At 70.5% G+C, this 97,497-nt stretch carries 83 protein-coding genes, 1 tRNA gene, 2 pseudogenes and 1 riboswitch; of the genes and pseudogenes, 47 read left to right on the top strand and 39 right to left on the bottom strand.

Going from position 1 to position 97,497, the window contains the following annotated elements; translation table 11 throughout:
- Window positions 1–2,217 (bottom strand): carboxypeptidase regulatory-like domain-containing protein (locus H521_RS0116760; protein ID WP_026482409.1); only part of this gene is annotated, 2,217 nt, incomplete at its 3' end.
- 230 nt (window positions 2,218–2,447) lie between these two features.
- On the bottom strand, window positions 2,448–3,257 hold the full coding sequence (locus H521_RS0116755) for a Bax inhibitor-1/YccA family protein (RefSeq protein ID WP_022894175.1): 810 nt from the start codon (window positions 3,255–3,257) through the stop codon (window positions 2,448–2,450).
- A gap of 156 nt (window positions 3,258–3,413) precedes the next feature.
- Between H521_RS0116755 and H521_RS0116750 the strand changes: the two genes are divergently transcribed.
- The 4 genes from H521_RS0116750 to H521_RS0116735 all read left to right on the top strand — a co-directional run bounded on the left by H521_RS0116750 (window position 3,414) and on the right by H521_RS0116735 (window position 8,649).
- Complete coding sequence (locus H521_RS0116750; RefSeq protein ID WP_040424837.1) at window positions 3,414–4,463, top strand: glycerophosphodiester phosphodiesterase family protein; 1,050 nt, start codon at window positions 3,414–3,416, stop codon at window positions 4,461–4,463.
- A 71-nt stretch (window positions 4,464–4,534) separates the two neighbouring features.
- The gene (locus tag H521_RS0116745; protein WP_022894174.1) at window positions 4,535–6,997 is read left to right on the top strand and encodes an ATP-dependent helicase; all 2,463 of its coding nucleotides are present in this window, start codon (window positions 4,535–4,537) and stop codon (window positions 6,995–6,997) included.
- On the top strand, window positions 6,998–8,110 hold the full coding sequence (locus H521_RS23945; protein ID WP_022894173.1) for an FUSC family protein: 1,113 nt from the start codon (window positions 6,998–7,000) through the stop codon (window positions 8,108–8,110). It abuts the gene before it with no gap.
- Entirely contained in the window at window positions 8,107–8,649 is a 543-nt protein-coding gene (locus tag H521_RS0116735) for an NUDIX domain-containing protein (protein ID WP_022894172.1), read from the top strand. The genes H521_RS23945 and H521_RS0116735 overlap by 4 nt, the downstream gene beginning before the upstream one ends.
- Window positions 8,650–8,685: 36 nt before the next feature.
- Here H521_RS0116735 and H521_RS0116730 read toward each other — a convergent pair whose 3' ends face one another.
- Entirely contained in the window at window positions 8,686–9,516 is an 831-nt protein-coding gene (locus tag H521_RS0116730; protein ID WP_022894171.1) for a DUF72 domain-containing protein, read from the bottom strand.
- 195 nt (window positions 9,517–9,711) lie between these two features.
- Here H521_RS0116730 and sucC point away from each other — a divergent pair, with 195 nt between their 5' ends.
- The 9 genes from sucC to ddaH all read left to right on the top strand — a co-directional run bounded on the left by sucC (window position 9,712) and on the right by ddaH (window position 20,114).
- Window positions 9,712–10,878, top strand: a complete 1,167-nt coding sequence (sucC, locus tag H521_RS0116725) for an ADP-forming succinate--CoA ligase subunit beta (RefSeq protein ID WP_022894170.1) — start codon at window positions 9,712–9,714, stop codon at window positions 10,876–10,878.
- A gap of 14 nt (window positions 10,879–10,892) precedes the next feature.
- The gene (gene sucD, locus H521_RS0116720; protein ID WP_022894169.1) at window positions 10,893–11,795 is read left to right on the top strand and encodes a succinate--CoA ligase subunit alpha; all 903 of its coding nucleotides are present in this window, start codon (window positions 10,893–10,895) and stop codon (window positions 11,793–11,795) included.
- 112 nt (window positions 11,796–11,907) lie between these two features.
- On the top strand, window positions 11,908–12,444 hold the full coding sequence (locus H521_RS0116715) for a hypothetical protein (protein ID WP_022894168.1): 537 nt from the start codon (window positions 11,908–11,910) through the stop codon (window positions 12,442–12,444).
- Window positions 12,445–12,527: 83 nt separating this feature from the next.
- Window positions 12,528–13,982 carry a hypothetical protein gene (locus H521_RS0116710; RefSeq protein ID WP_022894167.1) on the top strand — a complete coding sequence of 485 codons (1,455 nt, stop codon included), beginning with the start codon at window positions 12,528–12,530 and terminating at the stop codon, window positions 13,980–13,982.
- A 32-nt stretch (window positions 13,983–14,014) separates the two neighbouring features.
- Complete coding sequence (locus H521_RS23940) at window positions 14,015–15,340, top strand: cell division protein PerM (RefSeq protein ID WP_022894166.1); 1,326 nt, start codon at window positions 14,015–14,017, stop codon at window positions 15,338–15,340.
- A gap of 9 nt (window positions 15,341–15,349) precedes the next feature.
- Window positions 15,350–15,943 carry a phosphoribosylglycinamide formyltransferase gene (gene purN / locus H521_RS0116700; RefSeq protein ID WP_022894165.1) on the top strand — a complete coding sequence of 198 codons (594 nt, stop codon included), beginning with the start codon at window positions 15,350–15,352 and terminating at the stop codon, window positions 15,941–15,943.
- Window positions 15,940–17,550, top strand: coding sequence for a bifunctional phosphoribosylaminoimidazolecarboxamide formyltransferase/IMP cyclohydrolase (purH, locus tag H521_RS0116695; protein ID WP_022894164.1), 1,611 nt, complete (start codon window positions 15,940–15,942; stop codon window positions 17,548–17,550). The genes purN and purH overlap by 4 nt, the downstream gene beginning before the upstream one ends.
- 130 nt (window positions 17,551–17,680) lie before the next feature.
- On the top strand, window positions 17,681–18,775 hold the full coding sequence (locus tag H521_RS0116690; protein WP_022894163.1) for a Glu/Leu/Phe/Val dehydrogenase family protein: 1,095 nt from the start codon (window positions 17,681–17,683) through the stop codon (window positions 18,773–18,775).
- Window positions 18,776–18,860: 85 nt separating this feature from the next.
- Window positions 18,861–20,114: a dimethylargininase gene (ddaH, locus tag H521_RS26615; protein ID WP_281167458.1), complete on the top strand. Its 1,254-nt coding sequence runs from the start codon at window positions 18,861–18,863 to the stop codon at window positions 20,112–20,114.
- Here the strand turns inward: ddaH and H521_RS0116680 are convergent.
- The 4 genes from H521_RS0116680 to H521_RS0116665 all read right to left on the bottom strand — a co-directional run bounded on the left by H521_RS0116680 (window position 20,086) and on the right by H521_RS0116665 (window position 27,752).
- Window positions 20,086–20,784, bottom strand: a complete 699-nt coding sequence (locus tag H521_RS0116680) for an ABC transporter ATP-binding protein (RefSeq protein WP_022894161.1) — start codon at window positions 20,782–20,784, stop codon at window positions 20,086–20,088. The two genes, ddaH and H521_RS0116680, sit on opposite strands and share 29 nt — an antisense overlap.
- Window positions 20,781–21,890 carry an ABC transporter ATP-binding protein gene (locus H521_RS23935; RefSeq protein WP_040424860.1) on the bottom strand — a complete coding sequence of 370 codons (1,110 nt, stop codon included), beginning with the start codon at window positions 21,888–21,890 and terminating at the stop codon, window positions 20,781–20,783. Before H521_RS23935 ends, H521_RS0116680 begins: the two co-directional genes overlap by 4 nt.
- 64 nt (window positions 21,891–21,954) lie before the next feature.
- On the bottom strand, window positions 21,955–24,714 hold the full coding sequence (locus H521_RS0116670; protein ID WP_022894159.1) for an FtsX-like permease family protein: 2,760 nt from the start codon (window positions 24,712–24,714) through the stop codon (window positions 21,955–21,957).
- Window positions 24,711–27,752: an FtsX-like permease family protein gene (locus H521_RS0116665; RefSeq protein ID WP_022894158.1), complete on the bottom strand. Its 3,042-nt coding sequence runs from the start codon at window positions 27,750–27,752 to the stop codon at window positions 24,711–24,713. The genes H521_RS0116670 and H521_RS0116665 overlap by 4 nt, the downstream gene beginning before the upstream one ends.
- A 442-nt stretch (window positions 27,753–28,194) precedes the next feature.
- On the opposite strand from H521_RS0116665, the gene H521_RS0116655 reads away from it, so the two are divergent.
- The 4 genes from H521_RS0116655 (at window position 28,195) to H521_RS23930 (ending at window position 34,562) form a co-directional block, all read left to right on the top strand.
- Complete coding sequence (locus H521_RS0116655; RefSeq protein WP_022894157.1) at window positions 28,195–30,084, top strand: ABC transporter ATP-binding protein; 1,890 nt, start codon at window positions 28,195–28,197, stop codon at window positions 30,082–30,084.
- Window positions 30,081–31,886, top strand: coding sequence for an ABC transporter ATP-binding protein (locus H521_RS0116650; protein ID WP_022894156.1), 1,806 nt, complete (start codon window positions 30,081–30,083; stop codon window positions 31,884–31,886). The genes H521_RS0116655 and H521_RS0116650 overlap by 4 nt, the downstream gene beginning before the upstream one ends.
- A gap of 214 nt (window positions 31,887–32,100) precedes the next feature.
- Window positions 32,101–32,766, top strand: a complete 666-nt coding sequence (locus H521_RS0116645; protein WP_022894155.1) for a response regulator transcription factor — start codon at window positions 32,101–32,103, stop codon at window positions 32,764–32,766.
- Complete coding sequence (locus tag H521_RS23930) at window positions 32,766–34,562, top strand: sensor histidine kinase (RefSeq protein ID WP_022894154.1); 1,797 nt, start codon at window positions 32,766–32,768, stop codon at window positions 34,560–34,562. The genes H521_RS0116645 and H521_RS23930 overlap by 1 nt, the downstream gene beginning before the upstream one ends.
- Before the next feature lie 12 nt (window positions 34,563–34,574).
- Here the strand turns inward: H521_RS23930 and H521_RS0116635 are convergent, their stop codons facing one another.
- Both H521_RS0116635 and H521_RS0116630 read right to left on the bottom strand, forming a co-directional pair.
- Window positions 34,575–34,892, bottom strand: a complete 318-nt coding sequence (locus H521_RS0116635) for an MGMT family protein (RefSeq protein ID WP_022894153.1) — start codon at window positions 34,890–34,892, stop codon at window positions 34,575–34,577.
- A 35-nt stretch (window positions 34,893–34,927) separates the two neighbouring features.
- Window positions 34,928–35,380: a GNAT family N-acetyltransferase gene (locus H521_RS0116630; RefSeq protein ID WP_022894152.1), complete on the bottom strand. Its 453-nt coding sequence runs from the start codon at window positions 35,378–35,380 to the stop codon at window positions 34,928–34,930.
- 191 nt (window positions 35,381–35,571) lie between these two features.
- Between H521_RS0116630 and H521_RS0116625 the strand changes: the two genes are divergently transcribed.
- The 8 genes from H521_RS0116625 to H521_RS0116590 all read left to right on the top strand — a co-directional run bounded on the left by H521_RS0116625 (window position 35,572) and on the right by H521_RS0116590 (window position 44,851).
- Window positions 35,572–36,789 (top strand): NADP-dependent isocitrate dehydrogenase, encoded by a 1,218-nt coding sequence (locus H521_RS0116625; protein ID WP_022894151.1) that lies wholly within the window; start codon window positions 35,572–35,574, stop codon window positions 36,787–36,789.
- 284 nt (window positions 36,790–37,073) lie between these two features.
- On the top strand, window positions 37,074–38,225 hold the full coding sequence (locus H521_RS0116620; protein ID WP_026482401.1) for an ROK family transcriptional regulator: 1,152 nt from the start codon (window positions 37,074–37,076) through the stop codon (window positions 38,223–38,225).
- A 70-nt stretch (window positions 38,226–38,295) separates the two neighbouring features.
- On the top strand, window positions 38,296–39,540 hold the full coding sequence (locus tag H521_RS0116615; RefSeq protein ID WP_022894149.1) for an extracellular solute-binding protein: 1,245 nt from the start codon (window positions 38,296–38,298) through the stop codon (window positions 39,538–39,540).
- 140 nt (window positions 39,541–39,680) lie between these two features.
- Window positions 39,681–40,670 carry a carbohydrate ABC transporter permease gene (locus tag H521_RS0116610; RefSeq protein ID WP_022894148.1) on the top strand — a complete coding sequence of 330 codons (990 nt, stop codon included), beginning with the start codon at window positions 39,681–39,683 and terminating at the stop codon, window positions 40,668–40,670.
- Complete coding sequence (locus tag H521_RS0116605) at window positions 40,667–41,626, top strand: carbohydrate ABC transporter permease (protein WP_022894147.1); 960 nt, start codon at window positions 40,667–40,669, stop codon at window positions 41,624–41,626. Before H521_RS0116610 ends, H521_RS0116605 begins: the two co-directional genes overlap by 4 nt.
- Window positions 41,623–43,158 (top strand): beta-N-acetylhexosaminidase, encoded by a 1,536-nt coding sequence (gene nagZ, locus H521_RS0116600; protein ID WP_022894146.1) that lies wholly within the window; start codon window positions 41,623–41,625, stop codon window positions 43,156–43,158. The genes H521_RS0116605 and nagZ overlap by 4 nt, the downstream gene beginning before the upstream one ends.
- Window positions 43,155–44,087: an ROK family protein gene (locus tag H521_RS0116595; protein ID WP_022894145.1), complete on the top strand. Its 933-nt coding sequence runs from the start codon at window positions 43,155–43,157 to the stop codon at window positions 44,085–44,087. The genes nagZ and H521_RS0116595 overlap by 4 nt, the downstream gene beginning before the upstream one ends.
- Window positions 44,066–44,851 carry a glucosamine-6-phosphate deaminase gene (locus H521_RS0116590; protein ID WP_022894144.1) on the top strand — a complete coding sequence of 262 codons (786 nt, stop codon included), beginning with the start codon at window positions 44,066–44,068 and terminating at the stop codon, window positions 44,849–44,851. Before H521_RS0116595 ends, H521_RS0116590 begins: the two co-directional genes overlap by 22 nt.
- Before the next feature lie 166 nt (window positions 44,852–45,017).
- Here the strand turns inward: H521_RS0116590 and H521_RS0116585 are convergent, their stop codons facing one another.
- The 10 genes and pseudogenes from H521_RS0116585 to H521_RS0116535 form a co-directional block, all read right to left on the bottom strand.
- Window positions 45,018–45,416, bottom strand: a complete 399-nt coding sequence (locus H521_RS0116585) for a YrdB family protein (protein ID WP_022894142.1) — start codon at window positions 45,414–45,416, stop codon at window positions 45,018–45,020.
- A 22-nt stretch (window positions 45,417–45,438) separates the two neighbouring features.
- Window positions 45,439–46,320 (bottom strand): formyltetrahydrofolate deformylase, encoded by an 882-nt coding sequence (gene purU / locus H521_RS0116580; protein ID WP_022894141.1) that lies wholly within the window; start codon window positions 46,318–46,320, stop codon window positions 45,439–45,441.
- The gene (locus H521_RS26135) at window positions 46,317–47,105 is read right to left on the bottom strand and encodes an Ig-like domain-containing protein (RefSeq protein ID WP_026482398.1); all 789 of its coding nucleotides are present in this window, start codon (window positions 47,103–47,105) and stop codon (window positions 46,317–46,319) included. The genes purU and H521_RS26135 overlap by 4 nt, the downstream gene beginning before the upstream one ends.
- 514 nt (window positions 47,106–47,619) lie before the next feature.
- Window positions 47,620–48,432 (bottom strand): annotated as a pseudogene (locus H521_RS26690) (RNA polymerase sigma factor); the annotation flags it as partial.
- A 249-nt stretch (window positions 48,433–48,681) separates the two neighbouring features.
- On the bottom strand, window positions 48,682–49,842 hold the full coding sequence (gene nagA, locus H521_RS0116560) for an N-acetylglucosamine-6-phosphate deacetylase (protein WP_022894136.1): 1,161 nt from the start codon (window positions 49,840–49,842) through the stop codon (window positions 48,682–48,684).
- Window positions 49,843–50,628 carry a DeoR/GlpR family DNA-binding transcription regulator gene (locus tag H521_RS0116555; protein ID WP_022894135.1) on the bottom strand — a complete coding sequence of 262 codons (786 nt, stop codon included), beginning with the start codon at window positions 50,626–50,628 and terminating at the stop codon, window positions 49,843–49,845.
- Window positions 50,625–51,479: a class II fructose-bisphosphate aldolase gene (locus H521_RS0116550; RefSeq protein ID WP_022894134.1), complete on the bottom strand. Its 855-nt coding sequence runs from the start codon at window positions 51,477–51,479 to the stop codon at window positions 50,625–50,627. The genes H521_RS0116555 and H521_RS0116550 overlap by 4 nt, the downstream gene beginning before the upstream one ends.
- Complete coding sequence (locus H521_RS0116545) at window positions 51,476–52,444, bottom strand: 1-phosphofructokinase family hexose kinase (protein ID WP_022894133.1); 969 nt, start codon at window positions 52,442–52,444, stop codon at window positions 51,476–51,478. The genes H521_RS0116550 and H521_RS0116545 overlap by 4 nt, the downstream gene beginning before the upstream one ends.
- Window positions 52,441–53,415: an ROK family protein gene (locus H521_RS0116540; protein ID WP_022894132.1), complete on the bottom strand. Its 975-nt coding sequence runs from the start codon at window positions 53,413–53,415 to the stop codon at window positions 52,441–52,443. Before H521_RS0116540 ends, H521_RS0116545 begins: the two co-directional genes overlap by 4 nt.
- Window positions 53,415–54,284, bottom strand: a complete 870-nt coding sequence (locus tag H521_RS0116535; RefSeq protein ID WP_026482397.1) for an SIS domain-containing protein — start codon at window positions 54,282–54,284, stop codon at window positions 53,415–53,417. The genes H521_RS0116540 and H521_RS0116535 overlap by 1 nt, the downstream gene beginning before the upstream one ends.
- A gap of 427 nt (window positions 54,285–54,711) precedes the next feature.
- On the opposite strand from H521_RS0116535, the gene H521_RS0116530 reads away from it, so the two are divergent.
- Genes H521_RS0116530 through H521_RS0116520 form a run of 3 tightly spaced genes read left to right on the top strand, consistent with a single transcriptional unit; the run spans window position 54,712 to window position 57,946 of the window.
- A complete protein-coding gene (locus tag H521_RS0116530; RefSeq protein ID WP_022894130.1) occupies window positions 54,712–55,959 on the top strand; it encodes an extracellular solute-binding protein in 1,248 nt (415 codons plus the stop codon).
- A gap of 58 nt (window positions 55,960–56,017) precedes the next feature.
- Window positions 56,018–57,034 carry a carbohydrate ABC transporter permease gene (locus H521_RS0116525; RefSeq protein ID WP_022894129.1) on the top strand — a complete coding sequence of 339 codons (1,017 nt, stop codon included), beginning with the start codon at window positions 56,018–56,020 and terminating at the stop codon, window positions 57,032–57,034.
- Window positions 57,035–57,037: 3 nt separating this feature from the next.
- The gene (locus H521_RS0116520) at window positions 57,038–57,946 is read left to right on the top strand and encodes a carbohydrate ABC transporter permease (RefSeq protein WP_022894128.1); all 909 of its coding nucleotides are present in this window, start codon (window positions 57,038–57,040) and stop codon (window positions 57,944–57,946) included.
- 82 nt (window positions 57,947–58,028) lie between these two features.
- Here the strand turns inward: H521_RS0116520 and H521_RS0116515 are convergent, their stop codons facing one another.
- Entirely contained in the window at window positions 58,029–58,418 is a 390-nt protein-coding gene (locus tag H521_RS0116515) for a VOC family protein (RefSeq protein WP_022894127.1), read from the bottom strand.
- Window positions 58,419–58,516: 98 nt separating this feature from the next.
- Window positions 58,517–60,175, bottom strand: coding sequence for a beta-N-acetylhexosaminidase (locus H521_RS0116510; protein WP_022894126.1), 1,659 nt, complete (start codon window positions 60,173–60,175; stop codon window positions 58,517–58,519).
- Window positions 60,176–60,293: 118 nt separating this feature from the next.
- Window positions 60,294–60,374, top strand: a riboswitch (ZMP/ZTP riboswitch).
- Between the two features lie 72 nt (window positions 60,375–60,446).
- Between H521_RS0116510 and glyA the strand changes: the two genes are divergently transcribed.
- From glyA to H521_RS23920, 5 genes are all read left to right on the top strand, one after another.
- Window positions 60,447–61,721 (top strand): serine hydroxymethyltransferase, encoded by a 1,275-nt coding sequence (glyA, locus tag H521_RS0116505; RefSeq protein ID WP_022894125.1) that lies wholly within the window; start codon window positions 60,447–60,449, stop codon window positions 61,719–61,721.
- An 8-nt stretch (window positions 61,722–61,729) separates the two neighbouring features.
- Window positions 61,730–62,614 (top strand): bifunctional methylenetetrahydrofolate dehydrogenase/methenyltetrahydrofolate cyclohydrolase, encoded by an 885-nt coding sequence (locus tag H521_RS0116500; protein WP_022894124.1) that lies wholly within the window; start codon window positions 61,730–61,732, stop codon window positions 62,612–62,614.
- 71 nt (window positions 62,615–62,685) lie between these two features.
- Window positions 62,686–64,074 carry an acylneuraminate cytidylyltransferase gene (locus H521_RS0116495; RefSeq protein ID WP_022894123.1) on the top strand — a complete coding sequence of 463 codons (1,389 nt, stop codon included), beginning with the start codon at window positions 62,686–62,688 and terminating at the stop codon, window positions 64,072–64,074.
- Window positions 64,075–64,085: 11 nt separating this feature from the next.
- Entirely contained in the window at window positions 64,086–64,961 is an 876-nt protein-coding gene (locus H521_RS0116490) for an N-acetylneuraminate synthase family protein (protein WP_022894122.1), read from the top strand.
- Entirely contained in the window at window positions 64,958–66,415 is a 1,458-nt protein-coding gene (locus tag H521_RS23920; protein ID WP_022894121.1) for a DUF6716 putative glycosyltransferase, read from the top strand. Before H521_RS0116490 ends, H521_RS23920 begins: the two co-directional genes overlap by 4 nt.
- Window positions 66,416–66,447: 32 nt before the next feature.
- Here the strand turns inward: H521_RS23920 and H521_RS0116480 are convergent, their stop codons facing one another.
- Both H521_RS0116480 and H521_RS0116475 read right to left on the bottom strand, forming a co-directional pair.
- Entirely contained in the window at window positions 66,448–66,984 is a 537-nt protein-coding gene (locus tag H521_RS0116480; RefSeq protein ID WP_022894120.1) for a gamma carbonic anhydrase family protein, read from the bottom strand.
- 9 nt (window positions 66,985–66,993) lie between these two features.
- Window positions 66,994–68,301, bottom strand: coding sequence for an APC family permease (locus H521_RS0116475; protein WP_026482392.1), 1,308 nt, complete (start codon window positions 68,299–68,301; stop codon window positions 66,994–66,996).
- Between the two features lie 59 nt (window positions 68,302–68,360).
- Between H521_RS0116475 and H521_RS0116470 the strand changes: the two genes are divergently transcribed.
- Window positions 68,361–68,855 carry a YbaK/EbsC family protein gene (locus H521_RS0116470; RefSeq protein WP_022894118.1) on the top strand — a complete coding sequence of 165 codons (495 nt, stop codon included), beginning with the start codon at window positions 68,361–68,363 and terminating at the stop codon, window positions 68,853–68,855.
- 49 nt (window positions 68,856–68,904) lie between these two features.
- Here the strand turns inward: H521_RS0116470 and galK are convergent, their stop codons facing one another.
- On the bottom strand, window positions 68,905–70,056 hold the full coding sequence (gene galK, locus H521_RS0116465) for a galactokinase (RefSeq protein WP_022894117.1): 1,152 nt from the start codon (window positions 70,054–70,056) through the stop codon (window positions 68,905–68,907).
- A complete protein-coding gene (gene galT / locus H521_RS0116460) occupies window positions 70,053–71,159 on the bottom strand; it encodes a galactose-1-phosphate uridylyltransferase (RefSeq protein ID WP_040424846.1) in 1,107 nt (368 codons plus the stop codon). The genes galK and galT overlap by 4 nt, the downstream gene beginning before the upstream one ends.
- A gap of 140 nt (window positions 71,160–71,299) precedes the next feature.
- Here galT and H521_RS0116455 point away from each other — a divergent pair, with 140 nt between their 5' ends.
- Both H521_RS0116455 and H521_RS0116450 read left to right on the top strand, forming a co-directional pair.
- On the top strand, window positions 71,300–72,148 hold the full coding sequence (locus tag H521_RS0116455) for a DeoR/GlpR family DNA-binding transcription regulator (protein ID WP_022894115.1): 849 nt from the start codon (window positions 71,300–71,302) through the stop codon (window positions 72,146–72,148).
- The gene (locus tag H521_RS0116450) at window positions 72,145–73,077 is read left to right on the top strand and encodes an aldose 1-epimerase family protein (protein WP_022894114.1); all 933 of its coding nucleotides are present in this window, start codon (window positions 72,145–72,147) and stop codon (window positions 73,075–73,077) included. Before H521_RS0116455 ends, H521_RS0116450 begins: the two co-directional genes overlap by 4 nt.
- A 132-nt stretch (window positions 73,078–73,209) precedes the next feature.
- Here the strand turns inward: H521_RS0116450 and H521_RS0116445 are convergent, their stop codons facing one another.
- Window positions 73,210–74,388, bottom strand: coding sequence for a MarP family serine protease (locus H521_RS0116445; RefSeq protein WP_022894113.1), 1,179 nt, complete (start codon window positions 74,386–74,388; stop codon window positions 73,210–73,212).
- 216 nt (window positions 74,389–74,604) lie between these two features.
- Window positions 74,605–75,270, bottom strand: coding sequence for a fasciclin domain-containing protein (locus H521_RS0116440; RefSeq protein WP_022894112.1), 666 nt, complete (start codon window positions 75,268–75,270; stop codon window positions 74,605–74,607).
- Window positions 75,271–75,620: 350 nt separating this feature from the next.
- Here H521_RS0116440 and sigK point away from each other — a divergent pair, with 350 nt between their 5' ends.
- The 3 genes from sigK (at window position 75,621) to H521_RS0116425 (ending at window position 78,205) form a co-directional block, all read left to right on the top strand.
- Entirely contained in the window at window positions 75,621–76,217 is a 597-nt protein-coding gene (gene sigK, locus H521_RS0116435; protein WP_022894111.1) for an ECF RNA polymerase sigma factor SigK, read from the top strand.
- Window positions 76,214–77,053, top strand: a complete 840-nt coding sequence (locus tag H521_RS23915) for an anti-sigma factor (protein ID WP_022894110.1) — start codon at window positions 76,214–76,216, stop codon at window positions 77,051–77,053. The genes sigK and H521_RS23915 overlap by 4 nt, the downstream gene beginning before the upstream one ends.
- Window positions 77,054–77,158: 105 nt before the next feature.
- Window positions 77,159–78,205: an LLM class F420-dependent oxidoreductase gene (locus H521_RS0116425; RefSeq protein ID WP_022894109.1), complete on the top strand. Its 1,047-nt coding sequence runs from the start codon at window positions 77,159–77,161 to the stop codon at window positions 78,203–78,205.
- Window positions 78,206–78,435: 230 nt separating this feature from the next.
- On the opposite strand, the gene H521_RS0116415 is transcribed toward H521_RS0116425, so the two are convergent.
- Both H521_RS0116415 and H521_RS25145 read right to left on the bottom strand, forming a co-directional pair.
- A tRNA-Lys gene (locus H521_RS0116415) sits at window positions 78,436–78,508 on the bottom strand.
- A gap of 604 nt (window positions 78,509–79,112) precedes the next feature.
- Window positions 79,113–80,348 (bottom strand): hypothetical protein, encoded by a 1,236-nt coding sequence (locus H521_RS25145; protein ID WP_022894107.1) that lies wholly within the window; start codon window positions 80,346–80,348, stop codon window positions 79,113–79,115.
- Between the two features lie 134 nt (window positions 80,349–80,482).
- On the opposite strand from H521_RS25145, the gene H521_RS0116395 reads away from it, so the two are divergent.
- The 4 genes from H521_RS0116395 to H521_RS0116380 all read left to right on the top strand — a co-directional run bounded on the left by H521_RS0116395 (window position 80,483) and on the right by H521_RS0116380 (window position 84,408).
- Window positions 80,483–81,868 carry a sensor histidine kinase gene (locus H521_RS0116395; protein WP_022894106.1) on the top strand — a complete coding sequence of 462 codons (1,386 nt, stop codon included), beginning with the start codon at window positions 80,483–80,485 and terminating at the stop codon, window positions 81,866–81,868.
- Window positions 81,865–82,548 carry a response regulator gene (locus tag H521_RS0116390; RefSeq protein ID WP_022894105.1) on the top strand — a complete coding sequence of 228 codons (684 nt, stop codon included), beginning with the start codon at window positions 81,865–81,867 and terminating at the stop codon, window positions 82,546–82,548. The genes H521_RS0116395 and H521_RS0116390 overlap by 4 nt, the downstream gene beginning before the upstream one ends.
- A gap of 110 nt (window positions 82,549–82,658) precedes the next feature.
- Window positions 82,659–83,297, top strand: coding sequence for a hypothetical protein (locus H521_RS0116385; RefSeq protein ID WP_022894104.1), 639 nt, complete (start codon window positions 82,659–82,661; stop codon window positions 83,295–83,297).
- A gap of 223 nt (window positions 83,298–83,520) precedes the next feature.
- A complete protein-coding gene (locus tag H521_RS0116380) occupies window positions 83,521–84,408 on the top strand; it encodes an aminodeoxychorismate lyase (protein ID WP_022894103.1) in 888 nt (295 codons plus the stop codon).
- Between the two features lie 27 nt (window positions 84,409–84,435).
- On the opposite strand, the gene pstB is transcribed toward H521_RS0116380, so the two are convergent.
- From pstB to H521_RS23900, 8 genes are all read right to left on the bottom strand, one after another.
- A complete protein-coding gene (pstB, locus tag H521_RS0116375; RefSeq protein WP_022894102.1) occupies window positions 84,436–85,215 on the bottom strand; it encodes a phosphate ABC transporter ATP-binding protein PstB in 780 nt (259 codons plus the stop codon).
- A 22-nt stretch (window positions 85,216–85,237) separates the two neighbouring features.
- Window positions 85,238–86,332, bottom strand: coding sequence for a phosphate ABC transporter permease PstA (pstA, locus tag H521_RS0116370; protein ID WP_022894101.1), 1,095 nt, complete (start codon window positions 86,330–86,332; stop codon window positions 85,238–85,240).
- Window positions 86,332–87,267 carry a phosphate ABC transporter permease subunit PstC gene (gene pstC, locus H521_RS0116365; protein ID WP_022894100.1) on the bottom strand — a complete coding sequence of 312 codons (936 nt, stop codon included), beginning with the start codon at window positions 87,265–87,267 and terminating at the stop codon, window positions 86,332–86,334. The genes pstA and pstC overlap by 1 nt, the downstream gene beginning before the upstream one ends.
- A gap of 91 nt (window positions 87,268–87,358) precedes the next feature.
- Entirely contained in the window at window positions 87,359–88,450 is a 1,092-nt protein-coding gene (locus tag H521_RS0116360) for a phosphate ABC transporter substrate-binding protein PstS (protein WP_022894099.1), read from the bottom strand.
- Window positions 88,451–88,614: 164 nt separating this feature from the next.
- Window positions 88,615–89,739, bottom strand: a complete 1,125-nt coding sequence (locus H521_RS0116355; RefSeq protein WP_022894098.1) for an epoxide hydrolase family protein — start codon at window positions 89,737–89,739, stop codon at window positions 88,615–88,617.
- Window positions 89,740–89,802: 63 nt separating this feature from the next.
- Complete coding sequence (locus H521_RS0116350) at window positions 89,803–90,738, bottom strand: NUDIX hydrolase (protein WP_022894097.1); 936 nt, start codon at window positions 90,736–90,738, stop codon at window positions 89,803–89,805.
- Complete coding sequence (locus tag H521_RS0116345) at window positions 90,735–92,927, bottom strand: RNA degradosome polyphosphate kinase (RefSeq protein WP_022894096.1); 2,193 nt, start codon at window positions 92,925–92,927, stop codon at window positions 90,735–90,737. Before H521_RS0116345 ends, H521_RS0116350 begins: the two co-directional genes overlap by 4 nt.
- A 71-nt stretch (window positions 92,928–92,998) precedes the next feature.
- Window positions 92,999–93,448 carry a MarR family winged helix-turn-helix transcriptional regulator gene (locus tag H521_RS23900; protein WP_022894095.1) on the bottom strand — a complete coding sequence of 150 codons (450 nt, stop codon included), beginning with the start codon at window positions 93,446–93,448 and terminating at the stop codon, window positions 92,999–93,001.
- A 104-nt stretch (window positions 93,449–93,552) separates the two neighbouring features.
- Between H521_RS23900 and H521_RS0116335 the strand changes: the two genes are divergently transcribed.
- Window positions 93,553–94,065: a thioredoxin domain-containing protein gene (locus H521_RS0116335; RefSeq protein ID WP_022894094.1), complete on the top strand. Its 513-nt coding sequence runs from the start codon at window positions 93,553–93,555 to the stop codon at window positions 94,063–94,065.
- Here the strand turns inward: H521_RS0116335 and H521_RS0116330 are convergent, their stop codons facing one another.
- Window positions 94,066–94,755: a response regulator transcription factor gene (locus H521_RS0116330; protein ID WP_022894093.1), complete on the bottom strand. Its 690-nt coding sequence runs from the start codon at window positions 94,753–94,755 to the stop codon at window positions 94,066–94,068.
- 77 nt (window positions 94,756–94,832) lie between these two features.
- On the opposite strand from H521_RS0116330, the gene H521_RS0116325 reads away from it, so the two are divergent.
- The 3 genes from H521_RS0116325 (at window position 94,833) to ygfZ (ending at window position 97,075) form a co-directional block, all read left to right on the top strand.
- Window positions 94,833–95,147 (top strand): hypothetical protein, encoded by a 315-nt coding sequence (locus H521_RS0116325; RefSeq protein WP_022894092.1) that lies wholly within the window; start codon window positions 94,833–94,835, stop codon window positions 95,145–95,147.
- A 155-nt stretch (window positions 95,148–95,302) separates the two neighbouring features.
- A complete protein-coding gene (locus tag H521_RS0116315; RefSeq protein ID WP_022894091.1) occupies window positions 95,303–95,911 on the top strand; it encodes a nitrobindin family protein in 609 nt (202 codons plus the stop codon).
- Window positions 95,912–95,914: 3 nt separating this feature from the next.
- Window positions 95,915–97,075 (top strand): CAF17-like 4Fe-4S cluster assembly/insertion protein YgfZ, encoded by a 1,161-nt coding sequence (gene ygfZ, locus H521_RS0116310; protein WP_022894090.1) that lies wholly within the window; start codon window positions 95,915–95,917, stop codon window positions 97,073–97,075.
- Between the two features lie 122 nt (window positions 97,076–97,197).
- Here ygfZ and H521_RS26125 read toward each other — a convergent pair.
- Window positions 97,198–97,497: pseudogene (locus H521_RS26125) on the bottom strand (hypothetical protein); the annotation flags it as partial.

Genomic DNA, 97,497 nt, shown 5'->3' with positions numbered 1-97,497 from the left:
CTTCGAGATGGCGACGGAGGTCGCATAGCGGTCCGATCCGGCCAGCCGGGTGACCGCGCCGGGTCGGAGGGCATCGAGCAGGGCTTCGACGTCGGCGCTGATGGTGCCGGTGCCGCCGAGGATGACGATGCGTTCCGGTTGGAGGCGTTCGAGTTCTGCTGTGATGGTGTCGGGCAGGGCGTTGGGGTCGGTCAGGAGCATGGGGCCGCCGCTGATGCCGGCGGCGGGTGCACCGGCGAGGGCGTCGGGGAAGTTCGCGCTGCTGGCGATGAACGCGACGGGTACGCCGGGGCCGAACTGCGACTTCGAGATGGCCACCGAGGTGGCGTAACGGTCGGGGCCCGCAAGTCGCGTGACGGCTTGGCCGACCGAGCCGACGGGTGCGGTCGTACCCGAGATCTTCTGCACCATGATGTAGTTGGGAGCGGTAACGTGCACGAGCACCGATATCGCCGCTCCGTGGTGTTCTTCTCGAAGCTCGATCGTCGGTTCATCCTCGAAGAGAACCTGGGAGCCGTTCGCGTACCAGGTGTAGGAGAACTGCGCTCCAGGGGTCGTCGACGAGGCGGAGGCCGTCAGCGTCGAACCCACCTGCAGCGTTCCGCTGATGACGGGAGTGGTCAGCGTGGCGGGACCATACGTGACGTTGACCCACTGCGAAATGTGCGACACCGATACGTATCCGGGTTTCGATCCGGTCACCGCGACCGAGATCTGCTTGCCGGCTTCAGCGGGTGTGAGCACGAACTGCGCATCATCCACCCCCGAGATGGCGGTGCCGTTGGCGCGCCATTCGTAGGCGAACTCAGTACCGTCGGACCAATCGCCCACGTCGGCGGTCAACGTGGAGCCTACGACCCGCTCGCCGCTGATGCGCGGGATCGTGGAGGTCAGTACAGCCGGCTGCACGTCGGAAGTCATCCGCGATCGGCGCGTGAGGGTCATGCGCCCCGGTGCGGACGCCACGACCTCGACCTCGATGCCGGCGTCGAGTTCCGCTGCCGTAAGTGCGTACGCCGACGCATTTGCCCCGTCGATCGGGACGTCGTCCGCGAACCACTGGTAGGCGATGGTCGCGGTTGGCGTGGGAGAGGAGGCTGCGGCAGTGAGCGTCTCGCCGACACGTGGAGTTCCCGACACCGTCGGGCCTTTGAGGCTCACTGGACCGCCCTCGAGGACGACCGTCGCATCGAATCGGTCGCCCGCTGCCACTACGATCCGCTCCGCCGACGCCAGATCTGCAGTGTCGTGCCACCACTCACCGACACGCCAGCCCAGAGATCGCGTCCAGAGCACATACGTCCCTGGGGTGAGACCGTCGAATCGGAACTCTCCGGGTTCAAGGGGGTACGAGCCGAGACCTGCGGTGTCGACCCAGAACCTTCCCGCATCCGTGATCCGGTAGAGAAAGACGTTGACATCCGCGTTCCAATCAGCCGGAACCCCGTCTTCGTTGACGACTCGACCCGAGATCCACGCGGTCGGAGCGAGAGCCGGATCGATTCCGCTGACCACCTCGCCTGCCGTGACCTGGACGACATCGGCCGTGCCGGCCGTGGCCTGGTCCTTCCAGTGTTCGGCGAAGTACTCGTGCGCGAATGCCGTGTCCGGCGCGAACCTGAGTAGGTATCCGGCCGCGGGGAGATTCCGGAACCGGTATCGTCCCTCGGCGTCGGTGATGGCGGAGTCGTGAGGTGGCGTTACCCCCGCGGTGTCAGACGCGATGTGCACGCGGATCCCCTCGAGGATTGCACCATCATCTCCCCGAACGACACCGGAGATCTCGCCGGCGAGTTGCAGTTCCGTCTCGACGTCGACGCGTTCCCCTTCAGCAACATCGAACCACGGCATGTCGTGCCAGCTCTTCCCGACGTAGTTGCCGACGCAGGAGTTCCAACACGTGAAGGAGACCCCGTACCGGCTGGCTGGCAGATTCTCGAAGCGATATGCACCGGACTCGTCGGTGCGGACGCCGGACGACCAGAGGTTGCCATCGTCGTTCCGGAGGCCCACCTCCAGCCCGACCGCGGGCTCCCCATCCGATCCGGTGACGATGCCGGCCACGACTGAGGTTCCTGGAGCTGCGGAGGCCGAGTCGGATGGCTGGGTACCGATCGCCGCCGCCAAGACGATCGCGAGCAGGGTCGCGGCCCCGCGACGGCGGCGAGAGGAGAGGAAGAGCGACGCGGGGCGGCGCGCGACGGTGCGAGCGGGCAAGAGAGTCTCCGGGCGAGTTCGGGTGGGTCGCCCGGCTTCGTTGCGTGCAACTCGGGGAGGGGCTCGAGGATGATTTGACCACATCCTGGCCGCCGAGGAAAGTGTGATCCTGGGTGACATCGAACGACCGTCAATCGAACGACAGGCGGCGGAACCGGCTGCCACCGTCGGTGCATCCCGTTAACGACGAAGGGCCGCCCCGGAGGACGGCCCTTCAGCGAGTCGGTGCGTCAGTCGCTGGACTGGGCGATCGCGAGCATGCGCAGGATCTCGAGGTACAGCCAGATGACCGTGACCATGATGCCGAAGACGCCGCTCCACTCGTACTTCTTCGGGGCGCGGTTGCGCACGCCCTGCTGGATGAAGTCGAAGTCGAGCACGAGCGAGTACGCCGCCATGATGACGACGAGCACGCCGAGGATCAGGCCGAGCGGGATGCCGAAGATCTCCATCGACCGCAGCCCGAACGCGTTGTCGGTCGCACCGAAGATCATGAGGCCGAAGTTCACGAGCGAGAAGACCGCGTAGCCGATCATGGCGATGAGGAAGATCTTCGTCGCCCGCTTCGATGCGCGGATCTTGCCCGAGGCGAAGAGCGCGAGCGTGACACCGACCACCACGAGGGTCGCGATGACGGCTTGCGTGACGATTCCGGGGTTGATCGCCTCGTACCATGCCGAGATGCCGCCGACGAAGACGCCCTGCACGCCCGAGTAGGCGAGGATGAGCGCCGGCGACGGCGACTTCTTGAAGATGTTGACGAGCGCGAGCACGAAGCCGACGATGCCGGCGCCGATCCAGAGGAAGGGCATCGACTCGGTCGTGACCCAGCCGAGCGCAGCGCCGACCACGAGCAGGCCGAACGAGACGGCAGCCTTCTGGATCGTGGTGTCGATCGCCATCGTCTCGCCCGCGGGCGGCGTGGTGGGCTGGTTGTACATCTCTTGCAGCTGCTGTGCCGAGATGTCTTGCGCGGCGGCCACGCCTCCTTGGGCGGAGAACGCGGAGTTCCGCGAGAAGGCGGGGTTGTCGAGAGCCATGGGTTTCCTCTGCTTTCGGCTGTGGTCGATGCTCGGGCCGCGGGCTGCTGCGGCATCCGTTGCCTCAACCAACCTACCCGAGTTACCCGTGACAACGCCCTGAATTCCCGCGGAATTCCCGTCGACCTGCGGCCTGTGCTGACTACGCTGGGGCGCATGCTGCAGCGCGACGACCCGCACCCCCTCGTGATCGGGCACCGCGGTGCGCCGGGGTATCGCCCCGAGCACACGCGGGCGTCGTACGAACTCGCGTTCGCCCTGGGTGCCGACGCGGTCGAGCCCGACATCGTCGCCACGCGCGACGGCGTGCTCGTGCTTCGTCACGAGAACGAGATCTCGGGCACCACGGATGTCGCGAGCCGTCCCGAGTTCGCGGGTCGCCGCACCACGCGCGAGATCGACGGCGCCGCACTCACCGGCTGGTTCACCGAGGACTTCACGTGGGCCGAGCTCGCGACCCTGCGGGCGACCGAGCGGCTCGGCCCGCTGCGGCAGGCGAGCGCGAGCTTCGACGGCCGCTACCCGGTCATTCGTCTGCGCGAGCTCTTCGAGCTGATCGACACGATGGGTGCCGATCAGCACCGGCTGCTGCGCATGATCGCCGAGTTCAAGCATGCCGCGCACTTCGACGCGCTCGGCCTGCCGCTCGACGAGCTGTTCCAGGCCGAGCTCGAGGCCGCAGGGTGGGGCCGCGGCGACGAGCGGCTCATCATGGAGGCGTTCGAGCCCACACTCCTCGATCGGCTCGGTGATCGCGGCATCCGCGGCAGACGGGTGTTCCTGATCGAGGGCAATGGTGCGCCCTGGGATCTCGTGCTCGAGCACGGCCGCACCGCGCCGAGCTACGACTCGTTCGCGACCGAAGCCGGGCTGCTCGGTCTCGCCGGCCGGTTCGACGGCGTGAGCGTCGGCAAGGCGCGACTCGTCGGGGGCGTGAAGGCGAGACCGGCAGCGGATGCCGCGGGCGCGCCGCTCTTCGGAGCCGAGCTCGTCGACGCGGCGCACGCCGCCGGGCTCGAGATCTACACCTGGACGCTGCGCCCCGAGAACCGGTTCCTCTCGGCACCGTTCCGGCGCGGCACTGCACGCGCCGGATACGGCGACTGGATGGGCGAGTTCGGCGAGGTGATCGGCATGGGCGTCGACGGGGTGTTCCTCGATCATCCCGATTTGGGCGTCGAGGCGCGGGCCGTACTCGCGAGGTGAGCTGAGCGGGGTTCGCCGGGCGCGACGAGCAGCCCGTGGTGTCAGCGGTCGCGCCTAGACTTGAAGGCGATATGACGCTGATCCTCGACCCCGACGAACCGGCCGGCTGGCGCGAGGCCCAGCCCGCGGCATCCGGTGGCCATTCCGGCCCCCGCCTCACCGACGGACTGAACCCCGAGCAGCGCGAGGCGGTCGAGTACCGCGGCCCGGCACTGCTCATCGTTGCGGGCGCCGGCTCGGGCAAGACCCGGGTGCTCACCCACCGCATCGCGAGCCTCATCGAGAGCCGTGAGGCGTGGCCGAGCCAGATCCTCGCGATCACCTTCACCAACAAGGCGGCCGCAGAGATGCGCGAGCGCGTCGAGGCGCTGCTCGGCGAGGGCGCGTCGGGCATGTGGATCTCGACCTTCCACTCGGCGTGCGTGCGCATCCTGCGCCGCGAGGCCGAGACCATCGGCATGTCGTCCACGTTCACGATCTACGACTCGGCCGACCAGCGCACGATTCTCAAGCGCATCATCAAAGAACTCGACGCCGACACCATGGGCTTCACGCCCGCGAGCGCGCAGTCGAAGATCTCGAAGCTCAAGAACGAGCTCGCCGACGTCGAGACCTACGCGCGCAACGCGAACACGAACGACCCGCAAGAGGTCATGTTCCTCGAGATCTTCCGCCAGTACACCCGGCGGCTGCGGGCGGCGAGCGCGTTCGACTTCGACGACCTCATCGCCGAGACGGTCTACCTCTTCCGCGCGTTCCCCAAGGTCGCCGCGCTCTATCAGCGCCGGTTCCGGCACATCCTCGTCGACGAGTACCAAGACACCAACCACGCGCAGTACTCGCTCATCCACGAGCTGACGAGGGCAGTGCCGCGCGAGATCGTCGCCGAGCTCGACCAGCACGGCATCCTGGTGCGCGGGCTGACGGATGCCTCGGGGTCGATCCCCGGGGCCAGCCTCACGGTCGTCGGCGACTCCGACCAGTCGATCTACGCGTTCCGCGGCGCCGACATCCGCAACATCTCCGAGTTCGAGCGTGACTTCCCCGGTGCCAGGGTCGTGCTGCTCGAGCAGAACTACCGCTCGACCCAGAACATCCTCTCGGCCGCGAACGCCGTGATCTCCAACAACTTCGACCGCAAAGAGAAAAAACTCTGGACGGCCGACGGCGATGGCGACAAGATCACCGGATACACCGGTTACACGGCGCACGACGAGGCCCAGTTCATCGCCGATGAGATCGAGTCGCTGCACCGCGACGGCACCGCCTACCGCGACATCGCGGTCTTCTACCGCACCAACGCGCAGACCCGTGCGCTCGAAGAGATCTTCGTGCGGTCGGCGCTGCCGTACCGCGTCGTGGGCGGCACGAAGTTCTACGAGCGCGCCGAGATCAAAGACGCGATGGCCTATCTCATCGCGGTCGCGAACCCGGTCGACGAACTCGCCCTGCGCCGCATCCTCAACACGCCGAAGCGCGGCATCGGACCCGCGACCGAGACCGCCCTCGCGTCGTTCGCCGAGCAGAACGACCTCACCTTCCGTCAGGCGATGCGGGCAGCCGACGGCCTCGGCCTCGGACCGAAGGTGACGGCGGCGATCTCCGCGCTCGCCAACGTGCTCGACGAGGCGGCGGCGATGCTCGTGCCATCGGCCGAGGGCATCGAGGCGCGCACCAACGTCGGCGCAGCGAAGGTCTCCGACGTGCTCGTCTTCCTGATGGAGCGCTCGGGGCTGCTCGACGCGCTCCGCAACAGCCGCGACCCGCAAGACGAGACACGCGCAGAGAACGTCGAAGAGCTCGTCGCGCAGACTCGCGACTTCGATCGTGAGAACCCCGGCGCCACGCTCGTCGACTTCCTCACGCAGGTCTCGCTCGTGGCTGCGGCCGACGAGCTCGACGACGCATCCGGCACCGTCTCGCTCATGACCCTGCACACGGCGAAGGGCCTCGAATACCACGCGGTGTTCCTCACCGGCATCGAAGAGGGGCTGCTGCCGCACCAGATGTCGGCCTCCGAGCCCGGCGGGCCCGCCGAAGAGCGACGCCTCTTCTACGTGGGCATCACGCGTGCCCGCAAGCGGCTCTACCTCTCGCTCGCGATGAGCCGGGCGCAGTTCGGCGAGGTCGCCGTGGCGATGCCGTCCCGCTACCTGCAGGAGATCCCAGAGGGCCTCATCGACTGGCGCCAGTCGCCGGGCATGGCGACCTCGCGCGGCGGCACGCAGCCGCGTGCGCTCAACGCCCGCCGAGACGGCGGTGCGTGGGGCACGCGCGACCGCGACCTCGAGCGGTTCAGCGTCACGAAAGCCGCCAAGCCGAAGACTGAGTGGGCCAACCGAGTCACCGGCACGGTGCGCGACAACGGCGACCTCACGCTCGCCGCGGGCGACCGCATCCGGCACACCGACTTCGGCGACGGCAAGGTCACCCAGGTCACCGGCGAGGGCACGAAGCGCATCGCGCACGTCAGCTTCGACACCGCAGGTCAGAAGAAGCTGCTGATCAAGATCGCGCCGATCGAGAAGCTCTAGATGACCGATCCGCTGGGCGCGCAGCGGCCCGAGGGGCTCGTCGCGCGACTGCGTTCGTTGCGGGCGCTCGATGTCGAGGTCGCGCTGCGGGCGGCGCTGGCCGCCGCCATCCCGCTCAGCGTGCTCGTGATGTTCGGCCGCGTCGACCTCGCGGCCTACGCGGCGTTCGGCGGCATGACGGCGATCTTCGGCAGGAGCGAGCCGTACCGCATCCGGTTGCGCACCGTCAGTGCAGCGGGGGCCATGCAGCTCGTCGCGGTCGGGGCCGGAATCCTGCTCTCCGTCGCGGACGCCCCACTCGCGATCGAGGCCGCCGTGCTCGCCGCCGTCATCGCACTCGTCATCGTCGTCTTCAACACCCTCGGCGTCACTCCGTCGGGGCCCCTCTTCGCGGTCTTCGCGGTTCTCGTGTGCGCGGCCCAGCCGATCGATGGCGACGGATGGCTGCAGTTCGCCGTCGCGGCCTCGGCTGCCTCGTTCGCGTGGCTGCTCTCGATGTCGGGCTGGCTGCTCCGGCGCTTGGCCGGCCGGCGAGAGGCGTCGCTCTTCAAGGCGCTCCCGCGCCGGGCTCCCGTGCGCGCGCGTGCCTACGCCGACCCGCGCGTCTGGCTGAACGTCGTGCAGAACATCCTCGCCGCGCTCGCCGCCGGTGCCATCGTGCTCTGGCTCGGCATCGGCCATCCGTACTGGGCGGTGGTCAGCGCCGTCGCGGTGATTCCGCCCGCCCGAGCCGCCCACACCGCGCAACGGGCGGTGCATCGGGTCGTCGGCACTGCGGTCGGGGTCGGTGTCACCGCGCTCGTGCTCTGGCCCGATCCGCCGATCTGGGTGCTCGTCGTCGTGATCGCGGCCTGCCAGTTCGGGGCCGAACTGCTGATCGGTCGTCACTACGGCGCGGCGCTCGTGTTCGTCACGCCGCTGGCCCTCACCGTCGCTTCGCTCGCGGCGCCCGCGCCGCTGCCTGTGCTGCTGGGCGACCGGCTCGTCGAGACCATCGCAGGAGCCGCGGTCGGCGTCATCTCGGTGCTCCTCGCCCGGCGTTTCGTCGAACGTGTGCCCATGCCCCCGCCCACGGCCGCGACTCCGGCCATCCGTCCAGAGGAGCGCCCATGAGCTGGCCCACGCGCGAACGGCGCACCGTCTACGAGAACCAGTGGATCACCGTCACCGAAGACGACGTCGTGCGGCCCGACGCCACCGACGGCATCTACGGTGTCGTCGAGGTACGCAACGACGCGGTCTTCGTCGTCGCGATGACCGATGACGACGAGGTGCTCCTCGTGACGATCGACCGGCACACCGTCGGCGCATCGGTCGAGGTGCCGGCGGGCGGCACCGACGGCGAGCACCCACTCGTCGCCGCCCGGCGGGAGCTGCTCGAAGAGACCGGGCACGAGGCGGCCGAGTGGCGCGAGATCGGGCGCATGAACGCGCTCAACGGTATCTGCCGGGCAGCAGAGGTCGTGTACCTCGCTACGGGCCTGCGCCACGTGGCATCCGTCGACGGCTCGCAAGCCGAAGAGGGCATCAGCGCGGTGCGGGCAGTGCCCTTCGCCGAGACCATCCTCATGGTGGCCGAGGGCGAGATCACCGACGGCGAGACGATTGCCGCGCTCTTCTACGCGGCGGCGGCGCTCGGCCGCGTGAGCTGACCCGGGCGCCGGCCGGGCGTCGGCGCGGCGCGCGGCTCACCGCTCGATGCGCTCGATGAGGCCCATCGCGTCGAACGGTGCACGCACTTTCACGTCGTTGTCGAAGTAGACGTAGGCGTCGCGTCCGTCGGCGAGATGGCTTCGCACCCAGTCGGCCCAGCGGTCGAGCGCGTCGTCGTCGTAGCCCGAGGTGTAGAGCTCGGTGTCGCCGTGCAGCCTCGCGTAGACGAAGTCGGCGGTCGCCCAGTCGATGCGCGGCCACTTGCCCGCGGTGTCTGCGGTGACGGATGCCACGTGGTGCCGTTCGAGGAGCGCCCGCCATCGTGCGGCCTCGAAGCTCGGGTGGCGCACCTCGACGGCGTGCCTGATCGGCCGTTCGCGGGGCGCCGCGAGCGCGTAGGCGGTCCGCCCCGACATCCGTCGGTCGCGATGGCGGGCGAGTGCTGCTGCATCGCGGTGCGTGCGCGGCAGTGCCGAGAGGAACGCGTCGAGCTTCGCGGCGTCGAACGCGAGCGTCGGTGGCAGTTGCCAGAGCACGGGCCCGAGCTTCTCGCCGAGCGAGAGCACGCCCGAGGCGAAGAAGTTCGCGAGCGGTGCCTCGATGCCGGTGAGCCGCTTGATGTGCGTGATGAATCGCGGGCCCTTGACGGCGAAGACGAAGCCGTCGGGCGAGGCGTCGCGCCAGCGCAGCCAGCTCGTCGGCCGCTGCAGCGAGTAGAACGAGCCGTTGACCTCGAGCGAGCCGACCCGCTCGGCGGCGTACGCCAGTTCGTCGGCCTGGCGCAGGCCCTTCGGGTAGAACACCCCGCGCCACGGCGGGTAGAGCCATCCCGACATGCCGACGCGAGCCCGTGCCCCTTCCGTCATGCCGCCAGTCTTCTCCGGATGCCGCGGCCGCGCGACCCTCGCCGCCGGGCAAGCGGCCCGGTTCGGCGGCCCCGAACGGGGGAGTAGCATGGAAGGTGGCCCACTTATCTTGACGTCGAGATTCTTCGGCGCGTCGGGCCGACACCCACCAGCCCCTGTGCGCTTTCGCGCGTGCGGACCGATTGGAAGTAGAGCGTGGATCTTTACGAGTACCAGGCCAGAGACCTGTTCGAGCGATACGGGGTCCCGGTGCTTCCGGGCATCGTCGCCGACACCCCCGATGAGGTGCGCGCCGCGGCTGAGAAGCTCGGCGGTGTCGTGGTCGTCAAGGCCCAGGTGAAGACCGGTGGCCGAGGCAAGGCCGGCGGCGTCAAGGTCGCGAAGACGCCCGATGAGGCCTATGAAGCCGCGAAGTCGATCCTCGGCCTCGACATCAAGGGCCACGTCGTCAAGCGCGTGATGGTCGCCGGCGGCGCCCGCATCGCGCAGGAGTTCTACTTCTCGGTGCTGCTCGACCGTGCGAACCGCTCCTACCTCTCGCTCACGAGCGTCGAGGGCGGCATGGAGATCGAGGTGCTCGCCGTCGAGAAGCCCGAGGCGCTCGCCCGCGTCGAGGTCGACCCGATCGCCGGCATCGACGCGGCGAAGGCACGTGAGATCGCGGTCGCCGCGAACTTCCCGGCCGAGCTCGTCGACAAGGTCGCCGACGTCTTCGTGAAGCTCTACGAGGTCTACAAGGGCGAAGATGCGACGCTCGTCGAGGTCAACCCGCTCATCCTCGACGAAGACGGCAACGTCGTCGCGCTCGACGGCAAGGTCACGCTCGACGAGAACGCCGAGTTCCGCCACGCCGGGCACGCGCTGCTCGAAGACAAGGCTGCGGCAGACCCGCTCGAGGCCGCCGCGAAAGAGCTCGACCTCAACTACGTGAAGCTCGACGGCGAGGTCGGCATCATCGGCAACGGCGCAGGCCTCGTCATGTCGACGCTCGACGTCGTCGCCTACGCCGGCGAGAACCACGGCGGCGTCAAGCCGGCGAACTTCCTCGACATCGGCGGCGGCGCCTCGGCAGAGGTCATGGCCAACGGCCTCGGCATCATCCTCGGCGACCCGCAGGTCAAGAGCGTGTTCGTGAACGTCTTCGGCGGCATCACGGCGTGCGATCAGGTCGCCAAGGGCATCGTGGGCGCGCTCGCCGAGCTCGGCTCGGCTGCGAACAAGCCGCTCGTCGTGCGGCTCGACGGCAACAACGTCGTCGAGGGCCGCCGCATCCTCGAGGAGGCGGCACACCCGCTCGTCACCCTCGCCGAGAACATGGACCAGGGCGCCGACAAGGCCGCCGAGCTGGCGAACGCCGCGTAGTAAGGGATTCAGACATGACGATCTTCCTCAACAAGGACTCCAAGGTCATCGTCCAGGGCATCACCGGCGGCGAGGGCTCCAAGCACACGGCACGCATGCTCGCGGCCGGCACCCAGGTGGTCGGCGGTGTCAACGCCCGCAAGGCCGGCACGACCGTGCTGCACACGGATGCCGCCGGCAATGCGGTCGAGCTGCCCGTCTTCGCCTCCGTCGCCGAGGCCATCGAGCAGACCGGGGCGGATGTCTCCATCGCCTTCGTTCCGCCGGCGTTCACGAAAGACGCCGTGGTCGAGGCCATCGACGCCGCGATCCCGCTGCTCGTGATCATCACCGAGGGCGTGCCCGTGCAAGACTCCGCGGAGTTCTGGGCCTACGCCAAGGAGAAGGGCGACACGACCCGGATCATCGGGCCGAACTGCCCCGGCATCATCAGCCCCGGTGAGTCGCTCGTCGGCATCACGCCGGCGAACATCACCGGTAAGGGCCCGATCGGCCTCGTCTCGAAGTCGGGCACGCTGACCTACCAGATGATGTACGAGCTGCGCGACCTCGGCTTCTCGACCGCCATCGGCATCGGCGGCGACCCGATCATCGGCACGACCCACATCGACGCGCTCGCGGCGTTCGAGGCCGACCCCGAGACCAAGGCGATCGTGATGATCGGCGAGATCGGCGGCGACGCCGAAGAGCGCGCGGCCGACTTCATCAAGGCCAACGTCACGAAGCCGGTCGTCGGCTACGTCGCGGGCTTCACGGCTCCCGAGGGCAAGACCATGGGTCACGCCGGCGCGATCGTGTCCGGCTCGGCCGGCACCGCGCAGGCGAAGAAAGAGGCGCTCGAGGCCGCCGGCGTCAAGGTCGGCAAGACGCCGTCCGAGACCGCGCAGCTGCTTCGCGAGGTGTACGCGGCGCTCTAGCCGCATCCGCTTCACCGCACGAGGAACGACCCCGCAGGCACGCCTGCGGGGTCGTTCCTGTTCGGGGCGGCGACCTCGTGCCAGAGTGGGAGGCATGAGCAGCGTGGGAGGCATGAGCGACGAATCCGCCCGGGCGACACCGGCGACACCGCCGACACCGGCCGGCCGCATCGTGCGCGCGACGTTCGTCACCGAGGAGTCGGTGTACGGCGTGCTGCTCGTCTCGGGCATGATCATCGCCTCGGGCGGGCACGGCGAGAGCTCGTGGCGGGTGTTCTGGAGCGTCGCCGCGACCGTGGTCGTCTTCTGGGCCGCACACGTCTACGCCGGCACCGTCGCGCATCACGGTCTCGACGACGACCGCGTCGTGGGGCTCGGCGAATCGTTCCGCATCGCGCTGCGGCGGTCGCGAGGCCTGCTCCTCTCCGCCCTGCTGCCGTTGATCATCCTGCTGCTCGGTGCGACCCGCGCGATCCCCGACGCCTTCGCGCTGTGGACGGCGCTCTGGGCCGGTGTCGTCGTGCTCGGCGTGCTCGGCTTCGTCGCCTACCGGCGCCGCGGGGCGCCCTGGCCGATGCAGATCGTCGGGTCGCTCGCCACCGCAGCCTTCGGCGTCGCGATGATCGTGCTGAAGGCCGTCATTCACTGAAACAGCACGTTCCAACTGAAACGGCACGCTCCAACGCTGCGGTCGCGGCGACTCGCGCGCTATCGTCGGGGCAGGGGTGTCTCATGGCGCAGACGAACGGGGTGGGGCTCGAAGCGAGGATCGCCGAGCTCGAGGCGGAGAACGCGGCGTTGCGCGCCGGCATCGGCTCGAGCGAGGGTGACCGCGTCGCCGGCGAGACGGATGCCGCGGCATCCGTCGGCCGAAGGCCTCGGCGCGCATGGGGGCGCACGGCCACGGCCGTCGTGCTCGTCGTCGTCGGCCTGCTGCTCGCGCCCGTCGCGGTGATCACGGCGTGGGCACGGCTCGAACTCGTCGACACCGAACGATTCGTGGCGACCTTCGCGCCGCTCGCCGAAGATCCCGCCGTGCAGGCCTACCTCAGCGACGAGGTGACGGCCGCGATCGAGGAGCAGGTGGACATCCCGGCGCTCACGGCCGACGTCTTCGACGGCATCCGCTCGCTCGAACTGCCGCCGAGAGCCGAGGCGGCGCTCGGCCTGCTCGAGGGGCCGGCGGCGCAAGGGCTCCAGACGCTCGTGGGCAACGTCGTCGATCGCGTGGTCGAGTCGCCGGCGTTCGCCGACGTGTGGGCATCGACCCTGCGCATCACGCACCGTCAGTTCGTCGCTGCCATGCAGGGCGACCCCGATGCCGCATTGGCGATCGGCGGCGACGGCTCGATCGCAGTGCAGCTCGGGCCGATCGTCGAGGCCGTGAAGCAACGCCTCATCGATCAGGGTGTGGGCTTCGCCGAGGCGATCCCCGAGGTCGACCGCAGCGTCGTGATCGCGCGCGACGACGCCTTCGTGCTGGTCCGCACGATCTACGCGCTCGCCGTGGGCGCCGGCACGTGGCTGCCGTGGATCGCGCTCGCCTTCCTCGTCGCGGGCGTCCTCGTCGCTCGGAATCGCCCGAAGGCACTCGTCTGGACGGCCGGCGGCTTCGCCCTCGTCATGGGAATCCTGGCGAGCGGAATCGGCGTCGGCCGGTTGTTCTTCATCGGCGCGGTCAGCCCGTCGGTCATGCCCTCCGACGCCGCGGACTCCCTCTACTCGGGGCTCATCGAGCTCATGCTGTCGACGATCGTCGCGCTGCTCGTGCTCGGCGTGCTCGTGGCGATCGTCACGTGGTTCTCGGGGCCGTGGCGACCCGCCCGCGCGGTGCGCGGTTTCGCGGAGTCGGGGTTCGGCTCGCTGCGCCGAACGGCCGCGGCGCACGGCATCACGACGGGCCGCTTCGGCGTCGCGCTCGACCGCTGGCGCGGCGTCGTCTACGTCGCGATCGCGGTCATCGCGGCGGTCCTCGTGCTGTTCTCGCGCCCGGTCACGACGGGGCAGGTCGTCACGACCCTGCTCGTGGCGCTGCTCGCCCTGCTCCTCGTCGAGGTGCTGCGCCGGCCGCAGCCCGACGTCGAGGCGATCGACGAGGGAGCCGGTGCGGTCGTCGCCGACGTCGACGTCGAAGCCGACGGCATCGTTGAGTCGAGTCCGCCGGAGCCCGCACGTCCTGTCGGCTGACTCGGGCCGGGCGGGATAAGCTCGGCGTCGGAATGAGACGCACGACGATCGCCCTGCTCGCCGGCCTCGAGGCATCCGTCGCCGCCCTCATCGGCCTCGGCATCGCGCTCGTGCCGCTCATGCTGCTCTGGGCGGTGCATTTCGGCCTCGCCGTCGACGCAACGCTGTTCTTCCGCGCGGCCGCCGACGTGTGGCTGCTCGGCCACGGCGTCGACCTCACGGTGCAGCTCGACGCCGTCACGGCCGCCCGCACCGGCCTGCCGGGCGCCGGCGACCCGTTCCCGATCACGATCGCGCTCCTCGGGTTCGCGCTCATCTCGGTCGCCTTCGGGCGCCGTATCGGCCGCCGCTCGGCGGCCGAGGGGCACTCGTTCACCGGCAGTGTCGCCGCGATCGTCGTCTACGCCCTCGCCGGCTTCGTGCTCGCGCTGACGGCCGGCGTCGACGGGGCCCGTTCGTCCCTCTGGCAGGCGGCCCTGCTGCCGGCCTTCACGATGGCCGTCGGCGTGATCATCGGTGCGGTCATCGAGTCGCTGCGCGACGAGTCGGTGACGGATGCCGCTGGTGGCGTCGTGCGCCGGGCGGTCGCGGCCCTGCCCGCGGGACTCGTCGACACGCTCCGCTCGGTCGTGCGCATCGGGGCGGGCGCTGCGTTCGGGGTGCTCGCCGTGGCAGGCGTGCTCGTCGCCGGACTCATCGCCGCCGACTACGCCACGATCGCCGGCCTCTACCAGTCGCTCGGCACCGGCATCGACGGTGGCATCGCGCTCACGATCGCCGAGCTCGCACTCATTCCGAACGTCGTGGTGTGGGCGGCCTCGTGGCTGCTCGGGCCGGGGTTCGCCGTCGGCACCGGCACCTCGGTCTCGACGGGCGGCGCGCTGCTCGGGCCGGTGCCCGGCGTGCCGCTGCTCGGCGCGCTGCCCTCGGAGCCACAGCCGTTCGGCGGGCTCTGGCTCGTCGTGCCCGTGCTGCTCGGGTTCGTCGGGGCGTGGCTAGTCGGTTCCTCGGCGCGGGCGCGCGGTCGGTTCGATGACTTCGGCGTTCGCCGACCGGATGCCGCGTGGTGGCAGCCGCTCGCGACGGCCGCCGGTGCTGCCGTGGCCGGCGGGTTCGTGCTCGGGCTGCTCGCGTGGTGGTCGGGCGGCGCAGCCGGCCCCGGGCGACTCGCGCAGATCGGGCCGGATCCCTGGGCCGTCGCGGGCGTCGCCGCCGTGACGATCGGCATCGGCGCGCTCGCCGGCGCGTATTCGATCTGGGCGCGAGATCGCGCAGACGACGGCCACGCGGCATCCGACCGCTCGTTCGACCGGTTCGACGACCGCGCACCGACGGATTCGAACATTGCCGGACGGTAGGCTCGAAGGGTGCTGAAGCTCGTCGTCCTGATATCGGGCACCGGTTCGAATCTCCGTGCACTGCTCGACGCCTCGGCCGATGCGGAGTTTCCCGCGCGCGTCGTCGCCATCGGTGCCGATCGTGACGCCGACGGGCTCGTGCTCGGCGAGGAGTACGGCGTGTCGACCTTCTCCGTGCCGTTCACGGCGTATCCCGACCGCGACAGCTGGGGCGACGCCCTCATCGAGGAGGTTCGCCGCTGGGAGCCCGACCTGGTCGTGCTCTCGGGCCTCATGCGCCTCGTGCCGCCCGCCGTGGTCGACGCCTTCTCGCCGAACCTCATCAACACCCACCCGGCCTACCTGCCCGAGTTCCCCGGTGCGCACGGCGTGCGCGACGCCCTCGCGGCGGGCGTGACCCAGACGGGTGCGAGCCTCATCGTCGTCGACAACTCGGTCGACGGCGGGCCGATCATCGCGCAGGAGCGCATTCCGGTGCTGCCGGGCGACACCGAGTCGAGCCTCCACGACCGCATCAAGCCCGTCGAACGGCGCCTGCTCATCCAGGCCGTGCTCGACATCGCCAATTCGCACCTCGACCTGAAGGAATTCGCACGATCATGAGCGGCCCCACGCACGACCAGAGCCTCTACCGCGAACGCGATCTCGTGCCGGTGCGCCGTGCGCTCATCGCTGTGAGCGACAAGCGCGGGCTCGTCGAGCTGGCGACCACGCTCGTCGGTGCCGGCGTCGAGATCGTCTCGACCGGCGGCACCGGCAAGGCGATCGCCGACGCGGGCCTGCCGGTCACGCAGGTCGCCGAGGTCACGGGTTACCCCGAGCACCTCGACGGGCGCGTGCGCACGCTGCACCCCGCCGTGCACTCGGGCCTGCTCGCCGACCTGCGCCTCGAGCACCACGAGGCCGAACTCGCCGGGCTCGGCATCGAGCCCTACGAACTCGTGGTCGTGAACCTCTACCCCTTCGCCGAGACCGTCGCGGCCGGCGCCGCGCCCGACGCCGTCATCGAGCAGATCGACATCGGCGGCCCGGCGATGGTGCGCGCCTCGGCGAAGAACCACGCGAACGTCGCCGTGGTCGTCTCGCCCGATCGCTACGACGAGATCGCCGCTGCGGTCGCCGGCGGCGGCACCACGCTCGCCCAGCGCACCGAGCTCGCGCGCGAGGCCTTCCGCCACACCGCGTCGTACGACGTCGCCGTCGCCTCATGGCTCGGCAGCGTCGTCGCGCCCGACCAGCCGGCCGACGCCTCGCCGTTCCCGGCGTGGGTGGGCGGCACGTGGACGAAGGACGCCGACCTCCGCTACGGCGAGAACTCGCACCAGAAGGGCGCGCTCTACGCCTCGCAGGGCGGCCGGCCGGGCATCGCGCAGTCGGTGCAGCTGCACGGCAAAGAGATGTCGTACAACAACTACGTCGACGCCGACTCCGCCGTGCGCGCGGCATTCGACTTCGACGAGCCCGCAGTCGCGATCATCAAGCACGCGAACCCGTGCGGCATCGCGGTCGCCTCGGCCGGAGCATCCGACCCCATCGCCGACGCGCACCGCCGTGCGCACGAGTGCGACCCGGTCTCGGCCTACGGCGGCGTGATCGCGGCGAACCGCATCGTCACGCTCGAGATGGCCGAGACGGTCTCGGGCATCTTCACCGAGGTGCTCATCGCGCCGGCCTTCGAGGCCGAGGCGCTCGAACTGCTCACGAAGAAGAAGAACATCCGGCTGCTGACCCTGCCAGAGGGCTTCACCCCGACGGCCGTCGAGCTGCGCCAGGTCTCGGGCGGATTGCTCATGCAGCAGGCCGATCGCCACTTCGCGCCCGCGTCGGAGTGGACCCTCGCCGCGGGCGAGCCCGCCGACGCCGCGACCCTCGCCGACCTCGAGTTCGCCTGGACGGCGTGCCGCGCGGTGAAGTCGAACGCGATCCTCCTCGCCTCGGGCGGAGCCTCGGTCGGCGTCGGCATGGGCCAGGTCAACCGGGTCGACTCGTGCAAGCTCGCGGTCGAGCGTGCGGGGGAGCGGGCGGCGGGTTCGGTCGCGGCATCCGACGCCTTCTTCCCGTTCGCCGACGGCCTGCAGATCCTCCTCGACGGCGGCGTGCGCGCGGTCGTGCAGCCGGGCGGCTCGATCCGCGACGACGAGGTCATCGCAGCTGCCGCCGCGGCCGGCGTCACGATGTACTTCACGGGAGAGCGCCACTTCTTCCACTGATGCTTCTGGCGCGAGCGGATGCCGCGGCATCCGCTCGGCCGCTGCGGCGGTACCCTTGAATCGAACCCGCGCTCATGAGGCGCAGGGCAAGGTTCCGCCCACGAAGCGGATGAGTCAAGGAGAACGATCGATGACGATCACCCACGCCCCGGCGACCCCCGCAGCCGAGGTCAGCGCAGCACTTCCGACCGAGGCACCCGATCACGAACGAGTGCTCATCACCCACGGCGCCCGCTCGGGCCTCACGATCATCGTCGCCGTGCACTCGACCCGGCTCGGCCAGGCCCTCGGCGGCGCCCGCCTCTGGCGCTACGGCCACTGGACCGACGCCCTCGCCGACGCCCTCCGCCTCTCGCAGGCGATGACCATGAAGAACGCCGCCGCGGGCCTTGCGCGCGGTGGTGGCAAGTCGGTCATCGCGATCCCGGCCGGCACCACGCTCGACGCGGCCAGCACGCACGATGCCATGCTCGACCTCGGCGACGCGATCGAGTCGCTCGGCGGCGCCTACATGACCGCCGAAGACGTCGGCACGAGCGCCGAGCTCATGGCCGTGGTGCACGAGCGCACCGAGCACGTCTGCGGCCTGCCGCCCGAGCAGGGTGGCGTCGGCGAGCCTGCAGACGCCACGGCAGCCGGAGTGCACGCCTCGATCCTCGCGACGCTCGGGCACGTCTTCGGCTCGACCGAGGCAACAGATCGGCACTTCGTCATCGCCGGCCTCGGGCAGGTCGGCGGACGCCTCGCGCGCAGCCTCGCGGCAGCCGGCGCGCGCCTCACCGTGACGGATGTCGCGGAGTCCAAGCGCGCCCTCGCCGACGAGCTCGGCGCCGCGTGGGTCGATCCGGCCGACGCGCACCTCGTCGAAGCCGACGTCTTCGTGCCGTGCGGGCTCGGTGGCGTGCTCACGCCCGAGGTCGTGCGAGAGCTGCGCGTGCGAGCCGTCGTCGGCGCTGCGAACAACCAGCTCGTCTCGCGCGACGTCGCCGGTCTGCTGCACGAGCGCGGCATCGTCTGGGCGCCCGATTTCGTGGTGAACGCTGGCGGCGTGATCTACCTCGACGTCGCAAGCGTTCCCGGCGCCGACCAGGCCGCGCTCGACGCCCGCATCGCGGGCATCGGCGACACCGTGGCATCCGTGCTCACGGGCGCGCGTGACGCCGACACGACCACGCTGGAGGCCGCCGAACGCCTCGCGCGCACGCGACTCGACGCGGCTCGCTGAGCACACGTGGAATGCCACCCGGCCGACGGGCGCGGTCGCTGCCTCGCGCTGCGGCCGGGTGGCGCCCGCCAGTAGGCTCGGGGGCATGACGTCCCCCGCCATGCCCCCGACCGCCCCGGCCAGGTTCACCCCGGCGATCACCCCGGGGCGGAGGGTGGCGGCAGTGCTCGCCTCCGCAGCCGCCGTCTCGTTCTCGGCGATGCTCGTGGCACTGCTCGCGTTCTTCATCGGCAGCGGACAGTCGCCGCAGGTGCTCAGCCAGGTGTTCGGCCACTTCGCGCTCGCCGCGTTCGTGGCCTGGGTGCTGCTGTCGGTGGCGAACGCGATCGGGGCGACGCGAGTGTGGTTCCTCGCCCTCATCACGGGCTTCACCGCCGGCTGTCTCGCGGCGCTGATCGCGACGACCGCAACGGCCAGCGCCGCCGGCAACGCGTTCTCGGGGCCCATGTTCCTCTTCGTGGTGGGCTCGCTCGTCAGTCTCAACCTCATCTTCATCATCGCGGTCATCGTCGGTGAGGTGCTGCTCGCGCCGCGGGTGTTCCGCGGCATCCTCGATTTCGCTCCGGCGGTCGCCGACCGACGCATGGCCCTCGTCCGCATTCCCGCCTCGAACCTCGACGAGGCCGTGCTCACGCACCGCGAGCGGCAGCCCGTCGACCAGGCGCTCGCCGACCGCCAATGGGACAACTACTGCGCCGCGCTCGTCGCCGAGGGCTGGGAGACGGTCGAGGTCGATGCCGCTCCCGAGCTCGCCGACTCGGTCTTCGTCGAAGACATGGTCGTGATGTTCGGCGACCTCGCGGTGCTCACGAGCCCGGGCGCCGAGTCCCGTCGCGCCGAGGTCGAGGCGGTCGAGCGCGCCGTGCGCTCCGTGCCCGGCCTGACGGTCGCCCGCATCGAGCTGCCGGGCACGCTCGACGGCGGCGACGTGCTGAAGGTCGGCTCGACGGTCTACGTCGGCGCCTCTGCCCGCACGAACGCCGAGGGCATCCGGCAGCTGCGCACCCTGCTCACGCCGCACCGGTACACGGTCGTCGCCGTGCCGGTGACGAAGGCGCTGCACCTCAAGAGCGCCGCGACGGCGCTGCCCGACGGCACGGTCATCGGCGACCCGGCGCTGCTCGACGTCACGAGCCTGTTCCCGCGCTTCCTGCCCGTGCCCGAGCCCGAGGGCGTCGCGGTCGTCGAACTGTCGCGCGAATCCCTGCTGATGTCGTCCGCGGCGCCGAAGACCGCCGCGATGATCGCGAGTCTCGGCTACCGGGTCGTGACCGTCGACATCGGCGAGTTCGAGAAGCTCGAGGGCTGCGTCACGTGCCTGTCGGTGCGGGTGCGCTGAGCGCCACGGCACGGCCGTCGTGCAGCTCGAGCACGCGGTCGGCGCGCCCGACGAGGGCGGGGTCGTGGGTCGTGACGACGGCGGCGACGCCGCGTGCGTGCACGAGCTCGCCGATCAGGTTCATCACGGTCGCCGCGGTGCCGCTGTCGAGCTGGCCCGTCGGCTCGTCGGCGAGCAGCAGCTGCGGTCGCGCGGCCAGCGCCCTCGCGATGCCGACGCGCTGCTGCTGGCCGCCAGAGAGCTCGTAGGGCCGCTGCGCCGCGTGGCCGGCGAGACCGACGAGTTCGAGCGACTCGGCGACCCGGGCGTCGCGTTCGGCGGGCGCCAGGCGCTGCAGGCGCAGCGGCACCTCGACGTTCTCGGCGGCCGAGAGCACGGGGATCAGCCCGAACGACTGGAAGATGTAGCCGAGGCGGTCTCGTCTCACCGCCGCGAGCTCGTCGTCGCCGAGGGCGGAGAGCTCGTCGTCGCCGAGGAAGACGCGTCCGGAACTCGGCCGGTCGAGCCCGCCGAGCAGGTTCAGCAGGGTCGTCTTGCCCGCGCCCGACGGCCCCGTGACGACGAGCAGTTCGCCCGGCCGCACCTCGAGCGAGACCTCCGCGACGGCGTGCACCGCACCCGCCTTCGATTCGAAGACGCGGCTGATCGATTCGGCGCGGAGTGTGGTCATCGCTCGTCCTTCGTCTCGGTGCCGGCTGAGGTGTCGGTGCCGGCTGATGCGTCGGCGGCAGCGGATGCCTCGGCGGCTCGTTCGGCGGCGCGACGGGCACGCCGGCTCGTCGCGGCGGCGTCCGGCGCATCGGAGCCCCCCGGCGGGGCCGGCTCGGAGCCCGTCGGCGCGGTCGGCTGGGGTGCCGCTTCGGGCGAACGCCGCGCCGCGGCATCCGCTCGCCCTTCGTCGCCGGGCCAGACGCCGACGTGATCGGCCTCGAGCGCGAGGCGTACGCGATCGCGCAGTTCGAGGCTCTGCATGAAGTCGTGGGGCAACTGCAGGCGACCGACCCGGTCGAGCACGGCGAACTCCTCTGCCACGTGCTGCTCCTCGCCGAATTCGTCGAGCCGCGTGGAGCGCAGCACCTCGGTCGAGGTTCGTCCGTCGCGGATCTGCACCGTGCGGCGGACGTGGCCGGAGACCGTCGGGTCGTGGGTCACGATGAGGGTCGTGACGCCGAGTTCGTCGTTGACGGCGCGCATCGCCTCGAGCACGGCTGCAGACGTCGACTCGTCGAGCTCGCCGGTGGGCTCGTCGGCGAGCAGCACCTGCGGAGAGTTCGCGAGCGCGACCGCGATCGCCACGCGCTGCTGCTGCCCGCCCGAGAGCTCACCAGGGCGGCGATCGCGCATCTCGCCGACGTCGAGCAACCCGAGCAGCTCGTCGACGCGGGTGGCACGCGCGGCGCCGCGTAACGTGCCGGCGACGTTCATCGCAAGCGCGACGTTCTCGGCGGCGGTGAGGTACGGCAGCAGGTTGCGGGAGGTCTGCTGCCAGACGAATCCCACGGTGTGCCGTTGGTAGGCGACGCGCTCACGGCCGCCCATCGAGAGCAGGTCGTGGCCGGCGACCCGCGCGACACCCGCTGTGGCGGTGTCGAGCCCCGAGAGGATCGTGAGCAGCGTCGACTTGCCCGAGCCGGAGGCGCCGACCACGGCGACCATCTCGCCCGGGTCGACGCGCAGGTTGAGGCCCTGCAGCGCCTGCACCTCGACGCCGTCGGCACTGAAGATGCGCACGAGGTCGGTGCACAGGATGTGCGGCTCGGCGTCGGGCGCGAGCATCGCGGTGCTCGCGTTCGTCGTCGGTTCCGGGGAGTGCGCCGGTGTCTCGGTGGAGGTCACTGGGTCATCCTTCCTCTTCCTTGCGCAGGGCGCGAGCGGCGTTGACGCTGCCGTCGATGCGGGAGGCCACGGCGGCCGCGATGATGGTCACCAGCACGCTGCCGGCGAGCACCGAGGCGATGAGCCAGGCATCGAAGGTCACGGCCGGCTGCGCGTCGCCGCCAGTGAACGAGCGGAGGTCGATGGCCGAGAGCACGACGAACGGCAGGGTCGCGCCGAGCACCGCGCCGGCCAGCACCGCGATGAGGGCCACGGGCCCGATCTCCCAGGCGACGAGTGTGCGTTCGCCTCGCCGGCCCAGCCCGAGCGTCGCGAGGAGCGGCAGCAGCCGATCGCGAGCCGGGCGCCCGACGACGAGCGTCAGCACGATCGCGAGCGCCGTGAGCAGGCTCGCCAGCACGATCGCGACGATGAGGGAGAGCACGAGGCCCTGCGTGGTGGGCTTGGCGCGCAGCTCGGCGAGCAGTTGCCCGGGGGTGGTCACCACGGCCGACTCGCCGCCGATCTCGGCGAGCGCCGACGTGAGCTCGTCGACCTCGTCGGCATCGGGCCCGGGCTCGAAGCGCACGAGCACGTTGCGCGGCACGAGCGTGTCGGTGAACGGCTTCGCGTTCGCGCGGTCCATGAGCACCCAGTTCGACCGCGGCGAGAATGCGGTGCGCCCGTCGACGACCGCGAGCGCGTCGAATTCCTCGCCGTCGAGCTCGGCGGCGTCGGCCCCGGCGACGAGGTCGGCGACGGTGCTCGAGAGCACCACGGGCACCGCGTCGTCGCCCGTGGCCTCGAGACCGGCCGGAAGGGGCGTCGTGGCAGCCCGGTCCGCCTGCACGCGCCGCATCTCTTCGGCATCGACGACGATGAGGGTCGAGGTGCGGGAGCGGCCATCGGCGTCGACCTTCGTGGGGCTCGTCGAGTACACGGGCGCGATCGCCTCGACGCCGGGCACGGCCGCGAACTCGTCGAGCTGTTCGAGGGTGAAGGGCGTGCCGCTCACCGAGGCGTCGGCGCCGACCCGGGCGTCGGCGGCGCGGTCGACGCCCGCCTGCACGGTGCCGAGGAGCACCGACGAGAAGACGGCGACCGAGATGCCGACGACGACCGCAAGCACCGGCACGAGCCCGGCTGAGGGGTCGCGGAGGGCGCGCGCCGAGCCGAGGAAGGGTACGAGGTCGACCCGGCGTCGCGTGGCGCGCACGAGCGCGGCGAGCGGCACGGGGTAGAGCCGCAGCACGACGAGGCACGCGAGCAGCGAGAGCAGCAGGGGCACGGCGGCGAGCAACGGGTCGACGCCGGTCGTCGCGGTCGACGTCGACAGGCCCCTGCGGAACAGCAGCACGACCGCGGTGACGGCGAGCACCGCGACGAGCGCCTCGGCGATCCAGCGGAAGCGGCCGTCGCCCGGCCGGCCGAGGTCGGTTCTGGCGCGACGCAGCGGGCTCAGTGCCGGCTCGGCCGAGACGAGGAGCGCCGCCGGTGTCAGTGCGAAGAGCGCCGCGATGAGCCAGCCGCCGAGGCCGGCGTCGGCGGCGACGAGCAGGGTGCCGGCCACGCCGCCCACGATCGCCGCGGGAAGCCCGATCACGAGGCCCTCGACCGCGAGGATGCCCCGGAGCTGGCCGGGGGAGGCGCCGCGAGCCGCTGCGAGCTCGAGCCCGACGCGACGCCGCTCGAAGACCACGCGCGAGCCGAGCACGAGCACCGCGATCATCACGCCGATCGGACCCGACGCGATCGTCGCGAGTACGGCGTCGCTCGCGCTCGCCGCGACGGCGGCGTCTCCGAGGGCATCGGTGAGACCCGTGGTGAACGCGACCTCGCCGACCGTGGCGTACCAGAACTCCCAGGAGCCGCTGCCGAGCTCGAACACCTGGCTGGTGAACTCGTCGAGCTGCGTCTCGAGCTCGGCGGAGTCGGCCGCGCGGATGCGGTCGACCTCGGCCGGGAACCAGGCATCCATCGTCGTCGGCAGTTGCGAGTCCTGCAGGGCCGCCCACGAGACGGGGTCCGCGAACCCGAGCCCGGTCACCTCGATGTAGCCGCCGGGGGTGTACGCGACGGCCGGCTCGAGCGCCACCGGCACGTGCGTCCAGAAGCCGTCGTCGGGGTTCGTCGCCGCGAAGGTGCCGACCAGGCGCACACCCTGCAGCTCGTCGCCGACGGCGATCGTGCGGACCTCGCCGGCCGCCCACTCCATCTCGTCGGCGACGGCGTCGGCGAACACGATGTCGAGCGGGGTGTCGCTCGGAAATCTGCCGGTCAGCGGGCGCGGCCATTCGCCGCTCGTGAGTGCGATGTGCTCGCGCACGCGGGGGTCGAAGCCCGTGAACAGCTGGTACGAGGTCGAACCCTCGCCCGCGCCCTCGACCTGCGCGCCCGTCGGGCCGGCGACGAGCGAGGTCAGCGGTGCGCCGGTGACCGAGTGCAGCAGCTCGGGCATCGTCGCACGGATGTCGAGCAGCCGCTGCTCCTGCGCACCCCAGACGGCGTCGACGTCGGGCGGCAGGGTCGAATCGCCGTCGGAGGCACCGAGGTCGGGCAGGTTGCGGCTCGCGGTCAGCAGATCGAGCTCGCGCGCGGGAAACGCGCCGAGCTCCTCTTCGAGCGCCGCGGTGTGCATCGCCGAGACCGCGCGCGGCACGGCCGTGGCCAGAAGAGCGCCGGCCAGCACGAGCAGCGCGAGCATGACCGACGCCCACGGGGCCGCGAAGAACTGGCGCCGGATCAGGCCGAGGGGCGTGAGCCGCGAGTGGTGCCGGGTACTCATCCTTCCTCCTGCCTGAGGCCGGGCCGTGAGGCCGTGCGCCGAACGGATGCAGCGGCGCCGGCCGAGATCGCCACGGCGAGCATCACGAAGGCCCCGATGCCGAGCAACCACGGCGCGGCATCGAGCCCGAAGTCGACCGGGATCACGGCGGGAACGCCGGCCACCGCCGCCCGTGCGAGCTCGCGGGCGGTGAGCAGGGCGGTGAGCAGCCCGACGACCACCCCGATGAGCACGGCCGTGCAGAGCGTCACCGCCAGCTCGGCGAATCGGGCACGCGACTGGGTGCGTGCCGGCACGCCGAGCACACGCAGCACCACGATCTCACCGCGCCGGCTGCCGCCGAGTGCCGCGACGAGCGCGATCACGGCGGTGAGGGCGAAGAGCAGTGCTCCAGCGGCACCGACCCAGAGCGCCGCGACCGCCGGCGCGATGAACGGCGTTGAAGAGGCGGCCGAGCGGGCGTCGGCGACGACCGCTGCGTTGCGGTCGGCACCGAGTTCGGCGGCGACGCGTTCGGGGTCGGATGCCGCGATCCACCGTTCGCCGAACGCGGGCACGCCGGCGGCGTCATCGAACGCGTACCGCTCGAGGGCGCCGAGATCGGCGAGGATGCCGCCGGCGCCCGCGGTCGGCACCACGGGAACCACCCCGGCGACCACCGCGTCGATCTCGGCGCCGCCGGTGAGCACCCGGAACGCGAGTTCGTCGCCGACGCTCGCGGAGATGCGTTCGGCGAGCTCGGCGCCGATCATGACGGGCAGCGGGTCGCTGCCGCCGGCGGTGAGCGGGGCCCGCGCGTTCGGCGCCTTCGAGGTGAGCGTGAGCTCTCGCTCGGTCTCGAACGCCGTGCCGGCGACGGTCTCGCCGTCGAACGAGATCGCCCCGAATCCCACCCGCACATCTGCGCCGCCCGCACCCGAGAGCGATGCGGCGAGTCCGATGAACCGCAGCCCCGCGGCATCCGGCAACTGGAGACGCACCTGCCCGGTCCCGGCGGCGACGTCGACCGGAGCCGGAGCCACCGGGGTCGCGGCACCCGATGCGGTGAGCAGCCACGCGGTCACCGACACGGTGCCGCTCGTGCCGGTGGGGGAGTCGAGCTCGACGCCGACCTCGAGGGTCGTGGCCCCGGCCGGGAGGTCGACACCGGCCGCGGCGGCGGAGTCGGCGAGCGCCTCGGCAGCCGGCCGGGTGCCGGTGCCCGGCGCGATCTCGGCGACGCCGGCGCTCGGCAGGGCGACGATCGTCGCCTGCTCGGAGCCGACCCTCGCTTCGCCCCTGAAGACCGGGCCGACGGCCGTGACGCCGTCGACGGTCGCGATCGTGTCGTCGAGCGCGAGCTCGTCGGGCTGCAGCACGACATCGCGCCCCGCCGAGGCGACGCGAACCTCGCCGCCGGTGGCGAGTGCCGAGGCCGTGCGGTCGATGCCCTGCCACGCGCCGGCGAAGGCAGCGGTCAGCGTGAGCCCCGCGATGGCGAGCATCGTCACGAGCGAGGCCGAGGCGTACAGCGTCGCGCGGCGGGCGAGCTGGCGCATCGGCAATGCCGGCACGAGCCCTGGCCGAACCGCCGCGAGCCGTTCGAGCAGCACGTCGATCGGGCGCGACAGGCCGAGCGCCGCGAGTGAGAGCGCGACGAGCACGAGCATCGGAGCCAGAACGGCGACGGGATCGACGTCGAGACGGCCGGAGGCGTTCGCGACGAGCGGCGAACCGTAGAGCCGGAATTGCCAGAGCGCCACGGCGGCGACGACGGCGACGAGCACCACGCCGCCCGTCACGAGACCGCGTGCCACCCGGCCCACCTCGTCGCCCGAGCCCCGAACCACCGGGCGGCGGGCGTCGAGCCAGGCGCGACCGGCGACGAGCAGCAGGGTCGTGACGAGGGCGACGCCCGCCATGAGGCCGGCGACACCCCAGTCGCGTGCCTCGCCCGGGCGGCTCATCATGAGGAACAGTTCCGCGCCGGCAGCGCCGATGACCGCGGCCGGCGCCCCCAGCACGAGCACCTCGATCACGGTGTCGCGGGCGAGTCTGCCGGCCGAGGCGCCACGGGCTCGGAGCAGCACCGTCTCACCGCGACGGGCGGCGCCCAGCAGGCTCGCGAGACGGGTCAGGGCCGCGACCCCGGCGAAGCCGAGCAACAGGAGGGGGAGCGGCGCGATCGCGCGCACCGCGCCGAGGCCCGCCAGCAGCCGGGTGAGCGTGGCGTCGAGACCGCCGAGCGCGCCGAGTCCGTCGGTGCCGATCGCGGGCTCGGCGCGCAGGGCCGGCTCGACATCGGGCAGCGCCTCGCGAAGCGCACTCGCCGAGCCGGGCGTCGCGGCGCTCGCGTCGACGACCGCGGTCCAGCGCGCCACGATCGCCGCCGGCACGTCGAGCGCGGTCTCCTCGGCGACGAGGAACGGCCCGATGCCGTCGGCCGTGCGCCCCGAGGCGATGACGCCTTCACCGAACCAGGCGGGATCGGCCGGGTCGATCGGCAGCCACGTGCCGACGATGAGCAGTCGTCGGGCGGGCTCACCGGCGAGATCGACGACGTCGCCCGGCGCCAGACCGAGTGATTCCGCCGCGTCGGCGTGCAGCGTCGCCGGCAGGGCACCCTCGGCCGCCGCCGCCGAGATCGCCTCTGCGGTGTCGGGCCAGCTGCCCGCGACGAGTTCCGAGCGTTGAGGGGCGTCGCCATCGACGAGGAGCACGGCGCCGAACGCCGTGCCACCGCTCGATGCCTCGACCGGCGCGGTCTCGACGCTGCGGCTCCAGGTGGCACCGTGGGGCGTGAGCATGCGATCGAGCACGGATGCCGCGGCATCCGCCTGGGCCTCGGCATCGCTCGCCACGCGGATCTGCCAGCGCGCGGCGCCCGCGGTGCCCTGCGCCGCGGCGAGGCCGCTTCGGACACCGCTCGCGGAGGACCCGGCGAGCGAGTCGACGACTGCGGTTCCGAGGCCGGAGAGGAGCAGCACGACGGCAGCGATCGACGCGAGCACCCCGGAGCGGGCGTTCGCGCGGGCGAACGCAGTCCGTGCCGCTCCCACTCGTGCTCCTCGTCGATCGCCGTCGCTCGCGGAGGCGGAGGAATCCGGTCGGGCGGTGCCGCGGGCCGGCATCGCCTCGCACGCGCAGCGACGAATCCGCACAGCCTAGCGTCGAAGGTGGTCTTGCGCGCCACCTCATTCGCCCCATAGTCTGTAGGGCTGGCCGCGGAGTGAGATTCGACCGGCCTCGAGGTTCGAGACGACGACGCAGGAGGACACCATGCAGACAGAAACCGACGCCCGCACGATTGCGGTCACCGGCTCTGCCCGCCCGGCGTTCCTCGTTCTCGAGCTCGCCGGGTAGCGCACCCGCCTCCACGCGCAGGCTCTGCCTGCCCCGCGGTTCCACGCGCGATCGCGCACCGCGTCTCTCACACTCTTCTTCTCCGCCGTCCAGGCCCGTTCCCGGGTGTTCGGCGTCTCCATCTGATTGGAACCGGCTGTGTCCGTACCCCTCCAAACGCCTCCAGCTCCCGACTCGGCGCAGGCACCTCGACTGAACACGGTGCGCGCCCTGTGGCGACTGCGCGAGTACGCCGGACCGGCCATGCCGTTCTTCGCGGGCAGCATGGCCGCCGCGCTCGTGGCCCAGCTCATCGCCCTGGCGATCCCGCAGGTGCTGCAGCAGATCGTCGACGGGCCGCTCGCCCACGGCGAGGCGAGCGCGGTCATTCCGCTCGCGGTGCTCGTCTTCGTGCTCGGAGCGGTCGAGGCCATCCTCTACGCGATCCGTCGCTGGCTCGTCGTCGGCCCGGGCACCCGGGTCGAGGCGCGCATGCGCAACGCGCTCTACGCGAAACTGCAAGACCTGCCCGTCAGCTTCCACGACCGTTGGCCCAGTGGCCAGTTGCTCTCGCGCGCCGTCAGCGACCTCGGCCTGATCCGTCGCTGGCTCTCGTTCGGCCTCGTGCTCACGGGCGCGAACCTCGTGATCATCGTGGTCGGCGTCGGCATCCTGATGTCGATGAACTGGTTCCTCGGCCTCATCTTCCTCGTCTGCTCGCTGCCGCTCTGGTGGGCGGGCTGGCGCTTCGAGGGCCGCTACTCCGAGATGTCGCGGCTGAGCCAAGACCAGGCGGGCGATCTCGCGACCGCTGTCGAAGAGTCGGTGCACGGCATCCGAGTGCTGAAGGCGTTCGGCCGCGGCAAGCACGCCCTGTCGACGTTCCGTGCCCAGGCCGAGTCGCTCCGCAGCACCGAGATCGAGAAGGCGCGGCTCGACGCCTCCATCTGGGTCTGGATCATGGTCGTGCCGGCCGTGGCGCTCTCGCTCTGCCTCGTGGTGGGCGTGTGGCTCGCGGCGCAGGGCCAGCTCACCGTCGGCGAGCTGCTCGCGTTCTTCGCGACCGCGACCGTGCTCGCCTGGCCGATCGAGTCGATCGGCTTCATGCTCGCGTTCGCACTCGACGCACGCACCGCGACCGATCGCTTCTTCGACATCCTCGACAGCGAGAACACGATCGTCGACCCGGCCGAGCCGCGCACGGTCGAGCGTGCGCGTGGCGAGCTGGCGTTCAGGGACGTGCACTTCCGCTACCAGGACTCGCCGGCGCGGTTCGGCGACCTGCTCGACGGCGTCGACCTCGTCTTGGAGCCGGGGGAGACCATGGCGCTCGTCGGTCTCACGGGCTGCGGCAAGACGACGATGACGGCGCTCACCACTCGCCTCTACGACGTCACCGGCGGATCGGTGACCCTCGACGGCGTCGACGTGCGCGCCTTCACGCGCGACGAACTGCGCACGCACATCGCCATGGCGTTCGAAGACGCGACGCTGTTCAGCGCCTCGGTGCGCGACAACGTGCTGCTCGGCCGGCCCGAGCTCTCGGGCGATGACCCCGGGGTGCTCGCCGAAGCCGAGCAGGTGCTCGACGAGGCCCTGCGCATCGCGCAGGCGTCGTTCGTCTACGACCTGCCAGACGGCGTCGACACGAAGGTGGGCGAAGAGGGCATGAGTCTCTCCGGAGGCCAGCGCCAGCGGCTCGCGCTCGCGCGCGCCGTGGCGGCCAAGCCCGCAGTGCTCGTGCTCGACGACCCGCTCTCGGCGCTCGACGTCGCGACCGAGGCGCGAGTCGAGGCCGAGCTGCGATCGGTGCTCGCATCGACCACCGCGCTCATCGTGGCGCATCGGCCGTCGACGGTGATGCTCGCCGACCGGGTGGCACTGCTCGAGAACGGGCGGGTCACCGCGGTCGGCACGCACTCCGAACTGCTCCGCGAGAGCGAGCACTACCGCTTCGTCATCACGAGTCTCGAAGACGAGGAACGCAGGAGCACGGGCGTCGATGCCGTCGACGCAGAAGACACGATCCGAGAGGAGGCGGCATCATGAGCGTCACCGGTGTGCAGGGCGAAGAACGCCAGGACTACTCGAAGGCCGAGTCCGCGCAGATCCGTGCGCGCTCGCGGCATCTGCTCGGCTCACTGCTCTCCCCGCTGAAGGCGAAGCTGTGGCTCACCGCAGTCGCGATCGTGGTGTCGTCGGCCGCACAGGTCGCTGGGCCGGCGCTCATCGCCTACGGCATCGACCAGGGCATCCCGGCGCTCGTCGAGCAGAACTGGTTCCCGGTCGCCTTCGCGGGCGCTGCGTACCTGATCACGGGTCTCGTCGGTGCGTTCCTGATCGCCGTCTACATCCGCATGTCGGCGCGCATCAGCCAGGCGGTGCTCATCGACTTGCGCACGCGCATGTTCCTGCACACGCAGAAGCTCTCGCTCGAGTTCCACGAGTCGTACACCTCGGGCCGCATCATCTCGCGTCAGACGAGCGACCTCGACGCCATTCGCGAGCTGATGGACGAAGGGCTCACGCTGCTCGTGCGCGGGCTCATGTACATGGTGTTCACGGCCATCATGCTCGTGATCGTCGACGCCCCGTCGGGGTTCGTGCTGCTCGCCTCGCTCGTGCCGCTCGGCATCCTCACCCGGTGGTTCCAAGTGCGTTCGCAGTCACTGTTCCGGCGCTCGCGCGTGGCCTCGGCGAAGCTCATCGTGCAGTTCGTCGAGACCATGACGGGCATCCGCGCGGTGCAGGCGTTCCGCAAGCAGAAGCGCAACGAGGCCGAGTTCGGCGGTCTCGTCGAGGACTACCGCGACGTCAATGCGAAGGTGCTCGGCCTCTTCGCCGTCTACAACCCGGGCATGGCGCTCATCGGCAACACGGCGGTGGCAGTGACGCTCGTGCTCGGTGGCTTCCGGGTCATCGACGGCGACCTCGGCGTCGGCGTGCTGCTCGCGGCCGTGCTCTACACGAAGCGCTTCTTCGACCCGATGGAGGACATGGCGATGTTCTACAACGGCTACCAGTCGGCCTCCTCGGCGCTCGAGAAGATCTCGGGCGTGCTCGAGGAGGAGCCGAGCGTGCCCGACCCCGTCACACCCGTCGACCTCTGGAATGCCGAGGGTGACGTGGAGTTCGACGGCGTCGAGTTCGCCTACACGAAGGATCGCGTCATCCTGCCGCGGTTCGACCTCGCCATTCCGGCGGGGCAGACGATCGCGCTCGTCGGCTCGACCGGCGCCGGCAAGTCGACCCTCGCCAAGCTCATCGCGCGGTTCTACGACCCGAGCGACGGCGTCGTGACGCTCGACGGCATCGCGCTCGCCGACCTGCATCCGAAAGACCTTCGGCGTGCGATCGTCATGGTGACGCAGGAGGCGTACCTGTTCTCGGGATCCGTCGCCGACAACATCGCGCTCGGCAAGCCCGGCGCGTCGTCCGACGAGATCGTGCGGGCGGCCATGGCCGTCGGCGCGCACGAGTTCATCGAGGGGCTGCCGAACGGGTACGACACCGATGTGAACAAGCGGGGCGGGCGGGTGAGCGCCGGCCAGCGGCAGCTCATCTCGTTCGCGAGGGCGTTCCTCGCGAACCCCGCAGTGCTGATCCTCGACGAGGCGACGTCGTCGCTCGACATCCCGAGCGAGCGGCTCGTGCAGGAGGGGCTCACGAAGCTCCTCGCCGACCGCACCGCGGTGATCATCGCGCACCGCCTGTCGACGGTCGCGATCGCCGACCGGGTGCTCGTGATGGAGCACGGACGCATCATCGAAGACGGAACTCCGGCCGAGCTCATCGGCGGCACGGGTCACTTCGCTGCGATGCACGCGGCCTGGAAGGACTCGCTCGTCTGAGCGCACCCGGTTCTGCCGTCGCCGGCCGAATCGAGCGGATGCCTCGTGCGCGCCACGTGCGCCCGGGGCATCCGAACCCTTCAGCTTGACGCCTCGACGGCGGGTCGGTATCCGGGTGCCCCCTGAAGGGGGCGGGCGGTGGCGCCCGGCACACGATACGCTCACGGAAGGCGGGCAGACCGCGCGGTCACGCCTGCCCTCGAATGGAGGAGCTATGGAGGCCGCCCCGCGTGCACTGCGCGTCGCGATCGCCGACGACGCCCTGCTCCTGCGCGAGGGCATCGCCAAGGTGCTCGCCGACGGCGGGCTCGAGGTCGTGGCCTCGGTCGGCACCGGCACCGAACTGCTCGAGGTGGCCGCTCGCGGTGGTCTCGACGCCGCGGTGCTCGACATCCGCATGCCGCCGAGCCACCGGGACGAGGGCATCGTCGCGCTCGAGCAGATGCGCGCCAACGGCTCGACGATCGGCGTGCTGCTGCTGTCGATGTACGCGACGCCCGAGTACGCGCTGCGCGTCATGAGCGCGGGCAGCGGCACCGGGTACCTCCTGAAGGAGCGCGTCTCGGAGCCGCAGACGCTCGTGCGGGCCGTCGAGACGGTCGCCGGCGGCGGCTCGGTCGTCGACCCAGAGGTCGTCGAGCAGCTCGTGCAGCGCACCCGCGCCGACGACCCCCTCTCGCGGCTCACGGAGCGTGAGCGGTCGGTGCTCGAACTGATGGCGCAGGGGTACTCGAACGGCGGCATCGCCCAGAGCCTCTTCCTCGGCCTGAAGACGGTCGAGACGCACGTGCGTTCGATCCTGCAGAAGCTCGACCTCGAGGAGTCGCCCGAGCACCACCGACGGGTGCTCGCCGTGCTGACGCTCCTCGGCGCGAGGTGATGGCCCCCGGCCGTCGAGGCCGGATCATCAAGCGCAGCATCGTCATCGGCCTCGTCGTGGCGGCGAGCCTCGCCATGGAGATCTCGGGGTTCCTTGCGACGCCCGAATCCGACCGCCGCGAGGTGTCGTGGACGACCCTGCACGCGATCGTGCCCCTCGTGTTCGCGGCGTGCGCGGGCGTGGCGTGGGCGATCGGCCCCTCGCGCCTGCCCGCCCGGCTCATGGTCGTGTTCCCGCTCGTGTGGGTGCCGCTCTCCTTCCTGCGCGTGATCGAAGACCTCGCGTGGCTCTGGCCCTTCGTCTACGGGCTCCACCTGTGGTGGGCGGTGCTCACCGGCATCCTCGTGCTCGTCTACCCGCGCGGCTGGCTCGTCGATCGTGTCGACCGCTGGATCGCCGGCATCGCCCTCGTGGGCTCGCTCGGCTACCTGCTCGGGGTGCTGCTGCTCCTCGGCGAGCCCGCAGCCGGAGTCTGCGACTGCGCCCCGAACCCGTACCGCATCATCGAGGCGCCGGCGCTCTTCGCGATCATCGACATCGGCTACCGCATCGTCGGCGTGGTGCTCGCGATCGTGATCGCCGGCCGGCTGCTCGTGCGCTGGGTGCGTGGCAGCGTGCCCGCTCGCACCGTGGCGTTCCTGATGCCGATCGCCCTCATCGCCTGGGTGATCACACTCGCGGCCCAGGCCATCACCTACGCGGCGGCCGGTACCACCGACCTGGTGCTCGACACCGTCTCCCTCGTGGCGATCGCCTCGATCCCGATCAGCTTCGTCGCGGGCATCTCGCATGCCCGCAACATGCGCGCGCGAGTGGCCGATCTCATGCGCATCACCCGCGAGGGTGCCGATCGAGGGCTCTGGGCCGAGTCGCTCGCCCGCACCCTGCGGGACGCATCCGTACGGGTCTTCTGGTGGGACGACGAGCACGGCCGGTACGCGGATGCCGCGGGGCAGGTGCTCGACGATGACGACGCCGGCCGGCGCGGCGACCACGGGCTGCTGCCGGTGGCCTCGCCGACGGGCGTGCCGATCGCGCTCATCCGCCACGACCGGGTGCTCACCGACAACATGCGGCTGCTCGACGGGGTGTCGAGCGCACTGCGGCTCTCGGTCGACAACGGCCGACTCCGATCCGAGATCGAACGCACGCTCGAGCAGGTGCGCCAGTCGCGCAGCCGCATCGTCGAGGCCGGCGACGACGCGCGACGCCGCATCGAGCGCGACCTGCACGACGGAGCGCAGCAGCACCTCGTCTCGCTCGGCATGCGCCTGCGCCTCGCGGCGAACCAGGCGAGAGATCGCGGCGTCGAGCCGCTCGCGGTCGAGCTCGACGGCACGATCGGCATGCTCAACGAGGCGCTGAGAGAACTGCGCGAGCTCGCGCAGGGCATCCACCCGTCGCTGCTGTCGTCGGGCGGGCTCGCGCTCGCCGTGCCCGAGCTCGCCGGCCGTTGCCCGGTTCCCGTCGAGATCGAGGTGCAACCGGGCGGCCGACTGCCGGAGGTCGTCGAGTCGACCGCGTACTTCGTCGTCTCGGAGGCGCTCGCGAACATCGCCAAGCACGCGCAGGCGACCCGCGGCTGGGTGCGAGCCGCCGTCGACGGCGGTGCACTCGAGCTCGTCGTGCGCGACAACGGCATCGGCGGGGCATCGGTCGAGGCCGGCACCGGCATGCTCGGCATCATCGACCGGGTCGAGGCCGTGGGCGGGAGGCTCGTCGTCGAGAGCCCGGAGGGCTCCGGAACCACGATCACGGTGCGCATCCCGCTCGAGAGCGAGACGCTCGCGGGTTGACGAGCGGGGCGTTCAGCCTCGCCAGCGGCAGGCGGCGAGGTCGATGCGGTACCCGTCGTCGTCGTTCGCCGGGCGAAGCGGCGTGCCCTCGGCCTCGTAGTGCACTCGAGCACGCTCGGCGTGACCGGCCGGGGCGCGTCCGCCCGCGCGCACGACCCGCCACCACGCGACCTCGGCGCCGGAGCGCGCCATCACCTGTCCGACGGCGCGGGCGCCGCGCGAACCGAGCAGGGCGGCGACATCGCCATAGGTCGCGACCTGGCCCGGCGGGATGTCGGCGACGACCACGAGCACGGCCTCGACGAAGCCCTCGGCGTGCTGCTGCGGCATCCGCTCGCCCGACCGTGCCTCGGTGTTCGCCAGGGTCAGAGCTCGAGCGCGCCGATGACGTCGCCGTAGGCGGTCTCGCCGATGTCGGTGAAGCCGATGCGGTGGAAGAACGCCTCCGGCCCCTCTTCACCCGGCTCCCAGAGCACGGTGATGCGGTCGAAGCCGCGCTGCTTGGCCTCTTCGGCCAGCGCGGTCGCGAGGTAGCGGCCGACGCCCTGGCCCTGCACGTCGGCGTCGACGTTGATGCGCCAGATGCAGGCCCGGAACTCCTCGTGCTCGTTCTCGGGGTCGAAGTTGCCGTGGATGAAGCCGACGACGCGGTCTTCGAGCAGGGCGACCCGCTGCCACGCGGTGGCCGGGTTCACGACCGAGGACTCGGCGGAGTAGGTGACCGGTGCGATGAACTGCTCTTGACCGGGCTTGAGCGACAACGAGTTCGCCGCCACGATGTTCGACGCCGACAGGTCTTCCAGTCTCAGCTCAGCCATGCAGCCAAGGCTAACCCGTGCAGCGACCGCGCAGGTAGCCGTGACGGAACTTCCCGCCGGGTCTCTCTCGATGTCGGACCAGATCTCTTGACGTCGAGATACTGTCGAGCGACGCGGTAAGCTGGCAGACGGCGTGTCGAACCGCCCTGCAGGCTTCCCGTTTCCCCCAGTAGATCCAAGGAGACATCCACTTGTCCAAGATCAAGGTTGAAGGCACCGTCGTCGAACTCGACGGCGACGAGATGACGCGAATCATCTGGCAGGCCATCAAAGACACACTGATCCACCCGTACCTCGACGTGAACCTCGAGTACTACGACCTCTCGATCCAGAAGCGCGACGAGACCGACGACCAGATCACGGTCGACGCGGCGCACGCGATTCAGAAGCACGGCGTCGGCGTCAAGTGCGCGACGATCACGCCCGACGAGGCGCGCGTCGAGGAGTTCGGCCTGAAGAAGATGTGGCGGTCGCCGAACGGCACGATCCGCAACATCCTCGGCGGCGTCATCTTCCGCGAGCCGATCATCATCTCGAACATCCCGCGCCTCGTGCCCGGCTGGAACAAGCCGATCATCGTCGGCCGCCACGCGTTCGGCGACCAGTACCGCGCCACCGACTTCCGCTTCGAGGGCGAGGGCACGCTCACGATGACCTTCACCCCGAAAGACGGCTCGGAGCCCCAGCAGTTCGAGGTCTTCCAGTCGCCCGGTTCGGGCGTCGCGATGGGCATGTACAACCTCGACGAGTCGATCCGCGACTTCGCCCGCGCCTCGCTGAACTACGGCCTCTCGCGCAACTACCCGGTGTACCTCTCGACGAAGAACACCATCCTGAAGGCGTACGACGGCCGCTTCAAGGACCTCTTCCAGGAGGTCTTCGAGGCCGAGTTCAAGGAGGCGTTCGACGCCGCCGGCCTCACCTACGAGCACCGCCTCATCGACGACATGGTCGCGGCTTCGCTCAAGTGGGAGGGCGGCTACGTCTGGGCCTGCAAGAACTACGACGGCGACGTGCAGTCCGACACCGTCGCGCAGGGCTTCGGCTCGCTCGGCCTCATGACCTCGGTTCTGGCCACGCCCGACGGCAAGGTCGTCGAGGCCGAGGCGGCGCACGGCACGGTCACGCGCCACTACCGCCAGCACCAGCAGGGCAAGCCCACGTCGACGAACCCGATCGCCTCGATCTACGCCTGGACGCGCGGCCTCGCGCACCGCGGCAAGCTCGACGGCAACCAGGAGCTCATCGACTTCTCGCTGACGCTCGAAGACGTCGTCATCAAGACCGTCGAGTCGGGTGCCATGACGAAGGACCTCGCGGCCCTCGTCGGCCCCGAGCAGGCCTACCAGACGACCGAGGAGTTCCTCGCGACGCTGGCCGACAACCTGAAGACGCGCGTCGCCGGCTAGTTCGACGACCCAGTTCACGAGGGGCGGATGCTGCGGCATCCGCCCCTTCGTCGTTCGCGCCGCGGTTGCGACGCGCCGCCTGTACGCGCGGGTGCGTGCGGGTCCGCGCGAGTGCGGATCACAACTGGGTAACAGCGCCGAAAAAGTTGCGACAGGCCTTGCGCCGGGTTTGTTCGTAAGGTTTACTAACAAACGTGACTGCAACGGATGCGCAGCGAGGCCCGGTCACCACGGAGCCGACGCCCCCCACCTCCCCGGTGGCGTCCGAGCTGCTCGCCGCGCCGGTGGCCGGCACGTTCAGCCGGTCGCGCGCCCTGCGACCCACGGGCAAGGTGCTTCCCGAACACGCCCGCACCCACAACCGCGCGCTCGTGCTGCAGACCCTCTATTCGGCCGGCCCGCAGAGCCGGGCGGATGTCGCCCGCGAGACGGGGCTCACGAGGGTCACCATCTCCGACCTCGTCGCCGCCCTCATCGCCGAGGGGCTCGTGATCGAGCTCGGCCAGCGCGAAGACGCCCGTCCCGGCAAGCCGGCCACGCTCATCGACGTCGATCGCGGCGCCTTCCACATCATCGGCGTCGACCTCTCGGAGCACGAGGTGTTCCGCGGCGCGGTCGTCGGCCTCGACGGCCAGATCATCGAGCGCGACGAGATCGCCCGCGACGCCGCGACCGGCGAAGCGGCCGTGCTGCTCGTCGATCGGCTCGTCGAGCGCCTGCTCGCCCGCACCTCGACGCCCGTGCTCGGCATCGGCATCGGCTCGCCAGGTGTCGTCGACCCGCTCGGCGTCGTGCGCTCGGCCCCGAACCTCGGCTGGAGCGACGTCGCGCTGCAGGAGCGGCTCGCCGAGCGGTTCGCACTGCCCGTGCACGTGGCCAACGACGCCAACGTCGGCGTGCTCGCTGAACACGGCAGCTCGCACCACGACGACCTGCTGCTGATCAAGATCGGCCACGGTGTCGGCGCCGGGCTCATCATCGGCGGGCGCCCGGTCGTCGGCGGCGGGTTCGCGGCCGGCGAGATCGGCCACGTCGTCGTCGGTACAGACGGCGGTCCGCGTTGCGCATGCGGCAAGGCCGGATGCCTCGAGACCTGGCTCGCCGTGCCGAGGCTCACCGCCCGGCTCGCCGCCGCCGGCGCGCAGGGCGAGGCCGCGGCATCCGCTCGCGATGACATCCTGCGCGAGGCGGGCCGACGACTCGGCATCGTGCTCGCCCCCGTGGTCGGCGCGCTGAACCTCTCCGAGGTCGTGCTGAGCGGCCCGGCCGAACTGCTTGACGGTCCGCTGCACGAAGCGACCGTCGACACGCTCCGGAAGCGGACGATGGCGGAATTCAACCGTGATCTGAGGCTCCGGATGTCCGAGCAGGCGGAGGACATCGTTCTCCGCGGCGCGGCCGTCATGGTCCTCTCCGGACAACTCGGAGTCTCGTGAGGGACTCCATCGCACCAAGGGTGACAGCGAACCCCCGCTGTTTCCCCACCCCCATGAAAGGAAACGACAAATGAGGAAACTCGGCATTGCGGCGCTCGGCGCCGCTGCGGCCCTGACCCTCGCCGGTTGTAGCGCCGGTGGTGGAGAAGAGTCGGCCGACGGTGGCAAGATCACCGTCTGGGTCGTCGGCACCGACACGCCCGACACGGCTCGCGAATACCTCAAGGACACGTTCGAGTCCGAGAATGAAGGTTGGACCCTCACGGTCGAGGAGAAGACCTGGGCCGATGTGAGCGACACCTACGCGGCTGCCCTGCAGTCGAACGACTCGCCCGACGTGGTCGAGGTCGGCAACACCCAGACCGCGAGCTTCGCGGACCAGGGGCTGTTCCTGCCGCTCACCGACTTCCCGGCCGATGACTACCTGCCCGGTCTCGTCGAGTCCGCGACGTACGACGGCGAGCTCTACGCCGCGCCGTACTACGCCGGTGGACGCATCGTGTTCTACAGCGAGCAGATCCTCGGCGCCACCCCGGTGCCGACGACGCTCGACGAGTACGTGGCGACCGGCAAGGCACTGAAGACCGACACCCGTTCGGGCATCTGGGCGCCGGGTCGCGACTGGTACAACGCGCTTCCCTACGTCTGGGCTCACGACGGCTTCATCGCCGAGCAGGAGGGCGACGAGTGGAAGGCCGGCTTCTCGAGCGAAGGCGGCATCGCCGGCCTGACCCAGCTGCAGGACGTGTACGTCAACGCGTCCAACGCTGCGAAGGACGGCGACGAGACCGACCCGCAGGTCGCATTCTGCGCCGGTGAAGACGTCTTCCTCTCCGCTCCCGCGTGGGTGCAGTGGTCGATCACGGCTCCGGCCGACGCCGAGGCGCCGGGTTGCGCCGACACCTTCGGTTCCGACCTGCGCGCGTTCCCGCTGCCCGGCCTCGAGGCCGGCGAGACCGCACCGATCTTCGCCGGTGGCTCGAACGTCGCGGTTGCGACCAAGAGCGCCAACCCCGAGCAGGCTCGCGCTGCGCTCGACATCATGGCCGGCGAGGGTTACCAGACCCTCCTGGCCGAGGGCGGCCTGACCCCGGGCTTCACCGCGGCAGCCGCCTCGCTGCCCGACACCGAGATCGCCAAGGCCCAGGCCGACGCGCTCGCCAACTCGAAGGTGACCCCGACCACGCCGAAGTGGGCCGAGGTCGAGGCTGCGCAGATCATCCAGGAGGCGCTCGTGAAGATCGCCCAGGGTGGCGACGTGGCGGCCATCGCGGCCGACCTCGACGCGCAGATCGAGGAGATCCTCAACAGCTAGCCTGTTGAGCCCCGCGGGGGCGGAGTTCCACACAGCTCCGCCCCCGTTCCCACGACATCCTCCGGACGGCTTGCCGCCGCGCCCGAGACGTACCATCAGTCACATCCGCGATCCCCCCGCGGCGACCACGAGGAGCAGCCATGAGCGCAACCCTCACCGAGCCTGACGCAGCGCCGCGCACGCCGACCACCCGACCGCCCCGCGCACCGCGCGAGTCCGCAGGCGAGCGACCCCGCAGGAAGTCGCTGCCCTGGGCCCCGTGGCTGCTGCTCGCGCCGAGCATCCTCCTGCTCTGCGTCATGGTGCTCTACCCGACGATCGTGATGTTCGTGAACTCGTTCACGGACCTGCAGATCAAGAACAAGATGCTCGGCACCTCGCCGAACTTCGTGGGCTTCGACAACTACATCGAAGTCTTCACCGAATCGGACTTCCCCGCCGTGCTCGCCCGCAGCCTCGGGCTCATGGTCGTGCTCACCGTGCTCATCGTCGTGATCGGCATGCTCGTCGCCCTGCTCATGACGAAGCTCTCGAAGGGCTGGCGCCTCGCGGTCTCGATCGGCCTGATGCTCGCCTGGGCGATGCCGCCGCTCTCGGCGACCGTCGTCTTCGGCTGGATCTTCGACACCGATTACGGCCTCGTGAACTGGGCGCTCAACACGATCACCGGCACCCAGGACTTCAGGGGCCACTCGTGGCTCATCGACCCGATGTCGTTCATGATGGTGCTCGTCATCATCGTCGTCTGGCAGAGCGTGCCGTTCGCCGCCGTCACTTTCTACGCCGGACTCGGGCAGGTGCCCGACGAGGTGCTCGAGGCCTCTGCGCTCGACGGTGCGAGCGCGTGGCAGCGGTTCCGGCTCATCATCATGCCGTACATGCGTGGCGTGCTGACCGCTGTACTCGTGCTCGAGACCATCTGGAACCTGCGGATCTTCACGCAGGTGTACGCGCTGCAGCAGCAGGGCGGGCTCGCGAGCGAGACGAACATCCTGCCGACCTACCTGTTCCGGCAGGGCCTCGGCGAGTTCGGCGTCACCGCCGCGATCGGCGTGTTCATGGTGATCCTGCTGATGGCCATCTCCTACTTCAACGTCCGCTCCTCCCTGAAGGATGAGGCAGAGCTGTGAGCATCAGCCCAGGAATCCAGATCGCCGAGACGCCGGGCCCGGTCACGACATCCACGCGTGCCGCCACGACGATCGGCGACGGCGGGCGGCTCGGCCGCCGCGCGGGCCGCGCCAAGGGACGCGCCGGCCGGTTCGGCCTCAACGTCTTCGCGCTCCTCGTGATCGTGTGCTCGGTGTTCCCCGTCTACTGGATGGTGAACATGTCGTTCACCCCGCCGAACCAGATCATCAGCCGCAATCCGAGCTTCCTGCCGTTCGACTTCACGTTCAAGAACTACGTGACGGCGTGGACCCGCGAGGCGGCCCCCGGCCAGACCGACTTCCCGCACGCGCTGGCGTCCAGCCTCACCGTGGCGCTCGCCGTCGTCGTGGTCGGCGCGCTGATCGCCTTCCTCGCGTCGATCGCGATCGCCCGCTTCGCCTTCCGCGGCCGGGTCGTCTTCATCGTGAGCGTGCTCGTCGTGCAGATGGTGCCCGGCGAGGCGATGATGTTCACGATCTACAACATGGTCGACGACTGGCGCCTCATGAACACCCTCGTCGGGCTGTTCATCGTGCACCTCGCCGCGGTGGTGCCGTTCACGATCTGGACCCTGCGCGGCTTCGTCAGGGGAGTGCCGGCCGAGCTCGAGGAGGCGGCCCAGATCGACGGCTGCACGAAGGCGCAGGCGTTCTGGAAGGTCACGTTCCCCCTGCTGGCGCCGGGGCTCGTCGCGACCGGCATCTTCGCGTTCATCCAGAGCTGGAACGAGTTCCTGATGGCGCTCCTCCTGCTGAAGGGCTACAACCTCACCCTCCCGCCGTGGCTGAACTCCTTCCAGTCGGCGACCGAGGCGACGAACTGGGGTGCGGTCATGGCCGGCTCCACGCTCATCACGCTGCCCGTCGTCATCTTCTTCCTGTTCGTGCAGCGCCGCATGGTCGGCGGCCTCGTGAGCGGGGCCGTCAAGGGATGACCGCGATCGCATCGACCGGCCCGGGCACCAGCCTCCGCCGGGACATCCTCACGACGCTCCTGCCCGGGTTCGACGGAATGACGGCGCCCGAGTGGCTGCTCGACCGTTTCCGCGCCGGCCTCGGCGGCGTGTGCCTGTTCGGGCAGAACGTCGAGTCGCCCGAGCAGTTGCGCGCCCTGAACGCCTCGCTCCGCACGGCGAACCCCGACGCGGTCATCGCCGTCGACGAGGAGGGCGGCGACGTCACCCGGCTCTTCTACGATCGCGGTGCGCCCTTTCCGGGCAACGCCGTGCTCGGCCGCATCGACGATCTCGAGCTCACTGCGCGGGTCGCGAGGGCGGTCGGGGAGGCCCTCGCCGCCACGGGCTGCACGGTGACGTTCGCGCCCGACGTCGACGTCAACGCGAACCCCGACAACCCGGTCATCGGCATCCGCAGCTTCGGCGCCGATCCCGAGCTCGTCGCCCGGCATTCGGCCGCGTGGGTCGAGGGCCTGCAGCAGACGGGCGTCGCCGCGAGCGCGAAGCACTTCCCCGGTCACGGCGACACGGCGACCGACTCGCACCTCGCCCTGCCCGTCGTCGACGTGCCGCTCGACACCCTGCTCGAGCGCGAACTCGTGCCGTTCCGGGCAGCGATCGCCGCCGGCTCGCGCACGATCATGACCTCGCACATCCTCATTCCGCAGCTCGACGCGGAGAATCCGGCCACCCTCTCTCCGCAGATCCTCAATCGCCTGCTCCGCGGAGAGCTGGGGTTCGACGGCGTCATCGTCACCGACGCCCTCGACATGACGGGGGCGAGTGGCGTGCACGGCATCCCCGAAGCCGCAGTGCGCGCCCTCGCCGCCGGATGCGACCTGCTCTGCATCGGGTCGAACAACACCGACGCGCAGCTGACCGAGATCATCGCGACGATCGAGTCGGCGATCGACGCCGGGCGCCTTCCCGCCGACCGGGTGGTCGAGGCGGCCCGCCGGGTTCGCGAGCTCGCCGCGACCGCGCCGGCGATGCCGACCGGTCCCGTCGCGGCATCCGTCATCGAGCCCGCGCACGACGCCGGCGAGGTCGGCCGGGTCGTCGAGGTCTTCGAGGCGACCGACGGCGCGCGTGCGCGTCTCGCCGGCGCCCGGCGGATCGGCACCGTGGTGCGCATCGACACGGTCGTGAACATCGCGGTCGGCGACGCCCCTTGGGGCCCGTTCGCCGCCGAGGCGGCGAACGGCACGGCATCGTGGCTCGGCGCCGCGCAGACGGTCGCGGTCTCCGCCGCGCAGGGGCTCGCCGACCCAGCCGCGCTCGCCGGACCGGTGCTCGTCGTGGGCAAGGACCTGCACCGGCATCCGTTCGCCCGCTCGGCGATCGACGCGCTGCGCGCGGTGCGCGACGACGTCGTGACGATCGACATGGGCTGGCCATCGAACGATCGCGCCTACGCAGACGTCGCGACGTTCGGTGCCTCGCGCCTGCTCGGCGAAGCCGTCATCGAGTTCATCGGCGACGCGATGCGGGCGGCGGTGGCGACGCCGTGAGGCTCGGCATCGACATCGGCGGCACGAAGACGGCCGCGGTGGCGATCGGTGCCGACGGAGAGCTGAGCGATCAGGTGCGCATGCCGACGGGCTTCGGTGCCGAGGCCGTCGTGGCGACCGCCATCCGCACCGTCGAGCGCATGACCGCGCTCGCGGGCGTCGGCGCCTCGGCCTTCACCTCGATCGGCATCGGCATCCCCGGTGCCGTCGACAACGCCACCGGTCGGGTCGAGCACGCGGTGAACCTCGGCCTCGAGGGGCTCGACCTCGGCCCGCGCCTGGCCGACCGCCTCGGCGTCGAGGTACGCATCGAGAACGACGTCAAGGCGGCGGCGCTCGGAGCGCATCACCTGCTCGGCGTCGCCGACGGCATCAGGGTGAGTTCGATGGCCTACCTCAACCTCGGAACGGGTCTCGCCGCCGGCGTCGTGCTCGATGGCCGGCTGCTGCGCGGCGGGCACGGCGTCGCGGGCGAGATCGGCCACATCCCCGTCGACCCGGCTGGCGTCAGGTGCGGCTGCGGGCAGCGCGGTTGCCTCGAGACCCTCGCCTCCGGACTCGCGATCGCCCGCACGTGGCCGACCGCCTCAGAGCACCCTGCCCGAGAGCTCTTCGCGGCGGCCGAGGCCGGCGATGCGCGCGCGCAGGCGGTGCGCGAGGAGTTCCTGACGGGCGTCGCGTCGGCCGTGCGCCTGCTCGCACTGACCGTCGACGTCGACACCGTGGTGATCGGGGGCGGGCTCGCTGCCCTCGGTGAACCGCTGCTGGTCGGCACACGCCGTATCCTGAATCGGTGGGCCGATGAATCGGCCTTCATCGCATCGATCGGCCTCGCGGCTCGCGTGCAGGTCATCCCCTTCGGTTTCCCGGCGGCAGCCGTCGGCGCCGCCCTCGTAGGAGAACACCAATGGCTGAAATCGTCATCGTAGAGAACGAAGACGCCGCGGGCGCCATCGTCGCCGACGCGATCGTCACGCTCATCCGCTCGAAGCCCGACGTCGTGCTCGGCCTCGCGACCGGATCCACGCCGCTCGCGAGCTATCGCGCGCTCGCCCGCCGCATCGCCGACGACGAGATCGACGTGCGCGGCGTGCGCGGCTTCGCGCTCGACGAGTACGTCGGGCTGCCCGCCGGCCACCCCGAGAGCTACCGCGCCGTCATCACGCGCGAGGTCGTGGAGCCGCTCGGCCTCACGCCCGAGCTCGTGCGGGTGCCGAACGGCGACCCCGCGTCGATCGAGCACGCCGGTGGCGACTACGAGGCGGCGATCACCGCTGCCGGCGGTGTCGACCTGCAGATCCTCGGCATCGGCCGCACGGGGCACATCGGCTTCAACGAGCCGGGTTCGTCGCTCGCCTCACTCACGCGCGTGAAGACGCTCACCGAACCGACTCGGCTCGACAACGCGCGATTCTTCGATTCGCCCGCTGACGTTCCGATGCACTGCATCACGCAGGGCATCGGCACCATCCTGCGGGCACGACACCTCGTGCTGCTCGCCTTCGGTGCGGCCAAGGCCCACGCCGTCGCGGCAGCGGTCGAGGGCGCCGTCTCGGCGAGCCAGCCCGGTTCTGCGATCCAGCTGCACCCGCACACCACGGTCATCGTCGACGAGGCCGCGGCGTCCGAGCTCACGAACCTCGACTACTACCGGCACGCCTGGGCGAACAAGCCCGCGTGGCAGGGCATCTGAGCCGAGCACCCGATCGCGTGAGCGGATGCCGCGGCATCCGTCCACCCCATCGCCGTCAGGCGCCCGAATGTCGCGCGTGCTCGGGCGTGCTCGCGCTGGTGAGGCGTCGCCGTGTCGTGCTCACGGCGTTCATCATGGCGACCGGGGAGCAGCCGCAGCGCGATGGTCAGCCGGCGAGTTGACGGCGGCCGTGCACGACGCCGCTGATCGCGGCGGCCACGGCGAAGACCACCGCGACGATCGGCTGGCCGAGGGTCCACCAGCCGAGGGCGGCCGCTGAGAAGACGGCGATCTCGACGAGCGCCTTGCCGAAGAGGTCGACCCGGAACACGGCTTTCGGCGAGACGAACAGCGCCCAGGCGAGAATCGCCAGGAGCGGCGCACCGATGCCGATGAGCACTCCCGGCCACGGCAGCGGGAAGGCGAGGAAACCCCAGATGCCGAGCGAGACGAAGGCGAAGAGCTCGAGGAAGAACCGGAGGATGTCGTTCGGCCCGATCTTCGCCATCTGCGCACGCTGTTCGTCGCGCTGCTGCCGGTCGTGCTGGTGCTGTGCTTCGCTCACGACCCTCAAGCCTACCCGCGCCTCAGCGGAAGATGATCGTGCGGGCGCCGTCGACGAGCACCCGGCGCTCGGCGAACCACTTGACCGCCTGGCTGAGCGTGCGGCTCTCTTCGTCTTGCCCGATCGCGACGAGCTCGGCGGGGCTGCGCGAGTGATCGACGCGCACGACGTTCTGCTCGATGATCGGGCCCTCGTCGAGGTCGCTCGTCACGAAGTGCGCTGTCGCACCGATCAGCTTCACGCCGCGTGCGTGCGCCTGTCGATAGGGGTTCGCCCCCTTGAATCCGGGCAGGAACGAGTGGTGGATGTTGATGCAGCGGCCTTCGAGCGCAGCACACAGCTCGGGCGAGAGGATCTGCATGTAGCGCGCCAGCACGACGAGCTCGATGTCGTGTTCGTCGACCGCAGCGAGCACGCGTCGTTCGAACTCGGCCTTCGACGCGGCATCCGTGACGGCGAGCGATTCGAACGGCACCCCGTAGAAGTCGACCAGGTCGCGGAGAGTGCCGTGGTTGGAGAGCACGAGCGGGATCTCGACCGACAGTTGCCCCGCGCGCTGGCGGAAGAGCAGGTCGTTCACGCAGTGCCCGGCCGTCGAGGCGAGCACGAGGGTGCGCAGGGGGCGGGCGACCTCGTCGAGGTGCCACTGCATGCCCCAGCGCTCGGTGACCGGATGCAGCGCCGCTTCGACCTCGTCACGGCCCGCCGGCGATTCGACCTGCAGGCGCATGAAAAAGCGGCCCGTATCGAGGCTCGCGAACTGCTGGCTCTCGGTGATGTTGCCGCGGGCGGCCACCATCGCGCCGCTCACGGCGTGCACGATGCCGGGGCCGTCGGTGCAGCTGAGGGTGACGACCCAGTGGTGCAGGCGTTCGGGAGGTGCGCCGGGAACGTGCTCGGTCATCCCGCAAGACTAGCCGGAGCGGATGCCTCGTCGGCCCACCACCAGCGCTCGGCTACGGCGGTCGGACCATACCGTTCATCCGCGGTGTATCGCACCGTGACCATGATGTCGCGGGGGATGTCGAAGAGCCCGCGAACGGTGTAATCGCCTTCCGCATCGAGCACGACCCGACTGTACTCCGCGCCGTCGACGAGCACCTGCACGGTTGCACCCGGGGCGCCATCGAACGAGATGCGCCACACGTAGCGACCGATACCCTCGAGCACCAACTGGGGACTCGACAGCGAGACCTCGACCGGTATGCCGGGAACAGAGTCGTTGCCGGCCAGGTCGGTCTGGGTGACGGTGAGCAGGTGCGTGCCAGCCGGAAGGCCCGAGTACGTCAGCGACCAGTTTCCGTCGGCGTCGGCGGTCGCGTCGGGCTCGGCGACAGCGGCAGATGCGGACGCGGCCGAGAGAACGACGTCGGACTGCACCTGCACTCGGATCTCTGCACCCGGTTCGGCGGTGCCCGACAGGATCGGGTCGACGAGGCCGCCGCCGGTGTCGGGCTCGAACACCACCGGCGGCAGGGCCACGGTGTCGACGGGCTCGGGATCGGGCGGCGTGGTCGGTGTCGTGGGCGTTGGTGTCGTGGGCGTGGTCGTCGGCGGAGTGGGGTCGGGAATCGGCGAAGGCGATGGCGCGGCGTCGACCTCTTCGGGCTCGACGTCGACCGGGGGGAGCGACGGGATTCGGCGGTGCGATCGGCGGCACGATCGGAAGCGGCACCGGCGCCGCGACATTCGGAACCTCGATCTCGGTCGTATCGGGCGCCGGCTCGGCGACCACCGAGGTCTCGGGCGGAGGCGGCGCCGCGGCGAGCGTCGGCACGATGATGACGGCAGCGACGGCCGCCGCCGCGAGCACGAGGGTACCGACTCCGGCACCGATGACGACACCGGCACCGCCCACCGCGCCGACCAGGCCGCCGGCCGTCGATGCGCCGGCCGTTGCGCCCGCCGTGGTTCCGGCGGCACCGGAACCGGCACCCGCGCCGGCTGTGCCGGATGCGCCCGTGGATGCGCCGGCAGCTCCGGTTGCGCCCGCAGCTCCGGTCGCGCCCGCCGAGTGTAGACCGGTGACGACGGCAGGCATGCCGGCCGCGCCGAGTGCGAGATCGGCGACCGGTGCGCCTTGCGAGAGCCAGGCGGAGTAGGCGGTCGCGCCGCCGATGCCTGCCGTGAGCGGGAGCAGCACGAGGGCGAGGCGGGAGCCGACGTCGCGAGCCTCGGCGGCGACGATCGTGCACTTGGCGCAGTCGTCGAGGTGCGCCTCGAGTCGCGTGGTCTCGCGAGTGCGGAGCTTGCCCCGGGTGTAGCTGCCGAGGCGATCGATCGTCCACTGGCACTCGGGGGCGTTCGCGGGGTTGCGCAGGTGCACGCGGATCCAGGCCTGCCGCAGTCCCTCGCGAGCCCGGTAGGCGAGCGCCGCCGTGCTGTTGGCGCTCATGCCGAGCAGCGGAGCGATCTGCTGCGGGGTCATGTTCTCGACCTCCGAGTACCAGAGCACCTCCTGCCACCGGGTCGGAAGCGATCGGAAAGCCTGCGCCGTTGCGCCGCGGTCGAGGGCTTCGAGCGTGGCCGACTCGCTCGACGCAGGGTCTTCGAACGACTCGAGCGTGTCGAGCGTGGTCTCGTGGCGCGCGCGCCCCCAGCCCGCCGCCGTGTTGCGGATCGTCGTGAAGAGGTACGGGCGGAACGCACCGGTGGGCCCGCCGCCCGCGAGGATCGTGCTGTAGATCTTGGTGAACGACTCGGCCACGAGGTCGTCGGGGTCGAGCGAACTGTACGAGCGCGCGACGGTGCGTGCCGAGGCCGAGTGCCGCTCCCAGAGCTCGGCGTACGCGGAGCGGTCGCCCTGACGCGTGCGCTCGATGAGCGCGGCGTCGGCCGATCGGTCGGTACGCAGCGGTGGCACTGATGCTCCTTCGGTTCGCGGGCCGGTGTCGGAATGGTCGGCCCACTGAAGAGACGCGTCGATACGCGATTCATGACGCGAGTCACGGACCTGTACATTCCAGCAGAAATCGCTGTGAAACTCGCGTACGAATCTTTCCGGAATGCGCGTCATAGAAGGCGCAGTGCCCCGTCTCTCTGGGTGAAGGCGAATTCGCCTTCACCACCGCCGTCTCAGGCGACCCGAATCCCGAGACGGATGCCGGCCCTGCCGGCGCCAGGGCGGAGAGCATCGGGGGAACGATGCGCCGCTCGACCGGGCGGGTTTCGGAGGCGATGGGGAACACGCCTCCGAACCCGGCCCGTGGGCGGGCGAGCCCCGCGAGGGCCCAGCGCCCGTGCCCGCGGGCGAGCCCGCGAGCGGTCAGGCGAGCCGCGTGCCCGCGCCCCAGACGGCATCGACGCGTAGCTCGGCGTCGAGCAGCACCGCGTCGGCGGCGAACCCAGTGTCGAGCCGGCCGAGGTCTGCCGCACGGCCGATGGCGGCCGCCGGGGTGAGCGTCACGGCGCCGACCGCCTCGTCGAGCGGGATGCCGCTGTCGAGCACGGCGCGCCGAAGCGCTTCGTCTTGGGTGAGCGTGGACCCCGCGATGGAGCCCCCCTCGCGAAGCCGGGCGACGCCGTCGGCCACGACGACCTCGAGCGTTCCGAGCAGGTAGGTGCCGTCGGCCGAGCCCGCCGCCGCCATCGCATCGGTCACGAGCGCCACCCGGCCGGGAGCTCCGGCGAATGCGAGCCTGACGACGTCGGGATGCACATGGACCCCGTCGTTGATGACCTCGAGCGTCACGTGGTCGGCGTGCATGGCCGCGGCGACCGGGCCCGGTGCGCGGTGATGGATGCCGCGCATGCCGTTGAAGGCATGGGTGAGGATCGAGGCCCCCGCGTCGAAGGCCGCGAGCGCCGTCTCGAAGTCGGCACCCGTGTGCCCGACGGCGACCTTGACACCCGCCTCGGTGAGCCGCCCGATCGCGTCGAGCGCTCCGTCGTGCTCGGGCGCGATCGTGATCTGCCGCAGCGCGCCGGCTGCGGCCTCGAGCAGCAGGTCGACGGATGCCGCGTCGGCGGCGCGCAGCAGCGCCGGATCGTGCGCTCCACGGAAGTCGTGATCGAGGAACGGGCCCTCGAGGTGGGCGCCGAGCACTCGGGGATCGCGCTCGGCGAACCGCGAGATCGTCGTCAGCTCCGCAGCGAGGCGCTCGACCGTGGAGGTCACGAGCGAGAGCACCGTGCGCGTCGTGCCGTGCGCATTGTGCACGGCGAGCATCGTCTCGATCGCGGCTTCGCCTTCATCGGCGGACGCGCCGCCGGCACCGTGGCAGTGGATGTCGATGAATCCGGGGGTGAGGAACCGCCCCGCGGCATCCGTGACCTCGACGGCGCCCTCGGGAACCTCGTCGCGCCAGCCGTCGCCGATGCCCCGCGCCGCGACCCGGTCTCCCTCGAAGCGCACCCACGCGTCGGTCACGGTGTCGGCGCCGCTCACGAGGCGTGCGGAATGGATGACGACGGGTGCGCTGCTCACCTAAGCAACGATAACGTCGTAGCCCGCATCGGAGAGGCGCTCGCGCTGGTCATCGGTGATGCCCGAATCGGTGATGACCGTCGAGAACAGTCGGCGTGGGCCGATCGCCGCGAACGCGCGCTTGTCGATCTTCGACGAGTCGGCGACGAGCACAGCCTGGGTCGCACGGCCGGCCATGAGTGCGTTGACCGCCGCCTCACGCTCATCGTGCGAGGTCGGTCCGAGCACGGGGTCGATGCCGTTCACGCCGATGAAGGCGAGGTCGAGCGTGATGCTGCCGAGCACCGCGTCGGTGTAGGCGCCCACGAGCTCGTACGACCGGGCGTGCACGACGCCGCCGGTCACGACCGTCTTGATCTGAGGACGCATCGCGAGCTGCATCGCGATGTTGATCGCGTTCGTCACGACGGTGAGGCTCGGGTCGGGCGCCGGCTCCATGATGTCGCCGCGCGACATGAGCGCATCGGCGATCGCCGTCGACGTCGTGCCGCCGCAGAGGCCGATCACGGCGCCGCGCGGCACGAGCGCGCTCGCCGCTTGCGCGATCGCCGCCTTGGCGCTCGGGTTCTGCTGGTTCTTGTAGCGGATCGGCAGGTCGTAGGCGACCGAATGCGCGACCGCGCCACCGCGCGTGCGGGTCAGCAGCTGCTGGCGGGCGAGCGCGTCGAGGTCGCGGCGGGCCGTGGCCGGCGACACCTCGAGGTGATCGACGATCTGGTCGACGTCGACCTGCCCGCTCTCGGCGAGGAGGTCGAGCACAGCGCTCAGTCGCTCGGCACGATTCATCCGTTGGTGTCCTTTCCAGCGAACAGTCGGAGGAGGCGAGCCGCCTCCGATTCGATGGCGTCGCGGCCGGCAGAGAGGTACTTGCGCGAGTCTACGACGCCGGGGTGCTCATCGAGGAATCTGCGGATCGCGCCCGTGAACCGGGCGTTCAGGTGGGTCGAGACGTTGATCTTCGTGAGGCCGGCGCGGATGCCGGCGACGATCGTCTCATCGGCGACGCCGGAGGAACCGTGCAGCACGAGCGGCACGGTCTCCGGTACGGCGGCGCGGATGCGGGCGACGAGCCCGAGGTCGAGCGCTGCAACCCGCTCGGTCATGGCGTGCGAGGAGCCGACGGCCACGGCGAGGGCGCCGACCCCGGTCTCTGCGACGAACTGCGCCGCCTCGTCGGGGTCGGTGCGCACGCCGGGCGCGTGCGCGCCGTCTTTGCCGCCGATCTCGCCGAGCTCGGCCTCGACGAGCACGCCCGCGCTCGCCGCGTGGCCGACGACGCGACGGGTGGTCGCGACGTTGTCGGCGAAGTCGAGCTTCGCACCGTCGTACATGACGGAGCCGAATCCGTGGTCGATGGCCAGGAGCGCGAGAGCCGCGTCTTCGGCGTGGTCGAGGTGCACGGCGATCGCCGCACTCGACGCCTCGGCGACGGCGAGGGTCGCCCGTGCGATGGGTTCGAAGCCCCCGTGGTAGCGGATCGCGTTCTCCGAGATCTGCAGGATCACGGGCAGCCGCGTCGCCTCGGCCGCGGCGGCGAGCGCCTCGGCCGTCTCGAGATGCAGCACGTTGAACGCGCCGACCCCCCACCCGGCGGCGACGGCGTCGGTGAGGATGGCGCGAGTGGGGGTGAGGGTCATGCTGACTCCTTCGGCTCGGAGGCGGGGCTCACGACGACCTCGCGTTCGAGGCCGTCGTGTTCGGGGGAGAGCTCGCCGGCGAGCGGCATCAGCACGGCGGAGGCCGACCACGCGGTCGCCCGGCGGGCGAGGCGGATTCGCGCGGACTCGCCGTCGGGGGTGTTCGCGGTGAGCCCGGGCGTCTCGGCCACGGCCGCGGCGATCGCGGCGACCGCGGCATCACCGGCACCGGTCGCGTTTCCGTGCAGCGCACGCGGCAGTCGGGCACGGATGTCGGAGGCATCCGCGGTCGCGACCACGAGGCCCTCGGCACCGAGGGAGGCGACGACGATCCCCGCGCCGAGCTCGAGCAGCGCGGCGATGCCGGCCGCGGTGTCGGCGGCCCCGGTCGCGGCGAGCAGTTCTTCGGCGTTGGGCTTCACCGCGATCGCACCGGCACGTGCCGCTGCGAGCATCGCCGGGCCGCTCGTGTCGACGATCACCGGCGTGCCGGCGACGGTCAGGATGCAAACCAGTTCGCCGAGCTGGTCGGGGCCGAATCCGGGCGGAAGGCTCCCGCAGATCGCCACCGCATCGGCATCGTGCGCGAGTTCGACGACGTTCGCCATGAGTGCAGCGAGCTCGTCGGGCGAGATCGCATCGCCGTGTTCGTTCAGCACGCTCGTCTCGCCGGCAGCCTCGTCGACGATGGCGATGCTGCGTCGCGTCGGCGCTGCGACCGGCACGAGGCGGTGCGGGATGCCGCTCGCCACGAGCTCGGCGGCGAACTCGGCACCGACGCCGCCGCCCGAGGTCGCGAGGGCGATCACGTCATGGCCCTGTGCGTGCAGCACGCGGGCGACGTTCAGTCCCTTGCCACCGGCACGCGTCGCTCCTGCATCGACGCGGTGGGTCTCTCCCGGCAGCAACCGATCGACGTGCCAGGTCAGGTCGAGTGCCGGGTTCGGCGTCACCGTGAGGATCATCGCGCGCCGCCGTTCCGACGCGCGACGGCGAGGTCGCGGGCGGCGAGGGCGGTGCCGAGAAGGCCGGCGTCGTCGCCCAGTTGGGCGTGCACGAGCACGGGTCGGCGATGGAAGCTGAGCAGGGCGTCGAGCCGGGCGCCGAGCGGCGCGAAGAGGGCGGGGCCCGCCTGCGCGAGGCCACCGCCGATCACGACGGCTTCGGGCGCAAGGTTCGCGACGAGTCTGGCGAGAGCTTCCGCGAGGGCTTCCACCGCGTCGTCCCAGACGCGCTTCGCGAGCGGATCGCCCGCCGTGGCCGCCTCGAGCACCTCCCGGGCACCCGCGACGGCGACGCCGGTCGCGGCGGAGTAGCGGCGAGCGATGGCCCCCGCCGAGGCGATCGTCTCGAGGCATCCGATGGCGCCGCACGGGCATCGCTCGCCGAGCGGATCTGCCAGGGAGTGACCGATCTCGCCGGCGTAGCCGCCGCCCGCGTAGGGGTGGCCGCCGAGCACGAGGGCGCTCGCGATGCCGGTGCCGATCGCGAGCACGACGACGTCGCCGTACCCGCGGGCAGCGCCGAGCCGGTGCTCTGCATCGCCGGCGGCGCGCACGTCATGGCCGAAGGTGACGGGCAGCCCGAGTGCCTGCTCGGCGAGCGAGCGGATCGGCGCGTCGCGCCAGCCGAGGTTCGAGGCGAACATGCCGACGCCGGCGACCTCGTCGACGAGACCCGGTACGCTCACACCCGCGGCGACCGGCACGACGCCCGGAGCGGCCTCCAACTGCTCGCGTGCGAGCACGGCCAGCGACGCCACGATCGTGCCGGCCGGGTCGGCCGGGTCGAGCGGCGTGGACGACCGGCGAAGGCCCAGCACGCGGCCGGACGCATCGATGAGCGCCGACTTCGTGTCGGTGCCGCCGACGTCGAAGGCGAGCACGGCGTCGCCCGGGCCGAGGGCCGCAGGTTCGGGAGACGAGTGCTCGACCATCAGGCGTCGAGGATGACGGAACGAGTGAGGTTGCGGGGCGAGTCGGGGTCGAGGCCCTTCGCACGGGCGCGGGCGAGGGCGACGCGCTGGGCGCGCACGAGCTCGGCCATCGGGTCGAGGCGGCCGGCCTCGAAGTGGGCGCCGGTGGCCGCGACATCCGTGTCGAGCCCCTCGGGCGCCTCACCGAACTGCCAGGTGACTCGTCCGGGCGCGGCGATCGCGATCGGACCGTGGCGGTACTCCATCGAGGGGTACGACTCGGTCCAGGACTGCGAGGCCTCGCGCATCTTGAGGGCGGCCTCGTGCGCCAGCCCGACCGCCCAGTCGCGGCCGAGGAACGTGTACTGCTCGGCGTCGGTCAGCACGGCCGGGAGCTCTTCGGCGACCGCGCGCTCGGCATCGGCGATTGCTCCGGTGAGGTCTTCGCCGAGCGACGCGCGGAAGAGCGCGAGCGCCGTCGTGGCGAACCGGGTCTGCACGACCGAGCGCTCATCGGCGAAGGGGAGGGTCACCGCGGTGTCGGCGAGGTCGACCAGCGGGGAGGACTCGTCGCCGATGATGCCGATGGTGCGCACTCGGTCGCGCAGTTCGCCGACGAGCTGCAGCACCTCGGTCGTGGTGCCCGAGCGCGAGAGGGCGACGACGGCGTCGTAGCCGCGATCGACGAAGGCCTCGGATGCCGCGAAGGCGTCGGTCTCGCCGTGACCGCCCGACTCGCGCAGCCACGCGTACGACTGCGCGATGAACCAGGACGTTCCGCATCCCACCACTGCGATGCGCGCGCCGCGGGCCGGCAGCTGCGCCTGCTCGGCGCGGAGCTCGGCGGCTCGTGCCCATGTCTGGGGCTGCGACGCGAGCTCAGCGGCCATGTGTTCTGCGGGGGCGTGTGCGGTGGTCGATTGCTCGGTCAAGAGGGCTCCAGACAGGTGTGCGGCGATCGCGGCGGCGATCCGCAGCGACATGACGGTTCCAATGATTGCAGATGAGCGCAGATGACTGCAATCCGTACACAACGATCATAGAAACGATTGAACGCCGGCGCCGTTGTTGCACGGCGGAGTTTGTGAGGGATCTGAACAAAATCTCATAACGAATGTGTTGCGCGTCTTGACGGGCCACCGGCATCCGACGTAGATTTCCAGCGTCGGATGAACGAACATGATCGTTTGGTCGGCGAAACGTTCAGGAAACAGCACTCTGGCACGATCGCAGAACGCCCGTCCGGAACACACGCACCGTCGCGCGAGGCTTCACCTCCGGCGCGGGTGCACCATCCATCACAGTGAGGAAGCATCCATGAAGAAGTCTCTGCGTCTCGGCGCCGCCGTCGCGCTCGCGGCCACGGCATCGCTCACGCTCGCATCCTGCGGCTTCGGCGGCGGTTCGGGCGACGACGAAGCCGGTGGCAAGACCACCCTCGACCTGCTCGTGCCGAGCTACTCCGACAACACCCAGAGCCTCTGGGAAGACGTCATCAAGGGGTTCGAAGCCGAGAACACCGACATCGACGTCAAGCTCGAGGTGGCGTCGTGGGACAACCTCGAGACCCTCATCGCCACGAAGATCCAGGGCGGCGAGGCTCCCGACATCTACAACGGCGGCCCCTTCGCCGGCTTCGTCACCGATGAGCTGCTGTACCCCGCCGAAGACGTCGTCTCGCCCGAGACCTTCAGCGACTTCCAGGACTCGTTCATCGCGAACGCCGAGGTCGACGGCACCGCCTACGCGCTGCCCCTCATCGCATCGGCTCGCGCCCTGTTCGTGAACAACGCCCTGCTCGAGCAGGCCGGCGTCACCGCGCCTCCCACCACGTGGGACGAGCTGCTCGACGCGGCGACGAAGGTCTCCGCACTCGGCGGCGGCATCGCCGGCTACGGCATGCCACTCGGCTCCGAAGAGGCCCAGGCAGAGGCAGCAGTCTGGCTCTGGGGCGGTGGCGGCACCTTCGGTGACGCCGACGCCATCACGATCGACGACCCCGCGAACCTGCCGGGCGCCGAGCAGATCAAGAAGATGATCGACGCGGGCGCCACCCAGGCCGACCCGGGCTCGACCGACCGTTCGCCGCTCATGGACATCTTCATCCAGGGGCAGATCGGCATGCAGGTCGGCCTCCCGCCGACCGTCGGCCAGATCGAGGAGAACAACCCCGAGCTCGACTACTCGATCGTCCCGATCCCCACGCAGGACGGCTCGCCGTTCACGCTCGGCGTCATGGACCAGCTGATGGCTTTCGAGAACGACGGCGACAAGCAGGACGCCATCACGAAGTTCCTCGACTACTACTACACGTCCGACGTGTACGTGCCGTGGGTGCAGGCCGAGGGCTTCCTCCCGGTGACGAAGTCGGGTGCTGAGGCGCTCTCCAGTGAAGAGGCGCTCGCGCCCTTCCTCGAGGTGCTGCCCGACGCGCAGTTCTACCCGAGCACCAACGAGAAGTGGTCGGCAGCGGATGCCGCGTTCAAGGCGCTCTTCGGACAGCTTCAGACGAAGCCGGCCCAAGACGTCCTGACCGAGATCCAGGCCCAGGTCGACGCGGGCTGATCCAGCTCGACCCGCACGTCCGCACGTTTTACCCGGAGGGATCGGTGACCACCGAACCATGAGCACCACGTCCGAAACGTCATCGATCCCCGCGGGGGCGGCCACCGGCCGCCCCCGCCCCGGCGGGCAGGGCGGGCAGGGCAATTCCCGCCGCCCCCGCCCCGGCGGTACCGCCGGCGAGGTCAAGCCCCGCCGCGGCGGCCGAGAGCTCCTCGGCGCACTGCCCTGGATCGGGCCCGCCCTCATCCTCATCTTCGGCGTCGTGCTCTTCCCGGCCGTCGTCATGTTCTTCAACTCGACCCGCGACATCTCGATCTCGGGTCTCGACAAGGGTTCCGTCGGCTTCGACAACTACATCGAGGTCTTCTCCTTCCCCTACTTCTGGCCGATCTTCGGTCGCACGATCGTCTGGGTGGTGGTGGTCGTCGTGGCCACCGTGCTCATCTCGCTCGCGCTCGCGCAGTTGCTGAACAAGGCCTTCCCGGGCCGCCGCATCGTGCGCCTCGCGGTGATCATCCCGTGGGCGGCATCCGTCGTGATGACGACGATGGTCGTCTACTACGGCCTCGAGCCGTACTTCGGCATCATCAACAAGTTCCTGGTCGACATCGGCCTCATCGCGACGCCCGAGGGCTACGGCTGGACCCGCAACCCCGAGACCGCCTTCGCTTGGTCGATCGTCGTCGCCGTGTTCGTGTCGCTGCCGTTCACGACCTACACGATCCTCGCCGGGCTGCAGACGATGCCCGGCGAGGTGCTCGAGGCCGCCAAGATGGACGGCGCCGGGCCGGTGCGCACCTACTGGGGCGTCGTGCTGCCGCAGCTGCGCAGCGCGATCTCGGTCGCGGTGCTCATCAACATCATCAACGTCTTCAACTCGCTGCCGATCCTGAAGGTGATGACCGGGTCGATCCCCGGCTACGACGCCGACACGATCATGACGATGATCTTCAAGTACATCCAGAACCAGCACAAGGTCGACGTGGCGAGCGCGCTCTCGGTCGTCGCCTTCCTCATCGTCATCGTGATCGTCGCCATCTACGTGCGCGTGGTCAAGCCCATGAAGGAGGTCTGAGCCGTGGCCGTCACCGCACCCGCGTTCGAGACGATCGCCCCGCCCGCGGCATCCGCTCGCAAGCGCCGCTACACCGAAGACCAGGTGCCGCTCGGCAAGATGATCTGGCGCATGGTCGCCGGTTTCCTCGTGCTGGCCGTCTTCGTGCTGCCGTACGTCATCATGTTCTTCGGCTCGGTCAAGACGAAGGCGCAGATCCGTTCGGTCGACCCGACGTACTTCCCCCAGGAGTGGCACTGGGAGAACTACATCAACATGTGGTCGACGCCCGAGACGCCGCTGCCGCAGAACCTGATCTCGACGATCATCATCTCGGTCTTCGCGACGCTGCTCGTGCTGCTGGTCTCGCTGCCCGCCGCGTACTACACGGCTCGGTTCAAGTTCCCGGGCCGCATGGTGTTCCTCTTCCTCGTGATCGTCACGCAGATGCTGCAGCCCGCGGTGCTGACGTCGGGCCTGTTCCGCCAATTCGTCGCGCTCGAGCTCATCGACACGTGGGCGGCGATGATCTTCATCAACGCGGCGTTCAACCTCTCGTTCGCGGTGTGGATCATGCACAGCTTCTTCGCGGGCATCCCGAAAGAGGTCGACGAGGCCGCGCAGATCGACGGTGCCGGCCGGCTCAGGGTGCTCTTCACGATCAGCCTGCCGCTCGTCTGGCCCGGCATCGTCACGGCGATCGTGTTCACCTTCGTGGCCTGCTGGAACGAGTTCGCGGCCTCGCTCGTGATCCTCTCGACGGCCGGAAATCAGCCGCTCTCCGTTGCCCTCACGAAGTTCGTCGGGCAGTACGAGACGTCGTGGCAGTACGTGTTCGGTGTCTCGATCGTGGCGATCGTGCCCGTCGTGATCCTCTTCATGCTCATCGAGAAGCGCCTCGTCGGCGGCCTCACCGCCGGCAGCGTCAAGTAACCACCAGAACCAGCGGATGTCGCGGGTGCCGCTTGCCCCGCGACATCCGCTCAGCCTGGCGCGAGCCAACCGCCTCGCTGAATCAGGAGGCGCTGGGGTCGGTCGTCCAGAGTCCGAGGATGTTGCCCTCGGAGTCCTCGAAATACGCGAACCAACCCATGCCGGGCACCGCAGCGCGGGGGGACACGACGGAACCGCCGATCTCGGTGATGCGCTCGAGCGAGCCGTCGATGTCGTCGACGTCGATCGTGAGGATCGGGGTCGTCAGTCGATCGGCCCGCTGGAACATCCCGCCGTTGATGGCCCCCGGCTCCAGCGGCTGCTGGGTGGACTCGTCGACCGGGGTGGTCACGACGTTCGTGTAGTCCATGCCCGGAATGGGATCGAGTTTCCAGTCGAACGCCGTGCGATAGAACGCCCGCGCACGCTCCTGGTCGTCGGCCGGAATCTCGAAATGCACGATGCCTGGCATCTCCGCCTCCTTCGTCGGGGCACGGCACGACCGCGCCTCACGGGAGCATAGACCCGGCGCGACGACGCCGACAGTGACCGCAGGACGGGCTGCCGGGATCACTCCATCCAGGCCACCCCGCCGACCTTGCGGTAGGCGACGCCGAGCGCGTCGAGGTGCGTGCCGAGCGAGGCGAGCCGGGCGTGGAACGACCCCTCGTCGCGAGCCGCGCCGCTCGCGGGGGCGGGCGACCACGCGATCTCGGCGATCGCGGTGATGCGCGGGAAGGCCATGAACTCGAGATCGGTCGCGGTCGCGATCGTCTCGGTCCAGACGGGCGCCTCGACGCCGAGGATATCGGACTCGGCAAGACCGGGAACGATTGCAGACGGCTCCCACGCGTACGCCTCCTCGAGCGTCGTCGGGCCGTCGGCCCAGAGTTGCCCGACCTTGCCGCCGAGCGGGCCGTCGGGGTCGTCGGGGTACTTCATGTCGAGGTAGGCGACATCGGCGGGGGAGAGGATGACGCTGCCGCCCTGCTCCACGAACGAGGTCGTGAGCTCGGCCGCATCGTCGCGCGGGGCGACGAAGTCCCAGTACTGGCCGATCGTGCCGTCGGGCAGCTCGCGAGACGCTCCCATCTCGTGCCAGCCGATGACGGTCTTGCCGGTCGCTGCGCCGGCCGCCGTGATGCGCCGCACGAGGTCGAGGTAATCGGCCTCCGACGTCGCGAGCGATTCGTCGCCGCCGACATGCAGCCATGGGCCGGGTGTCATCGCCGCGACCTCGCCCAGGACATCGGCGAGGAACCGGTCGGTGGCTTCCGCTCGCTCGGGCGAGGCGCAGAGCGACGAGAAGCCGACCTCGATGCCTTCGTAGGGCTTCGGGGCGACCCCGTCGCAGTTCAGCTCGGGGTAGGCGCTGAGCGCCGCGTTCGTGTGCCCTGGCAGGTCGATCTCGGGCACGACGGTCACGAACCGCTCGGCGGCGTACTCGACGATGCGGGCGTAGTCGGCCTTCGAGTAGAAGCCGCCGCCGTCGCCGCCCGCCGAGGTCGACGCGCCGATGCCGGTCAGCTCGGGCCATGCGTCGATCTGGATGCGCCAGCCCTGGTCGTCGGTGAGGTGCAGGTGCAGCACGTTGAGCTTCAGCAGGGCGATGCGGTCGATGTGGTCGAGCACGTCCTCCACCGGAAAGAAATGGCGCGCCACGTCGAGCATGGAGCCGCGATAGGCGAATCGCGGGGCATCGGCGACGGATGCCGCGGGCACGATCCATCCGTCGGCCGGCACCTTCGCAGCATCCGTTCGCTCGATCTCGGCCGGCAGCAGTTGACGCAGCGTCTGGGTTCCCCGGAAGAGCCCGGCGGGGGCGGGCGCCGTGATGCGGACGCCGTCGGCGCCGCTCTCGAGCGTGTACGCCTCTGGGCCGTCGCCGGCGCCCTGGTCGATGACGAGCGCGAGGTCGGATGCGTCGGCCTCGCCGCCGACCACGGGCAGCTCGAATCCGGTGGCGAGGCGCGCTTGCGCGGCGAAGGTCTCGGCGACGGTGGCCGCCTCTCCTTCCGCGACGAAACGCGACTCCTCCGTGAGGGTGAACGAGCCACCGCCCGTGAGTTCGAATTCGACGGGGGCCGGGATGATGCCGGTCACGGCGTCTCCGTTCTGTTGGGCGGTGCAGCCGGCGAGGGCGAGTGCGGGGCAGACGACGGCCGCGACGATGAGGCTCGCGGCGATGCGGGTGCGTGTGCGCGTGCCGGGGCGGCTGCGACGGTGCATGCGTCCTCGCTCGGTCGGGAGGGGAAACAAAGGTAAGGATTCCTAACTCACATCGTCGCACGAATCGCCACCGGGCGGCAGTGCGGTCGTGGTCATCGAGGTGCATCCGTTGCTAAGCTTCGAGGGTCGCGACTGGCGTTGAGATGGATACCATCGGGGAGCGACTGGCACGGATCGACCGCACGCCTGGGCCGGTACGCATACCTCGGCGCTGGCGCGCGCGAGGCAGCACCCCTCTGCAGTCCGTCAGTCAGTCATGAAGGAGCCAGTCTTGGCCGAGTCCGTTTTCAATGCGCCGCTTTCCGAAGTCGACCCCGAGATCGCTGAAGTCCTCGAGCTCGAACTCGGTCGCCAGCGCGACTACCTCGAGATGATCGCGAGCGAGAACTTCGTTCCCGTCTCGGTGTTGCAGTCGCAGGGCAGCGTGCTCACCAACAAGTACGCCGAGGGCTACCCCGGTCGCCGCTACTACGGCGGCTGCGAGTATGTCGACGTCGCCGAGTCGCTCGCGATCGAGCGGGCGAAGTCGCTCTTCGGCGCCGCCTACGCCAACGTGCAGCCGCACTCGGGCGCCACCGCGAACGCCGCGGTGCTCTCCGCGATCGCCACGCCCGGCGACACGATCCTCGGCCTCGAGCTCGCGCACGGCGGCCACCTCACGCACGGCATGAAGCTCAACTTCTCGGGCAAGCTCTACAACGCCGTCTCGTACGGTGTCGACCCCGAGACGTTCCTCGTCGACATGAACGTCGTGCGCGACAAGGCCCTCGAGCACAAGCCGCAGGTCATCATCGCCGGCTGGAGCGCGTACCCCCGTCACCTCGACTTCGCCGCGTTCCGCGCGATCGCCGACGAGGTCGGCGCGAAGCTCTGGGTCGACATGGCGCACTTCGCCGGCCTCGTCGCAGCGGGCCTGCACCCGAGCCCCGTGCCGCACGCCGACGTGGTCTCGTCGACCGTGCACAAGACGATCGGCGGCCCCCGCTCGGGCTTCATCGTCGCGCGCGACACCGAGCTCGCGAAGAAGCTCAACTCCAACGTGTTCCCGGGCCAGCAGGGCGGCCCGCTCATGCACGTGATCGCGGCGAAGGCCACGGCGTTCAAGATCGCGGCATCCGAGGAGTTCAAGAACCGCCAGGAGCGCACCATCCGCGGTGCGCAGATCCTCGCGGCACGCCTCACCTCCGACGACTCGCGTGCTGCCGGCATCGACGTGCTCACGGGCGGCACCGACGTGCACCTCGTGCTCGCCGACCTCCGCAACTCGAAGATCGACGGCCAGCAGGCCGAAGACCTCCTGCACGCGGCGCTCATCACGGTGAACCGCAACGCCGTGCCGTTCGATCCGCGCCCGCCCATGGTCACCTCCGGCCTGCGCATCGGCACGCCGGCGCTCGCGACCCGCGGCTTCGGCGACGTCGAGTTCACCGAGGTCGCCGACATCATCGCGCTGGCATTGCAGGGCGAAGCGGATGTTGCGACGCTCCGTTCCCGCGTCGAAGCCCTCACGGCGGCGTTCCCGCTGTACCCGGGCCTCACGCAGTAGGGATTCCGATGACCGCGATCACCCTCGACGGCGTCGCCACGGCGTCGGCCGTCAAGTCCGAGCTCGCCTCGCGCATCCAGTTGCTCAAGGCGCATGGCGTCGTGCCGGGGCTCGGCACGCTCCTCGTGGGCGACGATCCGGGCTCGCGGTCGTACGTCGCGGGCAAGCACCGCGACTGCGCCGAGGTCGGCATCGAGTCGATTCGCATCGACCTGCCGGCCTCGGCCACCACGGCCGACGTGCGGGCCGCGATCCGCGACCTCAACTCGTCGCCCGAGGTCACGGGCTACATCGTGCAGCTGCCGTTGCCGGCCGGGCACGATGAGAACGCGATGCTCGAGCTCATCGACCCCGACAAAGACGCCGACGGGCTGCACCCGACGAACCTCGGCAGGCTCGTGCTCGGCATCGAGGGCGAGCTGCAGTCGCCGCTGCCGTGCACACCGGCCGGCATCGTCGAGATGCTGCGTCGCTACGACGTGCCCATTCGAGGGCGTCACGTCACGGTGATCGGCCGGGGCCTGACGGTCGGGCGCCCGCTCGGCCTGCTCTTCACCCGCAAGGGGCTCGACGCGACGGTCACGCTCACCCACTCGCGCACCGAAGACCTCGCCGCCGAGGTGCGACGTGCCGACATCGTCGTGGCCGCCGTCGGCGTTCCGCACCTCGTGAAGGCCGAGTGGATCAAGCCGGGCGCCGCCGTGCTCGACGTGGGCATCACGCGCGTGCAAGACGACGACACCGGCAAGGGCAAGCTCACGGGCGACGTCGATCCCGCTGTGGCAGAGGTCGCCGGGCACCTGTCGCCGAACCCGGGCGGCGTCGGGCCGATGACCCGCGCCATGCTGCTCGCGAACGTCGTGAAGGCCGCCGAACAGCGCCTGCACCGGTAGTCGACCTGCCGGTCGCCCGGTGTTCACCACTCGTGCACCGGGCGGCCGTCTTGCGCGCGTAGCTTCGCGCCATGGCCAGCGCCGAACTCGTCGATGCACCGGCCGCCCCGGCGGCGGTTCCGGCCGTCGCCGACGTGACGGCAGTCGCTGCGACCGCACGAGCGACGGCGATCATCCCCGCGCGCGGCGGCTCGGTCGGCCTGCCCGGCAAGAACCTGGCGCGGGTGGGCGGGGTGCCGCTCGTCGCGCGCGCCGTGCGGGCCGCGCTCGCCGCCGATCGCATCGCCCGCGTCGTCGTCACGACCGACGATGTCGAGATCGCCGATGCCGCTCGCTCGGCCGGCGCCGAGGTCGTCGACCGGCCGGCCGACCTCGCCGGGGGTCGCGTCTCGAGCGAGTCGGCGCTGCTGCACGCGCTCGACGCGCTCGACGCGCTCGACGTCTTCGACGGGCTCGAGCCGGCCCTCGCCGTGACCGTGTTCATTCAGGCGACCTCGCCGTTCATCGACCCCGCTGACCTCGACGCCGCGATCGACTGTGTCGCGTCGGGCGAACGCGACGTCGTGTTCGCTGCCGCGCCCTCGCACGTCTTCCTCTGGCGCGACGACCCGAGTGCCGAAAGCGCCGTCGGGGTGAACCACGACTCGGCCGCGCGCCTGATGCGGCAGGAACGCGAGCCCGAGTACCGCGAGACCGGGGCGTTCTACGTCTTCGGCACCGACGGGTTTCGTGCGGCCGGACACCGGTTCTTCGGCCGCGTCGGCATCCAGCCGGTCGACGCCGACCACGCCATCGAGATCGACGACCTCGCCGACCTCGAGCGCGCCAGGGCCCTCGCCGCTCACGTGGATCGCGGGATCGCGGCATCCGGTCGTGGGCCGATCGCCGCCGGGTCGCAACCGCTCATCGAGGTCGACGCGCTCGTCACCGACTTCGATGGCGTGCACACCGACGACACCGTCATGGTCGACCAGCTCGGCCGCGAATCGGTGCGGGTGAGCCGCAGCGACGGTCACGGCATCTCACGGCTGCGCAGAGCGGGCATCCCGGTGCTGATCCTCTCGGCCGAGGAGAACCCCGTGGTCGGCCGCCGCGCCGAGAAGCTCGGGGTCGAGTGCGCGCAGGGCGTCGACGAGAAGGGCGCTGTGCTGCGCGAGTGGGCCGCGAACCGCGGCATCCCACTCGACCGCATCGCCTACCTCGGCAACGATCGCGGCGACCTGCCCGCGCTCGAGCTCGTCGGCTGGCCGATCGCGGTTCCGGATGCCGCGCCCGACGCTCTCGCCGCGGCACGCCACGTGCTCACGCAGCCGGGTGGGCACGGTGCCGTGCGCGAGCTCGCCGACCTGATCCTCGCCGCCCGTGCGGCTGCTGCGACCGGCGCGCGCAGCGTGCGCTCCGACGCGCGACCTGCCGTGAGCACCACCGCCGACCCTGCGCACCCGCGCGATTCCGAATGAGGGAGAACCACATGTCCGTGCGCATCGGCCGATCGATGATCGGCGCCGAGTACCCCGTCTACGTCATCGGCGAGATCGGCCTGAACCACAACGGCGACGTCGAGATCGCCAAGCGCCTCATCGACGTGGCCGTCGAATCGGGCGCTCAGGCCGTGAAGTTCCAGAAGCGCACGCCCGAGATCGCGACGCCCGAGCACATGCGCGACGTGCCGCGGGAGACGCCGTGGGGCACGATGAGCTACCTCGACTACCGGCGCCGGGTCGAGTTCGGCGAGGCCGAGTACCTCGAGATCGCCTCGTATGCGCTGCGCGCCGGCATCGACTGGTTCGCCTCGCCGTGGGACGTGCCCTCGGTCGAGTTCCTCGAGGGGCTCGACGTGGTCGCGCACAAGGTCGCGTCGGCGTCGGTCACCGACCTCGCGCTGCTCGAGGCCATCGCGCAGACCCGCAAGCCGGTGATCCTCTCGACGGGCATGTCGACGCTCGACGAGATCGACCGCGCGGTCGAGGCGCTCGGCACCGACCGGCTCGTCATGCTGCATGCGACCTCGAGCTACCCGATGCCGCCCGAGGAGGCGAACCTGCGCACGATCGAGACGCTGCGCGGTCGCTACCAGGGCGTGCCGATCGGCTACTCGGGTCACGAGCGCGGCCTGCAGATCTCGCTCGCCGCGGTGGCACTCGGCGCGGTCGCGGTGGAACGCCACATCACGCTCGACCGCGCCATGTGGGGCTCCGACCAGGCGGCATCGCTCGAGCCGACCGGGTTCGATCACCTCGTGCGCGACATCCGCGTGATCGGCGAGGCGATGGGCGACGGCGTGAAGCGAGTGTTCCCCGGTGAAGAGGCGCCGCGCGCAAAGCTCCGCCGAGTTCCCGCACTGTGAGCGACGGGCACGACCTCGGAGACGGGCGCCGCCTCGGCGACGGGAACGAGGTGGGCACGGATGCCGCGGGGGTGCTGTCGGCCGCGGCATACGTGGCCTCGCCCGCCCGCATGCTCGTGATCGCCGACTCCGACTCCTACGTGAAGTGGGGTGCCGCCTTCGCGTCGCGCCTCGCTGCGCACTGGCACGCCGAGCTCGTGGTGCTGCAGACGCCCGTGCAGCCGAGCGCACGGCAGCTCGCCTCCGCGCTCGCCGGAACGTTATTCGCAGTCGGCGACGTGCCGGCGCTGAGCCTCGAGCAGCTGACCGCGCGACTCGCGCTGACGCGCCCCGATGCGGTGCTGCTCGCACTGCGGGGACCGCTCGTGCGGGTCGTCGCTCCCATCGTGGCGGGCTTGCCCGATCGCCCGGTGCTCGTGAGCGGCTTCCCGGGGCTCACGATCCCTGCAGAGCCGAAAGCGATCATCTACCGCGAGCAGGTCGACCTCATCGTGCTGCACAGCCACCGCGAGGTGCGCGAGTTCCGGGCGAACGCCGATCGACTCGGGGTCGCCGTCGACTTCGGCCTCGCCACCCTGCCGTTCCTGCCGGATGTTCTGGCGCTGTCGGACGCGCCGACGACGGCGTCGGCCGGCACGGATGTCGCGGCCGGCACGGATGTCGCATCGGTCGCGGATCTCGCATCCGTCCGACCTGCCGGCGATCTCGTCTTCGCTGCCCAGGCCAAGGTGCCCGCCGAGCGCGAGGATCGTGTGCGACTGCTCGGCTGGCTCGCGGATGCCGCCCGGCATCGGCCGGGCCGGCGGGTCGTCATCAAGGTGCGCGCCCGCCGGGGGGAGGCGCAGACCCACGCCGAGGCGTTCGACTTCGCCGAACTGCTCGCCGACGCCGAGGTGCGGCACGTGCTCGGCGGAACGCTGCCGCCCAATCTCGTCGTCGAGGACGGCCCGATGTCGCGGCACCTGGCCGGAGCCGCCGGCCTCGTGACGGTGAGCTCGACGGCGGTGCTCGAGGCCGTGGCGACGGGGTTGCCGGTGCTACTCGTCGACGAGTTCGGCGTCACGCCGAAGCTCATCAACACCGTGTTCGAGGGCAGCGGATTCTTCGGCGGCGCCGACGCGCTGGCCGATTGGTCGTTGCGCTCGCCGAACGCGGAGTGGCTCGTCGACAACTACTTCCACGGTCGTGAGCACGATGACTGGAGGGGCCGCCTCGACGCGTTGCTCGAGCAGCGCTCAGCCGCCGCGCTGCGCCCGCGCGACCGCGCGTACAACCTCACCGGCGGGGCGTTGCGCCGATCGTTCGAGCGCAAGCGCATGCTCGGCGCGCACGACCGCTCGCTCGCGGGCGCGCTCTCGATGCTGGTCGCGATTCCCGCCCGCTGGCTCGTGCGTCGCGCCCGTGCGGTGCGCAAGCGCGTGCTGGAGTACCGCTCGGGCCCGCTCGAGGCGTAGCCGCCCCCCGCGCCCCCGGTGCCCGCCCGACATCAGTCGACCGGCGCGGAATGCTCCTCGACGTGGCGCAGGTAGGCCGCGGCGTTGCGCTGGATGCCCGCGCGCTCGACGTCGCTGAGCTCTCGGCGCACCTTGGCCGGCACGCCCGCCACGAGCGACCCCGGTGGCACGACCGTGCCCTCGAGCACCACTGCACCGGCGGCGACGAGCGAGCCGGCGCCGATCACGGCGCCGTTCAGCACCGTGGCGCTCATGCCGATGAGGCAGTCGTCTTCGATCGTGCAGCCGTGCAGCACGGCGCCGTGGCCCACCGAGACGCCACGGCCGACGGTCAGCGGGTAGCCCGCATCGACGTGCCCGACGACGGTGTCTTGCAGGTTCGCGTTCTCGCCGATGACGATCGGCTCGGCCTCGGCGCGCAGCACGGCGTTGTACCAGACACTCGACCCGGCGGCGAGGCGCACGTCGCCGACGACCACCGCTCCTGCCGCGACGAACGCCGTCTCGTCGAGCACGGGGGCGGCCACCCCAGCGATCGTGAGGATGCGGGCCGAAGGATCTGCAGGCATGCCGACAGCCTACGCGCGGCCGCCCCGCGGCCCTCGACGCGAGCGCACCCCGCGCACGACGAGCCGGATCAGGGCGCCGACGGCGAGCACGCCCACGCCCGCCGCGAGCGAGACGAGCGGAAGGGTGGCCACGAGCACGAGACATCCGACCGCACCGGCCACCGAGAGTGCACGCGGTACACGCCGCTCGCGCGCGGGCTGGGTGATCGCCGCGACGTTCGCGACGAAGTAGTAGAGCAGCACGCCGAACGACGAGAACCCGATGGCCCCGCGCAGGTCGACGGTGATCACGAGCACGATGATGACGAGTGCGACCGCGATCTCGGCGATGTGCGGCACCTGGAAGCGCGGATGCACCCGGGCGAGCGGCCGGGGCAGCTCGCCGTCTCTCGCCATCGCGAGCGAGGTGCGACCGATGCCGGCGATGAGGGCGAGCAGCGCGCCGAGGGCGGCGACCGCGGCCCCGACGCGCACGATCGGCTGCGCCCACTGCCACCCGGCTGCGCCGACGACGTCGACGAGCGGGGCGACGGATGCCGCGAGCCGATCAGCCCCGAGGGCGACGAGTGCCGCGGCGCCGACGGCCGCGTAGACGACGACCGCGATGCCGAGCGCGATGCCGACCGCTCTCGGAATCGTGTGGGCGGGTTCGCGCACCTCTTCGCCGAGCGTTGCGATGCGGGCGTAGCCGGCGAAGGCGAAGAACAGGAGGCCCGCCGACTGCAGGATGCCGAGCCAGCCCTGATCGAACAGTCCGGCGCCGAACAGCGAGTCTCCGCCGGCGGCGCCCGCTGCGCTCGCGGCGCCACCGAACACGGTGGTGACGCCCGCCACGACCACGAGGCCGAGCACGAGCAGCACGCCGATGACGATGACGGTCGCCGCGCGGGCGGTGCGGGTGATGCCGCGCAGGTTCACGGCGGCCAGGACGATCACCGCAGTGACCGCGAGCGGTCGTTGCCACTCGACCGGTGCGAGATAGGCGGCGAAGGTGATCGCCATCGCCGCGCAACTCGCGGTCTTGCCGATCACGAAGCTCCACCCGGCGAGGAACCCGGGCCATTCGCCCAGCCGCTCGCGGCCGTAACGATAGGCGCCGCCCGACTCGGGATACCGGGCCGCGAGCTGCGCCGTCGAACTCGCATTCGCGAACGCGACGAAGGCGGCGATCGCGAGACCGACAAGCAGGCCCGCGCCGGCTGCCTCGGCCGCGGGGGCGAATGCCGCGAAGACGCCCGCCCCGATCATGGCCGCCAGGCCGATCGCGACAGCATCGCGGAGTCCGAGTCGTCGGGCGAGGGCGGGCTGATCCACGATGGCACCCTACGCCATGCCGGTGACGTGCCGGCGTCGGCGCGGGCATCTACGATCGACGCATGACTGAGCTCTCCCACTCCGCCGTCGATCGCGTCCGCGAGGCCCTCGCCGGGCACGGCATCGACGCCGAGATCGTGTGGTTCGACGACGCCGTCACGACCGCGCAGCTCGCCGCAGACGCGCTCGACGTCGAGGCAGCGCAGATCGCGAACTCACTGGTCTTCACGATCGACGACGAGCCCATCCTCGTGATGACCTCGGGGTCGCACCGCGTCGACACCGAGTGGCTCGGGCAGCAGCTCGGCGGCGTCATCCGGCGCGCTTCGAAAGAGACGGTGAAGGCGGCGACCGGACAGGTGATCGGGGGTGTCGCGCCCCTCGGCCACCCGGCACCGGTGCGCACGATCGTCGACGTACAGCTCGCCGACTACGCGGTGGTCTGGGCAGCCGCGGGGCATGCGAAGACGGTGTTCCCGACGTCGTTCGACGAGCTCGTGCGCATCACCGGCGGCACACCGAGCGCCGTCGAGCCGCCGGCATCCGCGGTCGCCTGACGCGCCGGCGACCGCGCGCGAGCGCCCGGCGCGCTGAGCGCCTCGGCGCTCAGCTGTCGCGTCGCGCGCCCTGGTCGGCCTGCACGGCGAAGATGCCCGGCTCGCGATAGCCGCGCTCGGCGAACGCCGCGAGCACTTCGCGCGTCACGACCGGCACGAGAGCATCGACCATGAGCGCGATCGCCGAACCGCCGAAGCCGCCGCCGGTCATGCGCGCGCCGATGGCGCCGTTCGCCTGCGCGGTGGTCACCGCGAGATCGAGCTCGGGCACCGAGATCTCGAAGTCGTCGCGCATCGACACGTGCGAAGCATCGAGGAACGGCCCGATCGCACCGGGGCCGTGCTCGCGCAGCGTGCGCACGGTGTCGAGCACGCGCTGGTTCTCGGTGACCACGTGGCGCACCCGGCGGAAGGTCTCGTCGTCGAGCAGCTCGGCTGCGCGACCGAGATCGGCGGAACCGACATCGCGCAGCGAATCCGCGCCGAGCGCCCGCGCGCCCGCCTCGCACGAGGCGCGGCGAGCCGCGTAGCCGCCCGAGGCGTGCGCGTGCTCGACACGGGTGTCGACCACGAGCAAGGTCAGCCCGTCGGCCCGGAACCCGAGCGGGATCACATCGGCATCGAGACTCCGGCAGTCGAGGAAGACGCCGGCGTCGGCTTCGGCGAGCAGGGATGCCGCCTGGTCCATGATGCCGGTCGGGGCGCCGACCACCCGGTTCTCGGCGAGTTGGCCCACCTTCGCGAGCGTCGCCCGGTCGAGGCCGACGCCCCAGTGCTCGTCGAGGGCGAGGGCGATCGCGCTCTCGATCGCGGCAGACGAGGAGAGGCCGGCGCCGATCGGCACCTCGGAGGCGATGTAGAGGTCGACGCCCCGCGCGTGCTCGAGGTCGGCCCCGAACCGGCCGAGTGCCCACGCGACGCCGAGCGGGTAGGCCGACCAGCCGCTCAGGGCTTCGGGCGAGAGCTCGTCGAGGTGGATCGTGACGGTCTCGGTCGAGAAGCTCGAGGCGACGCGGATGACCCGGTCGTCACGGTCACCGAGTGCCACGACGGCGCGCCGGTCGATCGCGAAGGGGAACACGAAGCCGTCGTTGTAGTCGGTGTGCTCGCCGATGAGGTTGACCCGACCGGGCGCCGACCAGACGCCGGCCGGAGCTCGGCCGTACCACTCGGCGAATCCCTGGGCTGCGGTCGTCGTCATGCCTCGTCCGTTCCGATCGCGGCGCGAAGCGCCTCTGCCTGGGATTCGGGGGTGACATCCCCGATCCATGCTCCCATCGCCGCTTCCGAGCCGGCGAGGTACTTGAGCTTGTCGGCCGCCCTTCGGGGGCTCGTGAGCTGCAGCATGAGGCGCACCTCGTCGCGCCGCTCGTGCACCGGTGCCTGATGCCAGGCGGCGATGTACGGCGTCGGGGTGTCGTACAGCCGGTCGATGCCGCGGAGCAGGCGCAGGTACAGCGACGCGAGCTCGTCGCGCTCGGCGAGGGTGGTCTCGGCGAGGTCGGGCACGTGGCGATGGGGGAGCAGGTGCACCTCGATCGGCCAGCGGGCGGCGAAGGGCACGAACGCGGTCCAGTGCTCGCCGCTGAAGAGCGCGCGGGGCCCGTTGCGCTCGCGATCGAGCAGGTCGGCGAAGAGGGTCGACCCGTAGGCGTCGATCGATCCGAGCAGGCGCTCGGTGCGCGGCGTGACATACGGGTAGGAGTAGATCTGGCCGTGCGGGTGACCGAGCGTCACCCCGATCTCCTGACCGCGGTTCTCGAACGGGAACACCTGCTGCACGCCCGGGAGCGCAGAGAGAGCCGCGGTGCGCTGGGCCCACGCCTCGATCACGGTGCGCGCTCGGGAGACGGTCTGCGTGCCGAAGGAGCCCTCGTGCTCGGGGCTGAAGCAGACGACCTCGCACCGGCCGAACGACGGGTGGGTGCGCTCGAGGCCGACGCGACGCAGCTCGGTGAGGGCGTCGGCGCCCGCGGCATCCGGTGCGGCCAGTTCGGGTCCGAACGACGGCGAGCGGTTCTCGAAGACCGCGACGTCGTAGTTGCTCGGGATCTCGGATGGGTTGCCGGGTCGCTGCGGCGCGAGCGGATCGAGGTCGGCGGGCGGCAGGAACACGCGGTTCTGCCGTGCGGCGGCGATTGACACCCACTCGCCCGTGAGCGGGTCCTGACGCATCTGGGCGTTCGCCGGTCGCGGGTCGAGCACTCGTTCGTCGATGCCGCGCTCGGCCGGCAGCGTCGAGTCGGCGTCGTCGAAGTAGATGAGCTCGCGACCGTCGGCGAGCCGCGTCGACGTCACGGTGATGCGGGGGTCGACGGGGGTGGCAGAGGTCGCGCCGGCGGTGTCGTTCGAGTCGTTCACGCGCCACACCCTACGCGCCTTTCGTTTCGCAAACAACTTGGTTTCGTATTGCAAAGTTCCCGCCGAGGCCGCATGATTCCCCTATGAGTGCCACGCCCGGGATTGCCGCGTCCGCCCAGCTCGACGCGCCCCGCCGCCGCGAGCTCGCGCTCGCCCTCGTCGCCGAGCGCGGCTTCGTGCGGGTCGCCGAACTCAGCAGCGCGTTCGGCGTCACCACCGTGACGGCCCGCGCCGACCTCGACGCGCTCGAGCGAGCCGGCGGCATCCGCCGTGTCCACGGCGGCGCCGTGCCCGTCTCCTCGCCGCTCTCGGCCGAGCGCCCCGACCGTGAACCGAGCTTCGAAGAGGCGCTCGAGGCATCCGTCGAACCGAAGCGGCGCATCGGCGAACTCGCGGCCTCGCTCGTGAAGAGCGGGCAGAGCATCATCCTCGACGTGGGCACCACGACGCTGCAGGTCGCCCGCGCCCTTCGCGCTCGAGCCGACCTCGACGATCTCGTGGTCTTCACCAATGGACTCTCGATCGCGCTCGAGCTCGAGGCCGAGATCCCGCGCTTCACCGTCGTCGTCACGGGCGGCACGCTGCGGCCCAAGCAGCATTCGCTCGTGCATCCGCTCGCCGGATCGATGCTCGACGAGGTGCACGTCGACCTCGCCTTCATCGGCTGCAACGGCGTCGACCTGCAGCACGGCGTGACGAACGCGAACCTGCCGGAGGCCGCGGTGAAGTCGCTCATGCTGCGGGCCGCCGCCCGCTCGATCGCGGTCGCCGACGCGACCAAGCTCGGCGAGGTGCACCTCGGCCGCATCGCCCCCATCGACGCGTTCGATGCGCTCGTCACGGATGCCGCTGCGCCGGCGCCGATCGTCGCGGAGCTCGTCGACGCGGGGCTCGCGGTGCACTTCGCGCGAGACTCTAGAGTGGATCCATGACTCTTCCCACGGGCGAACAGTTCGTCCTCGAGACGTCGACGGCGAGCGGCGACATCCGTGCGACCATCACCGCCGTCGCCGCCAGCATCCGCACCCTCAGCATCAACGGCATCGATCTGGTGCCGCCGTACGCCGAAGACCAGGCGCCGCCCATGGGCGCGGGCACCGTGCTCGTGCCGTGGCCGAACCGCATCCGCGACGGCCGGTGGAGCCACGACGGCGTCGAGCACCAGCTCGCCATCACCGAGCCTGCACGGGCCAACGCGATCCACGGTCTGCTGCGCTATTCCGAGTACAAGCCGATCGCCCGCGAGCGCGACTCGGTGACGCTCTCCGCGACCGTGTACCCGCAGCTCGGCTACCCGTTCCTGCTCGGCACCGCCGTGCACTACGAGCTCGTCGCCGACGGACTGCGGGTCACGCACTTCGTCGAGAACCTCGGCGCGGCGCCCGCGCCCGTGGCGATCGGCACGCACCCGTACCTCAAGATCGGCGGCGTGCCCACGGCTGACCTCACGCTTCGCCTCGACGCCGCGAGCCACATCGAGGTCGACGAGCGGCTGCTGCCCACCGGCGAGGTGCCGGTCGACGGCACCGAGTGGGACTTCCGCGAGGGTCGCCGGGTCGGCGACGTGTCGCTCGACGACGCGTTCGGCGAACTCGCGAGTGAAGACGGCCAGGTGCTGCACACCCTCACCGCTCCCGACGGCCGCAGCGTCTCGATCTGGGCCGACGACGAGTTCGACTACGTGCAGGTGTACACCTCGCGCGAGTTCCCGGGTGAGGGCGGCGACGTCGCGATCGCCGTCGAGCCGATGACGGCGCCGGCCGAGGCGTTCAACTCCGGTCGTGGGCTGCGCTGGCTCGATCCCGGCGAAGAGTGGCAGCTGTCGTGGGGCATCCGCTTCGAAGGCTTCAGCGCGGAGTAGTGGCAGCGCTCGCCTTGCGGAGCAAATCCGCCTCGAAGGCTTCAGCGCGGAGTAGTGGCAGCGCTCGCCTTGCGGAGCATCCGCTTCGAGGGTTTCAGCGCGGAGTCGTGGCAGCGCTCGCCGCGACGCGCCTCAACCGACGACGCAGGCCCCGGTGTCGACGGCCGCGTCGAGGCTCGTGGCGCTGCTCGCCATCGGCGTGAGGGTCGAGGTGGGAATCGCGAACCCGACATTGTCGACGGTCTCCGACTTGGCGAAGATCACGCCGCCCACCGTTCCGTCGCCCGTGAGCACGGGGCCGCCCGAGTTGCCGTGGTCGACCTCGGCGGCGAGGGTGACCACGTCGCGCGTCGTGGTGGTTCCGGCCGTCTGGATCGTGAGCGGACCGCTCGACATGACGTTCGCGGGACGCAGCTCGAACGGACCGCCGAAGGGGTAGCCGGCGACCGCGACCTCTTGGCCCGGAGTGGCCGTCGCGAGCGCGATCGGTGGTGTCGCGAGCCCCTCGACGGCGATCATGGCGAGGTCGTTCGCCGCATCGAAGGCGACGACGCGCCCGGCGATCGCCGGCTGGCCCGGCGCCTCGATGATCGGCTCGTTCACCCCGGCGACGACGTGCGCGTTCGTCACGATGCGGTCGGGTGCCACCACGAAACCGCTGCCCGAGAGGGTCGAACCGCACTGGAACGCACTGCCGGTCACGCGAACCACGGATGCCGCGGCGCGGGCGAGCTCGGCATCGTCGACGTCGAACGTCGGCAGTGCCGGACTCTCGGTGGGACCGCCGAGCACATCGACGAGCCAGGGAATGCCCTCGCCGAGCGCCGCGGTGCGGATCTCGGCGAGCAGGGTGCGGGCCGGCGTCGGGGTGACCGCGTCGAGCGTCTGCAGCACTCGTGATCCGGCCACCGCAGGCGAGAGCACCGGCACGCCCATCGCAGACACGCCGGAACCGACGAGGGCGATCACGAAGGCGGTCACGAGCAGGTTGCCGATTCCTCCGAGCACTCGGTCGAGCACGCCGAGCTTGACCGCGCGGGCACCGTGGCGGAGCGCATGGCCCACGACGGCGCCGAGCCACGTGCCGAGGCAGAGCAGCACCACCGTGGTCGCAATGGCCGCGGGAGCCCGCCACTCGGGCCATGGCACGAGGCCGGCGACCCACGGCATGGCGAAGTAGGCGGCGATGCCGGCCGCCACGAGTCCGATGAGTCCGGCCGCGGTTCGCAGCAGGCCGGCACGCGAGCCGTTGACGACGGCGCCGATGAGAACGAGCACGAGCAACACGTCGAGCACGATGCTCCAGAGCACGTGGTCTCCTCTCGGGCGGCCTTCGGGAACCTCCAGCCTGCGGCATCCGTCTCGGAGACAGCTGAAGGCGCGCACACGCAACCGGCGGCGCGCACACGATCGGCCCGGGCACACGAACGGCCCCATCGTCGGGCTGTTCGCGTGAGTGCCGTGCTGGGCCCGGGCACACGAACGGCCCCATCGTCGGGTCGATGGGGCCGATCGTCTCAAGTGGTGCTACATGGGGGGCATCAGCACCGTGTCGATGAGGTACACCGTCGCGTTGGCGGTCTTCACGCCACCGCAGATGACCGCTGAATCGTTGACCATCAGCGCGTCACCGGAGCCGGTCACCTCGACGGCGCCGCCCTGCACCGTCGTCTGGGTGCCGACGACCTCGTCGGGCGAGAGCTGGCCGGGCACCACGTGGTACGTGAGGATCGTCGACAGCAGGGCCGCGTCGGTCTTCAGCGTTTCGATGGTGGCCGGGTCGATCTTCGCGAACGCGTCGTCGACCGGTGCGAAGACGGTGAACTCGTCACCGTTCAGCGTGCTGACCAGGTCGACTTCGGGGTTCAGCTGTCCCGAGACGGCTGCGACGAGGGTCTTCAGCAGCGGGTTGTTCGACGCGGCGACGGCGACCGGGTCGGCCGACATGCCGGCGACGGAACCGGCTCCGTCGGGAACGGCTTCGGCGTAGGCGGCGCAGCCGGGGCCGACGAGATCGGCCGCGGGGTCGACCTCCATAGGCTCTTCGCTGGGCGTGGCTTCTTCGGACATGGTGGGCTCGTCGCTCTCGGCGGTGGTGCCCCCGCCGCTACAGCCGGCGAGGCCGAGCATTGCAACGGCCGTGATCGAGAACACCGCGAGTGCGGTGCGGGTGCTGCGGGAAGTGGAACGCATCGGTCGACTCCTTCGAGGATTTCCGACCCACGTTGCGGGGCCGATGCGAGGGGTTCGGCGCCCTGTGCCGATCGGATTGGAACCGGTCCGAAATCCGTCGAGCGGTGCCGGCATCGCCCCTCCGCCTGAACTCGACCAATCGGATCGGGCCGCCGCTGCGAACCACTCGGCGACCTGAGAAAGCAGGAACCCGTGATCACCCCGACCCTCAACGGTCTCCGCAGAGGCCTCGCCCCCGGCATCTCGCGGTGCCTCCTGTCCGTGCCACCCACCACCTTCGGATGAGCCATGCCATCGAACTGGACTACCCGACCACCGTGGCCCGTACACCGAGAGGCCCCGGATCTGACATGCTGGATCGCGTGGCCGACCGCGACAGTGACCTCACTGCGCCGGCGCCCGATCCGACCGCCGAGCAACTGCTCACACGCGTCGGCGGGGGCGACCGAGCGGCGTTCAGCGCGCTCTACGACGCCACCTCTGCTCGGGTCTTCGGTCTCGTACGGCGACTCGTCGTCGACCCGGCCCAGGCCGAGGAGGTGACGCAAGACGTGTACCTCGAGATCTGGCAATCGGCACCTCGCTTCGACGCGAGCCGCGGCAATGCACTCGCGTGGATGTTCACGCTCGCCCACCGCAGGGCCGTCGACCGCATTCGTGCCTCGCAGGCCTCACGCGATCGCGACCTGCGCATCGGCGCCCGCGACCTCGACGTTCCCGTCGACACGGTCGCAGAGGCCGTCGAGATCAAGGTCGAGCACGAACGCGTGCGCACCGCACTCGGTGCACTCAGCGAACTGCAACGCGAGTGTGTTTCGCTGGCCTACTACGGCGGTCTGACCCAGAGCGAGATCGCCGACCGCCTCGAGGTGCCCCTCGGCACCGTCAAGACCCGATTGCGAGACGGCATGATCCGATTGAGAACGGCATTGGGGGTGACGACGTGACCGAGCCCGACGACCCTCGCGACGACCGCGACGAGACCCCGGCCGAGCCGCAGCCCGATTCGACCGAGGGGTTCCAGCGCCTCGCCGCCGCGCATGCCCTCGACGCCCTCGACCAGGACGACCTCGCCGCGTTCGTGCGGGCGCTCGATGCAGACCCCGAGCTGCGCGACGAGCTCGATCGCTACGCCGAGGCTGCAGCGCAGCTCGGCGCCGCCACGCTGCCCGAGGCTCCGCCACCCGCGCTGAAGGCGCGGCTCATGGCCCAGCTCGACGAGGTCCCGCAGCAGCGGCCCGACCCCGAACTCCACCTCGTACCCGATGCCGCCAGTGCGCCCGCGGCCTCCGAAGCGCGCCCCGGCCCGGCCGAGCAGGCGGCGCGACGCCGCTGGTTCCAGCGACCCGGCGCCGTCATCGCGGTCGCGGCTGCATCGGTCGCGCTCGTCACCGGAGCCATCGTCGGCGTCGGCTGGTCGGGTCCGAACGGATGGGGCGCGCAGCGCGAGATGGCGGCGATCGCCGAGGCGCCCGATGTGCAGACGGTGACGCACGAGGTCGAGGGCGGGGGAGCGATCACCCTGTACTGGTCGGCCGATCAGGCGCGCTCCGGCGTCGTCGTCGAGGGCCTCCCTGACGTCGGTGACGACGAGACCTACGAGCTCTGGTACATCGACGAGGCCGGTGCGCAGTCGGCCGGAACGTTCGATGTGCGAGGTGACGAGACCTGGCGGGTGCTCGACGGCTCCTTCGCCCCGGGCGTCGCCGTGGGCGTCACCGTCGAGCCGGCGGGCGGTTCGCCGCAACCCACGACGGATCCCATCGTCGTCATCGCGACGTAGTCGAACACCGACAACGGATGCTGCACCGTTGCAGCCCCTCGGTTATGGTCTGAGTGCTCGGGGCCGTTCGGCGGCCCCATCACCACACACGACGAGGAGTGACGGATGCGCGTCGGAATGTTCCTGAACTACGCAGGCGGGTTCCGCGAGGTCGCCGACGAGGTCGTCGAGCTCGAGCAGGCTGGTGTCGACCTGATCGCCGTACCCGAGGCGTACTCCTTCGACGCGGTGAGCCAGCTCGGCTTCCTCGCCGCACGCACCTCGACGATCACGCTGGCATCGGGCATCCTGCAGCTCTACACGCGCACGCCCACGCTCACGGCGATGACCGCGGCGGGTCTCGACTTCGTCTCCGACGGTCGGTTCGAACTCGGCATCGGGGCATCCGGCCCACAGGTCATCGAGGGATTCCACGGCGTGCCGTACGACGCGCCGCTCGGCCGCACGCGCGAGCTCGTCGACATCTGCCGCATGGTCTGGCGTCGCGAGCCAGTGGTGCACGACGGGCGGCGCTATCGCATTCCGCTGCCCGAGGGCGAGGGCGAGGGCACCGGTCTCGGCAAACCCCTGAAGCTCATCAACCACCCGGTGCGCGAGCGCATCCCGATCACGATCGCGTCGCTCGGCCTGAAGTCGGTCGAGCAGACCGCCGAGATCGCCGACGGCTGGCTGCCGATGTTCTTCCACCCCGAGCGCGCAGCGGGCGTCTGGGGCGACGCGCTCGCCGCGGGTGCGACGAAGCGCTCGGCCGATCTGGCCCCCCTCGACGTGTTCGCGAGCCCGGCACTGGCGATCACCGAGCACCCAGAGCAGGTGCTGCCGCTCGTGAAGCCGCAGCTCGCCCTTTACGTCGGCGGCATGGGCGCCCGCGGCAAGAACTTCTACAACGAGCTCATCGCGAACTACGGCTTCGAGGCCGAGGCTGCGTTGATCCAAGACCTCTACCTCGAGGGTCGCAAAGACGAGGCGATCGCCGCCGTGCCCGACGAGCTCGTGCGGGCGGTCTCGCTCATCGGTCCCGCCTCGTACGTCGCGGAGCGGGTCGCCGCGTTCGCCGACGCCGGGGTCACGACGCTCGCGGTGACACCGCTCGCTCGCAGCTCGGCCGAACGCGTCGCACTGATGTCGGGGTTCCGTTCGCTCGTCGGGTGACCTCGGCCGCGACATCCGCTTGCGTCGTCTCGACGAACCGCCGATTTGCGAGCGTGAACGGTGCACGCCGATTCGCCGATCTCCTCTGGCGCATCGCCGTGGAGCAGGTCTACGTTGAGACCATGCACACGGTGCCGTGGGCATGAGGGACACCTGGGGAGGAGCCGCCATGGCGGGAACCAGCTCGAACGCCCGCCGAGGCGGTGCCCCGAGACGGCTGAAGAAGAGGGTAGGCCCCGTCGGGCTCGAACCGACGACCCGCGGATTAAAAGTCCGCTGCTCTACCAACTGAGCTAGAGGCCCGTCGAACCAGAATAGCTTGCTTGAGCGTGTGTGCGGTGCCAGGACGGTCCGTGTCGGCCGGCAGTCATAGGCTCGCCTCATGACCACGGGCACGGTGCTCGGCTCGGCCGTTTCAGCAGCGGCTTCGATCCACCGTTTCTTGTCGTTCTTCTGGGAGGTGCTGGTGAAGACGTGTTCGAGCTGTCGACGCAGCCTCATTCTCGCGGAGTTCAATCTGCGCACTGCGGCGCCTGATGGACGGCAATCCGTGTGCCGGGGCTGCAACAAAGCACGTGCACGGCGGTACTACGCTGACAACCTGATTCGCCACCGGAAGGCGGTCGCCACGCAGGTCGCAAAGACCCGCGCGGCGCACCTCGAGCGCATCGGCGCCTATCTGCTCGCCAATCCATGTGTCGATTGCGGTGAGGCAGACCTCCGGGTGCTCGACTTCGATCACCGAGCCGAAGTGGAGAAGACGGCCGAGGTAATGAAGTTAGCGAAGGCGGCCTACTCGTGGAAGCGTGTGAGCGAGGAGATCGCGAAATGTGATGTGCGTTGTCGAAACTGCCACGCAAAGATCACCTATGAGCGAATGGGCAATGACTGGCGGAGTCGCATGCAATCACAGAGCACTGCGGGTGCCGGCTCGGGCCGCGCTCGACACGCCGTCGCGAGCCCGCCAGGCGACGTATGCGCTGACGGCGAGGGCGAGCATCGGGCCCCAGAACCAGAGCGGCAGCACGAGGTTCACCAAGAGAGCGTCGGCGGGTGAATCGGCCGGTCCGACCGTCGTCATCAGCATGGGCACCGCAGCGACGCAGAGGATCCCGGCGGCGGTGAACCCCGGAACAGCCGCCACCGCGACTGGAACCGAGCGGCCGCCGATGCGCGGCATCCAGCGCGGGAACACACGACCCCACGGCAGGATGAGTCCGAGGGTGAGCAGGCAGGCGGCCGCGGCCCCACCGCCGAGAACGAGCCCGGTGGCAAGGGTGGCCGGGTCCAGGTCGTCACTGCTCGGGCCGAAGAGCGGCCACGGCGTCAACCAGCTCGCCCGAGCCACGAGGTACGGCAGCGGCCCGGCAGCGGCGAGCAGCGTGATGCTCCGGCGGTGGCGCACGAGCCAGGCCTCGAACCGGCCGGATCCGACTGAGCGAAGCACGATGATCGCGATGGCGCTCCACAGCAGTGTCGACACGAGACCGAGGCCGACGAGCGAGAACACACCGGAGCCGGCGACGAGGGCTCTGCCGGTGTTCACGGCGAAGCCTGTGACGGCGTCGACCGTGAGTCCCGCCCACATGAAGGCGACCGCGAGCAGCGCGAGAAGCAGCACGAGCAGGGCAGAGCCGAGTCGTGGAGCCCGCCAGAGCAGGACGAGGATCGTGACCGGACCCGCCACGACGGCGAGCGCCCCGAAGAGATAGCCGGCGATCGCGATGGTCGACATGCTGCCGAACAGGAAGGCGAAGGCGAGGGCCAGCACCGCTGCAGCGCTGCCGACGACCAAGCGCCGGGCGAGATCGGGGCGAATGGTCAGGGCCGTGCCGAGTGCGATTCCCGTGACCCCGACGACGAGGGCCAGCAGCGCGGCGGCCGCCGCGTCGAGGAGTGTGTCCGCGAGACTCGTGGCGGTGGCCGTCGTGGCGAAGGGGCTCGACTCCGGCGTCGTGAGCCAGACGATCGCGAGTCCGGTGACGGCCGCCGAGCTGATGAGCGCGCCGATGGCGAGCGTCCGCGTGCGCCGCTCCGATCGTCGGCCGCGCTCGAGGTTCGACTGCCGCGCTGCGGTTGCGCCGTTGGGCGAGCGTCCGTCTCCGGACCGCGTGCGGTCAGCGGATCGTTCGATGGAGGTCATGCGTCCTGGCTCCTCTGCGTGTTTGTGCGCCCTGATGGGGCCTGTTCGGCCAGCGTCCCAGCGCCCGCGATCGACCGCCTCACCCCGACGGGTGAGGCGCGGGCGCTCTCGTGGCAGGTAGCGTGAGCGGCGAAATGGTTGCCAGCTCGCGTTCCTCCACTCCGTCGCCGACCTCGCCAGGCGGGCCGCTGGGCGAGCCGTCGCCGGGCGAGCCGCCGGAGGGCGACGCCGCGCACACGCGGTCGTCTCGCTCGCGGCTCGCACCGTCGCTCGCCGACGTGGTCTGGGCGGTCGCGATCGCGGCGGCGCTGCTGCCGATCACCGTGGTCGAGGTGCTTCGTGCGGTGCAGGAGAAGGGCGATGGTACGTGGGCTCTCGTGGTCATCGCTCTCTTCATCGCATTGCACATCGGGACGGCACTGCGCCGGCGCGCACCGTTCGCGGGCCTCGTGATCGCTTCGGCGATCATGCTCGCGCTCGTCGGCGCCAGCCTGCCGGGCACTCCCGCCGTCGCGGTGCTGGTGCCGAGCAGCGTCGTGTACCTCGTCTTCGTGTTCACCGCGGCCACGAGCGGTGCCCGTCGTGCCGATATCGCCGTGCTCGTGTTCGGGCTCGGCGGCGCGGCGATGATCACCGTCGTGGCGATCGCCCACGGCGGAGCTGCCTCGATGCGTCCCGAGCCGGGGGTCCTGATCGCGCTCGCCGGATTCCTCGTCGCCTCGATCGGGGCGGCCTGGGCGCTCGGGCGGTACCGGCTCGAGTTCACGCGCACGCGCGCCGCCAGGGAACTCGCCCGGGAGCAGGCTGCCGAGCTCCGGGCACGACAGGAACGCGAAGCCGCGGCCGACGACCGTCGCCGACTCGGCCGCGAGCTGCACGACGTCATCTCCCATTCGCTCGCCGTCATGGTCGCCCAGGCCGAGGCCTCGAGGCTGCTCCTCGGGCGCGACGAGGCGAAGGCGCGCACGGCGATCGAGCACGTCGTCTCGACCGGTCGTAATGCGATGGCCGACATGCGCGGGCTCGTCTCCGTGCTCGCCGAGTCGAACCCCGGCGCTCCGGGCGATGACGCCGCGCTCGCCGCCCGGCAGCCGAGCCCCGACCTCGCCGACTTGCAGCATCTCGTCGCTCGTGCGTCGGGAGCAGGCCGCACCGTGGACTTCGCCGAGCTGGGCAGTCCGCATCCAGTCAGCCCCGGCGTCGGCCTCACGGTGTACCGGGTCGTGCAGGAATCGCTCACGAACACCCTGAAGCACACGACGGCACCCGGCCGAAGCGAGGTGCACCTCGAATGGAGCGACCGCGCACTCGTCGTCACCGTCGACGACGACGGCGGCTCGGGCGCAACGACTCCGCACGCGCCGACGACGTCGCCCGGCGGTGGCCGCGGCATCCGAGGCATGCGCGACCGCGTCGAGCAGCGCGGCGGCAGCCTCGAGACCGGCCCCCTCGGCGTCGGGCCCGGGTGGCGCACCCGCGCCACCCTTCCGCTGGCACCCGTCGACGGGCAGTCGCAGTGACTGCCGCCGACATGTCAGCGCCGGCGCGCATCCGCGTGGCCATCGCCGACGACCAGGCGCTGATCCGCTCGGCGGTCGCGGTGATGATCGAGGCGCACGACGACCTCGAGCTCGTCGTGGTCGCGGCCGACGGAACCGAGCTGCTCGAGTCGGCGCGCGCCCACCGGCTCGACGTGGTGCTGATGGACATCAGGATGCCGCGGCTCGACGGCATCGAGACGACGCGCCGCCTCATGGCCGATCAACCCGGCACCCGGGTGCTGATCCTCACCACCTACGACCTCGACGACTACGTGTTCGCCGCGATCCGCGCCGGCGCCGGCGGCTTCCTCACGAAAGACGCCTCGAGTGACGAGATCGCCGCAGCGATCAGGGCCGTGCACGTGGGCGATGCGGTGCTCGCGCCTCGGGCGACCGCGAGCCTGCTGGACTTCGTGGCGCGGGCACCGGCCCCGCATGACGCCGAGCAGCTGCTCGAGGGGCTCACTCCGCGCGAGCGGGAGGTGCTGATGCTGCTGATCACCGGCGCCTCGAACGAGCAGGTCGCCGAACGCCTCTACTTGACCGGCAACACCGTGAAGACCCACGTGCGCTCGATCCTCGGCAAGCTCGACCTGCCCGATCGGGTGCATGTCGTGATCTGGGCCTTCGAGCACGGCATTGCCGGCGCCCGTTCGTGACCTCCGGCCCTGGCAGACGGCGCCGGGCATCGAGCGATGTGCTGCACCCAGAACAGGGCACACGACCGCTCTTCGACAGCTCCCGGAGAAGGCGGGTAAGGTGTGCGGCGATGGCTTCAGATTTCACTCGCCCCACCAAGTTCCCGCCCGGCATGTTCGAGGGCTTCCAGGGAGCGGAAGACCCCGCGCACCTCAGCAGGGTCGCCCACGACACGGCGGCCGCCGTGCTCTCGCGGGTCCGCGCCGACCCCGATCCCGATGTCGTCGGCCGGCTCGTCTCGTACACCGACGAGCACGGCATCGACGCGATCGCCGAACTCTGGTCGAGGGCGTCGGCCAAGAGCCTGCCCGGCGCGCTCTGGCGCGTCTACCTCCTGCGCACGCTCATCCGGCAGGATCCGCTGAGCCTCAGCCTCGCGTTCCAGCGCGGCACCGAGGTGTCGCACACGATCGACCAGGTCGTCGCCGGCGCCCCGGTTCCCGCCGGAGCCGACGAGGTCCGTGACCTCGCCGACCGCATCCTGCGCGGCCTGTTCACCGGAGACTTCGCGGTCGCGCTCGAACGGGCCGCGGCGTTCGCGAGAGTGGCGGCGGCAGGCTCGGCGAGTCTCGCCGACGACGCCGACGCGAGCGATTCCGTGCACGCCGATCGCTCCTCGGCGCTCACCACCCGCGCCTACCGCCTCACCGAGCTCGCCGACGAGCTCTCCTCGTGCGCGCGACTCTGGCGACGCGACGCGCTCGACTGAACATCGCCGGCGGGCGGGAATGAAACCCCACCCGACCTCGTTTACAATTGACGTGGCCGGCCGCAGTAACCCCGGGCTCCAATATTCGCCGCTCCGAGCGGCCTCGCGCCGAGAGGCGTTCTGCGGCCGGCCATTTCCGTCTCCCGACTCCGGCCGAGCTTGCCGATGCAGCGGATGCCTCGGGGCCGGCGGCCATCCCGCGGCATCCGCGTAGCATCGGTACATGCCCGACACCGTCACCCTGCTCATCGAACCCGTTCCCGCCGACGCCGTCGACTTCGACCTCGACGCCACGCTGCGCGAGGTCGACGCGGCAGCACCGGCACTGCGGGTCGGCGAACTGTCGACGCAACGCGGTGACGGCGTCTTCGAGACCCTCGCCGTCATCGACGGGCACGCGCAGGAGACTGGGCCGCACCTCGAGCGCCTGCGCAACTCGGCACTCATCTGCGAGTTGCCCGAGCCGAACCTCGCGCAGTGGCGTGCCGCGATCGACCGCGCCGTGAGCGCCCTGCCCGACGACGGCGAGTGGGCGTTGAAGCTCGTGCTCAGCCGCGGCGTCGAACACGGGCCGACGCCCACCGCCTGGCTGCACGCGGCGCGCGCCAACGACTTCACCGCCGTGCGCGAGCGCGGCGTCGCCGTGGTCACGCTCGACCGCGGCTACGCGCACGACGCCGCTGAGCAGGCTCCGTGGCTGCTGCTCGGTGCGAAGACGCTCAGTTACGCCACCAACATGGCCGCGCTCCGCGAAGCGCACCGCCGCGGGGCCGACGACACGATCTTCGTCTCCTCAGACGGCTTCGTCATGGAGGGGCCGACGTCGAGCGTCATCCTCCGCCATGGCGACGTCTACTCGACACCGGCACCATCGGGTGCCATCCTGCACGGCACCACGCAGCAGAGCCTCTTCGAGCACCTCGCGGCGACCGGTCGGGCAACCGAGTACCGCGACATCCCCGTCGCCGAGCTCCGCACGGCCGACGCGATCTGGCTCGTGTCGAGCGTGCGGCTCGCCGTCGGGGTCACCCGGCTCGACGGGACCTCCGTCGCCGTCGACGCCGCCGAGACGCGGGCGTTCAACGACTACCTGCGCTCACCCCGCGACTGAGCGGGGCGGGCCGGACCGGCGCCGGGATCAACCGAAGCGGCCCGAGACGTAGTCTTCGGTCGCCTGCACCGACGGGTTCGAGAAGATCGTCGTGGTGTCGTCGTACTCGATGAGGTTGCCCGGCTTGCCCGTGCCCGCGATGTTGAAGAAGGCTGTGCGGTCGCTGACCCGCGACGCCTGCTGCATGTTGTGCGTCACGATCACGATCGTGTACTTGAGCTTCAGTTCTTCGATGAGGTCTTCGATCGCGAGGGTCGAGATCGGGTCGAGCGCCGAGCACGGCTCGTCCATGAGGATGACCTCTGGCGAGACGGCGATCGCTCGCGCGATGCAGAGTCGCTGCTGCTGGCCGCCCGAGAGGCCGGAGCCCGGGCGGTCGAGGCGGTCCTTGACCTCGTTCCAGAGGTTCGCTCCGCGGAGCGAGCGCTCGACGAGCTCGTCGGCGTCGGACTTCGAGATGCGCTTGTTGTTGAGCTTCACGCCCGCGAGCACGTTCTCTTTGATCGACATCGTCGGGAACGGGTTCGGCCGCTGGAAGACCATGCCGACCTGACGACGCACGAGCACGGGGTCGACGTCGGGGTCGTAGAGGTTGTTGCCGTCGATGAGCACCTCGCCCTCGACGCGTGCCCCCGGGATCACCTCGTGCATGCGGTTCAGCGTGCGGAGGAAGGTCGACTTGCCGCAACCCGACGGCCCGATGAACGCGGTGACGCTGCGGGGCTCGATCGCGAGGTTCACGCCCTCGACGGCGAGGAACTTCGAGTAGTAGACGTTGAGGTCGCGGACCTCGATGCGCTTGGACACGGGTTTCCTTTGCTTGCGTGGGTCAGCGGCCGAACTTCGGCGCGAAGAATCGGGCGACGAGCCTCGCGATGAGGTTCAGCGCCATGACGATGAGGATGAGGGTGAGCGCGGCCGCCCATGCGCGGTCGAGGAACGCCTCGGGCGGGTTGCCCTGGTTGGCGTACTGCGTGTAGACGTACACCGGCAGCGACTGCATGCGGTCGGAGAAGAGGTTGTAGTTCACGCTCGCGGTGAAGCCGGCGGCGATGAGCAGCGGGGCGGTCTCGCCGATCACCCGGGCGATCGAGAGCATGATGCCCGTCGTGATGCCGGCGATCGACGTCGGCAGCACGACCTTGACGATCGTGAGCCACTTCGGCACACCGAGGGCGAAGGCTGCTTCACGCAGCTCGTTCGGAACGAGGCGGAGCATCTCTTCGCTCGAGCGCACGACGACCGGGATCATGAGCAGCGACAGCGCCACGGCGCCGGCGATGCCCGTGCGGGTGCCCGGGCCGAGGAAGATCGCGAACAGCGAGTAGGCGAAGAGCCCGGCGACGATCGAGGGGATACCCGTCATGACATCGACGAAGAAGGTGATGCCGCGGGCGAGACGGCCGCGGCCGTACTCGACGAGGTAGATCGAGGTCATGAGGCCGACCGGGATCGAGATGATCGCGGCGGCACCGGTGATGAACAGCGTGCCGATGATGGCGTGCAGCGCGCCGCCGCCCTCGCCCGTGACGTTGCGCATCGACATCGAGAAGAAATCGGCGTCGAAGCGAGCCGCGCCGAGCGTGATGACGGTGATCGCGAGCGAGACGAGCGGGATCATCGCCAACAGGAAGGCGCCGGTGACGAGCGCGGTGACCAGGCGGTCCATGGCGCGTCGGCGCCCCTCGACGAGGGTCGAGAACAGCCAGATCGAGGGAATGTAGAGCAGCGCTCCCACGAACAGTGCGCCGCCCCAGTTGAAGCCGGCACCCGTGCCGATCGAGACGACGCCGAAGACGGCGGCCGCGACGGCGATCGCGACGACGAGGATCGTCCACGGCGCCGACTTCGGCAGCCGGCCGGCGGTGAGCGAGTTGGAGATGGGAGCTGCGGCCTCGACGGGGCGCTCGGTTTGGACAGTCATCAGTTCGCTCCCGAGAATTCCTTGCGGCGGCTGACGATCCAGCGCGCGAACGCGTTGACCGCGAAGGTCACGATGAAGAGGATCAGGCCCGTCGCGATGAGCACGTTGACGTTGAGGCCGTATGCCTCGGGAAAGCTCAGCGCGATGTTCGCGGCGGTGGTGTTCGGGTTGATCGAGGTGATCAGCTGGAACGTGATGACCGGAGATGCGGAGAGCACCATGGCCACCGCCATCGTCTCGCCGAGCGCACGACCGAGGCCGAGCACGGATGCCGAGATGATGCCGGGGCGACCGAACGGCAGCACCGCGGTTCGGATCATCTCCCAGCGGGTGGCTCCGAGCGCCAGCGCGGCCTCTTCGTGCAGCACGGGTGTCTGCAGGAAGACCTCACGGCAGATCGCGGTCATGATGGGCAGTACCATCACGGCGAGCACGAGGGCCGCGGTGAGGATGGTGCGGCCGGTGGCCGACGGGGTGCCGCTGAAGAGCGGGATCCAGCCGAGGTTCTCGTTGAGCCAGGCGTAGGCGGTGACGAGGGCCGGCGCGAAGACGCCGATGCCCCAGAGGCCGAAGACGACCGACGGCACGGCGGCCAGCAGGTCGACGATGTATCCGAGCACAGAGGCGAGACGGCGGGGTGCGTAGTGCGAGATGAAGAGCGCGATGCCGATCGAGACCGGGAGCGCGACGACCAGTGCGAGCGCGGCCGCCCAGACCGTGCCGAAGAGCAGCGGGCCGACATAGGCCCAGAAGTTCGTCGTGAGGATCGAGGCCTCTTCGTTCGAGGCCGCCATCGCAGGCAGGCTCTGCACGACGAGGAAGATGGCCACCGCGGCGAGGGTGACGAGGATCATCGACCCCGCGAACACCGCGGAGCGGGAGAAGATGAGGTCGCCGACGCGGAGCTTCGCCTTGATCGGGGCCGTTACGGACATCTGGTGCGATCCTCGGGTTTCGTGTTCCGGATTCTGGAGACGCGATCGTGCCCGACCCCGTCGCTGACGATCGGGGTCGGGCACGAACCTACTACTTGATCGAGTCGATCGCAGCAGTGATCTTCTCGCGGAGCGTGTCCGAGATGGGCGCCGAGCCGGCGTCCGTCGCGGCGACTTCCTGGCCCTCGGGGCTCGCGATGTACGAAAGGTAGCCCTTGACGAGTTCGACGTTCGCCGGGTCCTCGTACTGGCCGCACGCGATGAGGTAGCTCACGAGCACGATCGGGTACACGCCGGCCTCTTCGGACGTGCGGTCGATCTCGATGGCGAGGTCGCCCTCTGCGCGGCCTTCGGCGAACGGCGAGGCGTCGACGATGGCGGCCGCGGCCTCGGGCGAGTACGGCACGAACTCGTCGCCGACCTGGATCGCGACGGTGCCGAGGTCACCGGCGCGCGAAGCGTCGGCGTAGCCGATGGTGCCGTTGCCGTTGGTCACGGCGTCGACGAGGCCCGAGGTGCCCTGGGCGGCTTCGCCACCCTCGAACGGCCACACGCCGTCGGCTTCCCAGGTCCAGACATCGGCAGCCGCTGCACCGAGGTACTCGGTGAAGTTCTCGGTGGTGCCCGAGTCGTCCGAGCGGTGCACGGGCGTGATCGCCAGGTCGGGGAGCGTCGCGTCGGGGTTCGTCGCGGCGATCGCCGGGTCGTTCCAGTTGGAGATCGTGCCGGCGAAGATGCCCGCCACGGTCGCTGCATCGAGGTCGAGCGAGTCGACACCCTCGACGTTGAAGATCACGGCGATCGGCGAGATGTAGAGCGGCAGCTCGACGAGGCTCGAGTCGGGCGCGCACTTCTTGAAGCCGCCGGCGGCGATCTCGTCGTCCTTGAACGCACGGTCGGAACCGGCGAAGTCGCTGGCGCCTTCGAGGAAGGTCTCGCGACCCGCACCCGATCCGGAGGGGTCGTAGTCGATGGTGACGTCGGGGTTCGCGGTCTGGAAACCGGCGATCCACGACTGCTGTGCGGCGTCCTGCGAGGAGGCGCCCGCGCCGACGAGGTTGCCCGCGAGCGTCGATGCCGACTCCGACGGCGCTCCGCCGCCTTCGTTCGAGGCACAGGAGCTGAGCGCGATCGCCGCCGTGACGGCGACAACGGCGGGCACGCCGAAACGCTTGAGATTCACGTGAATTCCCTTCCGGGGTTCGTATGCAGGGTGTGGGCCGGTGCCGACCCGCCTGCGACGCTAATGAGTGCGCCTTACGAGCTTCCGCCACGACGGTAAACAGCAGGTGAACGACCGCTGTCGCCCTGGCCTCGCGCCCGGTGGCGCCGGCACCAGTGCGCGACTCAGCGGAGCGAGTGGAAGAACTCGTGCAGATCCGCGGCGAGGAGATCGGGCTCCTCATGCGGTGCGAAGTGACCGCCTTGTGGCAACTCGGTGTATCGGACCACGTTGTAGGTGCGCTCCGCCCACTCACGTGGCGGGCGAGTCAGGTCGCGGGGGAAGACCGCCACGGCGGTCGGGACATCCACCCTGACGACACGTGTGGTCAGGCCCGCTGCGAACTCCCAATACGGTCGGAAGGAGGTGGAGATCGAGTTCGTGAACCAGTAGAGCGACGCCTGCGTCAGCAGGAAGTCGTCGCTGAACCGTGACGAGAGGTCACCGCCGCTGTCGCTCCAAGCACGATACTTCTCGATGATCCATGCCAGGAGGCCCGTCGGCGAGTCGGACAACGCGGGAGCGAGGCTGAGCGGCCGTGTCTGCTGCTCATGTTGGTAACCGCCTTCGGCAGCCACCCAGGCCTTCACTTCGTCCACGTAGGCACGCTCTCGTGCAGACAGTGCGGCATCGTCGACATCGGTGGGCGCCGCGACCGCAAGCAAGTGGATCCCGATCACCGACTCGGGGTGAGCCTGTGCCAGTCTCGAGGTGATTCCCGCGCCCAGATCGCCCCCGTGCGCTCCGTAGCGCTCGAATCCGAGCTCGTCGTGCATGAGGCGGTGCCAGAGTTCATGCGTCTGCTCTTCATGCGTTGCTCGCTGCGGCGAGAACGGGAAGCCGGGCAGCGCCGGAACGATGACGGTGAACGAGTCGGCCGCGTCGCCGCCGTAGCGAGATGGGGCGGCGAGCCGCCGGGCGAGTTCGACGAGCTCGAGCGCGGTGCTCGGCCAACCGTTCGTGAGGATCAGCGGCACCGCGCCGGTGCGCTCAGCGTCGAATCGCAGGTAGCGCACCGGGATCGCGTCGATCATCGCGACCGCCCAGGGCAAGTCGTTGATGGCCTGCTGCTGCGCATGCCAATCGAAACCGTCGGCCCAGTAGGCGGTCAGGCGCCGCAATTCGGTCTGCTCGGTGCCCGCCGCCCACCCGGTGCTCGGCCAATCAGGGGACCAGCGAGTGCGCAGCAGCCGGTCTCGCAGGTCGTCCAGTTCGTCGTGACGTACCTCGATCGCGACGTCGTCGGTCATATTCTGTTACTCCTCGGTGGATCTTTCGATCGGTCGACCGGGATCACGCGGCATGCGTCGCCGTCAGGCCCGCGGCGCGTGCGTCTCGATGGCGATGATGCCCGAACCGGGGCTCGTGGCCGAGAGGTGCACGACGCTGAACGCGCCGGCCTCGAGCCCCGCGGCATCCGTCACGTAGGAGCCCAGGGGAGTGCCGGTGGCAAGCGCCACCTCGCGCATGATCTCGGGCAGCACCGGGCCATGACTGCAGATGATCGCGCTCTTGCCCGATCGCACCCGCTTGCCCACGACGCGTCGCACCTCGTCGTCGCCCGATTCCCAGGCGTCTTGGCTGATGCCCGCTTCCCGTTTGATCTTGATGCCGCTCGCGGCTGCGAGCGGCGTCACGGTCGTGACGCACCGCACGGCCGGGCTCGACACGATGCGCTTCGGAGCCCAGGCCGCGAGCGTCGACACGAGGCCGGCGGCCTGCTCGACACCGCGCTCGGTGAGCGGCCGCGTGGCATCCGTGCCCTTCCAAGCGGAGCGGCCGACTGCCTTGCCGTGCCGCACGAGGGCGATCGCGAAGGTCGAGGTCACCGCCTGGTCGAGCAACTTCGCGAAGGCGTCGAGGATCTCGACGTCGGGCTCGTAGCTGAGATAGCCCCTGGCCCGCTTGACCGTGACCCACTCGAGGGCCGCGACCTCGGCGTTCGGCTTGAACGTCGACCGCTGCACGGCCCGCTCGCTCACCTCGGCGGCCCAGTAGTGCACGATCTTCTCACGGCCGCTCGGCAGCGGGTACCGGGAGACGCCGAGGGGCACGCCGAGCGCGACCGCCAGCCCGGTCTCTTCGGCGATCTCGCGCACTGCCGTCTGCGGCAGCGACTCGCCGGGGTCGACCTTGCCCTTGGGGATCGTCACGTCGCCGTAGACGGTGCGATGGATGACCAGCACGTGCACCTTGCCGTCGATGAGGCGCCAGCACACGGCACCGGCGGCGTAGACCGCGGTGGTCACCGCCTCGGTCCTGAGCGCGGGCGCTGCCCAGAACGCGTTCGCTGGCCGATCTGCTGCATGAGCCTATTCTGCAGGTCGTCGAGCGGATGCCCCGCGGCATCCACCGACTGCCTGGTCCACTCGCCGGAGCCGTCGAGCCACCACGCGCTCGTGGTCTCGGCCATGGCGAGGTCGAAGAGTTCGTCGATCTCGGTGAGGTGCGCGGGCTCGGCGAGCCGCACGAGGGCTTCGACTCGACGATCGAGGTTGCGGTGCATCATGTCGGCCGAGCCGATGAAGACCTGCGGGTCGCCGGCGTTGAGGAAGGAGAAGATGCGCGAGTGCTCGAGGTATCGGCCGAGGATCGAGCGCACCCGGATGTTCTCGCTGAGACCGGGGATGCCGGGCCGGAGGCTGCAGATGCCGCGCACCCACACGTCGACGGGAACCCCGGCGTTCGAGGCGCGGTAGAGCGCGTCGATGATCGCCTCGTCGACGATCGAGTTCATCTTGATGCGGATGCCGGAGGGGCGCCCCGCCTCGGCGTTGGCGATCTCGCCCGCGATGTGCTTCAGCAGCCCCTTGCGGAGGTGCAGCGGTGCCACGAGGAGCCGCTTGAACTTCTTCTCGATGGCGTAGCCCGAGAGCTCGTTGAAGAGGCGGGTGAGGTCTTTGCCGACCTGGTCGTCGGCGGTCAGCAGGCCGAGGTCTTCGTAGATGCGACTCGTCTTCGGGTTGTAGTTGCCCGTGCCGATGTGGCTGTAGTGGCGGAGGCCGCCTTTCTCCTGCCGGATCACGAGTGCGAGCTTGCAGTGGGTCTTCAGCCCGACGAGGCCGTAGACGACGTGCACGCCCGCCTTCTCGAGCTTGCGGGCCCACGAGATGTTCGCCTGCTCATCGAATCGAGCCTTGATCTCGACGAGCGCCAGCACCTGCTTGCCCGATTCGGCGGCGTCGATGAGCGCCTCGACGATGGGGCTGTCGCCCGAGGTGCGGTAGAGCGTCTGCTTGATGGCGAGCACGTCGGGGTCGGCCGCAGCCTGTTCGAGGAAGGCCTGCACGCTCGTGGCGAACGACTCGTAGGGGTGGTGCAGCAGCACATCTTGGCGCGAGATGGCCGAGAAGACGTCGGCCCTGAGGTTCGACTCGCTGGGCTGCAGTTGCAGGGCGGTCGTCGGCACGTGCGTCGGGTAGTGCAGCTCGGGCCGGTCGAGGCGCGAGAGGTCGAAGAGCCCGCCGAGGTCGAGCGGTGCGGGCAGGCGGAAGACCTCCTGCTCGGTGACGTCGAGTTCGCGCACGAGCAGGCCGAGGGTCACGTCGTCCATGTCGTCGGTGATCTCGAGCCGGATGGGCGGGCCGAAGCGCCGGCGCAGCAGTTCTTTCTCGAGCGCCTTGATGAGGTTCTCGGTCTCGTCCTCTTCGATCTCGACGTCTTCGTTGCGGGTGACGCGGAACACGTGGTGCTCGACGATCTCCATGCCGGGGAAGAGGTCGCCGAGGTGGTTGGCGATGAGGTCTTCGAGAGTGATGTAGCGGGCGTCTTCGATGGACTCGCCCGGGTCGACGCGCACGAACCGCGGCAGCATCTGCGGCACCTTGACGCGCGCGAACTCCTGACGCCCGGTGCGGCTGTTGCGCACGCGCACCGAGAGGTTGAGCGAGAGCCCGGAGATGTAGGGGAACGGGTGGGCCGGGTCGACCGCGAGCGGCATGAGCACCGGGAAGATCTGCTTGGAGAAGTAGCCGCGCAGGTGCGCATGCTCGTCGTCGCCGAGTTCGGCCCACGTGATGATGCGGATGCCCGACTCCGCGAGCGCCGGCTTGACGAGCTGCTGGTACGCCGCTGCGTGCCGCTCCTGCAGCTCGTGCGCCTTGGAGGACACGTCGGTCAGCACGTCGAGCGGCGAGCGGCCCACGTTCGTGGGAACGGCGAGCCCGGTGATGATGCGACGCTTGAGCCCGGCGACGCGAACCATGAAGAACTCGTCGAGGTTCGAGGCGAAGATCGCGAGGAAGTTCGCTCGCTCGAGCACCGGTACCCGCGGGTCTTCGGCGAGCTCGAGCACACGCTGGTTGAACGCGAGCCAGCTGAGTTCGCGATCGAGGTAGCGCTCTGCCGCGAGCTCGGGCGCGCCCTCGAGGTCGAACGGCTCGAAGTCATCGTCGAAGTCGCTCGCCGTACGGTCGTCGAGGATGCTGTCGGCGGTCATCCCCTCATCATGCCATTGGCCTGCGACGGGTCGATGAAGCCGGTGTCACGGGTGCATGACGGGCCGGCGAATCATTGCCCCGCGAGGTCGCGCAACTGCGCTCTGAGCGATTCGAGTCGCTCGGTGCCGAACCGCGCCTCCCACTGCGCCGTCAGCCGCCGCGACACGGCCGCCACGTCGCGGCAGAAGCGGGCACCGGCATCGGTGAGCTCGACGCGCACGGCTCGACGGTCGACGGCATCGGGTCGAGTGGTCACGTAGCCGATCTGCACGACCTCCTTCACGAGCGCCGCCATCGCCTGCCGGCTGATGCCAGCACGTTCGGCGAGCGTCGAGATGTTGGTGCCGGTCGCCTCGAGGCCCATGAAGACCGCGATGTGCGAGGCGCGCACGAGCGGGTGCCCCGTCGCGGCCACTTCGGAGAGCGCACGTCGAGTCATCGCGGATGCCGCGCCCGTGAGCAGCAGGCCGAGGTCGTCGTGCCGGAGTTCCGTGAATGCGTCGAGAGCGTCTTCATGCATGACTACGCAACCTCCTTGACAATGAACGCAACCACCCTGACAATATACGCAACCGGGTTGCGCAATCATGCGGTCCGGCTCGCCACGCGTCTCGAGGAGTCATTATGCCCCAGCCCATCGTTCCCGCCGTCGGTTCCGCGCTGCCCGACATCGCCCTGGTCGACGCGCGCGGCCTTCGCTCGACGCTCGCCGTGGTGCGCGACGGCCGGCGCGCGATCGTGTACTTCATGCGGTCGAGCACGTGCCCCGTCTGCCTCGCCCACGCCGGCGCGATCGAGCGACTGTTCGATGCCGGAGAAGTCGCGGATGCCGCGTTCGTGCTGATCCTCCCGGGCGGTGCCCGGCAGGCCGTCGTCACCGAGCGCAGCGTGCGCCGGGCGAGGGGCACGCGCGCCGAGGTCTGGGCGTCGGGCGCTGGGCACGACGACATCGGCCTCGGTCGATTCCTCGGCCTGCAGCACAGCGGAACCTTCGTCGTCGACGAGGAGGGCGTGCTGCTCGCCGTGCGCGCGAGAGCATTGCCGACCGGCAACTTCTCGCGGAACGAGGTCGTCACGGCCCTCACAAGGGCGACGGATGCCTCGGCGGAGCCGCAGTCGCGCGAATTGCACTCGTGACTAGCGGGCGACCGGGCTCTGCTCGCGGTCGTCTTCCTCGTGCACGTTGAAGCGGTAGCCGACGTTGCGCACGGTGCCGATCAGGCTGTCGAGGTCGCCCAGTTTCGCGCGCAGTCGCCGCACGTGCACGTCGACCGTGCGCGTGCCGCCGAAGTAGTCGTAGCCCCACACTTCGCTGAGCAACTGCTCACGGGTGAACACCCGCGACGGGTGGGCGGCGAGGAAGCGGAGCAGCTCGAACTCCTTGTACGTGAGGTCGAGCGTGCGGCCGTGCACCTTCGCCGAGTAGCTCGCCTCGTCGATCACGACGCCCGAGGTCTGGATGCGCTCGCTCGGCTGCGAGGACTGCGAGCGGCCGATGGCGAGCCGGATGCGCGCATCGAGCTCCGCCGGGCCGGCGTGCTCGAGCACGACGTCGTCGAGACCCCAATCGGGCGTGACGGCGGTGAGGCCGCCCTCGGTGACGATGAGGATCAGCGGCACCGAGAGGCCCGTGGTGCGGAGGATCTGCGAGAGGGCCTTCGCGCCGGCGAGATTGGTGCGGGCGTCGAGGAAGACGAGATCGGATTCGGGCGCTCTGACCAGCTGCTCAGGCGAAGCGGGAATGATCCGCGTTCGGTGAGTCAGGAGTGACAGAGCCGGAAGAACATCGTTGTTGGCCGCCGGCGACAAGATCAGCAGCTGCGCCACGCCACACCCTCCAGTAGTAAGGTGCGGTCAATACTACGGGACGCCGACGGGCGCTCCGCGACACGAACGGGGAGACGATGAATGCCGACGCGAACACGGGCAGCGGATGGCGCGGCATCGCGATCGTCTGGGCGATCGCACTCCTCGGTGCCGCCCTGGTCGTGACGCTCGCCTATTCGGGCACCGAGACCTGGTTGGGCGACACCTCGCGGCTCGGTGTCTTCGATGCGCTCGGCGTCGTGCTCGCGGCATCCGTCGTCGGTGCTCTCGTCGTGCAGTTCGCGACCCGACGGCCCGAGGGGTTCGTGCTGCGGACGAGCTGGAGCGTCGCCGGCGCCGCCGCCCTCGTGGCGCTCGCCGCACTCGCGGTGGCGCCCGTCACGGCGGCGTGAGGGCGATAGACTCGGATCATGTCTGAGCTGCTCGCCCTCGAACTCCTCTTCATCGGCTTGCTGGGTCTCGCGAGCCTTGCGATCGCCTGGGTCAGCGGCGTCGTCGTCTACAAGCTCTTCAAGGGCCAGCGCTAGGTGCCGGTGAAGGCGTGGCGATGATCGAGCTGCCCGTCGATCTCCCGGCAGAGCTCGTGCCGCTCTCCTGGCTCCTCGGCGTCTGGGAGGGGTCGGGCGTCATCGACTACAAGATCGGTGATGAGTCGGTCACGCACGAGTTCGGGCAGCGCCTGAGCTTCAGCCACGACGGCCTGCCGCACCTGAACTACACCTCGTACACCTGGCTCATCCCGGCGGACCCCGTGGGCGAGCCGACTCCGCTCGTCACCGAGACCGGCTACTGGCGGCTCGCCAGGCAGCGGGGCGAGGGCGACCAGGGCCCCGGCATGCTGCCCGCCCTCGGTGAGCCGCGATTCGCCGACGCCGATGCCGTCGAGACGCTGCGCAACGCCGACGGCGGCTTCGACATCGAGGTGTCCCTCGTGCACCCCGGCGGCGTCAGCGAGCTCTACCTCGGCGAGGTCAAGGGGCCGCGCATCGACCTCGCGACCGACGCGGTGATGCGCACGAGCGGCGCCAAAGACTATGCGGCGGCCACGCGCCTCTACGGCCTCGTCGACGCCCATCTGCTCTGGGCGTGGGACATCGCCGCGCTCGGCCAAGACCTACGCACCCACGCGTCGGCACGTCTCGCGAAGGTCGACTGACTCATGACCGCCTCACCGTTCCTCGCCCTCCCGGGCGCCGTTGCCGCAGAGGGCGTCGATGCCGGCGTCGCCGGCCACTACGGCAACCCCATCGTCGAGCAGCGGCACCTCGAACGCGGCGACGCGATCGTCGATCTCTCGAACCGCGGTGTCGTGACCGCCACCGGTCCGGATCGCCTGAGCTGGCTCCACTCGATGGCGAGCCAGGCCCTCGACCGCCTGCCCGCCGGCGAAGGCGCGGAGACCCTCCTGCTCGACGCCTCCGGTCGCGTCGAGCACGCGGCACACGTCATCGACGACGGCACCACCACCTGGCTCGTCGTCGAGGGCGACGAAGCCGCGCCGCTGGCGGCGTTCCTCGACCGCATGCGGTTCATGCTGCGCGTCGAGGTCGCCGATGCGAGTGCAGACGTCGCCGTGCTCGGTGCGATGTCGGTGGCGGCGCTCGATGCCGCAACGCCGGCCTTCGAGCCGGCCGGCGTCGCCCTCGACTGGGTCGACCCGTGGGCGCACCCGCGTCCGGGCGGCCACCAATACGCCCACGCGTCCGGCCACCCGGCGTCCGAATGGCACTGGATCGAGCGCATCGTGCCGCGCATCGCGCTCGCCGAGGCTGCGGCAGCGGTCGCATCCGGTCGCACCGAGGTCGCCGGCTCGCTCGCGTCCGAGGCCCTGCGGGTCGCGGCCTGGCGCCCGAGGCTTGCGACCGAGGTCGACGACCGCACCATTCCGCACGAGCTCGATTGGCTGCGCAGCGCCGTCGACCTCGGCAAGGGCTGCTACAAGGGTCAGGAGACGGTCGCGAAGGTGCTGAACCTCGGCCGCCCGCCGCGGCGACTCGTGCTGCTGCACCTCGACGGCAGCGACACGGTGCTGCCCGCTCCGGGCGACGAGGTCGTCGGCGAGAAGGTGCGACCCGAGCCCGCGTCGGGTGAAGCGCCCGAGCGCAAGGTCGTCGGCCACATCACGACCGCGGTCATGCACCACGAGCTCGGGCCGGTCGCGCTCGCCCTCGTCAAGCGAGCGGTTCCCGCCGACCTGCCGCTCATCGTGCAGAGCCATGGCATCGACGTCGCGGCGGCGCAGGTCGAGATCGTGCCCGCCGACTCCGGTGCCGCCGTCGACGTTCCGCGGCTCCCGCGGCTCGGCGTTCGCAAGCTCTGACGCGGTCGAGACGCTCGCTGCGCGCGCGCGAACTATTGTCGCGCGCGAAAGCTGCCGTAGCGCACGAAACGGGTGGGTGACGCGAATCTCGCGTCGCCCACCCGTTGGGTGTTCTGGGGTGGTTATTCGAAGAGGGAGAGGGTGAGGTTGGCGGTGTAGTCGCCGGGGGTGACGGTGGCGGGGGTGCGGAGGAAGAGGTCGGCGGTGGCGGTCCATTGGCCTTCGGTGGCGATCTCGCCGGAGTTGAAGGCCATGGCGAGCAGTTCCTGGTCGACGAGGCCGACGGCGTTGGGGCCGTCGTCGAGGATGGTGTCGACCTGGTCGCCTTCGGCGACTTGTCCGGATTCGCCGCCGTCGATGAGGTTCGGGGTCCAGCCCAGGTGGTCGGCGGTGATGGGCGCGAGTCCGGTGCCGGTGAAGTC

The sequence above is a fragment of the Agromyces subbeticus DSM 16689 genome (assembly GCF_000421565.1).
Lineage (GTDB): Bacteria > Actinomycetota > Actinomycetes > Actinomycetales > Microbacteriaceae > Agromyces > Agromyces subbeticus.
This window is presented reverse-complemented; position numbering and strand designations above follow the sequence as displayed.

What these genes read in the sequence shown, in the direction of transcription:
- H521_RS0116755 (WP_022894175.1), bottom strand. Translation starts at nt 3,257, where the DNA reads ATGGCTCTCGACAACCCCGCCTTCTCGCGGAACTCCGCGTTCTCCGCC.
- H521_RS0116750 (WP_040424837.1), top strand. Translation starts at nt 3,414, where the DNA reads ATGCTGCAGCGCGACGACCCGCACCCCCTCGTGATCGGGCACCGCGGT.
- H521_RS0116745 (WP_022894174.1), top strand. Translation starts at nt 4,535, where the DNA reads ATGACGCTGATCCTCGACCCCGACGAACCGGCCGGCTGGCGCGAGGCC.
- H521_RS23945 (WP_022894173.1), top strand. Translation starts at nt 6,998, where the DNA reads ATGACCGATCCGCTGGGCGCGCAGCGGCCCGAGGGGCTCGTCGCGCGA.
- H521_RS0116735 (WP_022894172.1), top strand. Translation starts at nt 8,107, where the DNA reads ATGAGCTGGCCCACGCGCGAACGGCGCACCGTCTACGAGAACCAGTGG.
- H521_RS0116730 (WP_022894171.1), bottom strand. Translation starts at nt 9,516, where the DNA reads ATGACGGAAGGGGCACGGGCTCGCGTCGGCATGTCGGGATGGCTCTAC.
- sucD (WP_022894169.1), top strand. Translation starts at nt 10,893, where the DNA reads ATGACGATCTTCCTCAACAAGGACTCCAAGGTCATCGTCCAGGGCATC.
- H521_RS0116715 (WP_022894168.1), top strand. Translation starts at nt 11,908, where the DNA reads ATGAGCGACGAATCCGCCCGGGCGACACCGGCGACACCGCCGACACCG.
- H521_RS0116710 (WP_022894167.1), top strand. Translation starts at nt 12,528, where the DNA reads ATGGCGCAGACGAACGGGGTGGGGCTCGAAGCGAGGATCGCCGAGCTC.
- H521_RS23940 (WP_022894166.1), top strand. Translation starts at nt 14,015, where the DNA reads ATGAGACGCACGACGATCGCCCTGCTCGCCGGCCTCGAGGCATCCGTC.
- purH (WP_022894164.1), top strand. Translation starts at nt 15,940, where the DNA reads ATGAGCGGCCCCACGCACGACCAGAGCCTCTACCGCGAACGCGATCTC.
- H521_RS0116690 (WP_022894163.1), top strand. Translation starts at nt 17,681, where the DNA reads ATGACGATCACCCACGCCCCGGCGACCCCCGCAGCCGAGGTCAGCGCA.
- ddaH (WP_281167458.1), top strand. Translation starts at nt 18,861, where the DNA reads ATGACGTCCCCCGCCATGCCCCCGACCGCCCCGGCCAGGTTCACCCCG.
- H521_RS0116680 (WP_022894161.1), bottom strand. Translation starts at nt 20,784, where the DNA reads ATGACCACACTCCGCGCCGAATCGATCAGCCGCGTCTTCGAATCGAAG.
- H521_RS23935 (WP_040424860.1), bottom strand. Translation starts at nt 21,890, where the DNA reads ATGCTCGCGCCCGACGCCGAGCCGCACATCCTGTGCACCGACCTCGTG.
- H521_RS0116670 (WP_022894159.1), bottom strand. Translation starts at nt 24,714, where the DNA reads ATGAGTACCCGGCACCACTCGCGGCTCACGCCCCTCGGCCTGATCCGG.
- H521_RS0116650 (WP_022894156.1), top strand. Translation starts at nt 30,081, where the DNA reads ATGAGCGTCACCGGTGTGCAGGGCGAAGAACGCCAGGACTACTCGAAG.
- H521_RS0116645 (WP_022894155.1), top strand. Translation starts at nt 32,101, where the DNA reads ATGGAGGCCGCCCCGCGTGCACTGCGCGTCGCGATCGCCGACGACGCC.
- H521_RS23930 (WP_022894154.1), top strand. Translation starts at nt 32,766, where the DNA reads ATGGCCCCCGGCCGTCGAGGCCGGATCATCAAGCGCAGCATCGTCATC.
- H521_RS0116635 (WP_022894153.1), bottom strand. Translation starts at nt 34,892, where the DNA reads ATGCCGCAGCAGCACGCCGAGGGCTTCGTCGAGGCCGTGCTCGTGGTC.
- H521_RS0116630 (WP_022894152.1), bottom strand. Translation starts at nt 35,380, where the DNA reads ATGGCTGAGCTGAGACTGGAAGACCTGTCGGCGTCGAACATCGTGGCG.
- H521_RS0116615 (WP_022894149.1), top strand. Translation starts at nt 38,296, where the DNA reads ATGAGGAAACTCGGCATTGCGGCGCTCGGCGCCGCTGCGGCCCTGACC.
- H521_RS0116610 (WP_022894148.1), top strand. Translation starts at nt 39,681, where the DNA reads ATGAGCGCAACCCTCACCGAGCCTGACGCAGCGCCGCGCACGCCGACC.
- nagZ (WP_022894146.1), top strand. Translation starts at nt 41,623, where the DNA reads ATGACCGCGATCGCATCGACCGGCCCGGGCACCAGCCTCCGCCGGGAC.
- H521_RS0116590 (WP_022894144.1), top strand. Translation starts at nt 44,066, where the DNA reads ATGGCTGAAATCGTCATCGTAGAGAACGAAGACGCCGCGGGCGCCATC.
- purU (WP_022894141.1), bottom strand. Translation starts at nt 46,320, where the DNA reads ATGACCGAGCACGTTCCCGGCGCACCTCCCGAACGCCTGCACCACTGG.
- H521_RS26135 (WP_026482398.1), bottom strand. Translation starts at nt 47,105, where the DNA reads ATGTCGCGGCGCCGGTGCCGCTTCCGATCGTGCCGCCGATCGCACCGC.
- H521_RS0116555 (WP_022894135.1), bottom strand. Translation starts at nt 50,628, where the DNA reads ATGAATCGTGCCGAGCGACTGAGCGCTGTGCTCGACCTCCTCGCCGAG.
- H521_RS0116550 (WP_022894134.1), bottom strand. Translation starts at nt 51,479, where the DNA reads ATGACCCTCACCCCCACTCGCGCCATCCTCACCGACGCCGTCGCCGCC.
- H521_RS0116545 (WP_022894133.1), bottom strand. Translation starts at nt 52,444, where the DNA reads ATGATCCTCACGGTGACGCCGAACCCGGCACTCGACCTGACCTGGCAC.
- H521_RS0116540 (WP_022894132.1), bottom strand. Translation starts at nt 53,415, where the DNA reads ATGGTCGAGCACTCGTCTCCCGAACCTGCGGCCCTCGGCCCGGGCGAC.
- H521_RS0116535 (WP_026482397.1), bottom strand. Translation starts at nt 54,284, where the DNA reads ATGGCCGCTGAGCTCGCGTCGCAGCCCCAGACATGGGCACGAGCCGCC.
- H521_RS0116530 (WP_022894130.1), top strand. Translation starts at nt 54,712, where the DNA reads ATGAAGAAGTCTCTGCGTCTCGGCGCCGCCGTCGCGCTCGCGGCCACG.
- H521_RS0116525 (WP_022894129.1), top strand. Translation starts at nt 56,018, where the DNA reads ATGAGCACCACGTCCGAAACGTCATCGATCCCCGCGGGGGCGGCCACC.
- H521_RS0116515 (WP_022894127.1), bottom strand. Translation starts at nt 58,418, where the DNA reads ATGCCAGGCATCGTGCATTTCGAGATTCCGGCCGACGACCAGGAGCGT.
- H521_RS0116510 (WP_022894126.1), bottom strand. Translation starts at nt 60,175, where the DNA reads ATGCACCGTCGCAGCCGCCCCGGCACGCGCACACGCACCCGCATCGCC.
- H521_RS0116500 (WP_022894124.1), top strand. Translation starts at nt 61,730, where the DNA reads ATGACCGCGATCACCCTCGACGGCGTCGCCACGGCGTCGGCCGTCAAG.
- H521_RS0116495 (WP_022894123.1), top strand. Translation starts at nt 62,686, where the DNA reads ATGGCCAGCGCCGAACTCGTCGATGCACCGGCCGCCCCGGCGGCGGTT.
- H521_RS0116490 (WP_022894122.1), top strand. Translation starts at nt 64,086, where the DNA reads ATGTCCGTGCGCATCGGCCGATCGATGATCGGCGCCGAGTACCCCGTC.
- H521_RS0116480 (WP_022894120.1), bottom strand. Translation starts at nt 66,984, where the DNA reads ATGCCTGCAGATCCTTCGGCCCGCATCCTCACGATCGCTGGGGTGGCC.
- H521_RS0116470 (WP_022894118.1), top strand. Translation starts at nt 68,361, where the DNA reads ATGACTGAGCTCTCCCACTCCGCCGTCGATCGCGTCCGCGAGGCCCTC.
- galK (WP_022894117.1), bottom strand. Translation starts at nt 70,056, where the DNA reads ATGACGACGACCGCAGCCCAGGGATTCGCCGAGTGGTACGGCCGAGCT.
- H521_RS0116455 (WP_022894115.1), top strand. Translation starts at nt 71,300, where the DNA reads ATGAGTGCCACGCCCGGGATTGCCGCGTCCGCCCAGCTCGACGCGCCC.
- H521_RS0116450 (WP_022894114.1), top strand. Translation starts at nt 72,145, where the DNA reads ATGACTCTTCCCACGGGCGAACAGTTCGTCCTCGAGACGTCGACGGCG.
- H521_RS0116440 (WP_022894112.1), bottom strand. Translation starts at nt 75,270, where the DNA reads ATGCGTTCCACTTCCCGCAGCACCCGCACCGCACTCGCGGTGTTCTCG.
- sigK (WP_022894111.1), top strand. Translation starts at nt 75,621, where the DNA reads ATGCTGGATCGCGTGGCCGACCGCGACAGTGACCTCACTGCGCCGGCG.
- H521_RS0116425 (WP_022894109.1), top strand. Translation starts at nt 77,159, where the DNA reads ATGCGCGTCGGAATGTTCCTGAACTACGCAGGCGGGTTCCGCGAGGTC.
- H521_RS25145 (WP_022894107.1), bottom strand. Translation starts at nt 80,348, where the DNA reads ATGACCTCCATCGAACGATCCGCTGACCGCACGCGGTCCGGAGACGGA.
- H521_RS0116395 (WP_022894106.1), top strand. Translation starts at nt 80,483, where the DNA reads ATGGTTGCCAGCTCGCGTTCCTCCACTCCGTCGCCGACCTCGCCAGGC.
- H521_RS0116385 (WP_022894104.1), top strand. Translation starts at nt 82,659, where the DNA reads ATGGCTTCAGATTTCACTCGCCCCACCAAGTTCCCGCCCGGCATGTTC.
- H521_RS0116380 (WP_022894103.1), top strand. Translation starts at nt 83,521, where the DNA reads ATGCCCGACACCGTCACCCTGCTCATCGAACCCGTTCCCGCCGACGCC.
- pstA (WP_022894101.1), bottom strand. Translation starts at nt 86,332, where the DNA reads ATGACTGTCCAAACCGAGCGCCCCGTCGAGGCCGCAGCTCCCATCTCC.
- pstC (WP_022894100.1), bottom strand. Translation starts at nt 87,267, where the DNA reads ATGTCCGTAACGGCCCCGATCAAGGCGAAGCTCCGCGTCGGCGACCTC.
- H521_RS0116355 (WP_022894098.1), bottom strand. Translation starts at nt 89,739, where the DNA reads ATGACCGACGACGTCGCGATCGAGGTACGTCACGACGAACTGGACGAC.
- H521_RS0116345 (WP_022894096.1), bottom strand. Translation starts at nt 92,927, where the DNA reads ATGACCGCCGACAGCATCCTCGACGACCGTACGGCGAGCGACTTCGAC.
- H521_RS23900 (WP_022894095.1), bottom strand. Translation starts at nt 93,448, where the DNA reads ATGCATGAAGACGCTCTCGACGCATTCACGGAACTCCGGCACGACGAC.
- H521_RS0116335 (WP_022894094.1), top strand. Translation starts at nt 93,553, where the DNA reads ATGCCCCAGCCCATCGTTCCCGCCGTCGGTTCCGCGCTGCCCGACATC.
- H521_RS0116325 (WP_022894092.1), top strand. Translation starts at nt 94,833, where the DNA reads ATGAATGCCGACGCGAACACGGGCAGCGGATGGCGCGGCATCGCGATC.
- H521_RS0116315 (WP_022894091.1), top strand. Translation starts at nt 95,303, where the DNA reads ATGATCGAGCTGCCCGTCGATCTCCCGGCAGAGCTCGTGCCGCTCTCC.
- ygfZ (WP_022894090.1), top strand. Translation starts at nt 95,915, where the DNA reads ATGACCGCCTCACCGTTCCTCGCCCTCCCGGGCGCCGTTGCCGCAGAG.